Below are 115,343 nucleotides of genomic sequence, written 5' to 3'. Positions count from 1 at the left end.
CCTCTTTCGTGACATCTCCTTGGACGAGTACCGCTTCCCCGCCCGCCTTGATGATCTCTTCTTTGACCTCATTTGGATCCTGTTTGCCACTATAATAGTTGATAACCACTTTTGCCTGCTCCTTGCCGAAGCGAACGGCCATAGCTCTCCCTAGACCTGATGCAGCCCCTGTGATAACGACGACTTTCCCTTTTAAATCTGGATACATATATATTCCTCCTCAATTATTATGAATTCGTTTTGGCGATTCCTAAAAAAACAGCGGCCGCAATAATCAGAGCGATCCCGATACCTATCCCAATGAGCTGTCGCTTGGATTTCTTTTCACGCAGGATGAAAATACCGCCCAGCGTAGAAATAACAATACCCATTTGAGAGAGAGAAAAGCTTGTGGCCACACCGACTTTCGGCTGAGAAATAAACAAAAACATATTACCGCCTGCCCAGATTAAGCCTGGGAGGATATTTCTGATGGCATACTTGTTAAAGGGCTTGTGTTTATAGGTTAAAATAAGCCCTCCGACAACCATGCCGATAGCCTGCGGCAGCAGCGCAGACCAGCCGGATACATCAAACAATCTGGCGACGACTACATAAACCAAATAGCCGAGCGTTGAAACAAGAAGAATCAAAATGCCCTTTTTGAAGTTGCTTGGCTCTCCCTCTTTTTTGTCATTTTTATCTTCTAATGACGCGAGAATGATTCCCACAATGATAAAAATCAAAGCGAGAACGCCAAGTGTAATCGCAATCGGTGTTGACCATTCGCGAAACACGATAACCCCAAAGAGTGAGGTCGACACAAGCTGCAACCCTGTGGAAATCGGCATTGTTTTGGAAACACCCATCAATTCAATGCTTTTCAGCTGGTTGGCTTGTCCAAGAGACCAAAATAATCCGGATACGATGCCGACGATAAAAATACGCATAGACAGAACCGGCTGAACAAAAAAGTAAATCACGATAGACACAATGAGCGCCCCGATCGTCGTACCGAGTGTCTGGCTGTACGGCCCGCCGCCTAATTTCACATTGAAGAGAACAATGCTCCCCCAAAACAAAGCCGGGAGCAGAGCTAGTATTAAATCCATTATTGGGGAACCTACTTTCAAATTGTATTTGCTGTTATTTTGGCTGTAATCACTAGGTTTATTCGCCGGAACAACAAAAAGAGCTGCCGGAAGATTCCGGCAGCTCTTAGGAGCTTGCATTCAATTACAAGCCGATGGACATATATTTTGTTTCAAGGTACGGTTCGATGCCTTCCGAACCGCCTTCACGGCCGATGCCGCTTTCTTTCATTCCGCCGAATGGCGCTTGAACCGCTGACGGTCCGCCGTCATTCCAGCCGATAATGCCATAATCAAGATTTTCGGAAATATAGATGCCGCGGCGATAATTTTCTGTGAAGAAGTAAGCTGCCAAGCCGAATGGTGTATCGTTGGCAAGCTCAATCGCTTCATCAATATCAGAAAATGTGACAATCGGAGCGACCGGGCCAAATGTTTCCTCGTGCATAATCGTCATAGACGTATTAACATCAGCGAGTACTGTCGGGCTGACGAAGTAGCAGCCTTTGTCATCGTTTCGATCATACGTGCCTCCCGCAAGAACCTTCGCGCCCTTTTCAACCGCATCATTGATTTGGCTGACGATTTTTTCAAAGCCGTTTTTGTTGATAATCGGGCCGACATTGACGCCTTCTTCACGTCCGTTTCCGACTTTGAGCTTAGACACTTGCTCACTCAGTTTCGCAGCAAATTCATCTTTGATGGACTCATGAACAATCAAGCGATTGGCACAGACGCACGTTTGGCCGGCATTTCGGTATTTAGATACCATCGCCTGTTCAACGGCAAGATCAATGTCGGCATGTTCATCCACGATGAGCGGTGCATGCCCGCCGAGCTCCATAGAGATATGCTTTACAGTATCCGCACTGTTTTTCATAAGAATTTTTCCTACTGGGGTTGATCCTGTGAACGTGATTTTGCGGATTTTCGAACTGCTTGTAAACACGTTTCCGATTTCTTCTCCGTCGCCGATCACGACTTGAAGAGCATCTTTTGGAATGCCCGCTTCATAAGCGAGACGCGCAAGCTCATAGGCAGACAGCGGTGTGTCCGGTGCCGGCTTGATGATAAACGTACAGCCGGCAGCTAAAGCAGGTGCCGCTTTGCGTGTAATCATCGCATTCGGGAAATTCCACGGTGTGATGGCAGCAACAGGGCCGACTGGCTGGCGTGTCACGACAATTCGTTTACCAGTTGTCGGAGCGGGAACAGTTCTTCCGTACACACGCTTTGCTTCTTCCGCGAACCATTCGATATAACCTGCGCCGTAAAGGACCTCACCGACCGCTTCCTGATACGGTTTTCCGTTTTCCTTTGTAATTAAATCTGCAAGTTCTTCTTTATGTTCAACAATCAGCTCATACCACTTTTTCAAAAGAGACGCTCTTTCGTTCGCTGATGTTTTAGACCACGTTTTAAACGCTTGATGTGAACGTTCAATGGCTTCTTCTACTTCTTTGGCTGTTTGCTGAGGAATCGTTTGAATCTCCTCACCAGTAGCCGGATTGTAGACCGTTAATTGATCTGGCATATTGAACATTCCTTTCTTTTCATGATTACTTAAAATGATAGCAGAGCCAGCCGTTTTCTTTCCAATGATTAGGCTCGGAGACCCGCCTCCAAGATGCTGAGCCCTTCATTCAGAAGGCTGTCTGAGATGACGAGAGGTGTCAGGAAACGAATGATATTTCCATTAATTCCCGCTGTCAGCAAAAGCAGTCCATTTTGATTCGCATACGCCGCGATCGCCGCTGCCTTCACTTTATCAGGCTCACGCGTGTCAGGGTCTTTGACGATTTCGATTGCCGCCATTGCCCCGAGTCTGCGGATGTCACCGATGAAAGGACATTCTTGTTTCCACTCATATGCCTTGTCTTCAATGAGTTTTCCAATTTCTTCAGAGCGCTCATTCAGCCCTTCTTCTTCAATTATATCCAAGACAGCCAAAGCCGCCGCGCACCCGATCGGGCTTCCGGCATACGTGCCGCCCAGCTCTCCGGGCGCTGCGGCATCAAGCATTTCCGCCCTGCCGATCACACCGCTTAATGGAAGGCCTGCCGCTAGTGATTTAGAGACCGTGATCAGATCAGGAACCACATCAAAATGTTCAATTGCAAAATAAGTGCCTGTTCTGGCAAAGCCGGTTTGAATTTCATCAGCGACAAAAACAATGCCATGTTCTTCGCAAAAAGACGCGACGTGCTGCACAAACCGTTTCGACGGGATGATGAAGCCGCCTTCTCCCTGTACAGGCTCCATCACGACACACGCTACCGTTTCCGGCGCGACTGCAGCGATAAAGAAATCATTGAACGCTTGGATCATTATGTCGTCATAGCTTTCATCACTCATGCCGGCCGGTTTCTGATAATAATAAGGGAATGGAGCTTGATAAACCTCTGACGCAAAAGGTCCGAACCCGAATTTATACGGTTTTACCTTACTCGTCATGCTCATCGTCATATTCGTGCGCCCATGAAACCCGCGTGTAAACGAAACGACAGCTTGGCGCTTTGTATATTTTCTGGCGATTTTCACTGCATTTTCAACCGCTTCCGCTCCTGAATTCAGAAAGATCGCTTTTTTCTCATGGCCGCCCGGTGCGATGCCGCACAGTTTTTCCGCTAATTCGATATAAGACGGATACATCATGATATTGAAGCCCGGATGAATCAGCTCCTCCGCCTGCCGCTTCACAGCTTCAACCACCTTCGGATGTGAGTGTCCGACGTTTAACGTTCCGATAGCGCCTGCAAAGTCAATAAATCTCCGCCCATCCAAATCGTACAGCTCAGCCCCTTCTCCTTTTACCGCAAGACTGCGGTTGCCGTTGCTTACACCTTTTGATATGAACCGTTCCCGTTTTTGCTGCCACTGAGCAGTCGTGATGCCAGCTGTTGTTTGACTCATATGAAAGCCCCCCTGTTGTTATTTTCTTATCATTCTGACTTCTTTTTGGTATGATGAAAAGTACCAATTGTAACTTTTGGATGGTATCAGAAGGAGAAGGCATAAATGGACATCACAATCATACTCGACCGCTCAGAACGGGCAGATTATATCTATCAGCAAATTTATCAAAAGCTGAAGAAAGAAATCCTCAACCGGAATCTGCTTCCCCATTCGAAGGTTCCTTCTAAACGGGAGCTGGCTGAGAAGCTGAAGGTCAGCGTAAACTCAGTGAATGCGGCCTATCAGCAGCTCTTGGCCGAGGGATATTTGTATGCCATTGAGCGAAAGGGATTTTTCGTGGAGAAGCTGGATGTGTTTTCTGCAGACGAGCATCCTCCATTCGCATTGCCGGAGGAGCTGAAAGAGGTTCACATCGATCAGAGCGACTGGATTTCGTTTTCCCACATGAGTGCCGATACAGACCATTTTCCGATCAAAAGCTGGTTTCGCTGTGAACAAAAAGCGGCATCCCGTTCCTATCGAACACTCGGCGATATGTCGCATCCTCAAGGGATCTATGAAGTGAGAGCAGCCATTACGAGGCTCATTTCCCTGACACGGGGCGTAAAATGCCGCCCGGAACAAATCATCATCGGAGCAGGCACACAGGTGCTCATGCAGCTATTGGCTGAGCTTTTGCCCCAGAAAGCAGTATATGCGATGGAGGAGCCCGGTTACAGGCGCATGTATCAGCTTTTGAAAAACGCTGGAAAACAGGTGACGACAATCCTGCTGGATGAAAAAGGCATGTCGATTGCGGAAATCAGCAGACAGCAGCCTGATGTACTGGTGACGACCCCATCGCACCAATTTCCGTCCGGCACGATGATGCCTGTATCAAGAAGAATTCAGCTTTTGAACTGGGTAGCCGAGAAGCCGCAGCGCTACATTATTGAAGACGATTATGATAGTGAATTCATATATGATGCAGACAGCATCCCGGCGCTCCAAAGCCTTGACCGTTTTCAAAATGTCATCTATATGGGCACCTTTTCAAAGTCGCTTCTCCCCGGCTTGCGGATCAGCTATATGGTATTGCCGCCTGAGCTATTGCGAACGTACAAACTGCGGGGCTATGATCTGCAAACATGCTCATCGCTTATACAGCTCACTCTGCAAGAATTTATCGAGTCTGGTGATTATCAGAAGCATATAAAAAAAATGAAGCAGCATTATAAAGAAAAGAGGGAGCGTTTGATCGCCGCTTTAGAATCAGCATTTCACGGAAAAATGATCGTAAAGGGGGCAAATGCGGGCCTGCATTTTGTTACCGAATTTGATACACGCCGCACTGAACAAGACATTCTGACACACGCCGCCAGCCAGCAGCTTGAAATTTTCGGCATGAGCCGATTTGATCTGAAGGAAAACAAGCGGCAAACAGGCAGGTCCGCTCTCATTATCGGCTTCGCACGACTGAAGGAAGAAGACATTCACGAGGGTGTCGAGAGACTTTTCCGCGCTGTTTACGGACATAAAAAAATCCCCGATACGGGGGATCGATTCACCAGCGGCTCTGGTCCACATTCAGCACCGCTTTAAGCAGACCCGGAAATGCCTTTTCAAGGTCTTCGGCACGAAGCGAATAATACCGGCGCTTTCCTTCTATGCGAACTTGGGCGATGCCTGATTCTCTCAGCACTTTAAAATGATGCGACAAGGTCGATTTCGCAACCTGTACATCTGCACAAGTGCCGCACGTTTTTTCTTTCGCTTCAGCTAATTGCTTGACGAGCTCTAAACGAAGCGGATCACTCAGTGCGTGAAGAACCTTTGTCAGCTGCAACGTTTCTGTTTCTGGATGGTTTGGAATGTTCATGACACAAATGTATCACACAACAATTCGAATGACAATTTTACTATTTAAGTCTTTTTTCTTTACCTCATTTTAATTAGATGTTACAGTTAGTTCGAATAAATTCGAACAATAAACTTACCATAACAATGGAGGAGATCAACATGATCGTATTACAAGCTTATATGAAAGTAAAACCAGAAAAGCGCGAGGAATTCTTGAGCGAGGTCCAATCTCTTCTTCAACATTCAAGAGCTGAGGAAGGCAACGCGCAGTATGATCTATTTGAAAAAGTAGGCGAAGACAATACATTTGTGATGCTTGAACAATGGAAAGATGAAGCAGCGATGAAATCCCACAATGAAACTGCACACTTCCAAGGGTTTGTCGCAAAAGCAAAAGAAGTGCTGAGCGCTCCTCTTGACGTTGTCCGCACGGAGCTTAGCGAGTAAGGAAAGGATGTCCCATATGAATGAAGTCATCAAATCATTAACAGACCACCGCTCGATTCGCAGTTATACAGATGAGCCTGTGGCTCAGGAGCAATTGGAGCAGATCATTCAAGCTGTGCAATCAGCTCCATCTTCTATCAACGGGCAGCAAGTGACTGTGATTACAGTACAGGATAAAGAGCGCAAAAAGAAAATCTCCGAGCTGGCAGGCGGACAGCCTTGGATTGACCAGGCTCCTGTTTTCTTGCTGTTCTGCGCAGACTTCAACCGGACGAAAATTGCGCTTGAAGATCTGCATGATTTCAAAATGGAAATCACAAATGGCTTAGAGTCGGTTCTTGTCGGCGCAGTAGATGCTGGTATCGCTCTTGGCACTGCAACAGCAGCGGCAGAATCACTCGGGCTTGGAACTGTTCCGATCGGTGCGGTTCGCGGAAACCCTCAAGAGCTGATTGAACTGCTTGAGCTTCCGAAATACGTGTTCCCTGTATCCGGTCTTGTCATCGGCCATCCTGCTGACCGTTCAGCGAAAAAACCTCGCCTTCCGCAGGCAGCAGTCAATCATCAGGAAACATACCTGAACCAAGATGAACTGACTTCTCACATTCAGGCATATGATGAGCAGATGTCTGAATACATGAATAAGCGCACAAACGGAAAAGAAACAAGAAACTGGTCACAGGGCATCGCTTCCTATTATGAGCGCCTGTACTATCCTCATATCCGTGAAATGCTTGAGAAACAAGGATTTAAAGTTGAAAAATAAGCCTCACCCGGCCTGTCGGAATCTCCGGCAGGCTTTTTGATTGTCTGGTGAAAATCCATTGACTTCTATTTCGTTTATTTGGTAAAATTTTTTCATTGTTACTCATTGGTTTTCCGTGAACCAATGAGTTTTCTAATGTTCAAGAAAGAAGGAAGCCCTGAGATGCTTGATAAAAAAACAGATATCTTGTTAGCTGCGCGAACGCTTTTTTCGGAAAAGGATTTTACGTCGGTTTCCATGCAGGCGATCGCAGAAGAATGCAAGATGTCAAAAGCTTCGATATATAAGCTGTTTCAATCTAAGGAAGATCTGCTTTTGGAGCTGCTGTCATTTAACCAGAAGCAAATGGTGGCTACCGCCTCAAAACTTCAGGAAAATACCTCGCTGACACCAGAGGAGCGTTTGATGCAAAAGGTCAAAATGGAGCTGGAAGGCTTCAGGCAGAACCAGCAGTTTTTCAATATGCTGACCTACGGAAACTCCGCGCTGCATAATGACCGGATCAAACAGCATATCCATCAGACCAGATCGACGATTATCTGCTGGCACCGCGATTCGCTGATTCAGGCGTATGGAGAAGCCGTTCTCCCGTTTGTGTGGGATGTAGTGATCATTCTTCACGGCATGATACGTGAGTTTTTAATGCTGATCAAATTAGAGGAACAACCGCTTGAACTTGATCCGATCGCAGAGTTTATCATCAGCACCCTCAATCAGATTGTCAAAAACAAGGAAACCCGGCAGTCTCTTCTTCCGCCTGAAGCCATTGAGCTTTACCTTCATTCAGCATCCTCCTACAAGCCAAAGGATAAATCAGCCCTCTTGTCGGAAAGCCTGAAGGAATTACATAAAGGCATTTCTTCCTTGCCCGCAGCGGACTATGACGTAGATGAACTGACATCCGCAGCTGCCATGCTTGAGGAAGAAGCGAAGAAGGGCGACTCCCGTGCTTTTTTGCTTAAGTCATTGATTGGCTATCTGGAACAAACCGGTGTTTTAGCACAGCCCGTTTCCATGCTAAAAACACTGTTAATCACGTAGAAAAGAAGGGATTTGTATTGGATAAAAGTATGGAACCAAAACCTTTTAACCGTTCTGTCATTGTCGGTATTTTATTAGCCGGGGCGTTTGTCGCGATTTTGAATCAGACGCTGTTAATTACCGCGCTTCCCCATATTATGCGGGATTTTAATGTAGACGCGAATCAAGCGCAATGGCTGACAACTTCATTTATGTTAACAAACGGAATTTTAATTCCGATTACCGCGTTTTTAATTGAGAAATTCACGAGCCGGACGCTGCTCATCACAGCAATGAGCATTTTCACTGCCGGAACAATCGTCGGCGCGTTCGCTCCGAACTTCCCGGTTCTGCTTGCAGCACGTATCATTCAAGCAGCCGGAGCCGGTATTATGCTGCCGCTCATGCAGACCGTATTCCTGACGATCTTTCCAGTTGAAAAGCGGGGCCAGGCTATGGGTATGGTTGGATTGGTCATCTCGTTCGCGCCTGCAATCGGACCGACTCTTTCCGGATGGGCGGTCGAAGCTTTCTCATGGAGATCACTGTTTTATATCATTCTTCCGTTCGCTGTAATCGATTTGATTCTTGCCAGCATCCTGATGAAGAATGTGACAACTTTACGAAAAACACAGATTGATATTTTATCAGTGATCCTTTCAACATTTGGATTCGGCGGCCTTCTGTACGGTTTCTCAAGTGTTGGCTCTTACGGATGGACCAGTTTAACTGTCTTGCTTTCACTGCTGGTGGGTGTCATTTCACTGCTATTGTTTATCACAAGACAAATGAAGCTAGAAAAACCGATGCTGGAATTCCGTGTCTTTACGTTTGGCATATTCAGCTTAACAACACTGCTCGGAACCATTGTCTTTGCATTATTGATCGGTACAGAAACCATTCTGCCGCTTTATACACAAAACGTCAGAGACGTCACAGCTTTTGATACAGGGCTGATGCTTCTTCCGGGAGCTGTTGTCATGGGCTTCATGTCACCGATTATCGGCAGAATCTTTGACCGTGTCGGCGGAAGAGGACTGGCGATTACCGGTTTCTGCATCATCTTCCTGACATCACTGCCGTTTATGCAGCTGACTGAACATACATCGCTGGCTTGGATTGTTGTGTTATATACCGCTCGTCTCTTAGGCACCGCCATGATCATGATGCCAGTGACAACTGCCGGAATCAACGCGCTGCCGCGCCACCTGATTCCGCACGGAACAGCAATGAACAACACCGTTCGCCAAGTCGGCGGCTCAATCGGAACTGCCCTATTGGTATCCGTGATGAGCAACCAGGCAGCACACGCTGGCACTGCAGATGTGAAGCACGCCGCTCTGCACGGCATGAACGCCGCTTTTATCGTAGCGGCCTGCATTGCACTCGTCGGCTTCCTTCTCTCCTTTACATTAAAGAAACCTCAGCGCCCTGCCGAGCAGCAGCCGGCACGCTGATTTCCATCCAAAAAGAGCCCCGCTTTTAAGCGGAGGCTCTTTTTTTGGTTTACTTCTCTAAACCGTCTTTCACTTCTTTAATCATTTGCGTCATCGACTCAAGTCCGCCTCCTGATAAGTACCAAGTAGCAGAATCAAGGTAGACGACATGATTGTTTTTCACTGCGTTTACGTTTTTCACATAATCATTTTCAACGACTTGTTTCGTAGATGATGATTCTCCGATCGCTGTACCGCGGTCAACAACAAACAGATAATCCGGGTTTGTTTTTGAAATATATTCGTAAGAAACGCTTTGTCCATGCGTAGATGCTTTGATGTTTTGGTCAGCCGGTGTCACACCGAATACGTCATGAATCAAGCCATATCTTGATTTAGGGCCAAACGCGCTGATTTTCCCGTCGTTCGCCATGATGACGAGACCGTTTTTGTTAAGCTTTTCAGCGGTTTTCTTTACATCTGCGATTGAGTGATCAATGTTTGCGAGCTCCTCTTTCACTTTGTCTTCTTTATCAAAGATTTTACCGATTGTTTCAGCGTCTGACTTAAATGACTCCATATATTTCGCTGTGTCCACGCCAAGGTAAATCGTCGGCGCGATTTTAGAGAACTCTTTGTATGACTCAGATTGTCTTCCTGAAATAATGATCAGATCAGGGTCTATTTCAGCCACTTTTTCAAAGTCTGGCTCTTTTAAGCTGCCAACATCTGCATATTTATCTTCTTTGAATTTTGACAGATAATTTGGAAGGGCTTTTTTCGGCAGGCCTGCCACTTTATCATCAAGACCGAGTTTATCTAACGTGTCTAAGCTTCCTAAGTCAAATACGACAACCTTTTTAGGGTTCTTTGGCACTTTTGTGCCGTTTTTGTCCAGCTGGTGTTTGACCGTGATTTGTTCTTTCTTAGATTCAGTACCTTTGCTACCAGTGCTTTGGTTTCCGCATGCGGAAATGACAACTGCCGTCACCAAAGCGATGAATAGTAATGCGAACTTTTTCATACTCCTCACCTCTTCTATATATTTAAGAAAAATAAACACCTATCCTTTGATTATCAATCAACTGAATCGGAATGGTCATATCGTAGATGTCCTCAAGCACAGAGGTTTTAATAATCTCCTCAGGCGGCCCCTCTTTTACGATTCGGCCGTTTTTCAAGGCTACGATACAATCGGAGTAAACGGATGCAAAGTTGATATCATGAATAACGATCACGATTGTTTTTCCGAGCTCCTCTACCAGCCGTTTCAGCAGTTTCATAATTTCAACCGAATGTTTCATATCGAGATTGTTCAACGGCTCATCCAGAAAGATATAGTCTGTGTCCTGGGCAATAACCATTGCAATGAACGCCCTTTGACACTGTCCGCCGCTCAGCTGATCAAGGTATTTATCCTGAATGTCTTCCAGCTTCATATAGCCGAGCGCCTGGTTGATATGAACCCAATCTTCCTCTGTCAGCCGGCCTTGTGAATATGGAAATCTGCCGAAGCTGACGAGGTCTTTGATGGTGAGCCTGATATTGATTTGGTTTGCTTGCTTCAAAATGCTCATTTTTTTGGCAAGCTCTTTGCTGTCGCAGGCTCCAATTTCTTGTCCGTCTATGAAAATCTCGCCGGAATCCTTTTTGATCAAGCGGCTCATGATAGACAGCAGCGTACTTTTGCCGGCGCCGTTAGGACCGATAAATGAAGTGATTTTGCCCTTTTGAATAGTGACTGACGTCTCTTCAAGGACCACTTTCCCGCCATATTGTTTGCTTACATTTTTGACCTCTACCATGATTTATTCTCCTTTAACAGCAAGTAGATAAAATAAATCCCGCCGGCAAAATTAATAATGACGCTCAGCGTCGTTGAGAAGGTAAACACTTTCTCAACCACAAACTGCCCTCCAACCAGCGCAATGATGCTGATGAGAACGGAGCCTGCAATTAAGTATGAGTGCTTATATGTTTTCAGAAATTCTCTCGCCAGGTTGACGACAAGAAGGCCTAAGAACATAATCGGCCCGACTAGCGCTGTTGAAACAGAAACAAGGATCGCAACCACGATCAGCATCTGCTTCACCACTTTGTCGTAGTCAATGCCCAAATTGACGGCGTGCTCGCGCCCGAGCGACAGCACGTCGAAAAACTTTGTAAAACGCCAGACATAAGCGCCTGTCAGCAAGAAGATGATGAACGCGAGCCATAACAAATCCGTATTGATGTTGTTAAAGCTGGCAAACATCTTATCCTGCACGACTTGGAACTCATTCGGATCAATCAGCATCTGCATAAAGGAAGACAGGCTGCTGAACAGCGTGCCAAACACGATTCCGATGAGCAGAAGGAAAAAAATATTTCTCCCCTCTCCCTTAAACATGATCTGATACAGAACTAGGGAAAACAATATCATCAGCAGAATAGAGATGATAAAGTTGATGTTTTTATTCATGATGACAATATTCGCAGAACCGAACAAAAAGATAATGCCGGTCTGAATCAGCATGTAGAGAGAATCAAGACCCAAGATGCCGGGCGTCAGGATGCGGTTGTTCGTAATCGTTTGAAAGATCATGGTCGAAAACGCAATCGCTCCCCCCGTCAGCACAATGGCGGCGACCTTTTTGATTCGTCTCGGCAGGGTGTAATCCCAATTGCCTAAATCATAAAACAGAAACAAGCCAACACATACAATGGCTAAACCAACGAGCAACGCTATTTTCACTTGGTTACGCATACGCTTTTCTCCTTAACAGCATAAACAGGAAAATGCCGCTGCCGATGATTCCGACCATCAGGCCAATCGAGATTTCATAAGGGAAGATAATGACTCTGCCCAATATATCGCAAAACAGCACAAAAACCGCTCCCAACAGCGCTGTATGCGGCAGGCTGTTCTTTAGATTGTCTCCTCTGTAAATGGATACAATATTCGGGATGATTAAACCGAGAAACGGCAGCATGCCGACGGTCAATATGACAAGAGACGTGATCAGGGACACGATAATAAGCCCGATGTTCACAACCCGTTTGTACTTCAGGCCGAGATTGACAGAAAAGCTTTCGCCCATACCGGCCAATGTGAATTTATCCGCATATACATAGGCAATGATGACGAGCGGAATACTCAGATAAAGAAGCTCGTATCTTCCTTTCACGACCAAAGAGAAGTCTCCCTGCAGCCATGATGACACATTTTGGATCAAATCATATTTATAGGCGATAAATGTCGCGATTGAACTGACGATATTCCCGAGCATTAAACCGACAAGCGGAATAAAGATGGTGTCATTAAATTTGATTCTTTCAAGAATTTTCATAAACAGAAAATTTCCTGCAAGGGCAAAGATAAAAGCGACAAGCATTTTGATTAGAGGGCTGGCGGATGTGAACAGCATCAAGGAAATTAAAATACCGAGCCGTGCCCAATCCATCGTGCCCGCTGTTGTCGGAGACACGAATTTGTTCCTGCTGATCTGCTGCATAATCAAACCGCAGATGCTCATGCTTAATCCGGCAATGATAATACTGATCAATCGCGGCAAACGGCTTGCGAACAGCGTTGACGCTTCTTGTTTGCTTAAATCGAAGAGATCAAGCGGCGACAGATCTTCCACGCCGATAAATACAGATGTAACTGCTAATACAATAAGTAGAATGAATAAGTAACGTAGCTTCATGCTGCCTCCTTACATCCTTACAGCAAAAAGAACGTATCTCCCACTCCGCAAGGACTAAAACAATCTGGCTATATATATTAATTAATTGATTATCATTATCAATTACATCTTACCATTTTTCTAGTGTTAGTCAATATTCTTTCAGCATATTAAAGTAGTCATATATTCAATTTCACTCATCATTCTAGTCATTTACCATCCCACAATCGTTAGACTGTTTACCATATTTATCTTTAGAATGCTTGTATATAGTCAACATATCTGACGTTATTCCTTCTGTAAAAAACAAATGTTCATCCCGAGGAGAAATTCCCCCTTGATTTACAGGACTGAAAAAGAGATAATAAATACTAAATTTATTTGAAAATTATAAACATTAGGGGATGTAAATATGAAGGTCGTTAAATTCGGAGGCAGCTCACTCGCTTCAGGCGCTCAGCTTGAAAAAGTATTTCACATCGTCACCTCAGACCCGGAACGGAAAGCTGTAGTCGTTTCAGCTCCGGGAAAGCGCCATGCTGGGGATACGAAAGTGACTGATCTCTTAATCGCGTGCGCGGAACAATATTTGGCATCAGGCAGCGCCCCTGAGCTGGCGGAAGCTGTTGTGGAACGGTATGCCCTCATCGCAAATGAGCTTCAGCTTGAGCAAAGCATTATCGACAAAATCCGGGATGATCTGTTTACGCTTTTAGATGGAGATAAAATCAATCCCGAGCAGTATCTTGACGCCGTCAAAGCAAGCGGGGAGGATAACAACGCCAAACTCATCGCCGCCTATTTCCGCCATAAAGGCATCAAAGCGGAATATGTGAACCCAAAGGACGCCGGCCTTTTCGTGACAAATGAACCCGGCAACGCGCAAGTTCTCCCGAAATCATATCAAAACCTTTATCGTCTTCGGGAACGTGATGGTCTTATCATTTTCCCCGGTTTTTTCGGATTCAGCGAGACTGGCGATGTGATCACATTCTCACGGAGCGGCTCTGATATTACCGGCTCGATTCTTGCCAATGGGCTGCAGGCTGACTTGTACGAAAACTTTACAGACGTGGACGCGGTGTACTCTGTCAATCCGTCCTTCGTTGAAAATCCTAAGGAAATTAGCGAGCTGACATACAGAGAGATGCGGGAGCTGTCCTACGCGGGCTTTTCAGTGTTTCATGATGAAGCGCTCATTCCTGCATTCAGAGCGGGGATTCCCGTCCAAATCAAAAATACGAATAATCCGTCAGCACAAGGCACCCGTGTCGTCAGCAAGCGGGATAACACAAACGGGCCTGTCGTCGGCATTGCCAGTGATACCGGATTTTGCAGCATTTATATCAGCAAGTATTTAATGAACAGAGAAATCGGATTTGGACGCAAAGCCCTTCAAATCCTGGAAGAACATAGGTTAACGTATGAGCATGTTCCATCGGGAATTGATGACATGACCATCATCCTGCGGGAGGGCCAAATGGATGCCGCCGCTGAACAGAGTGTGATCAAACAGATCGAAAAGGATCTGCATGCCGATGAAGTCATTGTCGAGCATCACCTCGCATTGATCATGGTTGTCGGAGAAGCGATGCGCCACAATGTCGGCACAACGGCAAGAGCGGCCAAAGCCTTATCAGAGGCGAAGGTGAATATCGAAATGATCAACCAGGGATCTTCTGAGGTAAGCATGATGTTCGGCGTAAAAGAAGCTGAAGCAAAAAAAGCCGTTCAAGCGTTATACAAAGAATTTTTCGCGGGCGTGCTGATCTCTTAACATAAAAAATAGCGGGCGCAAACGCCCGCTATTTTTTATACATTCAGCCCATCATCAATTGTCCATTTTTTCACTTGTCCACTATTGCCTCAAGCACACCGACCGGTTTTGCATACCTTATAGTATCCACTATAGGGAGGTGAAGCCTTATGTCAGGATACACTGGTGGCGGTTACGGCAGCTCTTTCACTTTAATCGTTGTATTGTTTATTCTATTAGTTATCGTAGGAACAGCGTATGTTGGCGGATTCTAAGTTGCTCATCTTCTCTTCGGGACGCCGTAAGACCTTGTCTTACGGCGTTTTTTTTAAAAAAACCCCTTCTCAAATGAGAAGGGGTTGATTCTTACGTCATTCCTCTTTCTGCCACATGAAAATCAATTGCTTCCGTATTAGCGGAAATGCCAGCAGCTGTAAAAATGGCAGCTGTGACCACACAAATAACAAACAACTTAGATTTCAATTTCATGCCAACCCTCACTCCTTTGTATTTGTTTTCTTGCTTCTTCAACTTGTAGAAAATAGGAAGCAGACAATTTAAACCATTGTTGTTCATAGTAATATTTTGCTACTTCTAGGGCTAAATCCTCTATATCAGCGTACATACTTTTATTTTTTAGGTATTGGAAACATTGTTCGATTCCTTCTTCATTAGGCTGATCCTGATATAGGGATTGTAAAAATTCGAATTTTACCGCGTAATCTGCGTCGTCTGTTTCTTTAGCATATTCATAGCCCCGCTTGTGATATTCCGAAGCTTTATCATGTTTTCCTTGTTTATAATAAATCAGGGTGATTAAAAAGTAGGCTTGCGGCAGCGAATTGATGATCATGCTGCTTTCAAACGTGGAGACCGCTTTTTCAAAGTAATCAATAGCACGGTCAAGAAGATCTTGATTGTAATAGCATAAGCCAAGATTGTAATAGGCTCTTCCGACCAACTGGGCTTTTTGTTCTGTTTTGGCCATATCGAGCGCCAATTTGAAATGGCGTGCGGCTTGTTCAAAATTCCTTTCATCCATCAGATTAACCCCGTACACGAAATGGCACTGAATGATTCTCACTTGGTAGGTTTCCTGCTCCACGTAAATTTCATAGGCGTTTTTTATATTGATCAGTGAAAAATACGTTTGCTTCATATAATAGTAGGCTTCCGCCATTTTAAAATAGAACTCCGCCCGTTCAATATGGTCAGCGACAAAGGAAAGCTTTTTCTCCGCCTGTTTATAATAGGTAATGGCAGAAATAAATTCCCGCTTATCAAACTCATACATCCCGCGAAAAAAATTCACATAATAGTCGAGCAGCCCTTTGAGGTTTGCCTGGTTGCTGTCGATATTTCTTGATAATTCGGACAGGCTTGGCTGGTCTTCTATATTTAATTTCTCTAACGGCTCTAGATAATCAAGCATAAGCTGGTGGCGGAATTCCATTAGTGAATAATAAAGGAGCAAGTTGGAATCGTGCTGCATGTGTTTCAGTTCCTGCTGGATTTCAGCTTTTAACACTTCGGCATCCGGCACGCTGAATGTGCGGATATATTTGTACCACTCATTAATTTTTTGACCGACCGCTGAAGAAGGAATTACCCCGCTCTTCATTCCTTCACCCTCTCCCATCAAAAACTGTTCATGTCATATTTTATCATGTTTACAGACCATCCCAACCCGAAAAACACGCAATCTTTATTTCGGATGCACGCAATAACTTAATCGTGTGCAAAAAGGCGGATACATGTAGCTTATGCCGCTGCCCTGTATGTTTTGCCATTAAAGGATGGTGAATGTTGCGCTTTGCCTTTTTCACTTTTGATTTCTGCTTTAGAGATACCATTCAATTTCGATCATCGTCTCTTGATATCCTTTCAATCCTCCAGCTAAATGTGCCGTTTCGTATAAATTGGATATTGTTTTTTCTTTCACAAAGCGAGAAAACAAACGCTAGCTGCTACATTCCATCGCTCTTTTATTGTTTTTTCGCTTCCGTCTCGTTTGACTTCTCTCTTCGCTTCTTTTTCCAAACGGCTATTACAAATAAGAAAAGCGGAAACAAAAGCTGAAAGGGCAAATGAATATACATTGGGACCACTTTCAGGCCTTCGTTCATATGCTCTGAAAAGTTAGTCGCGATCGTTATAGATAGAATTAAGATGCCCAATCCCATTGGATAAGCCAATTGAGAGGGGTTCTTTTCCTTAAAGAGCGTGGACATTCCCACCACGGCTGCATATAAGTAGAGGCTGACCTTAAAAAAGCCGCCGATGATGAGGGCCAGCATAAAAAAGACATCGAGACGATCTAAAAACTCCTCGACCTTAATCGTCTGAATCGTACTTAAAAGCGGAAACTGGGATCTGAGGGTCAAATCAACATCAAGCACACTAATATTAATCGTCACGATAAGCGCCACAATCAATCCGCTGATGGTCATAGCAAGAATCCCCATTTTTTTCACGTTTTTTCGGTCATTAAGAGTCGGGAAAATCATAACAAATAACACAACTTCACCAAATGGAACGTACATCGTCTGCGTGAAAACAGAGTGAATGACAGGATAAATGCCGTCCGCTAAAACCGGTTTTACATTCTGCAGGTCTACGGAGCCTGACACAATAATAAGCACGAGGCCGAGCGCCCCCAGTAAATACATAGCTCCGAAAAGAAGCTCCGCTGAGCGGGCGAGCACCTCAATTCCTTTTCTGACGGCATATACACTCACCACCATTAATAAAGCATTTACAATAATGATAGGTGTATCATGGTAAGCAAACGTCAGCAGCATTTCTCCAAAGTCACGCAGCACCCTGGCGGCAATATAGGAAAAGTACAGGATATACAGAAATGAAAACAGCCAGCTCAGCTTGGTTCCGAGCATATCATCCATATATTCTTTCGGGGAAGACTCCGGATAGCACTGATAAATGCCTTGATACAAGTAGAAAAGAAACAAACCGATCGCACAGCCCAACAGCACTGCTAACCAGGCATCTCTTCCTGCCATCATCCCCGGTGTAATCAACAAGGAGCTGCCCAGCTCAAAAATAATAATCATGACAAACAGCTGCCTGATATTTATTCTGGCTTTTTCCATCTGCCGCTCCCCCTTTCTCGCACCTACTCATTTTTAAGCTGGTGCTGAATCGGATTGTTTCGCAACCCTGTTCGTCTGATATACGTGTCCACTTTTACATCAATGGGCAGTTCCGGTAAATATTCTTCGTCCCATGTGTCCTTCATTTTCTCCCACTGCTTCGGATACTTTCTATATATCTTGTCACCAAAACCGATAAAGTCTATTTTGTTCTTCTTGATCTTTTTCACAACATGGCTGATTTCCTTTTCCAGCTCTTTGCTGAGAGTTTGTTCAATAGCCGCCAGCACCTTTGGATTAGACAATTGGAAAGGGTATCTGACAGCATCTATGATTCCTTCAACATTGACTCTAACATGGATGTACGGACGTCCGTTTCTCATCCCCGGCACCAGCTTTGTGCTTTGATGCGTAACTTGTAAACTGACCGCGTTCTTTGTCTTTCCCCAGTCAGCATTAATAAACGTATGCTGAATCTTATTCATCAGCCAAACTGCCCCTACGCTTTCATGATCTCCAATCCAATACTTTAAATAGCCTGACTTATCAAAAATGGCCAAACCATCTGCCTGAAGAATGGCTTTCGGATCAGTAGCTTGCGTGTTTTCCATACTGATTCCTTTTTTATCATCACCAATCATCATATATCCCGGGATAATCGTTGCTTTTGTACTGTCGCCAAGTGTTTTCAAAGCGTCCTGAATATTGGTTTTGATAACCCGTCCGTATTCCGCCTCCGTAAAGTCGAGTGTTTTATTGACTTTATTTGACGGAATTTTATCAATCGGTGTAAGGATTTTCACGATATTTTCCGCTTTTGTTTTATGGGCGACAACGATTGTTGCCGTTGTCCTGAATTCCGTATCACGGTCAAGGTTATCTAACACAAAATCCAATCCTTCCTCACTCGCCAGCTTCTCACTGATTACGACTAGATTGGTATGGGCAAAATAAAGCCTCCGGGATACCTTTATGGAAGCTTTTCTAAGCGCTTCCGTCATATTGTCGCCTTCAATCGAATAGACAGATACAGGCGGTCTGTCTCCAGCACCGCCTCCCTGAAGCCCGCCGGCCACATTTCCGGGATTGATAATTTGAAGATGCAGCACGTAGTTGCCTTCTTTTGTCCGATCAATGCCAATCGCCGAGATAATCGCAAGATCCGTCAGCTCTCGCTTATCCCAGCAGCCGGGAAGCACAATGACGCTTAAAAGCATGAGAACAGCTAATAGACATTTACGACCCATTCTGATCCCCTTCTTCCAAGTCTTTATTCACCATTCCTTGGGAAGCGGCCGGCTCCGGACGTTGCCCTTGCCCCTGCCGCACTTTATCTTCCTTACTGACTGACTCCGGCCTTTTTTCATCAGCCCACCACGGAACCCTGAACAGCGCGTCCTTTACCCCTTGGGAAGAAAAAGGAGCAAGCGGCGACATGTAGGGAACACCGAAAGAGCGCAGGCTGCATAAGTGCACAAACATGATAATAATTCCTAAAATCAGCCCGTAGAACCCCATAACAGAGGATGCAATGATAAGGATAAACCGAATGAGACGGGCTGAAATCGCCATGGCGAAAGCGGGTGTCGCAAAGCTGGCAATCGCGGTGATCGCAACGATAATGACCATGGCCGGAGAAACGATGCCAGCCTGTACGGCAGCCTGTCCGATAACGAGCGCACCTACGATCGATACCGCCGAACCCACAACGCGCGGCAGTCTGACACCGGCTTCTCTCAGAATCTCAAAAGCAATCTCCATCATAAGTGCTTCGACAACTGCCGGAAACGGCACAATTTCCCGCTGAGCTGCAATCACGACTAACAGCTGTGTGGGGATCATTTCCTGGTGAAACGTCGTGGCTGCCACATAAACAGCAGGCGCGATAAGTGAAATAAAAAAGACCAAAATCCGCAAAATCCGTATGCTCGAGGCAATGTCAAAGCGCGAATAGTAATCTTCAACAGACTGAAAAAATTGTATAAATAAGGCAGGAGCAATAAGAACAAACGGCGTTCCATCCACAATGATCGCGAATCTTCCTTCTAATAGATTCCCTGCTACCACATCAGGACGTTCTGTATGATACATGGTCGGAAACGTCGTAAAGGTTTCATCTTCAATCAGCTGCTCGATATATCCGGATTCTAAAATACTGTCTATATCTATTTTTTTCAGGCGCTGTTTCACTTCCTTCAGCACCTTTTCATCACAAATGCCATGAATGTACATAAGTGCAATATCCGTATTCGTAACAGAGCCGATTTTCATTTTTTCCACCCATACATTCGGGTTCTTTATGTATCGCCGAATCATGGAAATATTCGTTTGCAGAGACTCTGTAAATCCTTGACGCGGGCCGCGGAAGGATACTTGAGTGCTCGGCTCTTCGATGGAGCGCTGTTCTCCCCCTTGTGTGCTGCAAATCAACGCATCGTCATAGCCATCAGCAAAAACGAGCGCATTGCCGAGCATTAATTCAGTAAAAAGCTTTTCCCAATCCTTTTCAGCTTTCACCCCTCCTAGTGGAAGTGTTTTTTCAAGAATCTGCTGGATGGCATGCGAATGTTGGATGGATTGGTCCCCAACCAAAGGATTGATTAAGGATTCATGAATCGTGTTATTATCGACCAGGCCTGCAAGATAGATAATGGCAAGGTGGACACGATCCTGTTCCCCGATTTTGATCTCGCGGATAATGACATCAGAGCTGCATCCGACTTTCTTTTTCGTTTCCGCTAGATTCTTTGCTAAACTTCTGGAAATGTGAACCGGCCTTTTGTTGTCTTGCTGCTGTTCCTGTTTCTTTTCTTCTGATTTTTGTTTCTTTTGCTTAGAAGGCATACACAAAATACCTTTCCTTGTCGTTTTCTCATATTCTTCCTTCCAGCATTGAGATTATGCATACATCTTAGATACGGTATAACTTCCTGAAAAAGATGGACACTAAGATTGGAGGGTGATGAAGCATGAAAATATTAGGCGTGACAGGGTTCATCTTGATTTGTTTATTAGCTATTTCTGTTTTTATGGACATGCTTCAAGGGTTCAGTCTGACAAAAGCTGTTTATAACAATATGTCCAGCTTTAAGATGACAACGTTCGCAGAATGGACTGTCCTTTTATTTTTTGTGGTCGTACTTGGAAGAGAAATATATGTGATCTATAAACCGAAAAAAAAGAACCCCTAGAGCGGGGCCCTTTATCAAACCAATATATTGCCGTCTGCTGTATCGCTGCTATGTTTGTTGATGGTGCCTTTGAAGATGCGATTGCCGATGATTTTGGAATTGGTTGAGGTGTTTGTTTGAATAGCTGTCGCTGTCCTTGCGGAGAGGTTATTGATGGTGTTTCCGGAGATGATAGAGCCTGCGGAACCGCTGACATAAATCACAATTGGATTCCCGGCTGTTCTGTTGACTGAAATGGTGTTATCAAAAATCTCATGCACACCTGCGCTGATATAGATGGTGACCAAAAGCGGAGATCCTTCAATGTGGTTGCTGATAATAGAGGTTTTCGCAGTTGTAGAGCAGTAAATCGGATAGTTTTTAAACTCTTTAAAGATATTGTTTTTAATAATAGCACCAGCATTGTTTGTAACAGTAACAGAATATGATTCCGCGGCTGCTTCAAACGTGTCAGGGTACAGTGTATTTCCTTCTACCACCGCGTTTCCTTGAGCGATCCAAATTCCCCGGCTGTATTTTCTCAACACATTATCCTTAATGATCATATCGCCGCCGGAAATGTTCACACCATCAATGACTTCAATGAGGCAGTTATTCAGAAATACGGTATCATCCGACAGCACTGCGCGAAGACCGGTGCTGCGGCTTGTTTCAGACAATCCGTTTTGAATCTGGTTGCCGTCTACCTTTACGTCGGAAGATTGATAAACCAAGATCCCAGTGTTTTCAAAGTTACTGATTTTGTTGTTTGTGACAAGAACGCTTTTCCCCCTGACATCAATTCCGGTTGAAAACCCGGTAATCAGGTTGCCGGCGATTACCGTATCACTGCTCTCCTTCCCTTGTGACACACCGAGTCCGGTAATCCCGACTCTAGGCGCAGCAGCGGCGTTTTCAGCCCGTCTGAGAATATTCCCCTTGATCATCGTTTGCGTTCCATACCCATAGCTGATCGTATTGTCTGAATCGTTTCCCTCTATTGAAATGCCGTATCCATTAAAATTGGTCACAGAGCTTGAAACGTTTCCAATGAAATGGTTGTTGCGGATGGAAACATTGATCGGTTCCTCATAGTCAACCTCACCTTCGCCATATCCTTCTATGTCAATTCCGAATTTCGGCGCTGTTCCATTCCCTGTTCCGGCATCTTCAATTACACATTCCTCCACCGTGACCGTATCACATCCGGTAATGGAAATGTTATTTCTTCTCGACCGCCGAACCTCACAGCCGCGGATGGTGATATGTTCTGACGTACGATAATCATTCGCTGTCTTTAAACCGCTTGGACTGACAATAATCCCGTCACCGGTAAAATCAGAAATTTTGACATTATCAATGACAACATTCGAGCATCCTTCAATACATATGCCGAAACCCCATTCATGAGTTGACCTTATCCCCGCGGAGACATACGTATGCTCATCGCGTTCACCAATAATTTGTCCCCCGGAAATGGTTATATTCTCTTGCTTGCCTACATAAAATGCGGAATAACCCCACGAGCTGTTCGGGATGATTTTGATGACACACTCAGGGTCCATCATAATCTCAAGGTTGCCGGGAACAATGACCCCCGCGTTTCGAAACTTCTGATTGGGGTCTCCTCCAAGCGTTCCATCTATTAAATAGGTTCCTGTTGGGAACCAGACCATATGATATCCTTTCGAAACAGCCATACCAAAGCACTGATTAATCAACTCTGTATAATCCGTTTGTCCGTCTCCCAAAATACCGAAATCCGCCACATTTAATATAAATTCAGTCAATTGCGGGTCTCCTTCTCCATGATTTGTATCATGATACGTCTAAAAACCCGCTCCGCTTGTACATATCTCTAACATTTTATCAAAAAAGTATAAAGGAAGAAATTTGCAAGAAAATCTTACGGAAAAAGTCCTAGGAACTAGTATACACTCCCTATTTTCCTATGTTTATATTTTTTCTATTCTGGAACTTCTTGAAATGAGTATAAATTATATTGACACAGGTATTATATAAGAATATGATTTTTATAATACACTTTTTTAAGAAAGGGTTTGGCTGACATGGCTTCGATTGATAACGAAAGTATCATTAAAAGCGTCCCGCAAAAAGGGTTCTTTGGTCACCCGCGAGGACTATTTACGCTATTTTTCACCGAATTTTGGGAGCGTTTCTCTTACTATGGAATGAGAGCAATCTTACTTTTCTATTTGTATACAGAAACGGTAAACGGAGGACTCGGCTTTGACAAAGGCACAGCGGTCGCCATCATGTCGATTTACGGCTCTCTCGTATACATGTCCTCTATTATTGGCGGATGGCTTGCTGACCGGGTATTCGGAACTGCAAACACCGTTTTTTACGGCGGCATACTCATTATGTTCGGCCACATTGCACTCGCCTATCCGGGCAGCGCGACAGCATTTTATATCAGCATGGCGCTTATCATTATCGGTACAGGTTTATTAAAACCAAACGTATCAAGCGTAGTTGGGGATCTTTACACAAAAGAAGATGCACGCCGCGACTCAGGTTTTAGCATTTTCTATATGGGGATTAACCTCGGCGGATTACTCGCGCCGTTAATTGTCGGAACACTCGGACAGAAGTACAACTATCATCTCGGCTTCGGAACTGCCGCGGTCGGAATGCTTCTCGGACTTATCGTATTTGCTCTGACAAGAAAGAAAAACCTCGGTCTTGCAGGGACAAATGTGCCAAACCCGCTGTCTAAAAAATCAGCGATTGGGACTGGAATCGGTGTAATTATTGTGGCGATTGCAGTCATGATCTCTGTCCAAACAGGCACGCTGACGATCAATCGTTTCATTAATCTTGTAAGTATTCTCGGTATTTTGATTCCGATTGTTTATTTCATCATCATGTTTACAAGCAAAAAAGCGGACAAAACAGAAAAATCTCGTCTTGTCGCTTATATTCCTTTGTTTATCGCTGCTGTCATGTTCTGGGCTATCCAGGAACAAGGAGCAACCATTCTTGCAGTATACGCTGATGAACGCACTAGGCTTTCATTAGGCGGATTTGAACTTCAATCATCTTGGTTCCAATCGTTAAACCCATTGTTTGTCGTCATTTTCGCGCCAGTTTTCGCATGGCTATGGATGAAGCTTGGCAAACGCCAGCCGTCCACACCAGTTAAATTTTCAATCGGCATTATTCTAGCAGGCTTATCATTTATCATTATGGTATTCCCCGCAATGCAAGGAAAAGAAACACTCGTAAGCCCTCTTTGGCTCGTTCTCAGCTTCCTGCTTGTCGTGCTTGGAGAGCTGTGCTTGTCTCCAGTTGGTTTATCTGTAACAACGAAACTGGCGCCAGCTGCATTCTCTGCACAGACAATGAGTATGTGGTTTCTGACTAACGCAGCAGCCCAAGCGATCAATGCCCAAGTAGCCGGATTGTTTGATAAAATTCCTGAAACAACCTACTTCGGTACCATCGGTATGATTTCAATCCTACTTGGCGTCATTCTCCTTCTTCTCACGCCGATTATCAAACGCGCGATGAAAGGGATCTTATAATAAGAAAACAGCCCGCAGATGTGGATCTGCGGGCTGTTTCTTATTTGTCCGCCACTTGATCAAAGACCGGCGCTTCTTCCAGCATTGACTGATGGCTGCTTTTGATAAATGCTCCTCGCTTTGGGGCGAATCCATAAAATAGGTTAGATTAGCATTCAAAGCGAATTGTTGAAGACGTGTCCCATTTCAAAAATGAAAGCCTGACGCATGGCGTCAGGCTTTCATTTTTATCGCTTCAATTCTTCCAGCGTCTTTTCCCATCTATTCAGCACCTCTTCAGGGCTGTGAAGCTGGATATGGACACCGGAATTCAAATCAGCGTATTTCGCAACGTCCTCCTTCACTGAAACGATGCGGCAGGCAAAACGATCTCTTTCATATTCGGCATCTTTCAAAGTTGGCAAGAGTTCACAATGCAGCTTTACATAATGAGCCGCTCCCTTCCACCATGCCGTAAACTGCGCTTTTCCTGTGCGAAGGATGTTGGCAGCAGTCGTTGTGTTTTTCCATAGGGCGATTCGGATATCCGTGCGGCTCAAAGCAATTATTTCTCCCACACTGATCATCGCGGCATGCGGCCAGCCGTCCTCCGATACCGTTTGCAGAACGAAAGCTTCATGCTGTTTCTCATTCAGGCGATCCCCGTCAAGCAGCTCAAAGAGATGGTCTGATATATCATTCACGCTAGTCAAACCTTTCGTTCCGGCACAGCCGGAACTTCAATCGCTGTTTTCGTTTCCTGCGGATCAATTTTAAACGCCGGATTGTATTTCTCAGGATTAGTAATGCTTTCTGGTTCACAGGATCTCCATGTGAAAAAGCATGTTTGGCACTGATAAACTTCCCATGCGCCTTCTACAGGCGATTTGCTCATGACTTCTCCCTTTTTTGAATCACAGCGAGGACATGTATGCATGTCAATCATCCTTTCCTTATTTATTCATTAAGTCCATTAGTTTTTGTTCCCATTCTTTCGTTGTTAATGGAGAATCAAGCGGCTGTGAATAATGCCCTCTCGTTTCCGGCGCAACTGGCGTAGTGGCGTCAAGAATCATTTTATGAGTGATGCCTGATGGGTTAGATCCCGGATCAAGCGGCAGAACCGATAAGTCGGGAATGATGACCGCATCGTGTTTCGGATGCATTTTGCTCGAAAGCGCCCACATGACTTGTGGCAGGTTGAATGGATCGACATCCTCGTCAACGACAATGACCATTTTGCAGTAGCCGAGTCCATGCGGTGTTGTAAGCGCACGCATACCAACTGCTTTCGCAAATCCGCCATAGCGTGTTTTTGTGGAAACAATCGCGATTAATCCGTGCGTGTACATGGCGTTCACTGCGACAATTTCATTCGGATACGCTTCCTTCAACTGTTGATAAAGCGGCACACACGTATTAATGCCGATCATATAATCACATTCTGTCCAAGGCATGCCTAAGTATAAATGTTCAAAAATCGGATTGTTTCTATGATACACACGTTTAATCTTGATAATTGGCATGCTGCGTCCGCCGGAATAATGGCCTGTAAATTCACCGAACGGGCCTTCATATTCGCGCTCTCCGGCAATGATTTCACCTTCAAGCACAACTTCAGCGCCCCACGGAGCATCAAGATCAGACAGCTTTGATTTCACAATGCGATATGGCTCGCCTTGAATCGCGCCTGCCATTTCGTATTCTGATTGATCATAAAGAAGCGGAGTTGATGCCGCTGTTGTAATGACCGGTTCACAGCCGAGCGCAATGGTGACCGGAAGATTAATGCCGCGTTCTTCGGCTTGGCGCAGATGGATCGCGATATCGTGCTGCGGCACAGGCTGAATGCCGAGACGGTCTTTTCCTTTGACCTGCATTCTGTAAATGCCGACATTTTGTTTGCCGAAGTTGTCGGGGTCCTCAAGATCACGCGAAATGACACACGCTTTGTCTAAATAGTAACCGCCGTCTCCTTGATTAATTCTGAAAAGAGGCAATATATCGAACAAATTGATGTCTTCTTTAACTTCATTTTCATGAAACGGTGCTGTTTCCTCCCGTTTGACCGGCATCGGAAACTGATCATAACGCTTCGCGAATTCAAAAAACTGTTCTTTCACCGGGGTGTCTTTCGGCATGCCGAGCATCATTGCATGATTCGGCCAAGAGCCGATCACATTCATCGCAATTTGCGCGTTGTGATAGCCGTAAATGTTGTTAAATAAGAGCGCGGGGCTTTTATCGCCAAGATTGCTGGCTGCGCGCGCTGCGGCTCCTAAATCCGGTTCCGGCTTTACCTCTTCATTCACTGCCAGCAGCTGTCCTTCTTTTTCAAGGGCAGCGAGAAATTCTCTGAAATCTTGATAAGCCATGATCAAGCTCCTCCTTTTTGTTTTTCAATTCCATTCCAGCGTTTCGCTTCAGGAAGGCGAATGCCGAATTGGTCCAACGTTCTGAATACGATATGATCGACCATTTCCTCTAAGCTGCTCGGCTGATTATAAAAGGCCGGCATCGGAGGAAGAATAATCGCGCCCATTTTCGTAAGCGCTAACATGTTTTCGAGATGAATCTGGTTTAAAGGCGTCTCTCGCGTTAAGAGGACGAGCTTTTTTCTCTCTTTGAGCATGACATCCGCCGCACGTGTCAAAAGATTATCTGCCATTCCAGTGCGGATACTGGCAAGAGATTTCATGCTGCACGGCGCCACAATCATTCCATCGGTATCAAACGATCCGCTTGAAATGGCTGCCGCCTGATCCTTATGCGAGTAAGTGTATGCGGCCAGTTGTTCTACTTCTTGTAAGGTATAGCCTGTTTCATGTTTGATCGTGACGTTCGCCCAAGGAGACACAACAAGATGGGTTTCAATTTCAGCGGCCTTTAGCCATTCCAGCAGCCTGACCCCGAAAATGGCCCCTGTTGCTCCTGTCATTCCGACAACGAGTTTCACTTTGTCCCCTCCTTTGCGCTTGAATTCTGCTTTCGTTTCCATCATACTCCTGATATATCCATATGAAAAATATCTGTTATATCTATATTTCATACCTAAAAGGTATAATGAGGAGGCGCTTTCTTTTGGACATTCGCCAGCTTCGATATTTCATTACCATTGCTCAGGAACAGAAAATTACATCCGCCGCTAAAAAGCTCCATATGGCGCAGCCGCCTTTAAGCAGGCAGCTGAAACAGCTGGAGGATGAGCTGGGCATCATTTTGTTTGACCGGAATAAGAAAAAACAAATGACCCTTACATATGAAGGAACTGTTTTTCTGAAAAGAGCCAAAGAGATTTTACATAGGTTTGAGGATGCCGTCATTGAGGTACAAGAGCTGAAGGAGGAGGTAGCTGGCACGCTGGCCGTAGGTTCAACGATTTATTGCGCCGCTCTGATGCTTGAAAAAGTCACACAGATTAAAGAGAGATATCCGCATCTCACCTTTAACATTTGGGAGAATGAGCCGGCGACATTGTTAGAGCTGCTGGAAAGCCGGCACATCGATGCGGCGGTTACGACGACGCTGATCAAAAGCGACATGGTCCAATTTAAACAGCTTGATGAAATTCCATGTGTGCTTGTACTCTCAAAAGAAGCCGGATATCCGTGCGGGAACACCATCAAAATGGAGGACATCCCTTCCTTTCCGCTGATTCTGCTGCGGCCTGTCAACGGAAAAGGCGTCTATAATCAGGTTATGAATGAATTTCACTGTTTACATCTTGAGCCGCGCATTGTTTGCGAATGCCACGATTCCGCTACTTTGCTCAGCCTTGTCTCATCCGGGTTTGGCGCGTCCATTCTGCCCGTCACGATGATTCCCGTTCATATGAGAAACCACGTACACACCGTTCATATTGAAAACAATCCCTTCATTATGAAGCCGGCTGTCATGTGGAGAACGGACAGTTATCTACCAAAACCTGCACAGCAATTTTTGGATTTATTTTAAAAGATTTCGCCTTATGAAAACCAAATACTTGACTCATACTAAAAAAAAGTTATCCTTTAGATTTGTAAGCTAATTTTTTATTTCAATAAAATCAACCAGAAAAGTGGGGAATAAGATGAAAAAAGCATTATTGGCTTTATTCATGGTCGTAAGCATCGCAGCTCTTGCAGCTTGCGGAGCAGGAAATGACAATCAGTCAAAAGACAGCGCCAAAAACGGCGATCTTTGGGCTTCAATTAAGAAAAAAGGTGTGCTGACAGTCGGTACGGAAGGGACATATGAACCGTTCACTTACCACGACAAGGACACTGACAAGCTGACTGGCTATGATGTGGAAGTCATCACAGAGGTCGCAAAACGACTTGGACTGAAAGCCGATTTTAAAGAAACACAATGGGACAGCATGTTTGCCGGCCTGAATTCCAAACGATTTGACGTCATTGCCAATCAAGTCGGAAAAACAGACCGTGAAGACAAATACGATTTCTCAGATAAATACACAACATCAAGAGCTGTTGTCGTGACGAAAACAGACAATAACGATATTAAGTCTGAAGCAGATGTAAAAGGAAAAACATCAGCTCAATCACTAACAAGCAACTACAACAAATTAGCTAAAAATGCCGATGCGAAAGTAGAAGGCGTTGAAGGCATGGCGCAGGCTCTTCAATTGATCCAGCAAGGCCGTGTCGATATGACTTACAACGATAAGCTTGCCGTGTTGAACTACTTAAAAACATCAGGCAATAAAAACGTGAAAATCGCGTTTGAAACAGGCGATCCGCAATCAACGTATTTCACATTCCGCAAAGGAAGCGGCGAGGTTGTTGATCACGTCAACAAAGCATTAAAAGAGATGAAAGAGGACGGGACTCTTTCTAACATTTCTAAAAAATGGTTCGGCGAAGATGTTTCTAAATAATCTGCCGGCATTGACGCTTGGCACGGCGATCCCGTGGGATCTGGTGCAGCAGTCATTTTGGCCGATACTTTCAGGGGGAATCTACTATACGATTCCCCTTACGATTCTTTCCTTTATATTTGGAATGATCCTAGCGCTGATTACGGCGCTTGCCAGAATGTCGAAAGTGAGACCTTTGAGATGGGTGTTCAGCGTATACGTATCCGCAATACGCGGCACTCCTCTTCTCGTTCAATTGTTCATCATTTTCTATCTGTTTCCGGCCTTTAACATCACATTAGATCCATTTCCAAGCGCCGTGATCGCCTTTTCATTAAATGTCGGCGCCTATGCATCAGAAATCATCCGAGCATCTATTTTATCTGTGCCAAAAGGGCAATGGGAAGCCGGCTACACAATCGGCATGACACATCAGAAAACGCTGTTCCGCGTCATTTTGCCGCAGGCTTTTCGTGTGTCGATCCCGCCATTATCTAATACCTTTATCAGCCTGATCAAAGATACATCTCTCGCGTCTCAGATTTTGGTCGCTGAGCTGTTCAGAAAAGCGCAGGAAATCGGCGCGCTGAATCTTGATCAAATTTTAGTGATCTATATTGAAGCAGCCTTTATTTATTGGATGATCTGCTTCCTGCTTTCACTCGTCCAGCATGTCATCGAACGGCGTCTTGACCGCTACGTGGCCAAATAAGGAGGTTCCGAGTATGCTTACCGTCAAAGGATTAAACAAATCATTCGGTGAAAATGAAATTTTAAAAAAGATAGATATGAAGATTGAAAAAGGGAAAGTCATCGCTATACTTGGGCCTTCAGGTTCAGGGAAAACGACGCTGCTCCGATGCTTGAACGCGCTGGAGATACCGAATCGAGGGGAGCTCGCGTTTGATGATTTCTCCATCGATTTCTCCAAAAAGGTGAAACAGGCGGATATTCTAAAGCTTCGCCGGAAGTCCGGAATGGTGTTTCAAGCGTATCATCTGTTCCCTCACCGCACGGCTCTTGAAAACGTGATGGAGGGCCCTGTTCAGGTGCAAAAACGGAACAAAGAGGAAGTCAGAAAAGAAGCGATTCAGCTTTTTGAAAAAGTCGGATTAAAGGACAAAATGGATCTATATCCATTCCAGCTTTCCGGCGGACAGCAGCAGCGCGTCGGCATTGCCCGCGCACTGGCGATTCAGCCTGGGCTTATGCTGTTTGACGAACCGACCTCAGCGCTTGATCCCGAGCTTGTCGGAGAGGTGCTGAAAGTGATCAAGGATTTAGCCAACGAAGGCTGGACCATGGTCGTCGTAACCCACGAAATCAAATTCGCCCAAGATGTGGCGGATGAGGTTGTCTTCATTGACGGCGGCATAATCGTGGAACAAGGACCGCCGGAGCAAATTTTCTCCTCACCAAAAGAAGAACGGACGCAGCGGTTCTTGAATCGGATTTTGAATCCGTTGTAAAATCCAAAAAAACCCAAAACGGCATTCGTTTTGGGTTTTTTCTTTTATTAGATTAAATCCTGGCTCCTAGAAAAATTTGCGGTTTATGATTTTCATTTTGAAGCAGGACATTGCACCAAAGGGAGGAATTTTTTAAAGAGGACTATAAATGCCAAAACTCAAATACTAAACGTTACGGAGGCGCTATAATGAAAAAACTTATTATCAGCACCGCTTTAATTGGTTTCCTTTTTGCTGGTTTATTAAATGCGGGATCATACGCTAACGAGCCAGATTCATTTCAAATAGCAGAAAAGGCAATCAATATTTAAACCTAAACAGGGCGCCTGCGGCGGCCCTGTTTTTTTGTTGAGCCCCTTCTGCCTATTCCGCCCTTTTGTCAGATGTGCTACAATGACACTCGACTGATTTTTACGAAAGAAGGGACCTCACGTGAAGCAAGAACTTGTTCTGCGCTGGACATTTTATTTTACCGGTTTGATCATTTTGGCTTTTGGTGTATCCCTCACGATAAAAGGAAAAGCACTCGGCATTAGTCCATGGGATGCATTTCATTACAGCCTGTTTCAGCACTTCGGGCTTACCATCGGCCAGTGGTCCATCATTATCGGAGCGCTTATTGTCGGATTCACAGCATTGTTTACAAAGGCTTGGCCAAAAATTGGAGCAATCCTGAACATGGTGCTCATTGGTGTTTTTATAGACTTTTTCAATTTTCTTCTGCCTGCCCCCTCCACCTACACAGGCTCCGTCATCATCTTTTCTCTCGGTGTAGTGCTGATCGGCTATGGCGTCGGTGTTTATGTATCAGCAGGCCTTGGTGCGGGTCCGCGTGATTCACTCATGATGCTGATTACAGAAAAAACCGGCTGGAATATTCAATGGGTTCGAAACGGCATGGAAATCACAATTTTATTGGCAGCATGGGGCATGGGCGGTCCGATCGGTTTAGGTACTATTTTGACCGCCATCCTCACCGGACTCATTCTGCGCTTTTCATTGCCGCAGTCAATCCAGCTGCTGAATTATACGATGGCAAGACGGAGAGCTGCTGTGAAAGCATCTCCGCCTATACATTAAAAAACAAAGCCGAAGCGGCTTTGTTTTTTATTTGCGCCTCTATATGAGTCGAAGTATGATAGGATGGTTTTGACAATCTTTTGCAGACGGAGGATCTAGAATGAAGATTTACGGAATTAATATGGACCGCCCGCTTTCACAAGAAGAGACTGAACGGTTCATGTCTTTCATATCGCCTGAAAAACAGGAGAAATGCCGAAGATTTTATCATAAAGAAGATGCTCACCGCACCCTGTTGGGAGATGTGCTCGTTCGCTCAGTCATCAGCAGGCAGTATCAGCTGGACAAAGCCGATATCAGCTTCAGCGCGCAGAAATACGGAAAGCCCTGCATCCCTGATCTGCCCGACGCCCATTTTAACATTTCTCACTCCGGCCGCTGGGTCGTTTGCGCGTTTGATTCCCAGCCGATCGGCATTGATATTGAAAAAATGAAACCAATCAGCCTTGAGATCGCCAAACGTTTCTTTTCAAAAACAGAGTACACTGACCTTTTAGCAAAAAACAAAGACGAGCAGACAGACTATTTTTATCATTTATGGTCAATGAAAGAAAGTTTTATCAAACAGGAAGGCAAAGGCCTATCGCTTCCGCTTGATTCCTTTTCAGTGCGCTTGCATCGGGACGGACAAGTATCCATTGAGGTTCCGGACAGGCATACACCATGCTATATCAAAACGTATGATGCGGACCCCGGCTACAAAATGGCCGTCTGTGCCGCGCACCCTGATTTTCCCGAAGAAATGACAATGGTCTCGTATGAAGCGCTTTTATAAATGGCTCATCAGCAGCTTGACACCGCGATCAATATCTTCCGTTTTCACATTGGATATATTGATTTTTAATAGATTTTCTTTTTGATAACCTGATAAATAATGACGGTCTATCGCCTCAAGGTGAACACCTTGTTTTTTCAGTCTATGAATCACCCTTGAGGCCGGCAGATCCCGAGGAAGCACCAGGTGGGTATGCATACAGGGTGCCTGGCCGCCCGAAAACGTAAAGCGTCCGCTTCCCAGCTGCCTGTGGGTTTGAATGGCTTGATGAAGCCTCAGTGATCGCTCCTTATAGGAATCTCTGATTTTCTCCTTATGCCTGCCATACATACCGCTTTTCAGATAAATCTCCAATGCCGCTTGAGAAATCATTGAACAGTCGATATCGTTCAACTTTTTGTACGCATGAAACGTATCAGTCAGTGCTTCGGGCAAAACAGCAGCCCCCACGCGAAGGCCGGGGAACATCATTTTTGAGAAGCTTTTTAAATAGATGACATGTGAGGACAGGTCATATGCGTGCAGCGGATCTGCCTTTTTATTTCCCTCCAGATCACCAAGGTAATCATCCTCAACGAGATAGACATCATACGCTTCTGCCAGTCTTACAAGCTCCTGTTTATCACGCTCTGACAAAGAGCAGCCAAGCGGGTTATGGAAGCGGGGCATCGTATAAAAAAATTTAATCGATTCTGTTTGAAAAAGCCGCTCAACCTCGGTTAAATTGAGCCCCTCTTCCGTTCGTTTCACACCGATGGCGGGAATTCCAAGCGTCTCAAGCTGTTCGACCATCAAATGGTAGCCCGGCTGTTCAATGGCGATCTTCTCTTTCCCATTTCGAAACGGCATGGCACAAAGCAGAGATAACGCCTGCTGGACACCTGATGTAATGAAAATATGCCGTTCATCCGCAAATACCTGCTGAGTGGCCAAGAGCTTTCGGAGTACGCGGATGAGTGATGGAAGCCCCTTTGGCGTCCCATAAATAAACAAATCGTTTTTGTATGTATCAATCGCTTTGTTGATACAGTGCTGAAAATCAAGATACGGAAACACATCTGGGTCCGGCGCAGATGTGGCAAAGTCGATGGGGCCAGGCTGCCCGCTTTTTGATTTCCCTGTCTTTTTCACAATATAATAGCCGCTTTTCGGAACAGAATAGATAAGGTGGCGCTTTTCCAGCTCCTGCAGCGCGCGGATCACTGTGCTTTTGCTGACTTGGTAGCGGGCGGACAGCTGACGGATAGATGGAAGCCTGTCTCCTTCTTGATAGGCGGTGCTTTGCATCATCTCCTCTATCCTCGTTACTAGACTCATATATTTCTCCATGCCTTCTCCCCCTGTTTTGTACCGGTACAGTTCATTGTTTTTCTCATTGTACCGTTCTGACCGCGGCCATACAATAAAGGGAGCGACCGGCGCTGCAATTCAGGTAAAGGAGCCCTTCCCATTATGGTTAAACATCAGCAAACCCCCGCTTATATAGCGGCTATTTTATATTCGTTCATTATCGGTTTATCCTTTCTATTCGTAAAAATCGCACTGCAAACAGCAGAGCCGTTTGATATTTTGGCGCATCGGTTCACCATTGCGTTTGCTGCGGCCACTGTACCGATCTTATTCGGCTGGGTAAAACTTTCAATCCGCGTAAAGGACGTCATTGCCATTTTGCCGCTCGCCCTGCTGTATCCCGCGCTATTTTTCAGCTTTCAGGCATTCGGCCTTGTGTACTCGTCCTCCTCTGAAGCGGGAATTATTCAGGCAGCCATTCCGATTTTCACGATGGTGTTTGCCGCTTATGTTTTAAAGGAACGCCCAACGTGGACGCAAAAGGGGTTCACGGTTTTATCCGTTACCGGCGTCATGTTTATTTTTGTGATGAAAGGCGTTGACGTGGAGTCAGCCAGCTTAAAAGGGTCTTTGCTGATTCTATTGTCCGCCTTGTCTTCAGCGATGTACAATACCGCCGCCAGAAAAATGACGCAGCGGTTCAAGCTGACCGAGCTTACCTACATCATGTCTGCCATCGGCTTTGTCGTCTTCAACGCCATTGCCCTTGTGCGTCACGGAGCGGCGGGAACAGTCGGCACTTATTTTCTGCCGTTCCGGGAGCCCGGCTTCGTTCTCGCCATTGTGTATTTGGGCGTGCTGTCTTCACTCGTCACTTCATTCTTGTCTAACTATACGCTGTCACGGATTGAGGCGTTTAAAATGAGTGCTTTTAATCATGTATCTACCATTGTGACAATGATTGCAGGAGTCGTGATTTTAAACGAAAGCCTGGCCTGGTATCATCTTTTTGGGGCCATTTGTATTATTATTGGCGTACTGGGGAGCAATACCAATCTGCAGAAAAAAAGAAAGCGCCCTGGTATGCCTGCAAAAAAATGAGAAATTATGCTAGACTGAAAGGAAAAACATGGTTAGAGGTGTAGGTTTACCGTATGATTCAATATGCTAGTGAAAGTATCAATCTTTCAGGAGAAATCACTTTTAAGGATGTAAGAGAAATCTTTTTTTATCAAATCGGAAAAATGTCATGCTTTTACTTTCTGTTGTTTTGCGCCATATTTGCTGCAGTTAACTTCATTAACGGATGGCCCCGTATCGTTTATGGCAGTGACGCGCTTAACTTGTTTATGAACAGTATTTTGATTATCGTGATGTCCGTTCTGTTTACACTGCTGCTCCTCCTTCTTCTATATGTGAAGTTTTCCAGAGCATACAAGAAGAACGAACGGATTAAATCTAAAAGAACATATAATCTGAATCAAGAAGGAATTCGTATATGTTCTAAAAAATATGACCTCATTTTCAATTGGAATGAAATCACAGCTGTTTTCGAATATAAGAATATCTTCCGCATCAATACATCCAGCAGCCAATATATTGCGATCCCAAAACATTTTTTTCACTCCGAAGAGGAGATGAACAGATTCAAGGGGATTATCCTTAAAAATACCGAAACAAAAAAACTCAAATTTAAAAAGGATCGGCATTGACAGTGCCGGTCCTTTTATATTGATTGATGGGTTTCTTTTGCCTTTTGTTTATCGAAAAACGGCACAAGCTCTATTACAGCCGATACACCCACAAACACGATACACACAGCAACAATCAGTAAATAACCATGAGTACTGTCAAAAAATAAACCGCCCGCATACACGCTGAGAGCTCCGGCAACCTGATGGATAAAGAAATTGATGCCTAACAGCGAGCCGATCAATCCTGTTTGATAGCTTTCAGAAATACACGCCACAGTCAGCGGGATGACGCCTGTATAACTGAGCCCGAATAACAGGATAAAACCGAAGTACCAAAGTTCGCTGTGATGAATTCCAAGGATGGGAATGATCAGAAAAATCAGGCTGATCAGCCGAAGGAAAAATAAGATGGACAGCATCATGCTTCTGCTGCCGAGGAGGTCTGACAGCCATCCCGCCAATAATCCGCCAATGACAATAAACGCCCCGAACGCAGCCATTATTCCGCTGACATGAGAGACATGCCCATCCTTCAGAATTGGCACAAGATGAGCATCAATGATCCCCATCGTAAATCCGCATGTAAACACGCCGAAGTACAGAATATGAATAAGGCGGGACTGCTTTATGACACTCCAAAATCCCCGCCAGTCATATGACTTTTTCACTGATGGCGCTTCCGTATGTGGCGGGTGCTTCATACCAAAGGCAAGGAGCGGCAGCAAAACAGCAGCCATGACGATGCCCAGTATTGTATAGGTGTTTTGCCAGCCGGCATGGTACGGAGCAGCAGCCCAAATAGGTGAGAGCAGCAGCAAACCCGCAGAGTTGGCATTGGTTAAAATCGCGAGCGCCAAACCTTTGTGTGTGTCAAACCAGCGGCTGATGAAATACTGTATCGTCACGCCGACGGCACAGGAATAGCCAATTCCGCCGAGCACTCCGTAAATGGTGGAAAACACATGAACATTCGGTGAATATGGAAGCACCAAAAAGCTGACACTGATACAAACAGCTCCGAGCGCCATCATTTTTCTGACACTGAATCTGTCAATAAAAAACCCGACGAAGAATTGAACGATGCCTGTTGTGATCATAAAAATGCTGACAGAAACTGAGATCAGCGACCTGTCGGCATGAAAGGTATCCGCCATCGGCAGCATAAAAAATTGAAAGGAATTTCTGAATGAGTTCATTCCGATGGCGAAAACAAACGTAAACAGCAATACAAACCATTTCACCTTAGGGGACACGTGCATGTTTCGACCTGCCTTTACTTGAGTATTGCGGCTATTATATCATGTAAAAATTTACATTCAATGCAAAAAAGCGGAACAGCCCAAGCTGTCCGCTTTTGATCACGATTGAATAATCGGATGCTGATTTAATATCGCAAAAATTCGCTCTGCCACTTCTTCCGTATGGGACAGCAGAAACATGTGCCCGCCGTCAAATTCGTGGAAAATGATGTCTTCCGCCCATTTCTTCCAGCCTTCCGCATCCCGAAGGCACTTTTCATCATTATGCCCGTTAAAAACATGCACAGGCGATTGGATCGGGGCTGCATCTTGAAGCTCAAATTGCTCAAGAGCCCGATAATCTGACCTGAAGGAAGGCAGAAAAAAGGACATGACCTCCTTATTTTCCACAAGCTCCGCGGGCATTCCGCCTAATTTGATAAGATGATCGAGGAACTGATCATCAGGCAGATGGGACACTTTCTTCCGTTGAATATGCGGCGGCTGTATGGCTGAAATGATCACCGCCTGCGGAAAGATGCCTTCACGCTCCAGCTTTTGCGCCAGCCTGAAAGTGATCATCCCTCCCATACTGTGTCCAAACAGCACAAACGGCCGATCAGGACGAAGATTCAATTCTTGCTTGTACAAATCAGTCAGCTCTTCTAGATTCTCAACGGCTGATGTTTGTTGATTTGTGCCATGTCCCGGCGGCTCGGCAGCGAGCATCTCACACTCTCCCTGCAAAAAAGCATGGAGAGGGCGAAATGACGCCGAGTATCCGCCAGCAAATGGAAAACAGATAAGCTGTTTTTTTTCCGACGTATCAAATGATTTGAAGAGTTGGCTCATGGCTGTCTCCTCCTTTCACCACTTCAATTAAGAAACCGTTACGGTTTGTGTATTAAGTAATTCGCGCAAAATCCCGGCATTCCTATCTAATATTTCACCCTGCAGCATTTCAGCGTGTGTTCCGAAGCCTCTTTTCACACGGTAAACACCTGTTGTAGCCTCTTCCCACGATGTAAGCCATTCTGGCATATCAAAATCAACATCGGAAGTCAGGAGATCAATATCAGCCTTTACCTGTCCTGTGCTGATCAGATTGACGTAATATGAGTAGAAGGCGTGTGTTTTTTGTTTAAGGCCTTGTTTGACGGCTTCGCTGTTGAGTGCTTCATTATCCCGATTGACATTCATCAGCGCTTCGACATCACTCTCAACCGTTCGTCCATCCAGATCGCTGATACCTTGTTTTTTATAGGAATCCACCATGATGATCCGCTGAACAACGCGCCCTTGTTCTTCAAGTCTTTTAGCAGCTTCAAACGCCAGGCTGCAACCAGCTGAATATCCGAACAATGTCAAAGGCCCTTCCGGCTGAAGTTTATGAATCAAATCTGCATAGCGGTCAAGGCGGTTTTCCTCCTCAATGAAATCAAAGGCGCATAGTTTATATGACGGCAGGCGGCTGGCCAGGTTTTGGTACATGAGGCCATAGCCCAAGACCGGCGGGAATGCGAAAATGGTCTGCTCCTGGTGAGGATTCATGATCGTGACATCTTGCAATCCATCTGAGCCCCCGTTTTTCAAATACGCTGAAATGCCGGCGATTGTCGGCGCTTCAAACAAAACTTTTACCGGAAGATCGATTTCGAGTTCTTTCTTGATGCGGGAAGCAGCGGTCATCGCCTTTAAGGAGTGCCCGCCGAGCGCAAAGAAATCGTCATGAATGCCAACCTGCTGTATGCCGAGGACTTCAGTCCAGATGTGTGCGATCTTTTCTTCTGTCTCGTCTCGCGGGCCAATCCATTCTTCAGCCAGCTGATCCTGATCCGGCTTTGGCAGCAGACGTTTATTGACTTTCCCGTTTGTTGTTAAAGGAAGCTCGTCCAAAAATGTAAACGTCTGCGGCACCATGTAGGCAGGCAGCTGTTTTTTCAGATGCGCCTTTATGTCCTCAGCTGAAAGCTGCGCCCGGTTTACGAGGTAGGCATTGATTGCTGCATCACCAGACTCATGGCGATCTGCTACAACAACCGCATCTTTCACCCCTGGATATTCCTGCAGCTGCTTTTCAATTTCTTCAAGCTCAATCCGGTGTCCGCGTATTTTGACCTGATCGTCAATACGGCCGGCGTATTCTATCGTTCCATCCGGCAGCCAGCGCGCTAAGTCTCCTGTGCGGTAAAGCGTTTCTCCCGGCTTAAACGGGTTCGAGATAAACTTTTGCTTCGTCAGATCAGGACGGTTGATATACCCTTTTGATACGCCCATTCCGCTGATGCACAGTTCACCGACCGCTCCGAACGGCTGAAGCTGATTTTGCTCGTTGAGAATATAAACATTGGCATTGCTGATCGGCTTTCCGATCGGCAATGAGGAGGTGGAATCCGGCAGTTCATGCACGACGTGAGCTGTCGCAAATACCGTTCCCTCAGTCGGCCCATAGCAGTTAATCAGCTTGCCCGGTCCCATGATCCGCAGTGCTTTTCTGACGTGCGGCACAGACGCGCGCTCACCACCGAATAACACGCAACGAAGCCCCTTCAGCCAATCCTCTCCCGCATCGGTGAGAAGATTAAAAAGTGCAGTTGTCGCAAACATGACATTAACCTTCTCTTGCTGAATCAGATTAGTGAGGCGTTCTGTATCAAGCAGTGTATGTTCATCTGCGATAATGAGCCTTGACGCATTCAGTATTGAAGCGTAGAAGTCAAAGGTAAATGCATCAAAGGCATAATTTGAAACGGATAAGAACGTGTCTTTTTCAGAAAACGCCATGTAGTCTACATGCTTGACCAGTCCTTGAATATTGGCATGCGTAGTGATATTGCCCTTCGGCTTTCCGGTTGTGCCGGACGTATACATAATATATGCCGGATTATTAGGATCAATTGCGGTTGCAGGATCGCTTGCCTGTTCCTCAAACCGCGCTTGATCATCGATGAAGAGCGTTGTTCCTGTATATGGAAGCTGAGCCGCTTTTTCTTTCATCTCCTGATGTGTCAGCAGACAGGCTGCCGAGCTGTCAGTCAGCATATACGAGATTCGGTCCTCCGGCAGCTTCGGATCAACCGGCAGATAAGCCGCTCCGGCTTTTAATACGCCGAGAATGCCGATCACCAGTTCAAGCGAGCGCTTCGTGTACAGCGCGACAACGGAGCCTTTGCCCGCACCTTGTTTTTGCAAACGGCGCGCAAGGCGGTTCGCTTCCTCATCCAATTCGCGATAGGAAAGGGTCTGGCCGGAATATGTAAGCGCCGGAGCATCAGGGTGAACATTCACCGCTTCCTTGAACCAATCCGTCAGAGGCCTTGCCTCATGAGTTTGGGCCGGCGGGTTTAAGCCGGTAAGCAGCAGCTCTCTTTCCTTTTCATCAACAAGATTGATCGTGCTGACAGGCTGGTCCGGCTTCTCGATAAGCTGCTGAATCGCTGTGAGCAGCTGAGATTTCAAGCGCAGGATAAACGCCTCATCAAATACATTTTCATTATAGGCAAGCTTAATCAGCATCTCTTCCCCAGGGGAAGCCATCAAATTGAGATCATAATTCGACTTCTCAAAAACATGAACATCTTCCATCTCAAAGCCGTTTTCATTGTTTTCTTTATTTTTTGCATCCTGAAGCGGGTAATTCTCAAAGACAATAACGTGGTCAATCAGCTTCGGCTGATCGGCCTGGCTCTGAATATCATAGAGCGGCACATATTGATGCGGCTCAGACTGAAGCGATTGCTCCTGCAACTGCTTGAGCAAACCATTAAATGTCGTATCTTCAGACAGCTTCACCCGTCTCGGGACGACATTGATAAACAGGCCGACCATCTGTTCAACGCCTTTGATTTCCGCGGGACGCCCGGAAACAACTGTTCCGAAAGTTAAATCTCCAGACTGCTGATAGCGGCTGATCAATACGCTCCAAACTGCCTGCAGTGCCGTACTCAACGTGGTATGCTGCGATTTTGCAAGCTCGGCAAAGGCCGTTGTTTCCGCTTCCGGCAGTGAGAAGAGCAGCTCTTTTGGCTCGTATTCGCCCTCTTGTTTCTTTCTTTGCTCCGCAAATGTCGTCTGTCCTTCAAAACCTTCTAAGTACTCTCGCCAATAACACAGCGATGCTTGTTTATCCTGCTTTTCAAGCCACTTGATGTAATCTTTATACGGCTTGGCAGGCGGCAGGCTGTACGGCTTTTGCTGGCGCAGAGCATTGTATACCTTAAACAGATCCTGCACGACGATACCAAAGCACCAGCCGTCTAAAATCATGTGATGGTAACTCCACACCCATTCAAAGCTGTCGTCAGCTTTTTTGAAAATGGCTGCCCGCATGGGAATATCCCGCGTCAAATCAAAGCCCTTGATCTTATCCTGTTCTTTATATTCATTGATTTTGGCTGTTTGCTCACTGGCCGATACATGTGTCAGGTCGATTTCTTCTATTTGAAACTGCCGTTTTTTCAATACGACTTGTACAGGCCTTTTTACTTTTTCATGAATGAACACGGTACGAAATACATCGTACCGGTCCATGATCACATTCATGCTTTCTTCAAGGCATTTAATATTCAAGCTTCCTTTTACTTTCATCGTGATTTGTTCAAGATAAAAGCTCTGGCCGGGATTCAGGATGGTATGAAACAGCATCCCTTCCTGCATCGGCGATAGGTAATACATATCTTGAACCTGATCCTTGCTAAATTGACTCATATGTTCCGCTCCCGCCTTCTGTAATTCCTTTGCGTTTTACTTTAAATTCTCCTCAAGCATGTCAAAGATATCGCCCATCTCATCCATTCCAAGGTCTTCCGCACTGAAGTCGCTCGGCGTGAATTCCTTGTCTTCTTTTTCCGTGCAATGGCGGATCAGCATCAGGAGATTTTCTTTAAAGCGCTCCATTTGTTGCTCGACTGTAGCTTTTTCAAACTCTTTCTCATTGTAAGAGCAGGAAAGCACAAACCGGCCGTTTCTGATCATGCCGCTGAAGCTTAAAGCGTACAGTGCTTCTGATTCCTCACTTACTTGGCGTCCCATATCGAAAGCGGATGGCTCAAAGAAGTCGGTTTTTACTTCACTGTCGAATTGGCCTAAGTAGTTAAAGCTGATCTCCGGCGTGAAGCGACTTGTTTCCGCTGTTTCTGTGATATAACGGAGAATGCCGTAGCCAACCCCTTTGTTCGGAATGCGGCGCAGGTTTTCTTTAACTGATTTGATTATGGCTGATGTATCTTTTTCAGACATGTCGAGCATGACAGGATATTGCGCCGTAAACCATCCGACTGTTCTGGAAATGTTCACATTCGGGATCACATCCTCCCGTCCGTGCCCCTCCAGGTTAATACCGATTTTGGCATCGTTTGTCCATTCCTTCATCGTCAAACCGAGCGCGCTAAGAAGAATATCGTTGATTTCAGTTCCATATGGCTGATGAACATCTGTTAAGAGATGTTTGGTGTCTTCTTCTGTTAATTCACAAAGAACAGATGATGTATGCTTGACGATCCGCTGCTCTGTTTCATAATCCTTCGGCACAGGAGAAACCTGTTCGGCGTCCATTTTCGACCAGTATTCAGCCTGCTGTAAAAGCTCAGCTGATTGGCTGAATGCCGCCAGTTCATCCGCCCAATCCTTAAAGGAGTTTGTTTTTTGCGGGAAGACAATGTCCTCTTCTTTCTCAGCCTGCATATAGCCTGAAGCAAAGTCTTCAAGCAAAATCCGCCATGATACACCGTCGACCACGAGATGGTGGACAGCTATGAGCAAGTGGTCGCCAGCTTCCGTACGATATTGCTCCGCCTTGAGAAGCGGTCCGTTTTGCAGATCGAGACTGCTTTGCAGCCTATTCGCGAGAATCTTGATCTGGCTTTTCAGCATGTCTTCATCAGACCCGCACACATCAATGATTTCGAAGCTGATCTCGCTTTCGCTGATCGGTTTATAGGCTTGAAGGATCTCTCCGTCTTCCTCACGATATACCATGCGAAGTGCGTCGTGATGCTCGATCAGCGCTTGTAATGTTTTTTCCACTCGTTCAGGGTCAAAGCCCTTCGCGGCGTGAAGCATCACTGATTGGTTCCAGTGGTGCTTGTTCGTGAAGTTCTTTTCAAAGAACCAGCGCTGGATCGGCGTCAGGGTGACTTCGCCTTCCACAGGGCCTTGGTCTGCCTGTTTGCCTTCGGCACGCTCCACATATTGGGTCAGCTCCTCGATCGTCGGGTGCTGGAAGAGGTCTTTCATTTCCAGCTTCCAGCCGTGCTGGTTCAAGCGGCTCGCCATCTGGATTCCTTTAATGGAATCTCCGCCGAGTGAGAAGAAATTGTCGCTGACACCGATTTTTGTTACACCGAGCACGTCCTGCCAAATGCCGGCAAGCAGCTCTTCCATGTCGGTCGTCGGCGCTTTGTATTCTTCGCTTCCCGCTTCGATGTCCGGCTCAGGCAAGGCTTTGCGGTCTACTTTGCCGTTTGCCGTAACCGGAAGCTCATTCAGCGTCACCCAGAACGCCGGGATCATGTAGTCCGGCAAGGTTTCCTTCAATGCCGCTTTCAGCGCTTCAATATCAGCTGATTCCGGTGTGACATACGCCGCGAGCGCTGTATTGCCGCCTATATCTTTGACAGCTGTCACCGCCGCATCCTGCACGTCGGAAAGCTGGGCGAGCTGGACTTCAATTTCTGAGAGCTCGATTCGGTAGCCGCGAACCTTGACCTGCTGGTCGATCCGGCCGATGTATTCGATGCCGCCGTTTGCCCATTTCACCAAATCACCGGTGCGGTACATGCGTTCACCCGGCACAAACGGATCAGCGACAAACCGCTTCGCGGTTTCGTCTTCCCGGTTCAGATAGCCGCGCGCCAGTCCGCGTCCCGCCACACAAAGTTCTCCGGCTACGCCTTCCGGCTGGACTTGATCGCCCGCGCCGAGAATGTACACTCTCGTATTGGCGATCGCCCGTCCGATGGAAAGCGATCCTTCCTCCGGATTGATGTCCGCGCTTGTGGCGACAACTGTATTTTCTGTCGGCCCATAGTTGTTGACGAGCGTGTAAGGCTGTTTCACGGCACGCTTCAGCTTGTCTCCTCCTGTCAAGAGGACACGGAGTGAGGTGTTCTCAAGCTCCATGAACTGTTCCGCCAGCTGCGTCGGCAGGAACGTGATCGTGACGCCGTTCGTTTCGAAATAATCGTTCAGGCGGACGATATCAAGGCGGATCGCTTCATCAATGACGTGAAGCTCGGCGCCGATGGTCCAAGTCGGGAACATCTCCCAAATGGAGGCGTCAAACCCGAAGCCCGCGTACTTCGCACTGCGGTCCTCCGCTGTCATATAGAACGCGTCATGATGCCAGAAGCACAGGTTGACAAGCGCATGGTGTTCAACCATGACCCCCTTCGGCTGTCCGGTCGTTCCAGACGTGTAAATCATGTAGGCGAGATTCTCCGCTTTTGCAGCTGTGAGCGGGTTTTCCTCGTCATTTTCATCAAGCGGCAGGCTTAAAATCGTGCGATCGCCGTCGAGAAGAATAACGTCTCCCGTAAAGCTTTCCGGCACTGAAATGCCTTCCTGCTTCAAGAGAAGCTTCGCGCCGCTGTCTTGTAAAATATAGTCAATCCGCTGATCCGGATAGTCAGGATCAATCGGCACAAACGCCGCGCCAGCCTTTAAGACGCCGAGCACTGCGGCGGACATTTCCAGCGACGGCTTCGTGAGAACGCCGACGCGCTCATCCGCCTGAACGCCGCAGTCAATCAGAATCCGCGCAAGACGATTTGCCTTGGCATTCAGCTCGCCGTATGTCCATGACTGGCCGTTGTATGTGACAGCCGGTCGGTCTTTGTGGCGCTGAGCCGTTTCTTCAAATAGCTGATGAACGGTTTTGTCTGTCGGCACAGGCAGTGTTTTTCCTTTCCATGCCTCAAGAAGCGTTTGTTTTTCTGTTTCAGTAACGAGTGACAGGCTCGAAAGCGGCTGGTTCGGGTTTTTCGCAACAGCCGATAGTAAACGGAGAACGTATTCGCTCCATTTTTCAGCCGTTTCTTTTGAGAACAAATCAGTCGCATATTCGAGATGCAGGCCGATGCCGTTTTCATCAGTAAATCCGCCTAATGTCAGGTCAAACTTGGACGTTCCCTGATGAGATTCGTAAGGTGAAATGCTTAAATTTTGTAATGCAAGCTGCTCTTTATCAGGGTTTTCTGTCGTCACCATCACGTTAAACAATGGATTCCGGCTCATATCCCGAGGAAGATCAAGCTGGTTAACCAAGTCCTCAAATGGATATTCCTGATGCTCCAGCGCTGACAAATTCGTCTGCTTCGCTTGCTCCAGAAGCTCCGTAAATGTTTGCTGCTCTTCCGCATCCATTCGTAAGGCAAGCGTATTGACGAACATTCCCGGCATATTTTGGACGTCTGCATTCGTCCGCCCGGCAGTAACGGAGCCGATAACGATATCCCGCTGGCCGGAAATTTTGCTTAAAAAGACGTGGAATACAGCGTGAAGCACCATGTGCAAGGTCGTTCCGGTTTCTGCGAGCAGGTTTTCTACCGCCTTTGCCGTCTCGCTTCCCGTACGGAAACGGACCGTATCCCCTTTAAAGCTTTGCACAGGCGGACGAGTGTAATCGAGCGGGAGATCAAGCTCTGGCAGCTCCCCTGAAAGAACCGACAGCCAATACGCCTCATGCTTCTTCATCCGCTCCTTTTGCTCTGCTTCATGTTGCCAAACGGCGAAATCTTTATAATGAAGCGCCGGCTCCTGCAGCTGTTCTCCTTTGTAAAGCATGGCTAATTCTTTTACAAAAATGCCTCTTGATACGCCATCTGCGATAATGTGATGCATATCTAAAAGCAGCAAATGTTTTTTCGCTCCTAATCGAAGCAATACAGCACGAATGAGCGGTGCATCGGTTAAGTCGAACGGCCGGATAAATTCCTTGATTTTTAAGTCCGCTTCGTTTTCTTCCGCTTCAAACACGTGAAGATCAATGGCCGCTTCCTCCATAATGCGCTGAACAGGCTCCCCGTCGGCTTCCGTAAAGGATGTTCGCAATGACTCGTGGCGATTCACAAGCTGATTTAGTGCGTCGCGCAAACGCGAAACATCAAGCTCACCTTCCATCAGAAGAACAGACGGCATGTTGTAGCTGATCGTCTGCCGGTCAAGCTGATTCAATACATACATCCGTTTCTGCGCGGATGACAATGGATACGTATCCTGTTTGTCAGCAGGTTTGAGCACATGATAGCCGCCTGAAACTGCCGATGCCTCCATATAAGCCGCCAGCTGGCGAACATTCGGCTGTTCGAACAGCGATTTCAGCGGTACATTTTTCTCCAATTCAGCCTGAATGCTGGCAATGAGCATCATTCCTTTTAATGAATGGCCGCCTAGATCGAAGAAATTGTCATCAATGCCGACCCCATCTATGCCAAGCGTTTTCTGCCAAATGCGGCATAGGCTCTTTTCAAGCGCTGTTTCTGGTACGGCTGAGACCGTGCGTCCGGATTGTGCTGCGTTCGGCTTCGGCAATGCGTTTCTGTCGGTTTTCCCGTTTGCCGTCAGCGGAATGGCGTCTACTTGCACAAAGAAGGCTGGAATCATATGAGTCGGCAGTGTTTGCGAAAGCTGGCTGCGGAGCTCTGCTTTTTCAATCGTTTGATCAGCTGTGTAATATGCGCAAAGCTCTTGAAGTCCGCCCTCGGAAACTGTAAGCACAACTGCTTCATGAATCCCATTTAGGCTGAGCATGACCGTTTCAATTTCTTTCGGCTCAATGCGGTATCCGCGGATTTTCACCTGATCATCAGCCCTGCCGATAAATTCAAGCGTACCGTCAGAAAGTCTCCGCACAACATCCCCGGTTTTATACATAAGGCTGCCCGGTGAATATGGATTTTCAACAAAACGCTCGGCTGTCAGCTGAGGTCTGTTGAGATATCCTCTTGCAAGTCCCTGTCCTGTGACATAAAGCTGGCCGTTCGCTCCTTGAGGCACAAGCTTTAACGACTCATTTAAAACAAGCGCGCCGGCATTTGCAATCGGCCGTCCGATTATCGGGCGTTTCGCGAATGCGTCCGGGTCTGACAAATCAACCCGTCCGGCGATGGCGCCAATGGTTGCTTCAGTCGGACCGTAATGATTGATAAAGCCGGTATGCCCATACACGTTGCGGAAGGCGAGAACATCAGCCGGGATGATTTTTTCTCCTCCCAAAACAATCAAGCGCAGGGATTCAAAGTGCGGCTCTTTTGTAAAGCTGGCCGTGTTCACGATCGTATGGAACAGAGACGGCGTCAGTTTGATATAGGTAATCCCGTGTTCCTTGATATAGCGCCCCATTTCATCCGGCGCCGTATAGGTTTCTTTCGGCACAATGTGGAGCTCGCCTCCTGCCAGAAGCACAGGGAACATGCTCGTATAGCCCAGGTCGAATGCGTAAGACGAAAGCAGTACAGACTTATCACTATCAGTCAGGCCTGCCTCCTCATGAAACCAAGAGACATAGTTTGTCAGATTGCGATGCTCGATCTGCACGCCCTTCGGCTTCCCGGTCGTACCAGACGTATAAATGACGTAAGCCAGATTGCGAGATTCGGAAATTGGTGATGGGCGTTCCTTGCTTTCATTTCTCCATTTACCGTCAGCAAGGTTAACGATTGTCCCTTCATATTGCCCAATCGCCGTCATGTTTCTTTCATTTACAACCGCAATTCCCGCTCCGCTGTCCTCTAATGAATAGCGGATGCGTTCTTCAGGCGAATCAGGATCGATCGGAAGGAACGCCGCCCCTGCTTTCATGACACCAAGAATTGATACCATAACCTCAGCTGACCGATCCATAACAATGGCGACGATGTCTTCTCGTCCTGCCCCTTGTGCACGAAGATAGTGCGCCAGCTGGTTCGCCTGTTCATCCAACTCGCGATAGGTCAGCAGATTTCCGCCATACCTCACCGCAGGAGAATCAGGTGTTTGCTGCGCCTGTTTTTCGAAAAGAGTCGCAAAGGTTGCTTCAGTAATTTGTGTCATATGTCTTTCGTCAAGCAAAGCAGCTGTTTCAGCTGGTGAAAGCAAGTCTACATCAGACAAGCGTACGTTCGGATTGGCTGCGGCTGCTTTTATGATATTGACAAAATGGCTGCTCCAGCGGCGGATCGTCTCGTCCTTAAACAGGGCAGTCGCATAGTCAAAGCTCAGACCGATATCTTCTTCTCGTTCGACCGCTTCCAAAGAAAGATCAAATTTCGCCACATGATGAAGCATGGAATAGGAGGAAATCTGCAAATCTCCTAATCTCAATGAAGGAATCTCCATATTCTGCATATTGAACATCACGCTGAACAGCGGACTTCTGCTTGTATCTCTTGTCAGCGGAAGTTTTTCAATCAGCTCCTCAAGCGGATAGCTCTGATGCTCGAAGGCTTGAAGGCTTGCTGTTTTGACTTCTTCAAGGAATTGCGCAAAGGTTTTATCCTCGGCAGGCGCTGTTCTGAGTGCGACCGTGTTGACAAACATCCCCGGTACACTTTGCAGATCAGGATGTGTTCTTCCCGCAGTCGGCGAGCCGACAATGATATCGTCCTGTGACGCGTACTTAGAAAGAAGCACATTAAATGCCGCCAATAAAAACATGTACATGGTCGTATCCGTTTCTGCCAAGAGTGACTTGACTTGAGCCGTCATCTGTTTATCAAGCCCGAACATCACACGCTCTCCTGCAAAGCTCCGTTCAGCAGGGCGTTCAAAATCCGCCGGAAGATCAAGAATCGGCAGCTCGCCTTTAAAGGTATCGAGCCAGTATGCTTCATCCTTTTGATGATCAGCATGTTCTTTGTGCCAAACAGCGTAATCTTTATAATGAATCTGCGGAAGTCCTGGATCATCACCTTGATACAATTTGGCAAGATCGCCGATCAATATGCCTGTTGAACTGCCGTCAGTAATGATATGGTGCATATCAATGAGCAGCAGGTGGCGTTTTTCGTCAAGCTGGACAAGCTTCGAACGGACGAGCGGTGCGCGGTTTAATTCAAACGGCTGAATGAACGATTTGATCATTTCCTCCGCGTCTTCTTCCCGTCCCTTGGCAGCCTCCAGCTGGAACGATATGTTTTTATGAACGATTTGCACAACTTCTCCGTCGATCATGTCAAACGATGTACGGAGGATCTCGTGCCGGTTGATTAACTGCTGAATTGCGTTTTCAAGCTGGTCTTTATCTACTGCTCCCTCCAGCAAAAGTACAGCGGGGACGTTGTAGCTTGTATTCGTTTGTCCAAGCTGATTGAGAATATACATTCTCCGCTGGGCAGGGGATACAGGATAATGCTGCTGATAAGGTGCTTGCCTGATCGGTTCAAACGACTGCCCCTCCTCGCTTTCATTCTCATCCAAATACAGAGCCAGCTCTTGAATGGTCGGCTTTTCAAAAAGCACTTTAATCGGTACTTCTTTATGAAAATGCTCTTGGATTTTTGCCGTCGTCATCATCGCTTTCAAAGAATGACCGCCGATCATAAAGAAGTTATCAGTAACGCCTGCTTTGACGCCAAGTATTCCTTCCCAAATCTCCGCTAATTTCTTTTCACTCTCTGTCTCTGGTGCTGCATACTCTGATTGCACGGCTTCTGATTCAGGCGCAGGCAGTTCTTTTTTGTTAATTTTTCCATTCGGCGTAAGCGGCAGGCTGTCCATTTGAATCAAATGGGCAGGAACCATATAGTCAGGCAAAGATTGAGACAGTGTTTTTCTCAGCTCGCTCACAGATACTTCACGATCCGCCGTAAAGTACGCGCAAATTTCATTTTCATCTGCTTTGTTTTTGCGGATGATCACAGCAGCCTCTGTCACATGCTCTGCCATATTCAGTTTTGTTTCAATTTCGCCAAGCTCAATACGGAAACCGCGCACCTTCACTTGGTTGTCAATTCTGCCTAAAAATTCGATATTGCCATCCGGCAGCCATCTTGCCAAGTCACCAGTGCGATAAATCCTTTCACCCGGTCTGTACGGGTCTTCAAGAAATTGCTTCTCCGTCAGCTCAGGAAGATTCACATATCCTCTCGCTACCCCGATTCCGCCGACGCACAGCTCTCCGGGTGCGCCAATTGGCTGGAGACGCTGCTGGTCATCCATGATGTAGGCAGTCGAGTTTCCGATAGGTTTTCCGATTGGAATCGAGCCGCTATACTCACGGTCAATGAGAAAACTTGTTGAGAATGTCGTGTTTTCTGTCGGGCCGTATCCGTTCCACAAGGAAAGCGATGATGATGCCTGTTTTACTTTGTTGACAATATGCGGTACAAGCGCATCTCCGCCGATGATTAAATGGCGTAACGTGCCAAACATGCCGGCATCCTTCGTGGCAAGCTGGTTGAATAATGGTGACGTCAGCCACAGTGTCGTGATTCTCTGCTCGCGCAGGAATGCCGCAAATTGTTTCGCATCAAGCAGTGTCTCTTTTCTGACCGGATAAAGTGCTGCGCCATTCAGCAGCGCGCCGAACACCTCAAAAGTGCCCGCATCAAAGCTGACAGCTCCCGTTTGTGCCATGCGATCTTCTTCAGTAACAGAAACGTAGCCCGCATTTTTGACGAGGCGCAAGATGCTTTTATGTTCGATCATGACGCCTTTCGGTTTGCCCGTCGAACCTGATGTGTACATGATGTATGCCAAATCAGACGGGGAGGATGGCAGATTGAGATTGTCAGCTGCTTCGCTCTCTTCAATACCGCTGTCCAGTGCAAGAACCGGCACTTGCAGCTGTTGTGCCTGTTCTGTATATGTCTTTCCGGACAATGCAATCCGAACGGAGCTATCCTTCGCCATGAAACGAAGACGATCCTCGGGAAGCGCCGGATCAAGCGGCACATAGGCGGCTCCTGCTTTTAATACAGCCAGCATGCCGATAACGGTTTCTATTGAGCGGTCGTTCATAATCGCTGCCGTTTCCCCTTTTTGAAGACCTTCTTCGATGAGCTTTCTCGCCAGACGGTTAGCCGCTGTATTCAGTTCACGGTATGTGAGCTCGGCTCCTTCACATACGACGGCAGTGCTTGCCGGCGTGCGTTTCGCTTGCTCTTCAAATACTTGATGAACAGCCATTCCTTCAGGGAGTTCAGCTTTCGTGCTGTTAAACTCCTCGACAATTTGCCGCTGCTCTTCACCTGCCACAAGCCCGTACTCACGGACAAAAGCGGCCGGCTGATCGACAGCTGCTTCCATCATGCGGGTAAGGTGCTCCGCTGCACGTTTAATAAAAGCGGCATCAAAAGCGGCTCCGTTATATTTCATTTTGACAGTCCACGTTTTCCCCGGATACACAATCAGGTTGAAATCGAAGCTCGTTTGCTCGAATGCGCTTTCTACCTTGATGGAAAATCCGAGCCTGTCTTCCATGCTGCCATTTTCAAGCTCTTGATCAAGCGGATAATTTTCAAACGCAACCAGATGGTTTAAAAGATTGCCATCAAGATCTGAGCGTTTTTGAATCTCATAGAGCGGAACGTAATCATAGCGCTCCGCCTCTACTGCATGCTGCTGAACCGCTGAGAAAACATCAGCAAAAGCAGCCTCTCGTTCAACCTTTACCCGCACTGGAATCGTATTGATGAACAGTCCTGCCATCGTTTCAATTCCGTTGATTTCAGACGGCCGGCCTGATACGACCGTGCCGAAAACAACATCATTCGTAAAATTGTATTTGCTGAGAACGATGCCCCAAACGGCCTGAAACAGGTTAGGCCCTGTCACTTGGAAGCGGTTAGCCGTTTGCTGGATGCGGGAAACCAATGTCTCATCCCACGTAAATGAATATTCTTTGTTAACGTATTCGCCTTTTTTTTCAGGCAAGCGGCCCGGGAGCACGCTCGGCTGTTCAAAACCAGCCAAGCGTTCGCTCCAGTAGCTCTCTGCTTCTTCATTGTCCTGTTTTCCAAGCCACTTGATGTAGTCGGAATAAGGCTTGCCCTGCCCATTTGCAGGTGTCTGTCCTGCTCTGAGTGCTTCGTAGTTTTGGAACAGGCTTTTCATGAGGACCCCCATGCTCCAGCCGTCCATCATAATATGGTGATTGCTCCAGACCAGATACAGCTCATCTGTACCCAGACGGAAAACTGCCACTTTGAACAATATGTCTTTTGCCAAATTAAAGCCTTGGCGCTGCACATCTTGTTTATAACGTTCAATGTACTCTTTCTGGCCGTTCGCATCCGTATGACTGATATCCTCATAGTGCACCTTTGTTTTGCGTTCCGCTAACACGACTTGTCGCGGCTTTTGCAGCTGCTGGTGCACAAATACCGTACGGAGAATATCGTATGACCGGATTAATTCATTGACGCTTTTCTCAAAGATTTCAAGATCAAAAGCACCGTGAATCCCAAGTTCTAATTGTGTGAAGTATGAGGAAGAATGCGGATCAAGCATTGCATGATACAGCATTCCCTCCTGCATCGGTGTCAGCGCGTACACCTTTTGAATCGATTTTTTGTTCATATGCCACCTCTATTAAAAAATTTCCATTAATTTATCCAGTTCATCCAGCGTCAAATCGTCGTCACCAAGGTCACTCGGCGTCAGCTCTGTGCCATCTTGAGATAGGCAATGTTCAATGATTCTGAGAAGATGGGCTTTAAAGCTGTCGCTGAATGCCTTTATCGTTTTGTCATGAAATTCAAGAGAATGATAGGCCAGTGACATCGTCAATTGTCCGTTTTCGATATATCCGACAACATCCAGCGCGTTCGGCTTTTCTGTTTCCGGGCTTAACGACTGTCCTGACGGCAGCTCTGATCTCGTGAACAAACCTGCATCCGACATGGCATCAAACTGACCTAAATAGTTAAAGCTGACATTCGGCTGAATTGAGAATGCCACACCTTCTTGATGTTCAGGCGCCGTCAGATAGCGCAGAATGCCATATCCGACTCCCTTATTCGGCACATGTCTAATGTCTTCTTTCATTTTCTTAAGCTGGTAGCCCAGATCATCCGCATGCTTCATATCGAGCACCATCGGATACATGCTCGTAAACCAGCCGACTGTGCGGGAAATGGTCAGGTCTTCTATGATTTCTTCACGTCCATGCCCCTCTAAATGAACACTTACTTGCTCCTGACCTGTCCACTCCTTCATCGCCAAACCGAATGCCGTCAGCAAAATATCATTCATTTCTGTGTGATATGCCTCATGCACCTTTGTGGTGAGCTGTTCTGTCTCTTCAGCAGTCAGTGAGAATTCGAGTGCTATTGTATGTTTCATGCGCTGATCACTTGATTCACGATCTTTCGGCAGCTTTGTCGCGACAACTTGTTCTTCAAGCTGTCTCCAATACTCTTTTTCTTTCAAAAAGGCTTTGGAGTTCGCGAAGTCTTGCAATCTTGCTGCATACTCCGCAAATGAGTGTGTTTTCTGCGGGAGAACCGGGTCATTGCCTTGCTCAAGCTGTGTATAGACCGTGGCGAAATCCTCCAGTAAAATCCGCCATGACACGCCGTCAACCACTAAGTGGTGAATGGCAAGAAGCAAGTGGTCTCCGTCTTCCGCTCGGAACAAACCAGCTTTTAATAAGCCGCCCTGCTGCAAGTCGATGCTACTTTGCAAACGCTCCGCTTCTCTCTCTATGCGCTCGCTATGATCTTTCGCTTCGCCTTCAATCCGGATGATTTCCAATTGAGCTGAAGCGGCTTCAAGTCCTCTGTTGTATTGAATGATATCTTCCTGCTCCTCACGATATACCATGCGAAGTGCGTCATGGTGCTCGATCAGCGCCTGTAATGTTTTTTCCACTCGTTCAGGGTCAAAGCCCTTCGCGGCGTGAAGCATCACTGATTGGTTCCAGTGGTGTTTGTTTGTGAAGTTCTTTTCAAAGAACCAACGCTGGATCGGCGTCAGGGTGACTTCGCCTTCCACAGGGCCTTGGTCTGCCTGTTTGCCTTCGGCACGCTCCACATATTGGGTCAGCTCCTCGATCGTCGGGTGCTGGAAGAGATCTTTCATTTCCAGCTTCCAGCCGTGCTGGTTCAAGCGGCTCGCCATCTGGATTCCTTTAATGGAATCTCCGCCGAGTGAGAAGAAATTGTCGCTGACACCGATTTTTGTTACACCGAGCACGTCCTGCCAAATGCCGGCAAGCAGCTCTTCCATGTCGGTCGTCGGCGCTTTGTATTCTTCACTTCCCGCTTCGATGTCAGGCTCAGGCAAGGCTTTGCGGTCTACTTTGCCGTTTGCCGTAACCGGAAGCTCATTCAGCGTCACCCAGAACGCCGGGATCATGTAGTCCGGCAAGGTTTCCTTCAATGCCGCTTTCAGCGCTTCAATATCAGCAGATTCCGGTGTGACATACGCCGCGAGCGCTGTATTGCCGCCTATATCTTTGACAGCTGTCACCGCCGCATCCTGCACGTCGGAAAGCTGGGCGAGCTGGACTTCAATTTCTGAGAGCTCGATTCGGTAGCCGCGAACCTTGACCTGCTGGTCGATCCGGCCGATGTATTCGATGCCGCCGTTTGCCCATTTCACCAAATCACCGGTGCGGTACATGCGTTCACCCGGCACAAACGGATCAGCGACAAACCGCTTCGCGGTTTCGTCTTCTCGATTCAAATAGCCGCGCGCCAGTCCGCGTCCCGCCACGCAAAGCTCTCCGGCTACGCCTTCCGGCTGCACCTGATTGCCCTCGCCGAGAATGTACACTCTCGTATTGGCAATCGCACGCCCGATGGACAGCGAACCTTCCTCCGGATTGATGTCCGCGCTTGTGGCGACAACTGTATTTTCTGTCGGCCCATAGTTGTTGACGAGCGTGTACGGCTGTTTCACGGCACGCTTCAACTTGTCTCCTCCTGTCAAGAGGACACGGAGTGAGGTGTTCTCAAGCTCCATGAACTGTTCCGCCAGCTGCGTCGGCAGGAAGGTGATCGTGACGCCGTTCATTTCGAAATAATCGTTCAGGCGGACGATATCAAGGCGGATCGCTTCATCAATGACGTGAAGCTCGGCGCCGATGGTCCAAGTCGGGAACATCTCCCAAATGGAGGCGTCAAACCCGAAGCCCGCGTACTTCGCACTGCGGTCCTCCGCTGTCATATGGAACGCGTCATGATGCCAGAAGCACAGATTGACAAGCGCATGGTGCTCAACCATGACCCCCTTCGGCTGTCCGGTCGTTCCAGACGTGTAAATCATGTAGGCGAGGTTCTCCGCTTTTGCAGCTGTGAGCGGGTTTTCCTCGTCATTTTCATCAAGCGGCAGGCTTAAAATCGTACGATCCCCGTCGAGAAGAATAACGTCTCCCATAAAGCTTTCCGGCACTGAAATGCCTTCCTGCTTCAAGAGAAGCTTCGCGCCGCTGTCTTGTAAAATATAGTCAATCCGCTGATCCGGATAGTCAGGATCAATCGGCACAAACGCCGCGCCAGCCTTTAAGACGCCGAGCACCGCGGCGGACATTTCCAGCGACGGCTTCGTGAGAACGCCGACGCGCTCATCCGCCTGAACGCCGCAGTCAATCAGAATCCGCGCAAGACGATTTGCCTTGGCATTCAGCTCGCCGTATGTCCATGACTGGCCGTTGTATGTGACAGCCGGTCGGTCTTTGTGGCGCTGAGCCGTTTCTTCGAATAGCTGATGAACGGTTTTGTCTGTCGGCACAGGCAGTGTTTTTCCTTTCCATGCCTCAAGAAGCGTTTGTTTTTCTGTTTCAGTAACGAGTGACAGGCTCGAAAGCGGCTGGTTCGGGTTTCCGGTTACTGCATCTAGAATTTGCATCCAGTATTGCTTCCAACGTTCGATTGTTTCAGGCTTAAACAGCGCTGTATTGTATTCTAGCACGAACGTCAGCCCTCCGTCCGTTTCGTCAGCCGTCAGTGTGATGTCAAACTTGGCCGTTTTCCGCTCAAACGGATGCGGCTCAAGCTGAATCCCTTTCATCGTTAAATCCTTGATGTTCGCATTTTGCATTGAAAATACGGCATCAAATAACGGATTTCTGCTCGTGTCTCGCTGAACCTGTACGTTCCCGATCAGGTCCTCAAGCGGGTAATCCTGTGTTTCAAAAGCGCTGAGTGCTGTTTCTTTCACTTCGCGAAGATAGTCAGTAAATAACTTTTCACCCTGCGGATACGTGCGCAGCGCCAATGTATTGACGAACATTCCGATCACGCGGCTGACTTCTGCTTGAGACCGTCCAGCTACAGGTGAACCGACAATGATATCGTGCTGTCCGCTCAGTTTGGATAAAAATGCACTGTATGAAGCCAGAAGCACCATGTACAATGTGGAATCCGTTTCTTTTGCAAGCCTGCGCAGTTCATCAGCTTTGCCCGCTTCCAATGTAAAAGCAATGCGGTCACCTTCGAACGTTTGAACCGCAGGCCGGCTATAGTCAGTTGGAAGCGTCAGCACCGGCAGCTCGCCTTCCAGCTCCTTCAGCCAATGCTCCTCTTGTTTCCTGTAAAGCTCAGACTGAATGAACTGCTGCTGCCACACGGCATAATCCTTATATTGAATACGGAGCGGTTCAAGGGTTTCTCCGTCGTACAGCTTCGAAAGCTCCTCAATCAGCACACCGACAGACGTACCGTCAGAAATAATATGATGCATATCGAATAGCAGCACATGCTCAGTGTTTGAATGCTTGATCAGACCCATTCTGAATAGCGGAAGCCGATCGACATGGAAAGGCTTGATAAACTCAGATACAATCCGTTCCGTCTCTTCTTCTGCAGCTTCGAAATAGGCCAGCTCACACTCAGCTTCCTCCCAGATCCGCTGCACCGTTTCTCCATCTTTCATTTCAAAGGTGGTTCTAAAGGCTTCATGTCGCTGCATTAACTGCTGCATGACGCTGTTCAGCCTTTCAACATCAAGTTCACCCGTAAGGCGCAGAACCGCCGGCATGTTATAGCTCGTTTGCGCTCCCTCAAGCTTTTCGAGTACGTACATCCGTTTTTGCGGTGAAGAAACAGGGTACGTATCTTGTTTCTTTGCCGGGCTGATGCTGATGGCTGTCCCTTTTTCAGCAGTGGCAATAACCTGTGCAAAGCCTTCAAGCGTCGGTGACTGGAAGAGATCTTTGAGTGACAGCTCAACACCCAGTTCCTGATGGACCAAGGCAAGCATCTTCATGCCTGCTAATGAATGTCCGCCGATATCAAAGAAATGGTCATAAACGCCGACTTGTTCAGCCTGAAGCACCTGTGCCCAAATGTCTGCGAGTTTTTCTTCGGTTCCATTTCGAGGCGCAACATATGACACACCTCTTGAGACGCTGGCATCAGGAAGCGGGAGCGCTCTCCGGTCGATTTTTCCGTTTCCGGTCAGCGGCAGCTCGTCCATTTGGATAAATACCGCAGGAACCATATAAGCCGGCAGATCCTTCGCCGCATGCTCTCTTAACTCTTGAGATGAAATTTCCCCTTCTCCGACAAAGTACGCGCAGAGCAGCTTGCCTCCCGCTCCTTGATCAACAGCAAGCACGACAGTTTCCTGCACACGGTCATGGGTTTGCAGTTGATGTTCGATTTCTCCAAGCTCGATGCGCTGTCCGCGGATTTTCACCTGATGGTCGATTCTCCCGATGAATTCAATGTCGCCATTCGGCAGCCATCTGGCAAGGTCACCCGTTTTATACATGCGTTCGCCGGACATAAACGGATTCGGAACGAATTTCTCCTCAGTCAGTTCTGGACGGTTGTAATAGCCTTTCACAAGCCCTTCGCCACTGACACAAAGCTCTCCGGCAATCCCTGCAGGCTGCACGTGTCCCGCCTGATCAAGGATATATACCTCTGTATTACTGACCGGTTTTCCAATCGGAACAGACAGTGTGTGCTCCGGCAATTCATCAACCGGATGATATGTCGCGAAAACCGTACTCTCAGACGGCCCGTACATGTGAAGCAGTTTGCCTTTCCCGACCGTTTGCAAAGCTTTTCTGATATGCTCAACCGAAGCCCGCTCCCCGCCAAACATAATCTTGCGCAATGTTGACAAGCACGATGGATTCAAGTCCACAAGCAGATGAAGCAACGCGGTTGTAATCATGAGAATGCTGATGTTTTCCTGCTCAATAACGCGAGACAGGCGCGCCATATCCAATACGGTTTCCTTCGGTATCAGCACAAGCTTGGCACCGTTTAATAAGGAACCGAACATATCAAACATAAACGCGTCAAACACGTAATTGGAAAGTCCGAGAATCGTATCCTGTTCAGTAATACTGAGATAATTCGTTTCCTTCACCGTGCGCAAAATATTGGCATGTGTCACGATATTTCCCTTTGGTGTTCCTGTCGTTCCGGAAGTATACGTCAGGTTGGCCATCGCTCCCGAATCAAGAGGCAGCGCGAGATTTTGGGCATCAGCATGATAGCTTTCTTCCTCATCCGCGAGCACAACGGCACCGTCGAATTCCGCTTTTTCTGCTAAATCCTTTAATGTCTTCTGAGTGAGAAGCACCTTCGCTCCGCTGTCATGGAAGAAATGCCGCATCCGCTGGATCGGGTGCTCCGGATCAATCGGAACATAAGCTGATCCTGCTTTTAACACCGCGAGAATCGACACAATCATGTCCAGGGACCGATCACATAATACAGCCGCTGTTCTGCCTTCGCCTGCGCCAAGAGGAAGAATGCCGCGCGCTAACCGATTGGCCCGTTCATTCAGCTCACGATAAGTAAGTGATTCGCCTTCATATTGAAGCGCAGGATGATCTGGTGTTTTCCCCGCTTGCTCTTCAAACAGCTGAACGATCGTTTTGTCTTTCGGATAAGATGTTCTTTCTGGATTAAACTGTTGAATGTGAGAAGCAGCCTCCTCTTCAGAAAGAAGCGTGTATTCAGCTATTTGTCTTTCAGGCTCAGCCGAAGTATCTTCAAGCAAACGTGCAAAATGGTTGAGCATCCTTTCAGCCGTGCTTTGTTTAAATAGCTTCGTGCTGTAGTCCAATTCAAGCTCAATGCCTTGATCGGTTTCTCTCGCCTGCATCGTCAAATCAAATTTAGCAATCTTGAAGTTGGTCTCATGAACAGATATAGCCAGATCACCGACAGCCGGAATGCCCTCTGTCGCGTTTTGAAGACTGAACATCGTGTCAAACAGCGGATGTCTGCTTACATCACGCGGGATATTCAAATCATCAACAAGCCACTCAAACGGATAATCCTGATGAGAAAAAGCCTCCAGCACGTGCTTGCGTACGCGCGCGATTAAATCGGTAAACGTCTCGTTCTGCTTCACCTCACTGCGGATCGCGAGCGTATTGACAAACATCCCGATAATGCCCTCTGTATCAGAGTGGTTTCTGCCCGCTAACGGCGTCCCGACAATAATGTCATCTTGCCCGGTATACTTTGACAAAAGCGTATAGTAAGCAGACAGCATGACCATATACAGCGTGGCGCCATTTTGTTCAGCCAAACGATTAAGGCGATCCTTCAAATCAGCATCCAGCTTGATTGACACCCGGTCTCCTTCAAAGCTTTGAACAGACGGTCTCGGGTAATCGGACAGAAGCTGAAGCACAGGAAGCTCGCCCGCAAAAGTTTCCTTCCAATACGCCCGGTCATTCTGATACCCTTCAGCGGCCTGACCGCTTTGCCACACGGCGTAATCCTTATACTGAATACGAAGCTCAGAAAGCTGTTCGCCTCTGTATAACTGTGCTAACTCCTCCAAGATAATGCCGATGGACACACCGTCAGAAATCAAATGATGCATATCAAACAGCAGCATATGACGGTTCTCTTCAAGCTCCATCAAGCCGATTCTGAATAGCGGCGCTTTTGCCAAGTCAAATCTTCGGACAAATGAAGTCATAACCGCCTCATCGGAACGGCCGCCTCTTTCAATCAATTCAATATTGAAATCAATGCTGTCATGAATTTTCTGTCTCGGCGTGCTGCCTTCAAGAACAAATGACGTTCTTAAAGACTCGTGGCGAAGGATTAACCCTTGAAATGCGCGCTCCAGCTTGTGAATTTCTAAAGGCCCTTCCAAAATCGCTGCCGCAGGCATGTTGTATCCGACTCTGGTATCGTCGAACTGGCTGACGATATACATTCGCTGCTGGGACAAGGAAAGCGGGTAATGCTCCTGTTTTTCGGCAGGTTCAATCGCCGCAAATGCCCGGCTGTCTCTTTGATCGACTTCCTCTGCAAGTGAAGCAATCGTCGGATGCTCAAACAAATATTGAAGCGGAATCTCAGCACCTGTTTCCTTATGAATCTTTGTTAAAAGCGTCATCGCCTTTAAGGAATGCCCGCCCGTTTCAAAGAAATTGTCAAAGATCCCCGCCTTTTCAACATTCAGCACGTCCTGCCAAATGGCTGCGATTGCTTTTTCCGTCTCATTGCGCGGCGCCGTATAGACCGTTCCGCTGACTGCCTTCACCTCTAGTGCAAACAGCTTGCGTCGGTCTACTTTACCGCTTGGCGTAAGCGGAATTTCTGTGATTTCTGTAAAGTATGCCGGCACCATATAGTCAGGAAGCTTTCTCGCCGCATGCTCCCGCAGACTGACTGGAGCAAATTCGCTGCCAGGCTTCTGCACCACATAGGCGCAAACCTCAAGATTTCCCTGTTCGTCAGGACGAGCCAAAACAACCGCTTTCGCAACATCTGGCGTCTGCTGAATTACGGCTTCAATTTCACCAAGCTCAATCCGATATCCGCGGACTTTGACCTGATCATCTTCTCTTCCTAAATATTCGATTGTTCCATCTGGCAGCCAGCGCACCACATCTCCTGTACGGTACATGCGATCGTCTGGCACGAACGGATCTTGTAAAAACTTCTCATCCGTCAATTCAGGCAAATGCAAATAACCTCGGCCGACACCATCGCCCGCGATGTAAAGCTCGCCCGCCACGCCTTCCGGCTGCAGCCGGCCTTTTTGATCCAAAATATATAAGCGGTTATTTCCCAGCGCTTTCCCGATTGGCACGTACGCTGATTGAACGGTACTCTCTGGATTAACCGGATGAACAGACGCGTCCACACACGTTTCGGTCGGTCCGTACACATTTGTCAAACGCGGCGATGTGCCTGCTTCCTTAAACAGCTTTAGCAGCTTGTCTGCAACAACAGACGAGAGGCCCTCTCCTCCGATCAGCATATGCTCCAGTTTGAGCCCTTCAAAATCTCCCGCTGCGATCAGCATTTGCAGATGGGCCGGTGTTCCGTCCGTCGCTTCAATGCTGTTCCTGCGATAATAGGCAGCAAGCGCAGATCCGTTCGTCACTGTTTTTTTCGGTACGATATAAAGTGTTTGTCCCAAAAGAAGCGACGCGAAGATCTGCTTTACTGACGCATCAAAATGGAACGGCGCAAGCAATGCCATCCGCAATGTCTGGCTGCCGCTTTGGTAAATCGTCCGCTGTAAAGATTCAACCAAATGATGAACCTGGCGATGCTCGATCATTACGCCTTTCGGACGTCCGGTTGTTCCCGATGTGTAAATAATATAAGCAAGGTTTCTCGCGTTCACATCTGCATTCAAGCTTTCACTTGCACCTTCTGCCATTGCCTGATCAAAATCAATCAGCTCAGCATTAGCTGCAGGAGCCGCAACCTTCGATTCAGTCAGGATAAAGTCCGCACCGCAGTCCTCCAGAATATATTGAATGCGCTCTGCCGGAAAAGCGGGATCGATCGGCACATAAGCTCCGCCGGCTTTTAAAATCCCCAAAATAGACGTAATCACCCGTTCTGAGCGTTCAATCAGTACCGCGACAGGACTGTCCGGGCCAATGCCTTTCTTTTTCAGCACATTGGCGATACGTGCAGATTGCTCATGTAACGATTGATAGGTCAATGTTTGATCTTCAAACACAACCGCCGGCTGATCAGCAAGCCGTTCAGCCTGTTCGCGGAACAGTTCTGGAATCGTCATATCCTTACGATAGCTGACAGATTCACCGCCTGCCATCGCAAGCAGCTTCTCTTTCTCCGACTCAGAAACCAGCGTTAATTCATCAATCGCAAAATCTGGATGCACTAACGCGTTTTGCAGCATCGTCATCATGCGTTCACAAACATTTTTGATTTCTTCACGCGAAAATAGATCAGTGCGATAATCAAAATCAATGGTAAGTTTCCCAGTATCCCATCGATCCTTCACATGAATGGAGACATCATTTAATCCGCTGCCGCTGAAAATCGGCTCAGTCAAAAAGGCAAGACTCTCTTCTTTCTGCCACTGCATCACTTGATATTCAAGAGATACCGTAAACAGCTTCGTCAAAGAACTTTTCGATTCACGCAAATCATTGATCAGGAGGTTATAAGGGTACTTTTGGTGACGAAGGGTCTTCATGAGATCCTTCATTCGGTCTTTGACAAAATCTAAAAACGCTTGCCCGCCGTCAATATTTGTTCGAAGCGGAACCGTGGAAACAAACATTCCGAGCATCTGCTTCTCTTTCGCATTCGTCCGGTTGCCCATAAAGGTTCCCGTCACAACATCATTTTGGCCGCTGACTCTGTATAAATAAGCGGCAAGCACCGATTGAAACACAGAAAGCACACTGACCTTGTTCGCCTCACAAAATGATAGAATCTGCTGATGAAGCGCTTCAGGCACATCTTCAGAGAACCTCTCAGCACTTAAACTTCCTCCTGCACCAGTATTCCGTTTCAAGGAAACAAGTTCAGGCACCGATTCAAATTGTTTGTTCCAAAACGTCTTGTCCTTTTCAAACCGCTTTGATTGAGCATAGTCCTGTTCAGATAAAACATGATCGATAAATGAATGCGAGATGCCTTCTTTTGTGTCTGAACCGCTGGCTAATTCTAAATAAATGTGCATAATCGCATTTCCGAGAATATTCATAGAAATTCCATCCGAAATCACGTGATGAACATTTGCATAAAACCACACTTCATTTTCCTTTAACGTAAACAAGGAAAAACGGAACAAATCACAATCGTATAACGGCAAAGGTTTTTTCGTTTCCTCCCGGCTCCATTGTGAAATGGACTCTATCGCATTTGGATCTCTAGTGGTGTCTGTATGTTTTATATCAACAGGCCGATACTCGCTTATATATTGGACTGGCTCCTCATTTTCATCGAGCCGCAAACGAAGGCGCATGGCGTCATTTCTCCGGATAAACTCTTGAATGGCCTTCTCAACAAGCTCCCATTCAATTTTATCAACTGAAACCAGCTTACCAATCCCAGCAAGATTTGAAATACTTGTATGAGGATAAAATTTTTCTGTATACCAAATTCGTTTTTGTGCATCCGTTAAAGGGTAAAAAGTTATTTCCATATTATGATTCCTCCCCTAATCTTTATAAGCCGTGAACATGTGCAACGTATTTTCTTTTTCTTATCTATAAAACCTTTTAATTCTTATGACCCAAAAATCTGAAAAGTCTAAAGAACCACGCAAAAAGCAGTGCAACGAAACAAAAAAAGCAGTTTACCTCTATTAATCGGACTGCCGCCAACCATCATTGTGGGTTTAACAAGCAGATTAAGCCCCGTAGCCCCCTCATTCCATCAGGAAACAGTTCTGGCTATTTATTCATTGTTTTCAATATTTTTTACCTTGTCACCGTTCACTTTAAATGAAAAAAATATTTTTATCACCGAAAATTAGGTTAAAAGTTTCATGCGGTATACCGAAAGATTCCAGTTTATTTACTGGGATATTTTTGCGTCATACCGCAAAAATTTCCACTAAACATTATTTACAGAAAAATAAAAACATTTCAAAAAAACGCTCGACCTATTAACCATAAGCTTTTTAATTCTTTACATAACATCTATTTACAGCGCAAAAACCGAAAAACACACAAAAAAAAGACCTCTTTATGATAAGAGGTCTTACAACGATTCTTTAATGACATTTTTATTGATATCAATCAATTCCATATAGCCTTTCCCCCACTCATACATGGCTTCAAGTATGGGCATCAGGCTTTCTCCTTGCGGGGTTAAGGAATATTCAACTTTCGGCGGGACAACCGGATATACTTCCCTGTGAACAATCATATCCTCCTCAAGCTCTCTCAGCTGATTCACGAGAATCTTCTGCGTAATATCAGGAATCAAAGCTTTCAATTCATTGAATCGTTTTGTGCCTTCTTTTCCTAAATGCCACAAAATGAGCATTTTCCATTTACCACCGATCACCGCAAGCGTTAATTCTTTCTCACAATTAAACCTTTTGTTGTCCATCCGGCTCAAAAGAAATCCCCCCCTCAGTATATTTTTTGTATGTTAAATACGTATCATCACTTACTTACTTTTTTGCAGACACCTTTTTATTATAAACACTCATAAAAATAAGCGAAAGAAATCTGATTGTTTTTCCTAACAGTATCCTCCAAGTAACTAGTTGACTTCAAAGTGCCTACTTCTCAATAAAAGAGGGAACCTATAGAATGAACAATACATTCGCAAAAAGGAGTAGATCAGAAATGGAATTACAACTAGCATTAGACCTCGTAAATATCCCAGAAGCCATCGAGCTCGTCAAAGAAGTGGAACAACACATCGACGTAGTTGAGATCGGAACACCGGTTGTCATTAATGAAGGCCTCAAAGCCGTTAAAGAAATGAAAGAAGCATTTCCGAAATTGAAGGTATTAGCAGACCTGAAAATCATGGATGCCGGCGGATACGAAATCATGAAAGCGTCAGAAGCAGGCGCTGACATCATCACTGTGTTGGGAGCTACAGACGACGCAACGATTAAAGGCGCTGTAGAAGAAGCGAAAAAACAGAACAAGAAAATTTTAGTAGATATGATTAACGTGAAAGATATTGAATCTCGCGCGAAAGAAATTGACGCACTCGGCGTTGATTACATTTGCGTCCACACTGGCTACGATCTTCAAGCAGAGGGCAAAAACTCTTTCGAAGAATTAACGACAATCAAAAATGCCGTAAAAAACGCAAAAACTGCAATTGCGGGCGGAATCAAACTTGATACGCTGCCAGAAGTGATCAAGCAAAAGCCTGATCTTGTCATTGTCGGGGGCGGAATCACAAGTGCAGCCGATAAAGCGGAAACAGCTTCAAAAATGAAACAGCTTATTGCCCAAGGATAACGTGATGAAAACGACTGAATACGTAACGGAAATTCTCAATGAGTTACGCCGTTCAGCGGCATATATTTCTGAGGAAGAAGCTGATCAGCTTGCCGACCGCATTCTCTCATCCAACCAAATTTTCACTGCGGGTGCGGGACGGTCTGGCCTGATGGCAAAATCCTTTGCGATGCGATTGCTGCACATGGGCTTCAACGCACATATTGTCGGTGAGATTCTCACTCCGCCGCTCCACGAAGGAGATCTCGTCATAATCGGCTCAGGGTCAGGCGAGACAAAGAGCCTGATCCATACAGCAGAAAAAGCAAAAAGCTTACACGGAGTTGTGGCCGCTTTAACGATCAATCCGGACTCAAGCATCGGCAAACAAGCGGATCTCATCGTCAAAATGCCTGGTTCTCCTAAAGACCAATCAAACGGAAGCAATAAAACCATACAGCCAATGGGATCATTATTTGAGCAAACTTTGCTGCTGTTCTATGATGCAGTGATTTTAAAACTCATGGAGAAACAAGGACTCGATTCTGAAACCATGTTTACCCATCACGCAAACCTTGAATAGCGTCACACAACCGGCCTGAAGATCAGGCCGGTTTTATTATTTTCTAAAATAAAACTTTAAACCTGAAAATCCGATAAATAATATGATCTGCAAATCATAAAAAGGAGGAAATATAGTGATAAAACAACTAAAGCTTAAACTAGGAACAAAAATTCTATTCCTGGTTTTCGTGATTATTCTTTTGTTTTCAATATCTGTCGGCACTGTGATGCTTAAGGAGATTACAGGCGGCATGAAACAAATGGCGACTGAAAAAGCGAAAGGTGATCTCGCTTTAAGCAGCACATATATTGATGATGTCGTTTCAGGGGACTGGCAGGTAAAGAACAATAAGCTTTATAAAGGCCAAACACAAATTAACGGAAATGAAGATATCGTTGATCTGCTTGGCGAAAAAACAGGCGATACTATAACTATTTTTCTACAGGATACTCGTGTTGCAACCAATGTCATGAAAAACGGCGAAAGAGCTGTCGGCACTCAAGCTTCTTCTGAAGTTACTGACGCTGTTTTAAAGAATGGAAAACAATTCTACGGACAAGCAGACGTGGCGGGTTCTTCTTATCAGACGGCATACATGCCTTTAAAAGATCAAAACGGGAATATTATCGGCATGCTGTATACTGGAGCCAATCAAAACATCTTAGCATCACTGACGCATTCTCTTTTCACTCAATTCTCTATCGTTCTTGTTATTGTCATCATTGTATCAATTATCCTTGTTGTGCTTTTCACCAGAAGAATCAATAAACGGCTGAACACTTTAAAATCCGCCTTTGAAAGTGCCGGAGACGGAGATATGACAATCGAGGTGTCAGACAAATCCGGTGACGAGCTATCAGAACTCAGCGTCTATTACAATAAGATGAGAATGAAATTGAATGATACCATTCAAACCGTACAGCACTCAGCCCTTCAGCTAGCGTCTGCCTCTCAGCAGCTCTCAGCGGGAGCAGAGGAAACAAATCAAGCTTCAGAAAAGATTACAGAAGCTGTACAACAGATAGCAAATGGAGCTCAGCATCAAATCACCCGAATTGAAAACAGCGAAAGCTCATTAAAACAAGCTTCAGCGGACATCCGGCATATTTCTGCAAACACATCCGCTATCGCTGACAAAGGACAGCTGGCACAATCAAAAGCTGACATTGGGCAAAAGGAAATTTCAGATATACAGGCACAAATGGATGCGATTCACGATTCGATCGAGAAAAGCGGAGAAATCATACTCCAGCTGGAGGGCCGCTCTAAGCAAATTGAGGATATTTTGTCTGTTATCACCCAAATTGCCGATCAGACAAACCTGCTTGCGCTGAATGCCGCGATTGAGGCTGCAAGAGCCGGTGAACACGGTAAAGGATTTGCAGTTGTTGCTGATGAAGTACGTAAATTAGCGGAAGAATCTCAACGATCCGCAGGACAGATTTCAAAACTAATCACAGAAATACAAAAAGATATGAACCAATCTGCAAGATCTGTTGAGCATGTGAAAACAGAGGCTGCGGAAGGTGTCACCATGATCCAGCGCACCAGAGATGCCTTTAAGGAAATTACAGCGGCAACAGGAGAAATCAGCGCTGAAATCAGTGACCTCTCAGCATCTGTATCAAACATTTCAGCCAGTACACACGACATAAATGAATCCTTTTCAGCCAATACAGCCGATATTAAAAATTCTACTGAACATACCCGGCAGGCGGCTGCGTTAACAGAAGAGCAATTTGCTGCAATGGAAGAGATTACTGCAGCTTCTGAAACATTATCTCAATTAGCCGAGGAGCTTACTGGTATCATAAGCCAATTTAAAATGATTAATCAACCCGAAAACAGTCAATAAACTACTTTCAATATTGTAAATTGGCAAAGGTATTCTACTGAAAATTAATATTTCAATCTGCTAAAATTACAATTTCAGCAAAAAACTGATCGTAAAACTAAAAATTTCGTCCTTTACACCATATACTTTCTGGATTACCCTTGGAACAGCTTTAAGTTGCTAAAAGCGGGAGGTGAACAGCACGATGAACATCATAAAAACAATACTTCTCGCCATCATCGTCATAGCAGCTGCAGCTGCCGGCCTGATAAAGGGAGACTTTTTCTCAACTGATCAAAAACCATCTCCAACGAAAGAGTATGACAAAACAATCGCTCTCCCTTCTGACCGTTATCCCGAAACGGCCAAACACATTAAGGATGCGATTAATGAAGGACACTCAGATGTGTGCACCATTGACAGAGATGGAGCTGAGGAACGCCGTGAGCAATCATTAAAAGACGTATCGCCAAAAACAGGGTATGACAGGGATGAATGGCCAATGGCTATGTGCAAAGAAGGCGGTGAAGGGGCTTCTGTAGAATATATTTCTCCCGCTGACAACCGCGGTGCAGGCTCTTGGGTTGGTCATCAGCTTACCGATTATCCAGACGGCACAAAAGTTTTATTCACGATTCAATAAATAATAGAGGAGGAACAGCACATTGATCAAGTCATGGAAACCGCAAGAACTGTCGATTTCATATCATCAATTTACTGTATTTCAAAAGGGTTCTGCACCTCCTGTTATGGATTGGACTGACGAAGCGATCGAAAAAGGATTTGCGGCGGCGGACGGAGCGATTTCTTTTGAAGCACAGAGAAATACAAAGGCTTTTATTCTTGTGCGCTTAAACAGTTTAGAAATCGTAAACTCCTGCGAAAAGAAAGTGACTGTTCCTTTTCAGGTCACAGAAAACGGAATTGAAATTGAAAGCATAATGTCTAAAAGGCTGGCCTTTGACCTTCCGAAGGGAGACTATCAATTGACGTGCTGGACTGTGCCTGCTGAAATGTCAGATTTGCACGCAGACACTTATATTATTGATGCTGTTTCTGTGTAATGATAATGTCCCTGAGAGTATGACTCTCTCAGGGACATTTCATAAACTTTCCCCATTCGTCTTCATTACATTCGGATACCTAAAACGTTTTAAATGATTCATCGATATCATTTTTTAAAATTCACATATAAAATTGGCATCATACCCTATAAAAAAGCACCCAATTCCCGTTGGATGCTTACCGTTGATGTGTATGAGGATGGGGCTTTGGTACAAAGCCGTTTTGTTTCATCATGTCAAAGTGTTGGTCCATGTGATCTTTGATGCGTTCTCCTCTTTCTTTTGGCAGGACACCGTATTGAACATACTTTGAAATTACGTTTTTACGCTTTTTTAGTATCTCTGCTTCCAGCTGTTCAATTTCTTTCTTTTGCTGATCTGTCAATGTGACATTTGCGGGAGGCTGCTGCTGTTTGTCAACGGCTTCAGCTGTGCCGGTCAGAGATATGAGTGCCGCGGCAATAAACATTGTGATGATATTGAGTTTTGTTTTCTTCATCCAATTTATTCCTCCAATCGTATTTTTCATAGGGTCTGCTGCCGCGCTTTTTTTATACATACAAAATAAAAAGAGCGAAACCATTATTCGCTCTTTCTAATCTGTTCGTCAGTATAAAGTTCTTCTTCGCCAGGAGACGCGTAAGTGACATACGTTCCCGCGATTAAATCGTGCAGTGTCCGTTTGTCATCTCGAACGCCAATCATAATAAGACTGGCGATCAAGCCGAGTCCAAAGGTTATAGTGTATACCAGACCGGCAACAATAACCCGCAAAAACATTGTTAATAGATTGACCTGTGACCCATCTTTTTTTACGATTCTGATTCCGCAGATTCTTTTTCCGATAAGATAGCCCTGCCAAAATACCGGCAGCACCATAGAGTACAGCAGGACAATCAGACTGATGAACATACTGTCGTTCGGGTCTTTTCCTGTAATCACCCAATAGATCAGCAAAAGAGGCACCGAGACAATAATGTAATCTAGCAATGAAGCTCCCAGTCTAATCCAAAATCCAGCTGGTTTGTAAATATTCATGTGACTCCCCCATTATGGTTTCAATATTGCTTTGATGTTTCCATCTTTTTTCTTATCAAATATATCATATGCTTTAGGGGCGTCTGCAAGACTTAATTTATGCGTAATGATATCTGTTGGATCGATTTCTTGCTTTTTCACCATTTCATACAGCATCGGCATGAGATGGATGACTGGCGCCTGCCCCATTTTAATAGATATATTTCGTGTAAAGAAATCACCGACCGGAAAGCCGTCCGCTTGAGAAATATAGGCCCCTGTCAGCTGAACTGTGCCAAACTTTCTGACGGATTCAGCAGCAGTCAGGATCGGACTGATTGTTCCAAACTGATTTGGCTTTTTAGACATATCTTCTTTAGAAAGCGGCGTTCCGTCCATTCCCACGCAATCAATGACAACGTCTGCTCCGCCATTTGTTTCATTATAAAGAAGCTTCCCGATTTCATCATGCTCTGTAAAATTAAATGTCTCTACCCCGTTTGTCCGTTTTGCGTGTTCAAGCCGATGCGGCACTTGGTCAACGGAGATGACGCGTTTTGCGCCCTTCATCCAAGCGAATTTTTGTGCCATCAATCCAATCGGTCCCGCTCCTAAAATTAAGACGGTATCGCCTTTTTTCACACCGCTGTGCTCCACGCTCCAATACGCGGTCGGCATAACATCGGATAAAAATAATACTTGTTCATCCTCAAGCTCGCTGTCTGCCGGAATTTTAAAAGAAGAAAAGTCAGCGTATGGGACACGAAGGTATTCCGCCTGTCCACCTGGAAAATTGCCGTTAAATTCGGAGAACCCAAATAAGCCGCCTGCATCCGTATGTGGATTAGGGTTTGATTCATCACATTGACTTTCCATCTGATGCTTGCAATAGAAGCATTCACCACAGCCAATGTTAAACGGAATGACGACACGGTCGCCCTTTTTTAACGTTTTGACATCGTTTCCGACTTCTTCTACGATCCCCATTGGTTCATGCCCGATGATATAATCCGGAGCGGCTGGAATGCCGTTTTTATATAGATGAAGATCAGAGCCGCAAATTCCTGTTGCGGTAATACGAATAATGGCGTCCTTCGCATCCTGAATCCCGGGGTCTGCTACGTTCTTCACTTCAACATGCTCTTTTCCTTGATATGTCAGTGCTTTCATGCTTGTACAACTCCTTTTTTATCACTGGTTCCCTTTGCAGCTGCTTTTAAACGTTTCACACGCTTTTTGTATACACAATTCTAACTCTTTGAAAACGCCATCAACATGTTGCAACCCATTATGTTCAATGCTATCTTTTTAGTTGATTAACAGATTGGGGGAAACATAGGTGAAATCATTCAAAGCCGTTATTTTCAGCTTTACAATGGCTTTCTTTCTTATATTGGCAGCCTGTTCTGGGAAAAATGAAGCCGATTCCAAAAATACAGGCTGGGAGCAGATCAAAGAAAAAGGGAAAATTGTTATTGCTACATCAGGCACGCTTTATCCCACGTCTTTTCACGATACCGATTCTGGTTCTGATAAGCTGACAGGCTACGAGGTTGAGGTCGTTCGAGAAGCGGCAAAACGGCTTGGGCTGAAGGTTGAGTTCAAGGAGATGGGTATTGACGGGATGCTGACAGCGGTGAATAGCGGTCAGGTCGATGCAGCCGCAAATGACATCGATGTCACGAAAGACCGCGAGAAGAAGTTCGCGTTCTCTACTCCATATAAATATTCATACGGCACAGCTATCGTCAGAAAAAACGATTTATCTGGGATTAAAACGTTTACGGATTTAAAGGGAAAGAAAGCGGCTGGCGCAGCTACGACAGTCTACATGGATGTCGCAAGAAAATACGGCGCCAAAGAAGTGATTTATGATAATGCGACCAACGAGCAGTATTTAAAAGATGTCGCCAACGGACGCACTGATGTCATTTTGAATGACTATTACCTGCAGACACTTGCGCTCGCAGCGTTCCCGGATCTTAACATTACGATCCATCCTGACATCAAATACATGCCGAACAAACAGGCGCTTGTTATGAAAAAAAGCAATGCGGCACTTCAGAAAAAGATGAACGAAAAGCTGAAAGAGATGAGCAAGGATGGCACTTTGGCTAAGCTGTCGAAGCAATTCTTCAATAAAGCAGATGTATCAAAGAAACTGGATACCGACGTTCAAGACGTTGATTTGTAATCGGACGCCATGATCAATAGCATTCAGTGGGAATATATTTTCAATACAAAGCTAGCCATTGAATCGTTTCCTTATGTCATTAAAGGCATTGGGTACACACTGCTCATCTCTTTTGTAAGCATGTTTGCCGGAATGGTGCTCGGCCTGTTCCTATCACTCGCCAGAATGTCTCAGCTTGCCTTGTTAAGGTGGCCGGCGAAGCTCTATATTTCCTTTATGCGGGGCGTTCCGATTTTGGTGATCTTGTTTATCCTTTATTTCGGATTTCCTTATATCGGCATTGAATTTTCCGCTGTCACAGCAGCTTTGCTTGGCTTTAGCTTTAACAGTGCCGCCTATATTGCGGAAATTAACCGTTCAGCTATTTCATCCGTTGACAAAGGACAATGGGAAGCCGCATCATCTCTCGGCCTTTCCTATTGGCAGACGATGAAGGGCATTATTTTGCCGCAATCAATCCGTATTGCCCTGCCGCCCCTTGCCAATGTATTGCTCGACTTAATCAAAGCGTCCTCTCTCGCTGCGATGATTACAGTGCCGGAATTGCTCCAACACGCAAAAATCATCGGCGGCAGAGAGTTTGATTACATGACCATGTATATTCTGACCGCTCTCATTTATTGGGCCATTTGCTCAGCAGCGGCCGCTATTCAGAATATCCTTGAGAAAAAATACGCTCATTATGTTTAAACAAACGTTTCATTAATAAAAGCCGCTCCGCAGGAGACGGCTTTTTCTATTGATTCAGCTTCACCCCCACAATGCGCTCTAGGCTTGTTCGCAATAGAATATGCCAGACGCACCAGATAATTTTTAGAAGCGAACAGTTTTTTGGTTCACCATTTTAAAACCTAAACATCAGCCGGGCTGCTTTCTGCTCTCAAGCTTTTTTTCCAGTAAAAGCTTGCGGCAAGCACGAGCGCAAACGCCAGCAGCGCGATACAGGCAAACGTGATAAAACCGATTGCATATGTGCCTGTCATCTGTTTTAGCGATCCTAAAATGTTTGGCAGGAAAAAACCTCCAATACCGCCGGCTGCGCCGACGATTCCCGTCACCATGCCGATTTCTTTGCGAAAGCGCTGCGGGACGAGCTGGAATACGGCTCCATTCCCCATTCCGAGTCCCATCATTCCGACAAATAAAAGAACAATGACCATTGAGAGAGATGGCAGGCTGCTGACCCCGGCCATACAGAGGGTCACGATGATAAATAAGACAGAAAGAACTTTCGTGCCGCCCACAAGATCTGAAATCCAGCCCCCGACAGGCCGGAAAAAGCTTCCCGCTGCCACACATAATGTAACGAAATCACCCGCGTGAATTTTTGACAGCTGGTATTGATCGACAAAGAAAATAGATAAAAAGCTTGATAGCCCGACAAACCCGCCGAATGTGACGCTGTACAGCAGGCAGAAAAACCATGTTTCCTTTTGCCTGAACACATGCAGATAGTTTTTAAGCGGCTGCGGCGCCGGCTGTGCAGGAGAATCCTTTGCCATAGATAGAAAAAGAACAAAGACGATCAGTAAAGGAATAAGCGCAAATCCCATGACGATATGCCAGCCGAACTGCTCGGCGAGACGCGGGCCAAACAGGGTTGCAAACAACGTACCGCTGTTTCCCGCACCAGCGATCCCCATCGCCAGCCCTTGCAAATGAGGCGGATACCACCGGCTTGCCATAGGCAGTGCTACAGCAAAGCTTGCCCCCGCCACGCCAAGCAGAATCCCGATGGCATAAAGCTCAGGCAACGAACGGCCGCCAAATGTCCCCCACAGCAGCGGAATCATTGTCACCAGCATTCCGATTACCGCCGTTTTTTTCGGTCCGATTCTGTCTGTTAACACACCTAAAATGATTCGAAATACAGATCCTGATAAAATCGGCACAGCTACGACAAGCCCTTTCTCAAAAGGAGACAGGCCAAAATCCTGAGAAATATAAACACCCAGCGCTCCAAGCATAACCCATATCATAAAACTCACATCAAAGTATAAAAAGGAACAAAACAAAGTGAGTGGATGTCCGCTGGTTTTCAGTTCCGATAGCTTCATAAGATTCCCCTTTCTTGGCTCTCTATTATTTTAAATTTTCTGAATTAAGGATATATGACCATTTTTTTCTAGAAAAGACATGTGTCAGTTTTTATGACACGTTTAATGCGTTAACAATGCATTGTGACATAATTTTTGATAAGAGAACACTTACATGCTGCGTCAAAGGAGGTCTGGTACATGAAGAAGCAAAAATTGGTGTTAGCAGGAAACGGAATGGCCGGTATCCGCTGTATTGAAGACATTTTAAAGCTGAATCGCCACTTGTTCGACATTGTCGTTTTCGGAAGCGAACCGCATCCCAACTATAATCGTATTCTCTTATCCTCAGTGTTGCAGGGTGAGGCGTCACTCGACGATATTACATTGAACAGCAAGGATTGGTACGACAAGCATGGAATTACCCTGTATACAGGTGAAACGGTTGTTCACATTGATACAGATCAGCAGCGGGTCATCACAGATCAGAAACGCACTCTATCTTATGACAAATTAATAGTGGCAACAGGCTCCTCCCCTTATATTCTCCCCGTCCCCGGGGCGGACAAAGAAGGTGTCTTCGGATTTCGAACAATAGAAGACTGCCAAGCATTGATGAGCATGGCCAAACCCAATCGAAAGGCAGCGGTGATCGGAGCCGGGTTATTAGGACTGGAAGCAGCAGTCGGGTTACAGCATCTCGGCATGGAGGTCAGCGTCATCCACCACTCTGCCGGCATCATGCAAAAACAGCTCGATCAAATGGCGTCGCGGCTGCTGCAGTCGGAGCTGGAACGAAAAGGCTTAACCTTTCATTTGGAGAAAAACACCGTATCTATTTCTGGCACCATGCAGGCAGATGGAATTCGTTTTAAAGACGGCTCTTCATTGAAAGCAGACTTGATTGTGATGGCGGCTGGGGTGAGGCCGAATATTGAATTGGCTGTATCATCTGGAATCGCAGTCAACCGCGGGATTGTCGTGAATGACTATATGCAAACGAGCGAACCTAATGTCTACGCCGTCGGTGAATGTGCTGAGCATAGCGGAACAGTATACGGTTTGGCAGCTCCCCTTTATGAACAGGGAAAAGTCCTCGCCAAACATATTTGCGGAGTTCCTTGCGAGGGATATCAAGGCTCGGCGCGATTTGCGGCTTTAAAAATAGCAGGGATTGATGTGTGGTCAGCCGGAAAGGTTCACGAGGATAATCGCACAACGAGCATCAACATTTACGATGAACAAACTGGCATTTATAAAAAAGCACTCTTTGAGGATGACAAACTGGCCGGCATCATTTTATTCGGAGACACACGTGACAAGCAAAAATTTCTCGACGGCCTGCTCACACAACGAGACATCTCGATCGTAAAAAAACAGCTGCTTGAACCAGATAACTCGGATACATCTTTTGAATCCATGCCATCAAGTGAAACGATTTGCCAATGCAACTCCGTAACGAAAGGCGCGATTGAGGAGGCGGTGAACGTAAATGCCCTAACAACCGTCGAAGAAGTCAAACACTGCACCAAAGCATCCGGCTCCTGCGGTGGATGCAAGCCGCTCGTTGAAGACCTTTTGAGATACATGACCAGCGGCCAGTATACAGAACCCGCCGGCACACCTTCGTTTTGCGGCTGCACTGATTTTACGGAAGACGATATCATTGCCGAGCTTCAGCGCAGGCCATTCAGTAATCCGGCAGAAGCGATGAGCCAGTTTGGCTGGAAAACGAAAAACGGATGCAGCACTTGTGTTCCTGCGATTCAATACTACCTGGAAATGCTGTACCCCGGTTTCATCCAGCCTAATCCAGCCGCTGAAGACACTTGCATCCTGGTTCCGCAAATGTACGGCGGACGCACAAACGCGGAGCAGTTAAGAAACATCGCCAACATCATCGAGGCATACAGCATCCCTGACGTATCCATCACTCACAGCCAAAGACTGAAGCTTTCGGGGATCAACTCCGCGGATCTCCCGCATATCAAAAAGGCTTTGAAAATGCCCGCTTTTTTAAATGAACGCCGGCGCGCGCTGCAAAGTGTCAAAGCTTGTACATGCGCCCAAAACCGGCCGATTCAGCAGCTGGCAGCTCAAATCGAAAGGCAGCTTGAGAGCCTTTCCATGCCGGCTTCTATTTCTATCAGCTTATCGTGTGAAACAGACTGCAGTGATGCCGCTATACAAGATGTTGGTGCGGTTCGAACGCTGGCTGGCTGGGATATCTACATCGGCGGTGTCCGAGGAATTCATGCACATTCCGGCACTCTGTTTTGCGTAACTGACAATGAAGACAGCACCGCCGCTATGATCAAAGGACTGATCCAATATTATCGTGAAACAGCTCATTACTTAGAAGCCGTTCATCAGTGGATGGACCGGCTCGGGATCGTTCGTATCAGAGAAGAGCTATTTGAAGAGTACCTTAGGGATCAGCTGCTGGAAAGCCTTCAATCAGAGCTGTTACTAATTCAAAACGCTGGCGCACATCAGAAAGGATGAGACATTTTGACTGAACCGTTGCTTAGATATTTCCGCGAGAAACAGCAAGACATCCAATCAGAAAAAACGTATGACACCCAATGCCCGTTTTGCAGCATGCAGTGCAAAATGCAGCTCGTGGAACAAACCATCGGCACACGGAAAAAGTTCACAGCGATCGGGATTAATAATCCTACGACACAGGGCCGGCTATGCATGAAAGGCATGAACGCCCACCAGCATGCCCTGAACGCCTCCCGCGTCACCCGGCCGCTGCTCAAGAAAAACGGCGAATTTATGCCTGTTTCCTGGGAAGAAGCACTGCACCATATCAAAGACCAAGTAACGATGATACAGCACGAACACGAACATGACGCCATGGCTGTATACGGAAGCGCCTCAATTACGAATGAGGAGGCGTATTTGCTAGGGAAATTCGCACGGGTTGGCTTACAGACAAAATACATCGACTACAATGGAAGACTTTGCATGTCCGCCGCTGCAACCGCGGCCAACCAAACATTCGGGGCAGACAGAGGCTTGACGAATCCCTTATCAGACATCCCCCACACCCGTGTGATTATTTTAGCCGGCACCAATATTGCGGAATGCCAGCCAACGATGATGCCGTATTTTGAAAAAGCGAGAGAAAACGGAGCCTATATCATCGCCATTGATCCGCGTGAAACAGCCACCACCAACATCGCCGACCTTCATTTGAAAATCAAACCAGGCACAGACGCCGCCCTTGCCAACGGTCTCGTCAAAATCATCATTGACGAACAGCTTGCGGACGAAGATTTCATTCAATCACGAACAAATGGATACGAAGAGCTGAAGCAGCATACGGACACGCTGAGCCTGGAGGATATCGCTGAACAGACGGATATTCCGCTGGCACATATGCGTAAGGCCGCTGTGAAGTTCGCCATGGAAACATCAGGCCTGCTGTTCACAGCCCGCGGGATTGAGCAGCAAACCGATGGAACAGCGGCTGTGAAGGGTTTCTTAAACATGGTGCTGATCACAGGAAAAATCGGCAAATCGTACTCGGGCTATGGAGCGATCACCGGACAAGGAAACGGGCAAGGCGCCAGAGAGCATGGGCAAAAAGCTGATCAGCTTCCGGGCTATCGATCTATTGAAAACGAACAACACCGGGCGCATATTGCGAAAGTGTGGGGAATCCACCAGGATGATCTGCCGCGAAAAGGCATCTCAGCCTATGAAATGATGGAAAAAATCAATGACGGCGATATCAAAGGACTGTTCCTCATGTGCTCCAACCCTGCTGTCTCCAGCCCAAATGCGAACCTCGTCAAAAAAGCTTTGAGAAAACTGAGATTTTTCGTCGCGATCGATTTGTTTATTTCTGAGACTGCGACATACGCAGATGTGATTTTGCCCGCCTCCTCTTACTTAGAAGATGAGGGCACGATGACAAATGTCGAAGGCCTCGTGACATTAAGAGAAGCAAGCAGACCGTGCCCCGATGAAGCAAAGCATGATTGGCAGATCATTTGTGAAATCGCAGCTGCTCTTGGAAAAGAACGCTATTTTTCCTACTCATCAGCAGAGGATATTTTTAATGAATTAAGAGCAGCGAGCCGCGGCGGGATTGCTGATTATTCAGGCATCATATATGACAGGCTCAGGCGTGAAGGCGGTATTCATTGGCCATGTCCGGAATCGGATCATCCCGGAACAGGGCGTTTGTTTGCGGACTCATTTGCACATCCGGATCAAAAAGCGGCACTCAGTGTGATTCCGAACGAATCGACTGTTCCAAAAGAGAAACCCACAGCCGACTATCCGCTTTATTTAACGACCGGACGTGTCATGTCTCATTACTTAACAGGTGTCCAAACGAGAAAAAGCGCCGCCCTTGCCGCGAGACATTTTGAATCGTTTATGGAAATTCATCCGCAAACAGCGGGAGCCTACCATATTGAAGACCGTGTCCTCGTAAAAATTGAATCCCCGCGGGGAAGTATCACCGTCCGCAGCAAATTTTCAGAACAAATCAGAAAAGACACCGTTTTTGTTCCCATCCACTGGACAGAGGCTCAAAATGTGAATGATTTAATCGGCGAAGCCTTAGACCCAGCCTGTAAAATGCCCGGTTTTAAGGTGTGCGCCGTCCGAATCAGACCTATTTAAATTATTCATAAAATTTTTAGAACTTTTCGTATATTTTGTTACATTTTATAACATGCATCTTAAATATTTCTTTTCGCTATGCTACGCTGGAAAAAACATTGATAAGGAGCGGATCATCTGATGGGGAAAAAACAGCTAGTTCTTGTTGGAAATGGAATGGCCGGAGTAAGGGCCGTTGAAGAGATACTGAATGTGGCAAAAGACGAGTTTGAAATCACAATTTTCGGTGCCGAACCGCATCCCAACTACAACCGAATCCTTTTGTCAAAAGTGCTTCAAGGCGATACCGACCTCAAAGATATTACGTTAAATGATTGGGATTGGTACGAAGAAAACAATATTCAATTGTTTACAAATGAAACAGTCATCAAAGTGGATACAGAAAACAAAACGGTGATTACAGACGCAGACAGAATCCAGCCATACGATGAATTGATTCTGGCGACAGGCTCTGTCCCTTTTATCCTTCCGATTCCGGGCGCAGACAAACAAGGTGTCACAGCTTTCAGGGACATAAAAGATACAGACACGATGCTCGCCGCGTCAAAACAATATAAGAAAGCAGCCGTCATCGGCGGAGGCCTGCTTGGTTTGGAAGCCGCTCGCGGACTGCTGAATCTCGGCATGGAGGTATCTGTCATCCACCTCGCTCCATACTTAATGGAACGACAGCTTGACCCAACGGCGGGACGTCTGCTGCAAAACGAATTAGAAAAACAAGGAATGACCTTTTTACTTGAAAAGCAAACCGAAGAAATTGTCGGTGATAACCGTGTCGAAGGCCTCCGCTTCAAAGACGGCACAAGCATTGAAGCGGATTTAGTCGTCATGGCTGTCGGCATCCGCCCAAATACACAGCTTGGCACAAAAAGCGGCATTCCGGTCAACCGCGGAATCATTGTCAACGACTATATGCAAACTGAAATTCCGCACATTTATGCGGTCGGCGAATGCGCTGAGCATCGGGGAATCGCATACGGGCTCGTGGCTCCGCTCTATGAACAGGCAAAAGTGCTGGCGAAGCATCTGTGCGGCATTGAAACCAAACCGTATGAAGGCTCCGTCCTCTCTACTCAGTTAAAGGTATCAGGCGTTGAAGTCTTCTCTGCCGGTGACTTTAATGAATCAGAGGACAAAAAAGCCCTCAAGGTCTTCGATGAGCAGGACGGCATCTATAAAAAAATCGTCTTGAGAGGCAATCAAATTGTCGGTGCTGTTTTATTCGGCGACAGCAGCGAAGGCAATCGCCTGTTTTCTATGATTCAAAAAGAAGCCGATATCACTGACACCTCAAAAATATCAGTCTTACAGCCGCTCAACCAAGAAGCAGGCACAAGCATGACCGCTGCAATGAGCGACGATGAAATCATCTGCGGCTGTAATGGTGTCTCAAAAGGCGACATCATTACAGCCATACAGGAAAAAGGATGCTCGTCAACAGACGAGATCAAAGCATGCACCGGTGCATCCCGCTCATGCGGAGGCTGTAAGCCGCTCGTAGAAGAAATCCTCCAGCATACGCTCGGATCAGACTTTGACGCGACAGCGCAAAAAGAAGCAATTTGCGGCTGCACCACATTGTCGAGAGATGAACTCGTAGAAGAAATCAAAGCCAAAGGGCTGTCGCATACAAGAGAAATCATGAACGTGCTCGGCTGGAAAACGCCAGAAGGCTGTTCCAAATGCCGACCGGCTCTGAACTACTACCTAGGCATGATCAATCCAACCAAATACGAGGATGAACGGACATCCCGCTTTGTGAATGAACGAATGCACGCCAATATTCAAAAAGACGGCACATACTCAGTCGTTCCCCGGATGTATGGCGGTGTGACCAACTCCACAGATTTACGCAAAATCGCAGATGTCGTCGACAAATATGAAATTCCGCTGGTCAAAATGACCGGCGGCCAGCGGATTGATCTCATCGGCGTGAAAAAAGAAGACCTTCCGAAAGTATGGAAAGACCTTGATATGCCATCAGGCTATGCGTACGGAAAGACACTGCGGACAGTAAAAACATGTGTAGGCGAGCAATTCTGCCGCTTCGGCACGCAGGACTCCATGGCGCTTGGCATTGAGCTTGAGAAAAAATTCGAAGGGCTTAACACACCGCACAAAGTCAAAATGGCCGTATCTGCCTGCCCGCGGAACTGTGCCGAATCCGGTATTAAAGACCTTGGCGTTGTCGGCATTGACGGAGGCTGGGAGCTTTATGTCGGCGGAAACGGCGGAACACATTTACGCGCCGGCGATTTGCTGATGAAGGTAAAAACAAATGAGGAAGTCTTAGAGTACGCAGGCGCTTACCTGCAGTATTACCGAGAAACCGCAAAGTATCTGGAGCGTACATCCGCATGGCTTGAGCGCGTCGGTTTATCCCATGTCCAATCTGTATTAAACGATCCTGAAAAACGGCAGGAACTCAACGACAGAATGAACGAAACACTTTCTGTCCATAAAGATCCATGGAAGAACTTCCTGGAAAACAAACAAACCTCTAAAGACTTATTTGAAAATGTCGTGACCACATCATAATGACAAAAACAAACATTAAGGAGGAACGGATATGGTAAACAAAGACGCAACAAAAGTATGGATCGGAAAAATTGAAGAATTGCCTGAACAATTGGGAAAAACAGTGTATATTGAAGATAAGGAACTTGCGGTCTTCAAGCTTTCAAACGGAAGTATCCGCGCCATCGAAAACCGCTGTCCGCACAAGGGCGGCGTCCTCGCAGAAGGCATCGTCAGCGGGGAATATGTTTTCTGTCCGATGCATGACTGGAAAATTTCTTTAGAAGATGGAAAAGTCCAGGAACCTGATCACGGATGTGTCAAAACATACGAAACGCTGATCGAAGGAGAACATGTTTATCTCATATATTAAACAAAAGACCGGATCACTTTTTTAAGTGACACTCAGATTGTTGGCAAAATCCTAAAACGGGTTATGGTTTTAGGATTTCAACATCTTGCGTGATTGAAAACCTTTGAAGTCTAGGAAGGCAGAACTTGAAGCAGACTTGCACAGAATGTGATGGCGGCGTTTTAGCGATTAGCCGCCATTCCTTTCCAAACCGCAGGCTTGACACAGAATGCGGGGGTTTGTCGATACGCTGTGGATCACTTTTCAAGTGATCCTTCATTTTTTACAGTGACGGAAGGATGACATGATCATGAAGAATGGAATCGTTTATTTCGTGGGAGCCGGTCCCGGCGACCCAGGGCTGCTCACCATCAAAGGAAAACAGGCGCTGGAGGAAGCAGACGTGATTTTATATGACCGGCTCGCAAACCCGAAGCTGCTCGAATACGCATCATCGCACTGCCAGTTTATTTATTGCGGAAAACTGCCAGACCGCCATTTTATGAAGCAAAGAGAAATCAACGCCCTGCTGGTTGAAAAAGCCTTAAAGGGTTTAACCGTCGTCCGTTTAAAAGGCGGAGACCCGAGTGTGTTCGGCAGAGTCGGTGAAGAAGCGGCTGCCCTTCATGAGCAAGGCATCCGCTATGAAATGGTTCCTGGCATCACATCTGGCATTGCAGCGCCTCTCTATGCGGGCATCCCCGTCACACATCGGGATTTCGCTTCGTCTTTCGCCATGATTACAGCGCATGATCAATCATTAAAAGGCACGCCGAATCTTGACTGGGAGGGGCTTGCCCGAAGCGTTCAAACACTTGTCTTCTACATGGGCGTCAAGAATTTGCCTTATATTTGCCAGCAGCTTATCGCACACGGTAAATCTTCTTCTGTTCCTGTCATTGTGGTCCAATGGGGAACGTGGGGCCGTCAGCGGAGTGTGAAAGGATCGCTTGAGAATATTCAGCAAAAGGTTCAGGAGCACCAGATCACAAACCCTGCGATTATCGTCATCGGAGATATCGTTAACTTCCAAACACACAGCTGGTTTGAAAGCAAACCGCTCATCGGCCGTCACATGATGGTTGTTACTCATGGCGATGATGAAGATCCGCTCGCAGACAAGCTGCGCGCTTCTGGCGCCGATGTCATCGAATGGCCGAAATGGCGGACGGAGAGCATGCCTGTCAATGAAAAGATTCTTCGAAAGGTCGGCACCTTTGAAGAGATGGTTTTCACATCGCGCCGTGCAGTTTGTGAATTTTTTCAAGCGCTCACTTCCAAGAAAATCGACATCCGCCAACTGACAGCCCGATTGAGCGCGGCATCTGAACATGCAGAGACAGAGCTTAAAAACCGGGGGTTTCTCGTCTCCCCTATGCAGCCTGATTCAGGAAAACGCCTTGTTGTCGGAAGCCGCCATTCAGTGGAAAACATGCAGATGCATGAGTCCTCCTCGTTTTATATCACCCATGAACATGTCATAGATGACCGGTTCACCCATATGATTCAGCGAACCATCAGTGAATCTCCGCTGCACATGGTCATTTGCCCAAACAAGCCGGCCGTTCAGCAATTGATCAGCGCCGGCGAACAAATCGGCATTTCACCGGAACCGTCAGCAAGCCGGCCTCCTATCTTCTGCAAAGATGATGACAAAGCTGCCAGCGCCTATGGATTCACAGCGGTCCAAAAGCAGGATGAATTATTTGCTTTCATTCAGAAACAACAAACAGAAAAAAAGCTTATTCACAGCTGATGGTAAACAGCCCTTTTATCTAGGGCTGTTTTATTTATGAGCCAATTTTTTGTGATGGGTAGAATACATCGCCATATTCTCGGCCTTAGGGTTCAGATAAGCCTTTGCACTGTTGACCGCTGTCGGGCCTTCTGTAAAGCCGCCGGCAATCAATCTCAGCTTGCTTTCATAAGAAGCTGCGTCACCCGCCACAAACACACCCGGAAGATTCGTCCGCATATGCCTGTCAGCTTTTACCCTGCCTTCTTCAATCTCAAGCCCCCACTCCTTCATTGGCCCGAGATCAATCTTGAAGCCATGATTAACGATCAGCTCATCAATCTCTATGTCTTCACTTTGACCAGATTCAGTATGGCAAATTGTCACGCTTTGGATGCGCTCCTCTTCCCCGTTAAGCTGTTCCAGCCGATAAGGAGTAAGCACTCGCACCGATGATTGCTTCATTTTCGTCACACTGCTTTCCATTCCGCCGAATTCCTCACGCCGGTGAATGACAGTCACAGACGCCGCAATCGGTTCCAGCTCATTTGCCCAATCGACCGCAGTATCACCGCCGCCTGATATCACCACCCGCTTCCCTTTAAACGCATCAAGCTTTTCCACTCCATAATGAAGGTTTTTGCCCGCATACCGGGCGGCATCTTCACTGTCAAATTCCTTGACTTCAAGCGTTCCCATACCGCAAGCCAAAATCACAGTTCGTGTATAATGCTTTTCACCTTCAGAACCTGTCAGCAAAATGGTGCCGTCCTCCAAACGATCAAACCCGGTCACGCGCTGATTCAGTATAATGTCAGGCTCAAACGTCGCCGCCTGCTCCTTCAGCTGCTCAATCAGCTGCTTTCCCGCGATTCCCGGTATCCCGCCGATATCACGAATGATTTTCTCTGGAAAGAACAAAGACACCTTCCCACCGACCCGCGGCAAAAATTCGATTACTTTCGTTTTCAGCTCCCGCATCCCGCAGTAAAAAGCCGTAAACAGCCCGATCGGCCCCCCGCCTATAATCGTAACATCATATACCTCTTGATTCTCAGCCATCCATCTTGCCTCCCGTTCTCATCTATATCAACACTGTTTTAATTGAGAATGAATATCAATAAAAAGTATATCATATTTCTCGTACCATTGTTTATTCATTTCTTCTCCTTGTGATAAAGGATTGAAAACCCTATAATAGGCAAAAAACAAATCGGAGGAACAGATGAAAAGACGAGTCGAAATGATCACTTTCGAAGGGTATACACTAGAATATTCTGTTACTGGCGAGGGAGCCCCCATTCTTGTCATGCATGGCGGGCATTCAAATTGTTACGAGGAATTCGGGTACACGGCGCTGGTTGAACAAGGGTATTGTATCATCACGCCATCAAGGCCCGGCTATGGCCAAACGTCAACAGAGATTGGGAAAAGCCTTGCCGACGCCTGCCGTTTCTATGTAAAACTATTAGATCACTTACAAATCGACAGCGTCCATGTAATTGCCATCTCCGCAGGAGGGCCGAGCGGCATATGTTTTGCCTCCCATTATCCTGAAAGGGTCAACACTTTAATCCTGCAATCCGCTATCACAAAAGAATGGCTCACCTCAAAAGACATTAAATATCAAATAGGGAGAATGCTCTTTCGCCCGCCGATGGAAAAGTGGGTATGGAAGCTGATTTCTTCTTTGAACAACACCTTCCCCCGGTTGATATTTCAAGTCATGAGTCCGCAATTCAGCACACTTGCGTTTCAGCGAATCAAGTCTCTGATGGATGAAAAAGACACAGAAGCATTTCGGAAAATGAACAGCCGGCAGCGCTCAGGTGAAGGATTTCTGCTTGATCTATCACAAACCGCCGCTACCTCTTCAACAGAGCTGCAGGCCATCTCATGCCCCGTACTGGTCATGCATAGTGTTTATGATGGACTAGTCGACAAGTCACATGCACATTATGCAAAAAGACACATCCCTGACGCTACTCTCTGTTTGCTTCACTCATGGGGGCACCTGATTTGGCTCGGGAAAGACGCTGCAGAAACAGATAGAATCATATTCGAATTTTTAGAATCCTAAACAAAGTGAAACAATTTTTCCTCCTCCCCCGTCAAACAAGCAATGCCTTTTTTCTGGTATGATAAGAGGCAGCTTAATATGAGCGGAGGTTTTATTGTGACAGCACAATCATCTTTTCTTCAGCTGAATTCTATTTTTATTAGCATTTTAATAGAAGCCATTCCGTTTATTCTGATCGGCGTCATCCTTTCGGGAATCATTCAAATGTTTGTTTCTGAAGAAATGATTGCAAGAATCATGCCAAAGAACCGCTTTCTTGCCGTTTTATTCGGGGCGCTAGCCGGCGTATTATTTCCCGCCTGCGAGTGCGGCATTATCCCGATTACGAGGCGGCTTCTGTTAAAGGGGGTTCCACTACATGCGGGCGTTGCTTTCATGCTGACCGCGCCGATCATCAATCCTATCGTCTTATTTTCTACCTTTATTGCGTTCGGGAATAGATGGAGCGTGGTCTTTTATCGGGGCGGACTGGCGCTATCCATTTCGGTGATCATTGGGATCATCTTATCCTATCAATTTAAGGATAACCAGCTTTTAAAGCTTCAGGAACCCGGGCATCACCATCATCATCAACACACCCTGCTACAAAAACTGGGTGGGACCTTGCGTCATGCCATTGATGAATTTTTCTCAGTCGGGAAATATTTAATTATCGGCGCCTTTATCGCAGCCGCTATGCAGACGTATGTCAAAACATCCACTCTGCTTGCGATCGGACAGAATGATATATCCTCTTCCCTTGTGATGATGGGGCTGGCGTTTGTCTTGTCGCTTTGTTCAGAAGTTGATGCGTTCATCGCGTCTTCCTTCAGCAGCACATTTTCATTAGGATCGTTAATCGCCTTTCTTGTGTTTGGTGCGATGGTGGATATTAAGAATCTATTGATGATGCTTGCGGCCTTCAAAAAACGATTTGTTTTCCTGCTGATTACGTACATTGTCGTGCTCGTCTTAGCGGGATCACTACTGGTAAAGGGATGATTCAATGTTTCGACTATTTGTGCTGATGGGATTTACGTTTTTCTTTTATCATCTCCATGCCTCAGGAAACCTTACAAAGTATATTAATATGAAATATTCCTATCTTTCTTTTATTGCGATCTTCCTGCTGGCCATTCTGACAGCCGTTCAAGCCTATGTATTTATCAAGTCGCCTGAAAAAGGCCGGCATCACGATGATCGTGATTGCGGATGCGGCCATGATCACGAACATGACCATGAACAAAACAAGCCATTTTATCAGCGTTATTTGATTTATATTGTTTTTCTTTTTCCTTTGGTGTCGGGAATCTTCTTCCCGATTGCGACGCTTGACTCATCTATAGTCAAAACAAAAGGGTTCTCGTTTAAGGCGATGGAAAGCGGAGACCATTACTCCCAGACACAGTATTTGCGGCCTGATGCGAGCCTTTATTACGCGCAAGACAGCTATGACAAACAGATGAAACAGCTGTTTAATAAGTATTCCAGCAAGAAAGAGATTTCTCTGACCGATGATGATTTCCTAAAAGGAATGGAAACCATCTATAACTATCCAGGTGAATTTCTAGGCCGGACGATTGAGTTTCATGGATTTGCGTACAAAGGAAACGCGATTAACAAAAATCAGCTCTTCGTGTTGAGGTTTGGCATCATTCACTGTATCGCTGATTCCGGCGTATACGGGATGCTTGTGGAGTTTCCGAAAGACATGAACATCAAGGACGATGAGTGGGTTCAGATTAAGGGCACTCTCGCCTCAGAATATTACCAGCCTTTCAAGTCAACGCTCCCTGTCGTGAAAGTGACTGACTGGAAAACCATTAAAAAGCCAGATGACCCGTACGTTTACAGGGGATTTTAAATGAAGGCGAAACCAGTACAAATACTGGTTTCTTTTTTATTTCTTTTTCATCAGCATCAAATCAAGATAGAGCTGACATCGCGTTCTGAAATCACTTAAATTGATCGATGTCATTTCAGTAATCTGTTTAATGCGGTAATTTAGTGTGTTTTGGTGAATAAACAGCTGTTCTGCTGCTGGTTTTGTTTTGCAGTTGTTGAGGAGATAGATTTCCAGAGTTTTAAGCAGCTCGGTGCTGCTTTCTTGGTCCTTCGCTTTTAATAAAGATAAATCCTTATTTTCGTATTCCAAAAATTCGTTTTTCTGCTCAATGCTTTCTAAATAGCGGTAAATGCCGAGTTTGGCATATTCATATGGAATGTTTTCCTGATTTCCGGTGATTTCTGCGGCTTTGATGACTTCAAGTGCTTCTATGTAGCTCTTTCCAAGTTTCAAAAGATGATCATATTCGTTTCCGATACCGATATATATAGGGGTAGGAATTTTTTGAAAGTGAAAATGTGTTAACAGCTTGTTAATAAATTCAGAAGCTGCCGAGGAGACGGAGCTTTTTTGGGAAAAACTCGCTACGACGATGACAATATTTGATTCGATCGTTAAGACATGACTGACTTTATCTCGTAAATTCAAGTACGACCTGATATTTTCCTTTAAATCCTCTACCGCTTCCCCATCCCCGTTCGCGGCATGCAGGATGACAACCGAAAACATGGAAGGCAGCACGGTGTTGATCCTTTCGGCTTCCCGCCTGAGTTCCTTCTCAGTGGTAAATTGCTGATAGATCGCCCGTTTGATGAGATCTTCAGCTTTTTCTTCTTTTTCCTGTTTCAGCTTATTCGTTTTATAAATGATTTTCCCGACATGGAAAGAAGTCTCATACAAAAAATCAAGTTCTTCTTCCGTCAGATTTTGGTCCAGCTCCTGAACCCAGATATAGCCCATGACTTCCCCTTTATGCTTCGCACTCACGACGACCCTCTGATTTAGGCCGATGCTTTCCATTTTATTGACGCGAAAAGGCTCAGGTTCTGTTTTCAGTTTTTCAACGATGCCGTCCTTCAGAAACCTCTCAAAAATCTGAACCGGACATTTTTTCGAAAAAATAGTCTGCTGGTTGGCAGAATCAAAATGATTAATATAGTAAGAATTATAAGCTAACAAAAAGAAATCCACACTTTCCAGTATGACTGGTTTTTGCAATTCATAACTAATAAAATCAATCAGCTTATCAACATCTGAAAATGAAAAAACTCTCTCTAAAAGCTCTTCCATACTTTTTTCTCCTATACTTTTTTTACTTTAATCATATCCATACAGAGGCTTTTTGTATAGAAAAAAATGCGCTTGTTTCCAAAAAGAAAAAGTGGCCGTTTAAAAGGAGAAAAGAGGAAAAAGGGACAGCCCCTTCCTCCTCCTTTTGACCCTTATTGCGACATTGTATCTTGGTATTCTTTAAACTGGTCTGCGACAGCTTGTGACGGAGCCTGCGTCAATACACTGACGATAAAGACAGATAATAGACTCGCAGCAAAACCAGGTATCATTTCATACAGAAAGTCCGAAAGACCGGCATTCGCCCAAATGATTACAGTTGCTGCTCCCACAATCATGCCGGCGAGTGCCCCCCATTTGGTCATTCGTTTCCAAAACAGACTGAGCAGTACAACCGGTCCAAATGACGCACCGAAGCCCGCCCACGCGTAGCTTACCAATCCAAGGATCGTATTGTTTTTCTCCCAAGCAAGACATAATGCGATGACAGAAACCACAAGCACAGCCAAACGGCCTAAAAACACCAGCTCTTTATCAGATGCTGATCGTCTGAACATCGACTTATACAAATCTTCTACCAGAGAGCTTGATGTCACAAGCAGTTGGGAAGAAATTGTACTCATAATTGCGGCCAAAATAGCTGAAATCAAAAAACCTGTGATAATCGGATGGAACAAAATGTTCCCTAATTGAATAAAAATCGTCTCAGGGTCCTTCAGTGTCATGCCATTTTGGTGGTAATAAGCGATTCCGCCTAAACCCGTCAGCACAGCGCCGATGGCCGACAAAATCATCCAGCCCATTCCGATTCTTCGCGCTCTTTTGACCTCTTTGACAGACGTGATCGCCATAAAACGCACAATGATATGCGGCTGGCCAAAGTACCCCAATCCCCAGGCAAACAAAGAAATAATGCCAAGAATGCTTGTTCCTTTGAACATATTAAACATATCTGGATCAACAGAGCGGATTTCTGCAACTGTATCACTTGCCCCGCCCGTGTGGAAAAATGTAACGATCGGAACAAGGATGAGTGCGGCAAACATAATAATCCCCTGAACAAAATCTGTCCAGCTGACAGCCAAAAAGCCGCCAAACAAGGTATATACCACAACAACCCCCGTCACAACCCACAATCCGGTGTGGTAATCCATCCCCAAAATACTGTTGAATAAAACGCCGCCGGATACCATTCCGGACGATACATAAAATGTGAAAAAGACTAATATCACAATTCCTGAAAACAGTCTGAGAAGCTTTGTTTGATCTCCGAAGCGATTTTCAAGGAATCCGGGAATTGTAATGGAATTCCCCGCCTGTTCAGTGTAGGTTCGCAGCCGCGGCGCAACGTAAAGCCAGTTCGCCCATGCGCCAAGACAGAGTCCGAACACAATCCAAATACCGCTCAACCCTGTTGAAAACATGGCGCCCGGGAGCCCCATTAACAGCCAGCCGCTCATATCGGCAGCACCGGCACTGAGAGCAGTTACCGCCGGACCTAAGGAGCGTCCTCCAAGCATGTAATCCGTCAGATTGGATGTGCGCTTGTAAGCAAAGTAGCCGATCAGCAGCATTCCCGCCATATAAATACAAATCGAAATAATCAGCTGTGTGTTTTCTATGGCACTTCCTCCTCTTTTTTATAGGTTATGGATGAAATGGACATCCCCGCAGGGAGGATGTCCATTTAGTCCCGTTTTAGAACATTTCACTGATTGTTTTAGCCTGCATGTGGAGTGCCAAGTAATCCGGCCCGCCCGCTTTTGAATCCGTTCCGGACATTTTGAAGCCGCCAAACGGATGGTACCCGACGATAGCACCTGTACAGTTGCGGTTGAAGTACAGGTTTCCGACATGGAATTCCTGTTTCGCACGCTCGATGTACTTGCGGTTGTTTGTGATAACCGCACCTGTCAAACCATATTCAGTATTGTTCGCCACTTCTAAAGCTTCATCAAAGTCTGACACTTTAGAAAATGCGATGACAGGTCCAAAAATTTCTTCCTGCATGAGTCTTGCTTTCGGATCAAGGTCAGCAAAGATCGTCGGTTTGATGAAGTATCCTTTCGAATCATCTCCAGTGCCGCCGCTTACTAAGCGTCCTTCCTGTTTTCCGATCTCAATATAGCTCATGATTTTGTCATAAGAACCTTGGTCAATGACAGGTCCCATATAAACATCCGCACTGTCAGGTTTTGCGGTAACTTTTGATTCCGTAATTTCGATGACACGCTTCAATACTTGATCATACACGTTTTCATGGACAACTGCACGTGAACCTGCAGAACATTTTTGTCCCGCAAAGCCGAACGCGGATTGGAAGATGGATTGTGCAGCTAGGTCAACATCGGCATCTTCACAAACAACAACTGTATCTTTTCCGCCCATTTCTGCAATCACACGCTTTAAGTGCTGCTGGCCCGGCTGAACTTTCGACGCACGTTCGAAGATTCTCGTCCCCACTTCTCTTGATCCCGTAAATGTAATCAGGCTTGTTTTCGGATGATCAACAAGGTAGTCGCCGACTTCCGCTCCGCTGCCTGGAACAAAGTTGACTACGCCTTTTGGCAATCCGGATTCTTCAAGCACCTCAACAAATTTTGCAGCAATGACAGGCGTAGCGCTCGCAGGTTTCAGAACGACTGTGTTTCCGGTAACGATCGGCGCCACTGTTGTTCCCGCCATGATCGCAAACAAGAAGTTCCAAGGCGGAATAACAACTGTTACGCCAGTCGGCGTGTACACATATTGGTTTTTCTCACCTTCACGGCTGTTGACCGGCTTGCCTTTTGCCAGTTCGATCATTTGACGCGCATAATACTCCATGAAGTCAATCGCTTCAGCTGTATCAGCATCCGCTTCGTTCCAAGGCTTCCCTGCTTCTTTTACAAGCAAAGCGGAGAATTCATGTTTTCTTCTGCGTACTTTTGCAGCAGCACGGAACAGGACAGCCGCTCTTTCTTCCGGAGACGTGTATCTCCACTCTTCAAACGCTGTCGCCGCCGCTTCAATCGCTTGCTCAGCATGCTTTTGAGAAGCTTTTGACACTCTGCCGACGACCTCTTCTTTATCAGCCGGATTGATCGAAACGATTTTCGCTTCTGTTTCTACTTTCTCTCCGTTAATAACTAACGGATAGTCTTTTCCTAAATATTCGCTTACTGTCGCAAGCGCTTCTTTAAACGCTTCCACGTTGTTTTGATCCTGGAAATTTGTGAATGGCTCGTGTTTGTAAGGTGTTGTCATGATAATCTCTCCTTTTTTACTTCTTTGTCATTCCTTTGAAAGCAAATGCAATATTTGACGGACGTTCTGCAAGGCGTCTCATAAAGTAGCCGTACCAATCTTCGCCGTATGGCAGGTAGACTCTCATGTTATAACCTTCTTTTACGAGGTTGAGCTGGGTTTGCGACCGCATGCCGTACAGCATCTGAAATTCAAACTTGTCATTGGCAATGCCATTTTCCTTGGCAAGCTGCTTTGTAAAGCCGATCATTTTATCGTCATGTGTGGCAATCGCTGTATAGTGACCGTTTAAGAGCTGCTTTCGGATCATTTTTTTATAATTTTCATCGACATCACTTTTCTCCGGATAAGCTACTTTTTCTGATTCTTTATAAGCTCCTTTTACAAGCCGAAGGAACGGGTTTAAAGAATTCAAATCATCAATGTCACTTTCCGTCCGGTACAGATAGGCTTGCAGCACTGTGCTCACGTACTCGTATTTCTTTTTGAAATCTTTGAAAACATCAAGTGTTTTCTGGCATCTGACCTCATCTTCCATGTCAATGGTAACCATGATTTTATGCTGATCAGCCGTCTGGAGGATTTTCGTCATGTTTTCATATACTAGATCCAAATCAATATCCAGACCTAAAGACGTCATCTTTAGAGAAACGTGTGAATTCAACTGCTGATCAGCTATGGTAGCAATGGTTTGGATGCACTCTTCCGTACGCTCCCGTGCGACCTCGGCGCTGTTTACAAACTCGCCTAAATGATCGACAGTAACTGACAAGCCTTGGCTGTTAAGCTGTCGAATGGTCGGGATTGAACTGGTAAAGTCATTCCCGCCGATAATTTTACCCGCTGCCACCCGGCTTCCCCAGTTCTTTGCCATTTTATTGAGAAAGCCGCTTTTGGATAAAAATAAGAAAAAGTCTCTTGTGATCACTTCCAACCTCTACACCCCGCAATCTAAGAAGTATTTGTATGAGTTTATTGTAAATGGACAAAACCGATGTTCACAATATTCTCAAAATACAAAGATTCTGATAATTTTTGTGAGTTTACCACAATCAGTTAGTTAGAAAGTCGGGGGATATTCTGTCGAATAAAGGAGAAAAGGAAGCGACAAAAAACATCAGCTTCCTCCATCCTTCCATACTTCTTCAACCGTATCCAAAAGCAAACGATTCAATTCAGGTGTCATATCCTTTTGTTCGGCTTTCAGCGTTTTTGCTACTTCCATGATTCTTTCGATTTCTGTTTCTATGAATTCATGAATGACATAAATTTTCGCTTCAAGGTCAAGCTCATCGCCTCTTCTTTTCCGTTCAAGCAAGGTTTCCATTTCTGCCTTCAGCTCAAGATCAGAAACAAGTTCATTCAGCAAAACGGTAAAATCCATTGGCGGAATGGTTCCATACTTTTCAATCCATTTGCAAGCCAAGATTGGCCGAAGCACATAGAAATATTTTTTGATTTTGACCTCTTGTCCTTGAAGGTAATCCTTGACGTTCCTTCTCGCCATATTGATATAGTGATACACGCTTGCTTCAGGCTTAAATGCCTCCATCCGCAGTTTTCTTAACTTCTCCGCAGTTGTAAATGCTTCGTAATACACAATGTCTGATGACAGCCATTCAAGAAGCGGCGGGTTTGATTTTTTGAAGAGGCGCAGCGTCTTTCTCAGCTCCCAGCCGCTGATATCCAGCAAATCGTGAATCGGTTCTTCTATCACATTGCGCTCCTGCTCAATTGAAAAATACCACTCCTTCTTCGGCACATAAATAAAGCGGACATCATAATCACTGTCCTGCGACGGGAATCCCCAGGCGCGGCTTCCTGACTCAACGGCATATACAATTTTGACTCCGTATGACCGCTCGATTCGCTTTAATTCATCAATGATCCTTTGTTTCATATCTATTCGTCTCCAGTCTATTATCATTCCTGTAGTTTTCAAAAAAACCCGCCTGTTGATGTGCGGCGGGTTTTCACGTTCATCTGCCTTTAAGGTGCTGCTTAAAGAAAGCAAGCTTTTCCGTTTGAAAAGCAGGGATATACTCATGCCCAAAGTAACGGTAGACTTTCAATTCTTTCTCTGTCTCCAAATGGTTGTATGCGGCAAATACGGTAGACGGCGGTGTGACCTTGTCAATCAGGCCGATCGACATCAGCACAGGCACCTTAACTCGGTCAGCGAGATTCATAATATCGAAATATGAAAGTGTCTTCATTGCCTGTTCTTCCGTTTCCGGACTGCCATTTCTTCTGAAGAAGGAATTGATTTCAAGGTACGGCTCCTCAAGCGCCACATCAATGGCCCGCTCAAAGTTGCTTAAATAAGGATAATCGGCAGCCGCTGCTTTCGGAATGTCTGACAGAGCCGCTGCGGCAATCGTTAAGCCGCCTCCCTGGCTTCCGCCTGTCACACCGATTCTTGTTTCGTCGACTTCGTCAAAGCTGCTGATCACTTCAAGCGCGCGTACGGCGTCCATATAAACGCCCCGGTAATAGTATGTATTTTTATCGAGAATGCCTTTCGTCATCCATCCTAAAGCGTGACCGTGCGGAGAAATACTTGTATCCTCGCTGCTCTGCTGGCCGCGGACAAGCATGCCGAATGCGGCGTAGCCGTGGAGCGCCCAGTTCACCATTTCATGGATCTCACCATCATAGCTTGCGTTGTAGCCGTGGTATTTGACGATCGCCGGATGCGGACCTTCCTTATCAGGCACCGCGTACCATCCGGCAATGCGGGCGTCTCCGAAGCTTTTATATGTAAGTCGGTACACCTTGACTCCATCAGCGGGATAATCAACAGGCTGTAAATCGGGTGCTGCTTGGACTTTCGCAAGTTCGTCCAAAGACGATTTCCAAAACTCAGAAAAATCCTGCGGAGCTGTTTTTTCAGGCTTATACGTTTGCAATTGGTCGAGCGGCAGATCGAATAGTTGCATTTCCGATTATTCCCCTTTGTTTTATAAGATTTAATTTGTATTCATATATTACCACGTTCCGAACTCATTTTCTAAATATTTTCACTTTTGTTTTTTCGAACAGCCTTCATCAAACGTTTGTTTAAGACTATCCGAATTAACTGAATAAAAAACTAAGTTGCGCCCAAAAACAGCTTCATCAAGGGCCTGTGACAAGCAGAGAAAAGCTCGTGACCAAGCTCCAGCATCTCTCAAGTCAGGCTATGGGGCTTTAACAGAGCCGCGAAACTGCGGAAAAGGGACAACCAATCCGTGCGCGCACCGCACGGATTTTTACATCGGCTGATAAAGATCCCAGCCGATTTTTAATGTTTCTACAATGTAATCGGCGACCTCTTCCGGGGAAAGATTGTCTGTTGCGACTTTCGAATTGTGTTTGTCGTAAATGACTTTTCTTTCGTTAAACAGCTGTTCCATTTCATCCATTGAACGGTTATGCAGCACAGGGCGGCTTTCGATCAATAGATCCGCACGCTGCTTCCAGTTCTCCCAAGACAGATCCAAATGCAGCACAAGACAGTTTTCCAGACAGCACGTTCTAATTTCCTCTTGTTTAAAAGAACCGCCGCCGAGAGATACGATCTTGAATCGTTTGTTCTGGCAGATATCTAAGATATATTCCTTCTCGGTTTTCCGGAAAAAGTCTTCTCCTTTTTCCTCAAAGATCTCCGGAATTGTCATCTTGAAATCCTTCTCGATCTCTTGGTCAATATCAATAAAATCTCTATATAATTTTTTAGCGACCAATTGGCCGATTGTCGTTTTTCCTACACCCATGAATCCGATCAGGACGATATTTCTTTCTCTTACTGGGATGGCTCGTTTAGCGTTCATCTTCGGCGAAATCCTCCTAAGGAATGAAATTTTATATTCATTATATGCTTCTTTAGCGAATATTTATATAGATACCGGCTTGCCCGTCCATTTCCGTTCAAACGTTTTTATCTGAATGACATTCATTTTACAACATATCCGCAGCCATTTTAATACTTCGACGCAAAAAAGCATTAAAACAATTTACACAGCGCTTCATCATACCATCCCGCACATAACAAAAGCCCGCTCCGAGAGCGGGCTTTCTTCATTTTATTTCCACCAGTCATCAAACATGGACGCCGGAACCTGACGTTTATGCTCAGTGATGCTATAGCGTTTTTCCAGCGCTTCTGACACTTTCGCTGATACTTCTTTTCCTTCTAGATAATCGTCAATTTCATCATAGGAAATGCCAAGCTCGGTTTCATCCGACTGCTGCGGTTTTTCATCGAGAAGATCGGCCGTTGGCTCTTTCAAGTATAAGCGTTCAGGTGCACCCAGCTCTTTCAGCAGGCTTCTTCCCTGACGCTTCGTCAAACCGGTCAGCGGAAGAAGGTCCGTTCCGCCGTCACCGTACTTCGTAAAGAACCCAGTGACAGCCTCAGCTGCGTGGTCAGTGCCCAGAACAAGAAGACCTTCCTGGCCTCCAATCGCGTATTGCGCGATCATTCTTGCTCTCGCTTTTACGTTTCCTCTATTAAAGTCAGTCAGCTGATCGCCTGTATCCTGCTGATATTGATCAGAAAACGCACTGACTGTCGACTTAATGTCAAACTTCCATGATTTGTCCGGTTTAATGAACTTCAATGCAAGCTGGGCATCGTCTTCATCATGCTGTGTGCCATGCGGAAGGCGTACCGCGATAAATTGAGCGTCTCCGCCCTCCTCGCGAATGCTCTCCACCGCAAGCTGAGCCAGTCTTCCCGCAAGTGTTGAATCCTGTCCGCCGCTGATTCCCAATACAAATCCTTTAGCACCGGTTTTCTTTACATATTGTTTTAAAAAATTGACTCGTTCCTCAATTTCTTTCTTTGGATCAATTGAGGGCTTCACATGTAATTCACGCATAATCTTTTCCTGCATGCTCATCCCAATCATTCCTCCTGTACGATTCACTGTTTCTTATTTGATCATTTCCCTAAATTGATGAAAATGAATCATGACAATCATGTATCTCCTTATAAATATAGCACAGGTTTTCATTTACAGTGAACAAGAGAGATCAGCTGACTTCCACCCGTATAGATGTGATACTATCGCCATTGCACTTCCCTTTTTCAATCGGACAGGAAGAAAACGCAACGATCAAATCCATTTCCGCTCGCAGCCTTACATAATCCCCGGCATTTGAGAGCGGCGTTTCCACAGATAAATTCCCTTTCTCATCAAGGACTGTATTCATGAAAATCGCAAACGGATAATGCATGTGAGGCTTTGGAACGCCAAACTGCTCAAGCGCACGGTTCATATTGTCATAGCACGTATCCTGGAATTCATCTTTTTGCTTGCCGTATAACAGCCTGTTCATATCCGGACGGCAGGCGGGAAGCAGCAAATCATGTTTGCCGACCGTATCCTCGATCAGTGTCAGCATCGGTTTATAGAGATTTGAGTAAATATGGTCATTCACCTTTACGTTTATGGAATGATTGGCATCAATTGTCGCTCCCTGATCAAGATGCTCATAAAAATCCTTGGCATGGTACGCGACAAAATCAGCAACCTGCTGCCCTTCTACATCAACCACCTTTACAATCTGCCCCTTTTTCAGTTCCAGCCCAAGCCCTTTTTTCGGCTCTATGATATATTGCTGTGTCATCTGCTCGCTCCTTTTTTCAATAGTATGAACGTTCTCCGCTTTCCCCATGTAAAAAGAGGTAAAAATCTGATGTATATAAGCCTCGGGCGGGTTGCACTCTAACCGTAGATAAAAGGGGTTGAAATATTATGAGCCAAACAAAAAAAGACCCGCAAAAAGGGAATTTAGCCTGGTGGCAGCTGTCATTAATCGGTATAGGATGCACAATCGGAACAGGTTTTTTTCTCGGGTCCAGTATCGCAATAGTAAAAAGCGGTTTTTCCGTTCTGCTTTCATTTCTGATTGCGGGAATCGGCACGTATTTTGTCTTTGAACAGCTTGCCAAGCTGTCAGCAAAACAGCCTGAAAAAGGCTCATTTTGTGCGTATGCGCGAAAAGCGTTTGGCAAATGGGCCGGCTTCAGCAACGGCTGGGTGTACTGGTCATCAGAAATGCTGATCACAGGAAGCCAGCTGACAGCCATTTCACTTTTTACAAAGCATTGGTTTCCTCAAGTGCCGCTATGGGTGTTTGCTTCCATCTATGCAGTTCTTGGGCTTCTCATTATTTTCACCGGTCTGTCTGTATTTGAGAAGACTGAAAACGTGCTGGCAGTCATCAAAACAGCTGCTATTTTTATGTTTATTGTCATTGCTGTCCTCGCATTATGCGGCATCCTGTCCGGCGGAAGGCCTGATGTGCAAATTCCAAATAAGTCGAGTGAGTTTTTTCCATTCGGGGCCATGGGGCTGTGGACAGGCTTAATTTATGCGTTTTACGCCTTTGGCGGAATTGAAGTGATGGGGCTGATGGCGGTTCACTTAAAAAAACCAGAGGAAGCGTCAAAATCAGGAAAGCTGATGCTGGCGACGCTGGCGGTTATTTATATCATTTCAATCGGACTAGCCTTGCTGCTGGTTCCATTAGACACGTTTACAGAGCAGGACAGCCCGTTCATCACATCATTAAAAGGATATCACCTTAAAATCATTCTCGATATTTTTAACGGGATTTTCATCATCGCGGGGTTCTCAACTCTTGTCGCTTCACTGTTTGCAGTGACGACATTGCTTTGCACAATGGCTGATGACGGCGACGCGCCAAAATGCTTCACATTAAAGGAAGGCAAAAAAATCTGCTGGCCGGCACTGGGGCTGACGTTTGCAGGGCTTATCCTATCCATCATCCTGTCATTAGTGCTGCCGAAAAACATTTATGAACATATGACGACAGCGGCGGGACTTATGCTTTTATACACTTGGCTGTTTATCCTGTTCTCCAGCAAAAAACTGACTCAGCCCGAGGGCATGGGAAAAACGCAAATATATGCAGCTGTGATTTTGATCGCTGCGGCTGTGTCCGGCACACTGTTCGAGAAATCGAGCCGGCCTGGTTTTTTTGTGAGCATCGGTTTTCTTGTCATTATCGCCATTGTTACCATGATCTATCAAAAAAAGCAGGGCCGTAAAGACCACCCTGCCTGCCCATGATTTATTTCATTTTATTAAACATGTTTTTCAAATAAGAAAACGGGCACTTCGATACCTGTTGTTCATCATCACGGAGGAAATACTGTTTCCATTCACGGTTATCCTTTCCTCCGTACCAGCCTAATTGCGAGTGAATAGGCGCTTGATCGTAAGCCTTTAAACGAGATCTGATGAGCCTGCTCATGTTGCGGCCAAAAGCGGTTGATCCATTTAACTCTTCAAACACCCATCTTGGCTGAAATGTGATCATAAAATAGGGAAAGCTCCGGCTTCTTCTTGCCTCGTGCCCCGGTGTGGCGCAGAGAATAAAGTACGGCTCGCCATCAAAGCAAAACTCCCATTTATAATGCTCGGGATCGGCCGGAATGTCTGCCGGCCATTCTTTTTCGTCTTGATGACTCAGTCTATTTAAAAACCGCCAAAACAGCTCTTCATACGCTTCCACTGAATAATGCTCAGCCAAATCTTCCGGGGTTTCAAACAATACAACGAGGGATGCGTATTTTCCAGTATCCCGCGATATCCTGCCATACTCCGCAAGCAACGGAGCCAGTTCCTCCGCTGTATGATTTTCCCGCGGGTCTCCGGCAAAAGCGATGCGAAGCTGATCAGTCAGAAACGCCTGTCGTCCGGGAATGCATGGAAACGTATTCGCATCGTCCGCCACTGTTTCGGCCAAAAGCTCAAAAGCGATTTTTTGCCATTCGGGAAGATCATCTTGATTACGTTCCAGAAAACTTTTGGTGTAAATCCCATTCACCATTGATCCACCTCCAGTATCATCTGAATACTATATGAAAACCTGGAGCGGCAGGTGCCTATCCGCCATCAATCAGCCCAATAGCTGTTTGATGCCCTGATAGCCGAAGTAACAGCCAAATAGAAGGAGGGATACGCCGGCGATTCCAGTCAATCCTCTCAATAGCTTTTCATGAAGCAGATTTCTGAACATGCTTGCTGTGATAGCCATGCAAAAATCCCAAATTAAAATGCCCATCATGATGCCTGAGCTATAGATCAGAATCTGACTCATATTGTAGGTTTCTGCTGTTTTCGCAAGGATGCTCCCGTAAATCCCCAGCCAAAACAGGATGCTCAAGGGATTTGACAGTGAAATGAGAAAACCTGAAGCGAACGTTTTTCTATATGATGCTTTGCCTCGTGAGCTTCGCACATTCATCGGTTCTCTGACATTTTTCAGCGTTTCAACTCCAGTATAAGCCAAAACAAAAAAGCCGAAGAGCCACAAAAATGTTTTCACAAACGGAGCCGTTAAAAATTGCGACAACCCGAAATAGATAAAAAGCATGTACAGTCCGTCCGCTGTCATAGCGCCTAAACCAAAAATCCACGCATGCCAAAAACCGTTTTTAATTCCTTTGTCTATTTGCGCCGCGTTCACTGGTCCCACAGGCGCTGACAAGGACAGTCCCAGCACAATATAGCTCAAAAAAATGTTCACCGGCCCGTACTCCCTTCTCTTATGTAACTTGTACAATTTATTCGGGAACGGGCCAAGCTATGCACAATTTCACTTACTGTTTCAGACGTTCAAGCTCTTTTTCCATGATATCAGCCGCTTTGCCTACGAAACTGAAAATGAGTTCCAGTTCTTCTTCTGTATACTCGCGGCACAAATCCATCGTTGACTCTGACAGAGAGCGGAATAAATCCTTTACATGCTTCTTGGAAGCGGTCAAAGGAACGATCATGACTTTTCGGCGGTCGTTTGGGTCCTTTTCACGAGCCACATACCCCGCTTTTTCCAGCCGGTCAACAAGCGCTGTGACTGAACCCGTGCTAAGACCCGTCTTTTCCCCCAGCTCTCCGGCCGTCATTGGTCCCGTTTCATTTAAGATATCAGCTGATTTCAAATCGGTAGGGAACAGACCAAGAGCTTGAGCAGCCGCCTGGTGAAACAGAACCGTTCTGGTGCCCAATTTTCGGAAAAGCTGAACGGAAGTCTTTTCCAACTCACTTCTGGAATTCCTTGTTGACAACTGGCAGTCCTCCCTATAGAATCAATTTTATCTTGATAATCGAGATATTCAACGATTAAACTATTATCATGATATCAAAACTTACATAGAAAAGTAAGAGGAGGTAGAACAAATGGACACAGCATCAGCAAAACAGGCTTCCACTAAATTTGTGGTCCTCGGCCTCCTGCTGGGCATTTTGATGTCTGCAATGGACAATACGATTGTAGCCACCGCGATGGGAAACATCGTAGCAGATCTTGGAAGCTTCGATAAATTTGCTTGGGTGACGGCATCCTATATGGTCGCTGTCATGGCTGGAATGCCGATTTACGGCAAACTCTCCGATATGTACGGCCGAAAACGCTTTTTCCTATTTGGACTTATTTTTTTCTTAATCGGATCGGCTTTATGCGGGATTGCTCAGACGATGAATCAGCTGATCATCTACCGGGCCATTCAAGGAATCGGGGGCGGCGCGCTCCTGCCGATTGCCTTTACGATAATCTTTGATTTGTTTCCGCCGGAAAAACGCGGAAAAATGTCCGGCATGTTCGGTGCTGTATTTGGATTATCCAGTGTTCTCGGGCCGCTATTAGGCGCGATCATCACAGATTCAATCAACTGGCACTGGGTGTTTTATATCAACGTGCCGATCGGCGCATTGTCATTGTTTTTCATTATTCGCTATTACAAAGAAACTTTGGAGCACAGAAAGCAAAAAATTGACTGGGGCGGCGCAATTACCTTGGTCGTATCCATTGTATGCCTGATGTTCGCCCTTGAGCTTGGCGGCAAAACATACGATTGGAATTCCATTCAGATCATCGGTCTGTTTGTTGTATTCGCCGTTTTCTTCATTGCCTTTTTTATTGTGGAGAGAAAAGCGGAAGAGCCGATTATTTCGTTCTGGATGTTTAAAAACAAGTTATTCGCCACAGCACAGATTCTCGCCTTCTTGTATGGCGGAACATTCATTATTTTAGCGGTGTTTATTCCTATTTTCGTTCAGGCGGTATACGGCAGCTCAGCGACAAGCGCAGGCTTCATTTTAACGCCAATGATGATTGGCTCAGTTATCGGGAGCATGATCGGCGGGATCTTCCAAACGAAGGCAAGCTTCCGCAATTTGATGCTGATATCTGTTACGGCCTTCTTTATCGGCATGTTGCTTTTATCCAATATGACGCCCGAGACGGCACGAGTATGGCTGACAGTCTTTATGATGATTTCAGGCTTTGGTGTAGGCTTTAACTTCTCCCTGCTGCCGGCGGCATCGATGAATGATCTTGAACCTCGCTTCCGAGGAACAGCCAACTCTACAAATTCATTTTTGCGGTCATTCGGCATGACTCTCGGCGTTACCATTTTCGGAACGGTGCAAACAAACGTATTCACAAACAAGCTGAGCGACGCCTTTAGCGGTATGAAAGGCTCAGCGGGATCAGGCGCGGCGCAACATATCGGCGATCCGCAGGAGATTTTCCAAGCGGGAACGCGCTCCCACATTCCTGAGGCGATCTTGAATCGCATCATTGACGCGATGTCATCAAGTATCACGTATGTCTTTTTGCTCGCTTTGATCCCTATTGTCCTCGCGGCGATTACCATTTTGTTTATGGGAAAAGCAAGAGTGAAAACAACAGCCGAAATGGCGAAGAAAGCAAATTAACACAAAAAAGCAGTACATGCCAGCATGTACTGCTTTTTCTATTACAATCCTAATTTCGCAAGAATAAACGTCCATATACAAATGATCAATAACAGAATCAAGCTATAGGCCACTGTCCATTTAAACAGTTTAGACTCTTTGCCTGTCTGGCCGACGGCCGCAGCAGCGATGGCAATAGACTGAGGAGAAACGAGTTTCGCCATCACCCCGCCTGCTGTATTTGCAGCTAACAGCAAATCAGAACCCGTACCGATCTGCGCTCCGGTAACAACCTGCAAATGCCCGAATAACGCGTTATTGCTGACAACTGAACCGGTAATAAATACGCCGATCCAGCCAAGAACTGGACTGACAAACGGGAACAAATCTCCTGTTTTCGCCAATGCTAATCCAATTGAAGAGCTGAGCCCTGCGAAGTTGGCCAGATTAGCAAACCCCATCACAAAGCAGATTGTCATAATCGGCACCCACAGCTCTTTGCCTGTCTCCTTCAAGGAAGCAAAAGCATCACGAGAGGAGAAATTTTTACTGAACAGCCCTGTCACGATCACCGCCGCTAAAATAGCTGTACCAGTCGCTGACAGCAAATCGATTTTAAAGACCGCATCTAATGGCATGGCAGATGGCGCAATCGGCGGCATTTTCATAATTTGCTCATGCAGAAAAGGCATTTTCAAAAGTAGTGTTGTCTGATATAACAGTCCGCCTTCTTGAAAAAGCGCTTTGAAGGCAGGAAGGCTCCAAATTGTGATTGCCGCAGTTAAAATGTAAAAAGGAGACCACGCTTTCGCAATGTCAGCGGCACTGTATACCTTTTTCTCACCAGTCTCGCCCGCTCCTTCCTCACGGTAAATCTCTTTCGGCTGCCATTTGCGGAGGAAGAGCGCAAGTCCGCCCATGCTGAACAAAGCAGCCAGAATATTTGCTAATTCCGGCCCAAGTACCGCCATTGTCAGCGTCTGAACCGCTGTATACAAACCGCTCACAACCAACAGGGCAGGCCATGTCTGCTTGATTCCTTTCATCCGATCTAATAGGAATACAAGCAGAAACGGAATCAAAAATGAGATCATCGGCAGTGTCCACATCAATGTACGTGACAGTTCAAGTGCTGATAAATCACCGATCTGCGCTCCTGTAATTACAGGAATACCAATCGCTCCAAAGGCTCCAGAGGCCGCGTTCGCAATCAAACAGAGCGCCGCCGCTTTTAACGGCTTAAAACCAAGCTCGACCAGCAGTGCCGCACTTATCGCAATCGGAACACCAAAACCGGCCGCACCTTCCAAAAATGCGTTAAAACAAAAACCAATTAATAATAGCTGTAATCGTTGGTCAGGCGAAATGCCGGCAATGCTTGAACGAATAATGGTAAACTTCCCGGTTTTCACTGCGATTTTATACAGCCACACCGCCATCAAAACGATGTAGCCAATCGGCCACAGCCCGCTCCCGATTCCTAACAGAACAGAAGAAATCGCTTTTTCAACCGGCATTTGAAATGCCAAAACGGAGACGAAGAAACTGACGGCTAGCGTAAGAAATGCTGCAAGAATGCCTTTCATTTTTAAAACAGTTAAAGCCAAGAGAAAAAAAAGAATTGGAGTGAGCGCCACAAGTGCGCTCACATATTCATTTCCAAACGGATTATACAACTGCTCCCACATTGACAATCAGCCCTTTGCTCTATAGTTGCGATTAGTTAACCTGAAGTTCTGCAAAATGAGGTTTTAAAATGTTTTTAAGGACGTCTGCGCTGTGAAGGAACTGTTCTTTTTCTTTCTCATTTAAGTTCAGCTCAGCAATGCCTGCAATACCTCCGCGGTTCACGACAGCCGGAACGCCGATGTACACGTCTTCTGCGCCGTATTGTCCTTCTAAATATGTGCTGACTGTTAAAATGCTGCTCTCATCATGGAGAATGGCTTTTGTAATACGGGCAAGGCTCATCGCAACACCGTAATAAGTCGCGCCTTTTTTCTCAATGATATGGTAAGCTGCATTTTTTACGTCATCTACGATCTGGTCAAGTTCCTCTTGTTTGTACGCTTCGTTTTTCTCAACGAGTTCACTGACCGGCACACCGCCGACATTCGCGTGGCTCCAGACAGGAAGTTCTGTGTCGCCGTGCTCTCCGATAATATGAGCGTGCACATTTTGAGGCGCTACGCCAAAATATTCGCTCAGCATGTAACGGAATCTCGCAGAATCTAATGTTGTGCCGCTTCCGATGACCCGCTCTTTTGGCAGGCCGCTGAATTCCCATGTCGCGTAAGTCAGAATATCAACCGGATTTGTCGCAACTAAGAAAATACCGTCAAACCCGCTCGCCATGACTTCACCGACGATGCCTTTGAAAATCTTTAAGTTCTTTTCTACTAATTCAAGACGTGTCTCACCAGGTTTTTGGTTTGCTCCGGCACAGATGCAGACAATGTCAGCGTCCTTGCAGTCTTCATATGTTCCGTAAGATGTTTTGACCGGCTGCGGCGCAAACGCCTTTCCGTGGTTTAAATCCATCACATCGCCTATTGCTTTTTCTTTATTTAAATCAATGACCACAAGTTCATCTGTGATCGCTTGGTTAATTAACGCAAATGCATAACTGCTTCCAACAAAACCTGCTCCGATTAAAGCTACTTTATTTACATGTTTGTTCATCACTAATCATCCTTCCAAAGTTGTTCTTCTTTGATGCGTTTAGATTGTGAAGTATTTCACATTTATATTGTGCAATACTTCACAAACTTTTGCAAGTGAAAAGTTTTGTCCAATTTATGAACAAAAAAGAAACCACCCTCTATGATGGTTTCTATGGGATGTTTCCTCTGATGGCTTGCTCTCAATGAGGAAGAGAACCAGTTAGACCAGAATCGTTATATAAACCACTTTGCACATAATCAAACCCAGGCTGGTTTAGGCCGGGCACTTGGACGCTGCCATTGTTAAAAATCACTTTGGCATTGTCAGTATCCGTATCCGCAGGCAATGCCAGCTTGTAAACGCCGTCTGTATTTTTAGTCATTGCCTTGCCCGGCCAAGATCCGGTCAATTCTATTGTCCGGCCTCCATCCTGTTTATAGATATAAGCATTGACATGGCTCCAATGATTTGGATTTTGATAACCAATGGCTTGGTCTGCAGACGGGTCTCTTTTGGCAAAGCTGTATTTTTGGGTCTTCGTTACACCCTCACTGTTCGTTCCTTTTAACGTGATAGTGTAAGTTTTGCCAAATGGATCTCCTTCTCCGATCGTTAATTGGTCTCCATCCTTAAATGCAGTCTCTTTCCCATTATTCATTTGATAAACGGCTTTTGTTGTATTCGCATTTGCACGCAGGGTAATCGTAAGCTGATCATTGAAAACATGTGTCACCCCTGTTTTGTGATTCTCAAGAGAGACGTGGGGCGCACTTTCAATATCGTCAGGATATAAAACAGCCACAGACCTTTCATTCATCGTGCCTGTCAGTTTACCGTCCGTTACCTGAAATGAACCGTTCCCAGCTTTATTAGCATACTTGCCGTCAGGTAATTTCGTTGAGGTATTGATGCTGACAGAAGATGAACCTGCATTGGCCAATACAACACCTTGTGAGCCGCGCTGATTCATAAAGATTTGAGTGTTTCCATTCGGATTTGAGAGCTCTTCAGGCTGTCCGGCCATCACGTTGTGAAATATATTGACCGCAGTAATAGCCTGATCTTCAAATAAAGCACTGCCGCGATCGCCTATTTGAGTTTTCCCCGGGAATCTCACGCCATTTCCGCCGCCCTCAGGCCTGGAAAAGAAAAGAGGCGTACTGCCTGAGCGGGAAGCAATCACTGCCCAGCCTAAGCGAATATCATCATCACTCATCCATGTAGACTCTTCTTCATCGTTGGCATACGTATCATGTGATTCCACCCATGTCACTAACTTGTCCGCAGCCACGTCAGATGCATAAGGGGAAATATTCGATACGCTCAGATTACGATTCTTTAAAGCAGACCTTATGGAATGTCCGTAGTTAGATGCTGTCACATGCATATATTTCGCATATGCTTTATCTCTGGAGGCACTATCTTGCAGGATTTCTCCATATTGAAACTTGGCAGATGTATTTATGATATTCGGCCAAAATTGGCTGCCGTAATCACCATCATCCGGAAGCTCAATATGCTTTGCGGCATCATAGCGAAATCCATCTGCTCCGTCATTTAATGCCCTTTCTAAGAAACGTTTCAGATAGGTTTGCACCTCTTTATTCTGAGTATTCCAATCATACAGCCCAAGCAGTGAATTCTGTGTAACATCCCATCGGTCAGACCAATTTTTAATTTGTGTGTTACCATGAGTCCAGTTTGGAATACTCTTAATCTCATTGGAAATCGCGGCATGGTCACTGGTGGTATGATTGATGACTGCGTCAACAATGACCTTTACGCCATATTTTTCAGCAGCGGCACACATGTCTTTAAATTCTTGTTCAGTGCCTAAGTATCGGTTGCCAATTTGATATGATGTCGGCTGATACAGCCAGTACCAGTTCGACATGCTTTTCTTTCCTTGGTTCCCTTCCTTTACTTGGTTAATCGGAGACGTCTGTATAGCTGTATATCCCGCATCATGAATATCCTGCATATTTTGTTTTAACGTATTGAACGACCAATTCCAAGCATGAAGAATGGTACCGCTTTCAACAGACGGCGCTGTCAGCTCATTTGATGTGTTCTGTGTTTCAGCCTTTGCCGCCGCTGGTTCTCCCAGAACAAAATGAAACAGCAATAAAAATCCAGCGAATAACGGAAGTAAAGAGGTTTTAAATCGTTTTGGAGACATTCTTATCACTCCTTATTTATTTTTTGAAAACTGACTGCGGAGTCAAAAGTCCATCTTATAAATCCTTCTCCTTCCTCCTTTCCACCTGATGTGAAGACTAGATATATTTGTTAACGCTTACATTTTAAGCTATCACAATCACTCTAGCAAAACAACTTGATAGAGTGAATACAAATCAAAGTTCCTATAGAAAAAGCTGTCCGGAATTGTGAACATTTTCCTCGTAAAAAAAGAAACCATCCATCAAGATGATTTCTTTTTCCTGTCTTCTTTTACCGCCCTGCTGTAAACCAGCTTCACCACCACATACCGAAGCAGAAACAGGACGCCGGCGCAGACGATAAAAAGAAGAATCATTTTCATCCAAGCGAAGAATGTATGGGGAATCCCCCTGTCGTACATCGTAAGCACCACTACCGCAAAAGCAACCGCAAGTGAATCTACGCGCTGCTGCTTTACTCGTTTTTGCAGTTCTTCTTTGGTGTCTATTCTTGGCATGAGCGTTCCCGATGCTCCTGCCCTGATGCAGTAATATAAGATAATGAAGAACAAAAACACAAGGCTTGCAACCCATTCTTTAAACGGAAATTCAAACATAATACCGCGGATGATCACATCAAGTAACGCAAACGCTCCTGCTATCATCCCAATCTCCGCCCAGAATTTTCGCTCTTTTTCTTTTACTCTCTTACTTTTCCCATTCACGCCTGAAAGTCTATTATGCAGATTCTTCATGACCTTCCTCCCGCATTTTTATGAATGGCTTATGGCTAACATGTTACAATAACAGCCGGCGCTTCTGCAATGAATAACTCAAAAGCCCGCCGTACAAGCCGGCGGGCAGCAATCGTTAAAACGGCCCCCAATTGATCATGACGCCGATCACAATAAAGACAAGCCCAATCAGAAACCAAAGCAGAGCAAGCGGCACCATAAACCGAAGCCACTTGATATATGGAATGCCGCTGGCAGCAAGCACCGCCATGAGAACGCCAGAGGTTGGGTTCACACAGTTGACGACTCCTTCACCAAGCATAACAGCTTCTACCGCAACCTGTCTTGTCATTCCCATCAAATCAGCAAGCGGAGCCAGAATAGGAATAAATACAACGGCTTCTCCAGACCCTGAAGAGATGAGAAAATGAAGCAGCGCACTGGCGATATACATGCCGATCGCGCCGGCAATCGGGCTGAAACCATCCAAAAGCGAAGCCAAAGCATTGACGACTGTATCGAGAAGCTTGCCGTCTTCAAGAATGACGGAAATGCTTCGTGCCATCCCGACAATCAATGCCCCATACACAAGGCTTTGGCAGCCCGTAATAAACGTTTTGGCAATATCATTCGCCGCAAGTCCGCCTATTAAACCGGCAAGGACAGAAATAAAAATAAACGTCGCAGCCATTTGGGAATCAGACCAGCCCAGCTTCAAAGCGCCGTATAAAAATCCGAGGAGCGACAGTCCCGTCACAGCTAAAATCAGCTTATGGCGAACGGTAAACGCCACTGACTGATCTTCTTTACCGGCTTTGCCCATACCTGCCGCCGGGAACCAATTTGTTCCTAACACACTGGCATCCTTTGATTTTTTTAATTTTCTTGTGTACAGATAGATATAAAGAATAGAAGACAGCAAGAAGCATATGTATATCGCAACACGCAGGCCGATTCCTGAAAAAAGAGGCAATTCCGCGATTGATTGCGATAAGCCGAGCGGAGACGGCGATAAGATGGTGGAGTTAAAGCCAGCGTAGCAGCCAATGTAAATAACAGCGGCCCCCGCAACTGCGTCCCATTTTAAGGATCGTGCGACAATAAGGCCGATGGGGATAAACCCGATAACTGAATTCACGACAATTCCGGTTGTTCCGAGAATGGAGAACAATGCGCTGACAATACAAATAAATAACAATTGCTTCGTGCGGAATTTGCTGATGACATTGTAGATCAGGCCGTTGATGGCACCCGTTTTTTCCAAAATGGCAATGGTGCCGCCTGTGAATAAAATCAGAAAGATAATCGGTGCTGATCCAACCATTCCATCCTGAAGAGAAGTAAAAAAGCTGAACAGACTGATCGGTGACTGATCAATTGAATGGTAGCTTCCCGGAACAGCAGTCGTGACATCCCCCTTTGACACGCGGTCAAATTCACCCGCCGGTATAATATACGAGGCAATGGCACAAATGAAAGCAATGATAAATAAGAGGACATAGGCGTCAGGCATTTTGAATGTCGTTCTTTTTTTCTTAGGCTGTGTTTCGGCTGCTGGTACGCTCATATTTTGATCCATCCCCTCTGTTTGAAAATATTAATTATTCTGAAAAATATAAATATGTGCTATATTATATACAGTCTATATGCCTGTTTCAATAGAAAAAAAGGAAAGAAGGTAAAATTCATTCTGGATAAAAGGAGGCACTTCTTACCATGCAAAAGCTTTCAGAAAACATGAAACAAACCGTTATGGACGTCTTCGAGCATCTGCATGCAAACCCTGAAGTCAGCTGGAAGGAATATGAGACAACTGCATTTCTCAAACAAAAGCTTGATGATTTAGGATGCCGGACACGCACGTTTTCAGATTGTACCGGAGTTATCGGTGAAATCGGGTCAGGCACGCCGGTTGTAGCCGTTCGCTCTGACATTGATGCGCTATGGCAGGAGGTTAACGGCACATTCCGCGCCAATCATTCCTGCGGCCACGATTCACATATGACAATGGCATTGGGCACGTTAATGCTGCTGAAAGAACAGCCCAAGCTTCCAAAAGGGACAATCCGTTTTATTTTTCAGCCGGCAGAAGAAAAGGGCGGCGGCGCCTTAAAAATGATAGAAGAAGGCGTGCTCGATGATGTCGACTATTTGTACGGTGTTCACGTCCGCCCGATTCAGGAAACGCAGAACGGACGCTGCGCTCCAGCTATTCTGCACGGGTCAAGCCAGCATATTGAGGGGACAATTATCGGAGAAGAGGCCCATGGCGCCCGGCCGCATCTCGGGAAAAACAGCATTGAAATTGCGGCATTTCTCGTACATAAGCTCGGACTTATTCATATTGACCCGCAAATCCCGCATTCCGTCAAAATGACCAAACTCCAAGCCGGCGGTGAAAGCTCTAACATCATTCCGGGAAAAGCATCATTCAGCCTTGATTTGCGAGCGCAGACCAATGAAGCCATGGAAACGTTAATCGCCGAAACAGAAAGAGCCTGCGAAGCGGCCGCAGCCGCATTCGGCGCAAAGATCGCACTGAAAAAGGAACACAGCCTTCCTGCGGCAACACTAAACAAAGAAGCTGAAGCGATCATGGCAGAAGCCATTACAGATATCATCGGGGCTGAGCGGCTCGATAAACCGCTTGTCACAACCGGCGGCGAGGATTTCCATTTTTACGCCGTAAAAGTGCCGAACCTCAAAACAACCATGCTCGGTCTCGGCTGCGGGCTCCAGCCGGGTCTCCACCATCCACACATGACCTTTGACCGAAACGCGATATTTACCGGCATTCACATTTTGGCTAACGCCGTGATCAAAACCTTTCAGAAAGCGGAAACATCCGCTGCCGTTAACGCTTCTTAACGAAAAAAAGCAGCCTGGCTACAGGCTGCTTTCTTCATTACTTCTTCAAATCTTCAATTGAGTTGACGTTTTTCATATATTGCGGAACAACAAGGCCCATTTTCACGCCAGTCATACTGGTGCCAATATCATCATATTTGCCTTTATATTTGGCGGCGTATGCTTTATGGGTATTCGGCAGCCATGCGGAAAGGGATGCATCCGCGCTCCCCGTCGCAATTGCGGTCCACATTGGCCCGGCTTCTACCTGAGTAAGTGTCACGTCATACCCTAAGTCTTCTAAGACTTTACCCATCACGTTTGTACTTGCAATCTCACTGTCCCACGCTACATAGGCAAGATTGATTTTGTCACCCTTTACCTTTTGAACACCTTTTGTCCACTCCGCAATCTGATCTTTATGCTTTTTCACATAATCAGCAGCGACTTTGGCGGGTTTCTCGCCTTCTTCCACTCTGATCATCACTTCTCCCATCTCGTCTTGCGTCCATTTAAACTGACTGAGAAGCTTTGCAGCATTAGGCTGTTCTTTGCTGAAGCCCTTGCGTGTGACCGTATGGATTTCCTCTGCGCTTCCGTAGGATTGCTTCGGATCATCGAGATATTTCAGCTTATATCTGGAAAACATCCAGTGCGGTGTCCATCCTGTAATAATAATCGGTTTCTCACGGTCGTATGACTTTTTAAGCGTTGCGGTCATCGCGGCGCTTGAAGCCGTAATCACTGTCCAGTCATCCAGGCTATAATCTTTCATCGCTTGGTCGGTCAGGGCCATAATCCCTGAACCGGGGTCAATCCCGATGATAGTCTTATTCACCTGTTCAGCCGCGGTTGCATTTTCATCGCTTTCTGAACCGCAGGCCGCAAGTGAGAGCGCAAGCATGGCGGTAACGCCGATACCGATGATTTTTTTAAGCATCAGGCATTCCCCCTGCTTTTCTTCTTCACTTTAATGTTTTGCGTAATACGGTCGAGTGTAATTGCAACGATAACGATGGCGATACCAGCCTCTACACCGACCCCTGTTTTCAGCTGTGTAACAGCGCTGTATACTTCAGAACCAAGTCCAGGCGCACCGACCATTGCGGCGATAACAACCATTGATAACGCAAGCATGATGCTTTGGTTGATTCCGGCCAAAATGGTTTTTGTCGCAAGCGGAAGCTGAACTTTAAACAAACGCTGAGCTGTCGTAGAACCGAACGCCTCAGTCGCTTCAATCAGATCCGCCGGAACTTGTTTAATACCGAGAACAGTCATACGGATTGTCGGCGGCATTGCAAAGATAACAGATGCAACAACCCCCGGTACAACACCGATGTTGAAGAAGAAAATTGCCGGCAGTAGATATACGAAAGCAGGCATTGTTTGCATTAAATCAAGAATAGGCGTTACAATACGGCGAACCGTTTCTTTTTGGGACGCCCAAATTCCGATCGGAACCCCGACCACAATCGAAATAATCACAGATGTCAAAACAAGCGCCAATGTTTGAAGCATTGGATCCCAATATCCTAAATAATCAATCAGAAGGAATCCAATTAATGTAAATAACGCAATTCCTCTCGTACTGAACCACCACGCGAGTGCGGCGAAAATAATCGTTAACAAAATAGATGGGATAAATCCAAGCCCGCTGACAATTCCATTTACAAAAGCGGCCAAACCGTTTGCGATTCCGTCGAAGAATCCGCCAAACGTTATCGTAATCCAGTCAACAAAACGGTCAATGATATCTGCTAAAGGTATTCTAGGCAGTCTATCCATCTTACTTCACCTCCTGTGCAGAAGGATCTTGTGTTTGTTCATCAGTACCTTCAGCATTGATATACTCGTTATTGCCGGCAAGCGCGCCAATCAGTGCGCCTTTTACGACAATCCCTTTCATTCTTTGCTTCTCATCTACAACCGCAATTGGAATATTCGCGTCAGAAACGGCGTCAAAAATCTCTGTAAGATACGTATTCTCTGGTACAGTCGTAAATTCTGTATTCAAAATGTCTTGAAGCGGCAATTCAGACTCAGCCGCTTTTTTCGCATCAGACGCATAGATTACACCTAACAATTTCTTTTGTTTATCCACTGCGTAAATTGAAGAAATTCCAAGGTTTTTCATTAGTGTCAATGCTACGCGAGGCCCTTTATCAATCCGCACAGTTTCAGCGCGTTTCATAATGTGGCCTGCTGTAAGAACTTTAGATAAATCAACATCCTCGACGAATTTCTCAACATATTCGTTAGATGGATTCATCAGGATTTCTTCAGGCGTGCCGATTTGAACGATGTTACCGTCCTTCATTAGAACAATTCTGTCACCGATCCGCAATGCCTCGTCCAAGTCATGCGTAATAAAGATAATTGTTTTTCCGACATTATCGTGAAGATCAAGAAGTTCATCCTGCATATCTTTACGAATCAATGGATCGAGCGCACTGAACGCTTCATCCATCAGGAGAATGTCCGGATCATTTGTCAACGCGCGGGCAAGGCCGACACGCTGCTGCATCCCGCCTGAAAGCTGGTCAGGATATTGGTGTTCAAATCCTTCAAGTCCGACAAGCTTTAAAGACTCAAGCGCTTTTTGCTCACGCTCTTGTTTGTCTACACCTTGAAGCTCCAGTCCGTATTCTGTGTTTTCAAGAATCGTTCTGTGCGGGAACAGAGCGAACTTTTGGAAGACCATGCTGATTTTTTTCCGGCGGACTTCCCGGAGCTGGTCTTTAGACATATTTGTTATCATGTCACCATCAATGTAAATATTGCCGGCAGTCGGTTCAATAAGCCGGTTTAATAGCCGTACTAACGTTGATTTACCGCTCCCTGATAGACCCATGATGACAAATATCTCACCATCATATACATCAAAATCTGCCTGATTAACCCCAACGGTTGCTCCAGTCGCTTTCAAGATCTCTTTTTTTGTCTTTCCGTTGGCAAGCATTTGAACTGCTTTTTTTGTGTGTTTTCCAAAAATCTTAGATACTTTCTCAACTTTTATCTTAATTTTCTCATCTACACTCATATTTTCCCTCCATATTAAACACTCCATCTTACCGTAACATTTATGTAACATTCTTCACAAACAGCATATTCTCTTTTATTCTACACCATTTCTTTATAAACATCCATGTAACAACATGACCTTATTTATGCTTCTAAATGCTCTGTAATCCTCCTTTATGATTGTATTTTACAGAAGGTTTTTAATATCTCCGTGTATAAAAACGCTTTAAATGGGATTGGATCCCTTCTTTCTCCTAATACTTCCGCTTGACTAATGGGAAAAGATGTTTCCCGGCACCTATTATGTTATGACTATGAAACAATCAGATGATCAAATCAGATTCCGTATGTTTAAAGCATGGTTAGATGAATCGAGGCTTGTTATTATTCGTACGCTTTATTACAGCGGAAAAGAACTTAGCTGCGGTGTGACAGGTGAAAAGTGCAATATTGTCAAATCACAGCATCAAATCATTTAAACACTGCGTGAAGCGGAGTTGACGGCAACGCGGAGAGATTCGCGGACAAAATATATCAGTCCGCGTGAAGACATAAGTCAAAGAGATTTGCCATTGGAATAAGGTACCCTTTTGCTTGCTTCTCTTCCCCCTCTTTTTACAGGATCAGCTTCATTCTCTGTAATTTGGTTATGCGATCAGGCTGTCAAGAATAGCTCGACAGCCTGAGCATCTCATTCAAGCTCAGTTTGTTTCGTTTCTTTCCCCATAATCAAAATACAAGCAACCGCGAGTAAGATAGCAATACAAAAGATTGAAAAGATGATCGAAAATGAGATATGACGGGCTGCCAGCGTCCCGACGAGAAGCGGCCCGAAAATGCCTCCGATTCTTCCAAACGCCGCTGTCGTTCCTGAACCTGTCGCGCGAATCGCTGTCGGATATTGTTCTGGTGTATAGGCATACAGCACGCCCCACGCACCAAGATTGAAAAATGATAACAGCATTCCGGCTGCAAGCAGAAGGCCTAAGGAATCTGCCGTTCCGAAGAAATAGGCGCTTCCTGCTGTACCAATCAAGTAAATGACAAGTATCCATTTCCGGCCCGCTTTTTCGATCAGCCAAGCGGCAGAAAAATAGCCTGGAAGCTGAGCAAGCGTCATCAGCAGGACGTATTCAAAGCTTTGAATCATGCTGAATCCCTTTAAAAGCATGACACTCGGCAGCCATAGGAACATGCCGTAATACGAAAACACCACACAGAACCAAACGATCGACAGCATCACAGTCGGCCGTCTATACTGTCTGGCCCAGACGCTTTTTACATTCTCCCACACCGATTTCTTTTTGGCGGAAAGCGACTCATATTTTGGCGAATCAGGCAGCCCCGTCCGCAAGTACAGCGCATAAAAAGCAGTCAGTGCGGTTAACAGCAGGGCGCCCTGCCAGCCGAAGCTTGGGATCACAAAGTAAGAAATCAGCGCCGCCGCCAGCCAGCCCACTGCCCAAAAGCTTTCCAAAAGAACAATCATTCTGCCCCGCTTTTCAGGCACAACTGCTTCGGACACGAGGGTTGAAGCGACTGGAAGCTCACCGCCAAGCCCCATTCCGATCACGAAACGCAAGATGAGGAATGCTGATAAACTCGTCACAAAAGCGGAAATGCCGCTTCCGATTGAAAA

Annotated in this window: 87 protein-coding genes and 2 pseudogenes (2 of these 89 cut by a window edge); 37 read left to right on the top strand and 52 right to left on the bottom strand. The window is 46.0% G+C overall.

Annotation, left to right across the window (positions count from 1 at the left end; translation table 11 throughout):
• The 4 genes from gdh to gabT form a co-directional block, all read right to left on the bottom strand.
• A protein-coding gene (gene gdh, locus AAGG74_RS20375; protein WP_162104035.1) for a glucose 1-dehydrogenase crosses the window boundary here: on the bottom strand, positions 1-208 show its 5' end (the start). Its footprint begins 578 nt before the window's first position; 208 of the gene's 786 nt are visible here — the first part of the coding sequence; the start codon lies at positions 206-208; its stop codon lies beyond the left edge, outside the window.
• Between the two features lie 19 nt (positions 209-227).
• Positions 228-1,091, bottom strand: coding sequence for a glucose uptake protein GlcU (glcU, locus tag AAGG74_RS20370; protein WP_162104034.1), 864 nt, complete (start codon positions 1,089-1,091; stop codon positions 228-230).
• A gap of 124 nt (positions 1,092-1,215) precedes the next feature.
• Positions 1,216-2,604, bottom strand: a complete 1,389-nt coding sequence (gene gabD / locus AAGG74_RS20365; protein ID WP_429676994.1) for a succinate-semialdehyde dehydrogenase — start codon at positions 2,602-2,604, stop codon at positions 1,216-1,218.
• 68 nt (positions 2,605-2,672) lie between these two features.
• A complete protein-coding gene (gabT, locus tag AAGG74_RS20360; RefSeq protein ID WP_429676993.1) occupies positions 2,673-3,983 on the bottom strand; it encodes a 4-aminobutyrate--2-oxoglutarate transaminase in 1,311 nt (436 codons plus the stop codon).
• Between the two features lie 105 nt (positions 3,984-4,088).
• Between gabT and gabR the strand changes: the two genes are divergently transcribed.
• The gene (gene gabR / locus AAGG74_RS20355; RefSeq protein ID WP_429676991.1) at positions 4,089-5,567 is read left to right on the top strand and encodes a MocR-like transcriptional regulator GabR; all 1,479 of its coding nucleotides are present in this window, start codon (positions 4,089-4,091) and stop codon (positions 5,565-5,567) included.
• Here the strand turns inward: gabR and AAGG74_RS20350 are convergent.
• A complete protein-coding gene (locus AAGG74_RS20350) occupies positions 5,530-5,844 on the bottom strand; it encodes an ArsR/SmtB family transcription factor (RefSeq protein ID WP_162104030.1) in 315 nt (104 codons plus the stop codon). The two genes, gabR and AAGG74_RS20350, sit on opposite strands and share 38 nt — an antisense overlap.
• Before the next feature lie 140 nt (positions 5,845-5,984).
• On the opposite strand from AAGG74_RS20350, the gene AAGG74_RS20345 reads away from it, so the two are divergent.
• The 4 genes from AAGG74_RS20345 to AAGG74_RS20330 all read left to right on the top strand — a co-directional run bounded on the left by AAGG74_RS20345 (position 5,985) and on the right by AAGG74_RS20330 (position 9,515).
• Positions 5,985-6,272, top strand: a complete 288-nt coding sequence (locus AAGG74_RS20345) for a putative quinol monooxygenase (RefSeq protein WP_162104029.1) — start codon at positions 5,985-5,987, stop codon at positions 6,270-6,272.
• Between the two features lie 16 nt (positions 6,273-6,288).
• On the top strand, positions 6,289-7,038 hold the full coding sequence (locus AAGG74_RS20340; RefSeq protein ID WP_429676990.1) for an NADPH-dependent oxidoreductase: 750 nt from the start codon (positions 6,289-6,291) through the stop codon (positions 7,036-7,038).
• A 162-nt stretch (positions 7,039-7,200) separates the two neighbouring features.
• The gene (locus AAGG74_RS20335) at positions 7,201-8,079 is read left to right on the top strand and encodes a TetR/AcrR family transcriptional regulator (RefSeq protein WP_429676989.1); all 879 of its coding nucleotides are present in this window, start codon (positions 7,201-7,203) and stop codon (positions 8,077-8,079) included.
• A gap of 29 nt (positions 8,080-8,108) precedes the next feature.
• Positions 8,109-9,515, top strand: coding sequence for an MDR family MFS transporter (locus AAGG74_RS20330; RefSeq protein ID WP_429677142.1), 1,407 nt, complete (start codon positions 8,109-8,111; stop codon positions 9,513-9,515).
• Positions 9,516-9,564: 49 nt separating this feature from the next.
• On the opposite strand, the gene yclQ is transcribed toward AAGG74_RS20330, so the two are convergent.
• Genes yclQ through yclN form a run of 4 tightly spaced genes read right to left on the bottom strand, consistent with a single transcriptional unit; the run spans position 9,565 to position 13,183 of the window.
• Positions 9,565-10,518: a petrobactin ABC transporter substrate-binding protein YclQ gene (gene yclQ / locus AAGG74_RS20325; RefSeq protein WP_429676987.1), complete on the bottom strand. Its 954-nt coding sequence runs from the start codon at positions 10,516-10,518 to the stop codon at positions 9,565-9,567.
• A 22-nt stretch (positions 10,519-10,540) separates the two neighbouring features.
• Entirely contained in the window at positions 10,541-11,299 is a 759-nt protein-coding gene (gene yclP / locus AAGG74_RS20320) for a petrobactin ABC transporter ATP-binding protein YclP (protein ID WP_162104024.1), read from the bottom strand.
• The gene (gene yclO / locus AAGG74_RS20315; protein WP_429676985.1) at positions 11,293-12,240 is read right to left on the bottom strand and encodes a petrobactin ABC transporter permease YclO; all 948 of its coding nucleotides are present in this window, start codon (positions 12,238-12,240) and stop codon (positions 11,293-11,295) included. The genes yclP and yclO overlap by 7 nt, the downstream gene beginning before the upstream one ends.
• A complete protein-coding gene (gene yclN, locus AAGG74_RS20310; protein ID WP_162104022.1) occupies positions 12,233-13,183 on the bottom strand; it encodes a petrobactin ABC transporter permease YclN in 951 nt (316 codons plus the stop codon). Before yclN ends, yclO begins: the two co-directional genes overlap by 8 nt.
• Positions 13,184-13,574: 391 nt before the next feature.
• On the opposite strand from yclN, the gene AAGG74_RS20305 reads away from it, so the two are divergent.
• Complete coding sequence (locus AAGG74_RS20305) at positions 13,575-14,939, top strand: aspartate kinase (protein ID WP_429676983.1); 1,365 nt, start codon at positions 13,575-13,577, stop codon at positions 14,937-14,939.
• A gap of 149 nt (positions 14,940-15,088) precedes the next feature.
• Positions 15,089-15,193 (top strand): YjcZ family sporulation protein, encoded by a 105-nt coding sequence (locus AAGG74_RS20300; RefSeq protein ID WP_162104020.1) that lies wholly within the window; start codon positions 15,089-15,091, stop codon positions 15,191-15,193.
• 91 nt (positions 15,194-15,284) lie between these two features.
• Here the strand turns inward: AAGG74_RS20300 and phrC are convergent, their stop codons facing one another.
• The 5 genes from phrC to gerKA form a co-directional block, all read right to left on the bottom strand.
• On the bottom strand, positions 15,285-15,407 hold the full coding sequence (gene phrC, locus AAGG74_RS20295; RefSeq protein ID WP_162104019.1) for a phosphatase RapC inhibitor PhrC: 123 nt from the start codon (positions 15,405-15,407) through the stop codon (positions 15,285-15,287).
• Positions 15,391-16,539: a response regulator aspartate phosphatase RapC gene (gene rapC / locus AAGG74_RS20290; protein ID WP_162104018.1), complete on the bottom strand. Its 1,149-nt coding sequence runs from the start codon at positions 16,537-16,539 to the stop codon at positions 15,391-15,393. Before rapC ends, phrC begins: the two co-directional genes overlap by 17 nt.
• Positions 16,540-16,903: 364 nt before the next feature.
• Positions 16,904-18,028, bottom strand: coding sequence for an endospore germination permease GerKB (gene gerKB / locus AAGG74_RS20285; protein WP_429676981.1), 1,125 nt, complete (start codon positions 18,026-18,028; stop codon positions 16,904-16,906).
• A gap of 23 nt (positions 18,029-18,051) precedes the next feature.
• Positions 18,052-19,275, bottom strand: a complete 1,224-nt coding sequence (locus AAGG74_RS20280; protein WP_429676980.1) for a Ger(x)C family spore germination protein — start codon at positions 19,273-19,275, stop codon at positions 18,052-18,054.
• Positions 19,265-20,872 carry a spore germination protein GerKA gene (gene gerKA / locus AAGG74_RS20275; protein WP_429676979.1) on the bottom strand — a complete coding sequence of 536 codons (1,608 nt, stop codon included), beginning with the start codon at positions 20,870-20,872 and terminating at the stop codon, positions 19,265-19,267. The genes AAGG74_RS20280 and gerKA overlap by 11 nt, the downstream gene beginning before the upstream one ends.
• Positions 20,873-20,997: 125 nt before the next feature.
• Between gerKA and AAGG74_RS20270 the strand changes: the two genes are divergently transcribed.
• Positions 20,998-21,219 carry a YczF family membrane protein gene (locus tag AAGG74_RS20270; RefSeq protein ID WP_162104014.1) on the top strand — a complete coding sequence of 74 codons (222 nt, stop codon included), beginning with the start codon at positions 20,998-21,000 and terminating at the stop codon, positions 21,217-21,219.
• Positions 21,220-21,233: 14 nt separating this feature from the next.
• On the opposite strand, the gene AAGG74_RS20265 is transcribed toward AAGG74_RS20270, so the two are convergent.
• Positions 21,234-22,988 carry a right-handed parallel beta-helix repeat-containing protein gene (locus tag AAGG74_RS20265; protein ID WP_429676978.1) on the bottom strand — a complete coding sequence of 585 codons (1,755 nt, stop codon included), beginning with the start codon at positions 22,986-22,988 and terminating at the stop codon, positions 21,234-21,236.
• A 279-nt stretch (positions 22,989-23,267) separates the two neighbouring features.
• Here AAGG74_RS20265 and AAGG74_RS20260 point away from each other — a divergent pair, with 279 nt between their 5' ends.
• Complete coding sequence (locus tag AAGG74_RS20260; RefSeq protein WP_429676977.1) at positions 23,268-24,746, top strand: peptide MFS transporter; 1,479 nt, start codon at positions 23,268-23,270, stop codon at positions 24,744-24,746.
• 227 nt (positions 24,747-24,973) lie between these two features.
• Here the strand turns inward: AAGG74_RS20260 and AAGG74_RS20255 are convergent, their stop codons facing one another.
• Genes AAGG74_RS20255 through AAGG74_RS20240 form a run of 4 tightly spaced genes read right to left on the bottom strand, consistent with a single transcriptional unit; the run spans position 24,974 to position 27,723 of the window.
• A complete protein-coding gene (locus tag AAGG74_RS20255) occupies positions 24,974-25,438 on the bottom strand; it encodes a pyridoxamine 5'-phosphate oxidase family protein (protein WP_429676976.1) in 465 nt (154 codons plus the stop codon).
• On the bottom strand, positions 25,435-25,662 hold the full coding sequence (gene bsdD / locus AAGG74_RS20250; RefSeq protein ID WP_162104010.1) for a phenolic acid decarboxylase subunit BsdD: 228 nt from the start codon (positions 25,660-25,662) through the stop codon (positions 25,435-25,437). Before bsdD ends, AAGG74_RS20255 begins: the two co-directional genes overlap by 4 nt.
• A gap of 16 nt (positions 25,663-25,678) precedes the next feature.
• Positions 25,679-27,100 carry a phenolic acid decarboxylase BsdC gene (gene bsdC / locus AAGG74_RS20245; RefSeq protein ID WP_429676975.1) on the bottom strand — a complete coding sequence of 474 codons (1,422 nt, stop codon included), beginning with the start codon at positions 27,098-27,100 and terminating at the stop codon, positions 25,679-25,681.
• Positions 27,101-27,102: 2 nt separating this feature from the next.
• Entirely contained in the window at positions 27,103-27,723 is a 621-nt protein-coding gene (locus AAGG74_RS20240; RefSeq protein WP_162104167.1) for a non-oxidative hydroxyarylic acid decarboxylases subunit B, read from the bottom strand.
• A gap of 83 nt (positions 27,724-27,806) precedes the next feature.
• Here AAGG74_RS20240 and bsdA point away from each other — a divergent pair, with 83 nt between their 5' ends.
• From bsdA to AAGG74_RS20205, 7 genes are all read left to right on the top strand, one after another.
• Positions 27,807-28,679: a transcriptional regulator BsdA gene (gene bsdA, locus AAGG74_RS20235; RefSeq protein ID WP_429676974.1), complete on the top strand. Its 873-nt coding sequence runs from the start codon at positions 27,807-27,809 to the stop codon at positions 28,677-28,679.
• 115 nt (positions 28,680-28,794) lie between these two features.
• Positions 28,795-29,601 carry a cystine ABC transporter substrate-binding lipoprotein TcyA gene (tcyA, locus tag AAGG74_RS20230; protein WP_162104007.1) on the top strand — a complete coding sequence of 269 codons (807 nt, stop codon included), beginning with the start codon at positions 28,795-28,797 and terminating at the stop codon, positions 29,599-29,601.
• Positions 29,588-30,292, top strand: coding sequence for a cystine ABC transporter permease TcyB (gene tcyB, locus AAGG74_RS20225; RefSeq protein ID WP_162104006.1), 705 nt, complete (start codon positions 29,588-29,590; stop codon positions 30,290-30,292). The genes tcyA and tcyB overlap by 14 nt, the downstream gene beginning before the upstream one ends.
• A gap of 13 nt (positions 30,293-30,305) precedes the next feature.
• Positions 30,306-31,049 carry a cystine ABC transporter ATP-binding protein TcyC gene (tcyC, locus tag AAGG74_RS20220; RefSeq protein WP_429676973.1) on the top strand — a complete coding sequence of 248 codons (744 nt, stop codon included), beginning with the start codon at positions 30,306-30,308 and terminating at the stop codon, positions 31,047-31,049.
• A gap of 188 nt (positions 31,050-31,237) precedes the next feature.
• The gene (locus AAGG74_RS20215) at positions 31,238-31,360 is read left to right on the top strand and encodes a hypothetical protein (RefSeq protein WP_277348588.1); all 123 of its coding nucleotides are present in this window, start codon (positions 31,238-31,240) and stop codon (positions 31,358-31,360) included.
• A gap of 121 nt (positions 31,361-31,481) precedes the next feature.
• Positions 31,482-32,129: a YczE/YyaS/YitT family protein gene (locus tag AAGG74_RS20210; RefSeq protein ID WP_429676972.1), complete on the top strand. Its 648-nt coding sequence runs from the start codon at positions 31,482-31,484 to the stop codon at positions 32,127-32,129.
• Positions 32,130-32,229: 100 nt separating this feature from the next.
• Positions 32,230-32,904, top strand: coding sequence for a 4'-phosphopantetheinyl transferase family protein (locus AAGG74_RS20205; RefSeq protein ID WP_429676970.1), 675 nt, complete (start codon positions 32,230-32,232; stop codon positions 32,902-32,904).
• Here AAGG74_RS20205 and AAGG74_RS20200 read toward each other — a convergent pair.
• On the bottom strand, positions 32,899-34,233 hold the full coding sequence (locus AAGG74_RS20200; RefSeq protein ID WP_429676969.1) for an aminotransferase-like domain-containing protein: 1,335 nt from the start codon (positions 34,231-34,233) through the stop codon (positions 32,899-32,901). The genes AAGG74_RS20205 and AAGG74_RS20200 overlap by 6 nt on opposite strands.
• Positions 34,234-34,356: 123 nt before the next feature.
• Here AAGG74_RS20200 and AAGG74_RS20195 point away from each other — a divergent pair, with 123 nt between their 5' ends.
• Positions 34,357-35,295, top strand: a complete 939-nt coding sequence (locus AAGG74_RS20195) for a DMT family transporter (protein WP_162104001.1) — start codon at positions 34,357-34,359, stop codon at positions 35,293-35,295.
• 53 nt (positions 35,296-35,348) lie between these two features.
• Positions 35,349-35,906, top strand: coding sequence for a YcxB family protein (locus AAGG74_RS20190; RefSeq protein ID WP_162104000.1), 558 nt, complete (start codon positions 35,349-35,351; stop codon positions 35,904-35,906).
• Positions 35,907-35,920: 14 nt separating this feature from the next.
• Here the strand turns inward: AAGG74_RS20190 and AAGG74_RS20185 are convergent, their stop codons facing one another.
• The 6 genes from AAGG74_RS20185 to hxlR form a co-directional block, all read right to left on the bottom strand.
• Positions 35,921-37,147 (bottom strand): MFS transporter, encoded by a 1,227-nt coding sequence (locus AAGG74_RS20185; protein ID WP_429676968.1) that lies wholly within the window; start codon positions 37,145-37,147, stop codon positions 35,921-35,923.
• A 99-nt stretch (positions 37,148-37,246) separates the two neighbouring features.
• Complete coding sequence (gene srfAD, locus AAGG74_RS20180; RefSeq protein WP_429676967.1) at positions 37,247-37,978, bottom strand: surfactin biosynthesis thioesterase SrfAD; 732 nt, start codon at positions 37,976-37,978, stop codon at positions 37,247-37,249.
• Positions 37,979-38,005: 27 nt separating this feature from the next.
• Positions 38,006-41,833 (bottom strand): surfactin non-ribosomal peptide synthetase SrfAC, encoded by a 3,828-nt coding sequence (srfAC, locus tag AAGG74_RS20175; protein WP_429676966.1) that lies wholly within the window; start codon positions 41,831-41,833, stop codon positions 38,006-38,008.
• Positions 41,834-41,869: 36 nt separating this feature from the next.
• A complete protein-coding gene (srfAB, locus tag AAGG74_RS20170) occupies positions 41,870-52,621 on the bottom strand; it encodes a surfactin non-ribosomal peptide synthetase SrfAB (protein WP_429676964.1) in 10,752 nt (3,583 codons plus the stop codon).
• Between the two features lie 12 nt (positions 52,622-52,633).
• Entirely contained in the window at positions 52,634-63,397 is a 10,764-nt protein-coding gene (gene srfAA, locus AAGG74_RS20165; protein ID WP_429676962.1) for a surfactin non-ribosomal peptide synthetase SrfAA, read from the bottom strand.
• 560 nt (positions 63,398-63,957) lie between these two features.
• Positions 63,958-64,320 carry a transcriptional activator HxlR gene (gene hxlR, locus AAGG74_RS20160; RefSeq protein ID WP_162103019.1) on the bottom strand — a complete coding sequence of 121 codons (363 nt, stop codon included), beginning with the start codon at positions 64,318-64,320 and terminating at the stop codon, positions 63,958-63,960.
• Positions 64,321-64,553: 233 nt separating this feature from the next.
• Here hxlR and hxlA point away from each other — a divergent pair, with 233 nt between their 5' ends.
• From hxlA to AAGG74_RS20135, 5 genes are all read left to right on the top strand, one after another.
• Positions 64,554-65,186, top strand: a complete 633-nt coding sequence (gene hxlA / locus AAGG74_RS20155) for a 3-hexulose-6-phosphate synthase (RefSeq protein WP_225493900.1) — start codon at positions 64,554-64,556, stop codon at positions 65,184-65,186.
• Between the two features lie 4 nt (positions 65,187-65,190).
• Positions 65,191-65,748, top strand: coding sequence for a 6-phospho-3-hexuloisomerase (gene hxlB, locus AAGG74_RS20150; RefSeq protein ID WP_429676960.1), 558 nt, complete (start codon positions 65,191-65,193; stop codon positions 65,746-65,748).
• 112 nt (positions 65,749-65,860) lie between these two features.
• Complete coding sequence (gene tlpC, locus AAGG74_RS20145) at positions 65,861-67,585, top strand: methyl-accepting chemotaxis protein TlpC (protein ID WP_429677141.1); 1,725 nt, start codon at positions 65,861-65,863, stop codon at positions 67,583-67,585.
• Between the two features lie 172 nt (positions 67,586-67,757).
• Positions 67,758-68,207 carry a DNA-entry nuclease gene (gene nucA / locus AAGG74_RS20140; RefSeq protein WP_429676958.1) on the top strand — a complete coding sequence of 150 codons (450 nt, stop codon included), beginning with the start codon at positions 67,758-67,760 and terminating at the stop codon, positions 68,205-68,207.
• Positions 68,208-68,229: 22 nt separating this feature from the next.
• Positions 68,230-68,628: a competence protein ComJ gene (locus AAGG74_RS20135; RefSeq protein WP_429676956.1), complete on the top strand. Its 399-nt coding sequence runs from the start codon at positions 68,230-68,232 to the stop codon at positions 68,626-68,628.
• 178 nt (positions 68,629-68,806) lie between these two features.
• On the opposite strand, the gene AAGG74_RS20130 is transcribed toward AAGG74_RS20135, so the two are convergent.
• From AAGG74_RS20130 to AAGG74_RS20120, 3 genes are all read right to left on the bottom strand, one after another.
• Positions 68,807-69,127: a YckD family protein gene (locus AAGG74_RS20130; RefSeq protein WP_429676954.1), complete on the bottom strand. Its 321-nt coding sequence runs from the start codon at positions 69,125-69,127 to the stop codon at positions 68,807-68,809.
• Between the two features lie 83 nt (positions 69,128-69,210).
• The gene (locus AAGG74_RS20125; protein ID WP_429676952.1) at positions 69,211-69,666 is read right to left on the bottom strand and encodes an RDD family protein; all 456 of its coding nucleotides are present in this window, start codon (positions 69,664-69,666) and stop codon (positions 69,211-69,213) included.
• A 12-nt stretch (positions 69,667-69,678) separates the two neighbouring features.
• Entirely contained in the window at positions 69,679-70,815 is a 1,137-nt protein-coding gene (locus AAGG74_RS20120) for a zinc-dependent alcohol dehydrogenase (RefSeq protein ID WP_429676950.1), read from the bottom strand.
• 169 nt (positions 70,816-70,984) lie between these two features.
• Here AAGG74_RS20120 and AAGG74_RS20115 point away from each other — a divergent pair, with 169 nt between their 5' ends.
• Entirely contained in the window at positions 70,985-71,839 is an 855-nt protein-coding gene (locus AAGG74_RS20115; protein ID WP_429676949.1) for a transporter substrate-binding domain-containing protein, read from the top strand.
• A gap of 9 nt (positions 71,840-71,848) precedes the next feature.
• Entirely contained in the window at positions 71,849-72,529 is a 681-nt protein-coding gene (locus tag AAGG74_RS20110) for an amino acid ABC transporter permease (RefSeq protein WP_162103028.1), read from the top strand.
• Positions 72,530-72,690: 161 nt separating this feature from the next.
• Here the strand turns inward: AAGG74_RS20110 and AAGG74_RS20105 are convergent, their stop codons facing one another.
• Positions 72,691-73,896, bottom strand: a complete 1,206-nt coding sequence (locus AAGG74_RS20105) for an MFS transporter (RefSeq protein WP_429676947.1) — start codon at positions 73,894-73,896, stop codon at positions 72,691-72,693.
• 180 nt (positions 73,897-74,076) lie between these two features.
• Here AAGG74_RS20105 and nirB point away from each other — a divergent pair, with 180 nt between their 5' ends.
• From nirB to cobA, 5 genes are all read left to right on the top strand, one after another.
• Complete coding sequence (gene nirB / locus AAGG74_RS20100) at positions 74,077-76,380, top strand: nitrite reductase large subunit NirB (protein ID WP_429676945.1); 2,304 nt, start codon at positions 74,077-74,079, stop codon at positions 76,378-76,380.
• A gap of 6 nt (positions 76,381-76,386) precedes the next feature.
• Positions 76,387-78,519 carry an assimilatory nitrate reductase catalytic subunit NasC gene (nasC, locus tag AAGG74_RS20095; RefSeq protein WP_429676944.1) on the top strand — a complete coding sequence of 711 codons (2,133 nt, stop codon included), beginning with the start codon at positions 76,387-76,389 and terminating at the stop codon, positions 78,517-78,519.
• Between the two features lie 120 nt (positions 78,520-78,639).
• Positions 78,640-81,057 (top strand): NADPH-nitrite reductase, encoded by a 2,418-nt coding sequence (gene nasD, locus AAGG74_RS20090; RefSeq protein ID WP_429676943.1) that lies wholly within the window; start codon positions 78,640-78,642, stop codon positions 81,055-81,057.
• 31 nt (positions 81,058-81,088) lie between these two features.
• Positions 81,089-81,409 carry a nitrite reductase small subunit NirD gene (gene nirD, locus AAGG74_RS20085; RefSeq protein WP_162103033.1) on the top strand — a complete coding sequence of 107 codons (321 nt, stop codon included), beginning with the start codon at positions 81,089-81,091 and terminating at the stop codon, positions 81,407-81,409.
• Between the two features lie 283 nt (positions 81,410-81,692).
• A complete protein-coding gene (cobA, locus tag AAGG74_RS20080; RefSeq protein ID WP_429676942.1) occupies positions 81,693-83,144 on the top strand; it encodes a uroporphyrinogen-III C-methyltransferase in 1,452 nt (483 codons plus the stop codon).
• A gap of 30 nt (positions 83,145-83,174) precedes the next feature.
• On the opposite strand, the gene AAGG74_RS20075 is transcribed toward cobA, so the two are convergent.
• Positions 83,175-84,185, bottom strand: coding sequence for an NAD(P)/FAD-dependent oxidoreductase (locus AAGG74_RS20075; protein ID WP_429676941.1), 1,011 nt, complete (start codon positions 84,183-84,185; stop codon positions 83,175-83,177).
• A gap of 163 nt (positions 84,186-84,348) precedes the next feature.
• Here AAGG74_RS20075 and AAGG74_RS20070 point away from each other — a divergent pair, with 163 nt between their 5' ends.
• From AAGG74_RS20070 to AAGG74_RS20060, 3 genes are all read left to right on the top strand, one after another.
• A complete protein-coding gene (locus tag AAGG74_RS20070; RefSeq protein WP_429676940.1) occupies positions 84,349-85,203 on the top strand; it encodes an alpha/beta fold hydrolase in 855 nt (284 codons plus the stop codon).
• A 96-nt stretch (positions 85,204-85,299) separates the two neighbouring features.
• The gene (locus AAGG74_RS20065) at positions 85,300-86,184 is read left to right on the top strand and encodes a permease (protein WP_429677140.1); all 885 of its coding nucleotides are present in this window, start codon (positions 85,300-85,302) and stop codon (positions 86,182-86,184) included.
• Positions 86,185-86,188: 4 nt separating this feature from the next.
• On the top strand, positions 86,189-87,046 hold the full coding sequence (locus tag AAGG74_RS20060) for a TIGR03943 family putative permease subunit (protein WP_429676939.1): 858 nt from the start codon (positions 86,189-86,191) through the stop codon (positions 87,044-87,046).
• Positions 87,047-87,082: 36 nt separating this feature from the next.
• Here AAGG74_RS20060 and putR read toward each other — a convergent pair whose 3' ends face one another.
• The 9 genes from putR to AAGG74_RS20015 form a co-directional block, all read right to left on the bottom strand.
• Entirely contained in the window at positions 87,083-88,318 is a 1,236-nt protein-coding gene (gene putR / locus AAGG74_RS20055; RefSeq protein WP_429676938.1) for a proline utilization transcriptional regulator PutR, read from the bottom strand.
• 152 nt (positions 88,319-88,470) lie between these two features.
• Positions 88,471-89,925 (bottom strand): sodium/proline symporter PutP, encoded by a 1,455-nt coding sequence (gene putP, locus AAGG74_RS20050; RefSeq protein WP_429677139.1) that lies wholly within the window; start codon positions 89,923-89,925, stop codon positions 88,471-88,473.
• 91 nt (positions 89,926-90,016) lie between these two features.
• The gene (pruA, locus tag AAGG74_RS20045) at positions 90,017-91,564 is read right to left on the bottom strand and encodes an L-glutamate gamma-semialdehyde dehydrogenase (protein ID WP_429676937.1); all 1,548 of its coding nucleotides are present in this window, start codon (positions 91,562-91,564) and stop codon (positions 90,017-90,019) included.
• Between the two features lie 16 nt (positions 91,565-91,580).
• Complete coding sequence (gene putB / locus AAGG74_RS20040) at positions 91,581-92,492, bottom strand: proline dehydrogenase PutB (RefSeq protein WP_429677138.1); 912 nt, start codon at positions 92,490-92,492, stop codon at positions 91,581-91,583.
• Between the two features lie 189 nt (positions 92,493-92,681).
• Entirely contained in the window at positions 92,682-93,464 is a 783-nt protein-coding gene (locus AAGG74_RS20035) for a nucleotidyltransferase domain-containing protein (protein ID WP_429676936.1), read from the bottom strand.
• Between the two features lie 79 nt (positions 93,465-93,543).
• Complete coding sequence (cah, locus tag AAGG74_RS20030; RefSeq protein ID WP_225493912.1) at positions 93,544-94,503, bottom strand: cephalosporin C deacetylase; 960 nt, start codon at positions 94,501-94,503, stop codon at positions 93,544-93,546.
• 312 nt (positions 94,504-94,815) lie between these two features.
• On the bottom strand, positions 94,816-95,376 hold the full coding sequence (locus AAGG74_RS20025) for a shikimate kinase (RefSeq protein ID WP_429676935.1): 561 nt from the start codon (positions 95,374-95,376) through the stop codon (positions 94,816-94,818).
• A gap of 252 nt (positions 95,377-95,628) precedes the next feature.
• Positions 95,629-96,447, bottom strand: coding sequence for an NAD(+) synthase (gene nadE / locus AAGG74_RS20020; RefSeq protein WP_162103046.1), 819 nt, complete (start codon positions 96,445-96,447; stop codon positions 95,629-95,631).
• A 133-nt stretch (positions 96,448-96,580) separates the two neighbouring features.
• Positions 96,581-97,177, bottom strand: coding sequence for a DUF1989 domain-containing protein (locus AAGG74_RS20015; protein WP_162103047.1), 597 nt, complete (start codon positions 97,175-97,177; stop codon positions 96,581-96,583).
• Between the two features lie 128 nt (positions 97,178-97,305).
• Here AAGG74_RS20015 and AAGG74_RS20010 point away from each other — a divergent pair, with 128 nt between their 5' ends.
• Positions 97,306-98,646, top strand: coding sequence for an amino acid permease (locus tag AAGG74_RS20010; protein ID WP_162103048.1), 1,341 nt, complete (start codon positions 97,306-97,308; stop codon positions 98,644-98,646).
• A 1-nt stretch (position 98,647) separates the two neighbouring features.
• On the opposite strand, the gene AAGG74_RS20005 is transcribed toward AAGG74_RS20010, so the two are convergent.
• The 3 genes from AAGG74_RS20005 to AAGG74_RS19995 all read right to left on the bottom strand — a co-directional run bounded on the left by AAGG74_RS20005 (position 98,648) and on the right by AAGG74_RS19995 (position 100,646).
• The gene (locus tag AAGG74_RS20005) at positions 98,648-99,409 is read right to left on the bottom strand and encodes a YqcI/YcgG family protein (protein WP_225493913.1); all 762 of its coding nucleotides are present in this window, start codon (positions 99,407-99,409) and stop codon (positions 98,648-98,650) included.
• 69 nt (positions 99,410-99,478) lie between these two features.
• The gene (locus AAGG74_RS20000) at positions 99,479-100,108 is read right to left on the bottom strand and encodes a LysE family translocator (protein WP_429676934.1); all 630 of its coding nucleotides are present in this window, start codon (positions 100,106-100,108) and stop codon (positions 99,479-99,481) included.
• Positions 100,109-100,181: 73 nt separating this feature from the next.
• Complete coding sequence (locus AAGG74_RS19995; protein ID WP_162103051.1) at positions 100,182-100,646, bottom strand: MarR family transcriptional regulator; 465 nt, start codon at positions 100,644-100,646, stop codon at positions 100,182-100,184.
• 112 nt (positions 100,647-100,758) lie between these two features.
• Between AAGG74_RS19995 and bmr3 the strand changes: the two genes are divergently transcribed.
• The gene (gene bmr3, locus AAGG74_RS19990) at positions 100,759-102,297 is read left to right on the top strand and encodes a multidrug efflux MFS transporter Bmr3 (protein ID WP_162103052.1); all 1,539 of its coding nucleotides are present in this window, start codon (positions 100,759-100,761) and stop codon (positions 102,295-102,297) included.
• A 41-nt stretch (positions 102,298-102,338) separates the two neighbouring features.
• Here the strand turns inward: bmr3 and AAGG74_RS19985 are convergent, their stop codons facing one another.
• The 5 genes and pseudogenes from AAGG74_RS19985 to AAGG74_RS19965 form a co-directional block, all read right to left on the bottom strand.
• Complete coding sequence (locus tag AAGG74_RS19985) at positions 102,339-103,964, bottom strand: L-lactate permease (RefSeq protein WP_429676933.1); 1,626 nt, start codon at positions 103,962-103,964, stop codon at positions 102,339-102,341.
• Between the two features lie 31 nt (positions 103,965-103,995).
• A complete protein-coding gene (locus AAGG74_RS19980; RefSeq protein WP_429676932.1) occupies positions 103,996-104,961 on the bottom strand; it encodes an L-lactate dehydrogenase in 966 nt (321 codons plus the stop codon).
• Positions 104,962-105,139: 178 nt separating this feature from the next.
• Positions 105,140-107,119: an alpha-amylase gene (gene amyE / locus AAGG74_RS19975; RefSeq protein WP_429676931.1), complete on the bottom strand. Its 1,980-nt coding sequence runs from the start codon at positions 107,117-107,119 to the stop codon at positions 105,140-105,142.
• A 143-nt stretch (positions 107,120-107,262) separates the two neighbouring features.
• Positions 107,263-107,854 (bottom strand): annotated as a pseudogene (locus AAGG74_RS19970) (DUF6773 family protein).
• A 115-nt stretch (positions 107,855-107,969) separates the two neighbouring features.
• Positions 107,970-109,400: a YfcC family protein gene (locus AAGG74_RS19965; protein ID WP_429676930.1), complete on the bottom strand. Its 1,431-nt coding sequence runs from the start codon at positions 109,398-109,400 to the stop codon at positions 107,970-107,972.
• Between the two features lie 149 nt (positions 109,401-109,549).
• On the opposite strand from AAGG74_RS19965, the gene AAGG74_RS19960 reads away from it, so the two are divergent.
• Positions 109,550-110,701: a M20 peptidase aminoacylase family protein gene (locus AAGG74_RS19960; RefSeq protein ID WP_429676929.1), complete on the top strand. Its 1,152-nt coding sequence runs from the start codon at positions 109,550-109,552 to the stop codon at positions 110,699-110,701.
• Positions 110,702-110,738: 37 nt separating this feature from the next.
• Here the strand turns inward: AAGG74_RS19960 and opuAC are convergent, their stop codons facing one another.
• Genes opuAC through opuAA form a run of 3 tightly spaced genes read right to left on the bottom strand, consistent with a single transcriptional unit; the run spans position 110,739 to position 113,723 of the window.
• Positions 110,739-111,620: a glycine/proline betaine ABC transporter substrate-binding protein OpuAC gene (gene opuAC, locus AAGG74_RS19955; RefSeq protein ID WP_429676928.1), complete on the bottom strand. Its 882-nt coding sequence runs from the start codon at positions 111,618-111,620 to the stop codon at positions 110,739-110,741.
• On the bottom strand, positions 111,620-112,468 hold the full coding sequence (opuAB, locus tag AAGG74_RS19950) for a glycine/proline betaine ABC transporter permease subunit OpuAB (RefSeq protein WP_162103060.1): 849 nt from the start codon (positions 112,466-112,468) through the stop codon (positions 111,620-111,622). The genes opuAC and opuAB overlap by 1 nt, the downstream gene beginning before the upstream one ends.
• A gap of 1 nt (position 112,469) precedes the next feature.
• Complete coding sequence (opuAA, locus tag AAGG74_RS19945) at positions 112,470-113,723, bottom strand: glycine/proline betaine ABC transporter ATP-binding protein OpuAA (RefSeq protein WP_429676927.1); 1,254 nt, start codon at positions 113,721-113,723, stop codon at positions 112,470-112,472.
• A 265-nt stretch (positions 113,724-113,988) separates the two neighbouring features.
• Between opuAA and AAGG74_RS19940 the strand changes: the two are divergent.
• Positions 113,989-114,285: pseudogene (locus tag AAGG74_RS19940) on the top strand (ArsR/SmtB family transcription factor).
• A gap of 110 nt (positions 114,286-114,395) precedes the next feature.
• On the opposite strand, the gene niaP reads toward AAGG74_RS19940, so the two are convergent.
• A protein-coding gene (gene niaP / locus AAGG74_RS19935) for a niacin permease NiaP (RefSeq protein WP_429676926.1) crosses the window boundary here: on the bottom strand, positions 114,396-115,343 show its 3' portion. 255 nt of this gene lie beyond the right edge of the window; the window shows 948 of its 1,203 coding nt (coding positions 256-1,203); its start codon lies beyond the right edge, outside the window; the stop codon is at positions 114,396-114,398.

This window comes from Bacillus mexicanus (genome assembly GCF_050445615.1).
GTDB lineage: Bacteria > Bacillota > Bacilli > Bacillales > Bacillaceae > Bacillus > Bacillus mexicanus.
Note: the sequence above shows the minus strand (reverse complement) of the source record. Positions and strands in the feature narration are given on the sequence as shown.

What these genes read in the sequence shown, in the direction of transcription:
- glcU (WP_162104034.1), bottom strand. Translation starts at nt 1,091, where the DNA reads ATGGATTTAATACTAGCTCTGCTCCCGGCTTTGTTTTGGGGGAGCATT.
- gabD (WP_429676994.1), bottom strand. Translation starts at nt 2,604, where the DNA reads ATGCCAGATCAATTAACGGTCTACAATCCGGCTACTGGTGAGGAGATT.
- gabT (WP_429676993.1), bottom strand. Translation starts at nt 3,983, where the DNA reads ATGAGTCAAACAACAGCTGGCATCACGACTGCTCAGTGGCAGCAAAAA.
- gabR (WP_429676991.1), top strand. Translation starts at nt 4,089, where the DNA reads ATGGACATCACAATCATACTCGACCGCTCAGAACGGGCAGATTATATC.
- AAGG74_RS20350 (WP_162104030.1), bottom strand. Translation starts at nt 5,844, where the DNA reads ATGAACATTCCAAACCATCCAGAAACAGAAACGTTGCAGCTGACAAAG.
- AAGG74_RS20345 (WP_162104029.1), top strand. Translation starts at nt 5,985, where the DNA reads ATGATCGTATTACAAGCTTATATGAAAGTAAAACCAGAAAAGCGCGAG.
- AAGG74_RS20340 (WP_429676990.1), top strand. Translation starts at nt 6,289, where the DNA reads ATGAATGAAGTCATCAAATCATTAACAGACCACCGCTCGATTCGCAGT.
- AAGG74_RS20335 (WP_429676989.1), top strand. Translation starts at nt 7,201, where the DNA reads ATGCTTGATAAAAAAACAGATATCTTGTTAGCTGCGCGAACGCTTTTT.
- AAGG74_RS20330 (WP_429677142.1), top strand. Translation starts at nt 8,109, where the DNA reads ATGGAACCAAAACCTTTTAACCGTTCTGTCATTGTCGGTATTTTATTA.
- yclQ (WP_429676987.1), bottom strand. Translation starts at nt 10,518, where the DNA reads ATGAAAAAGTTCGCATTACTATTCATCGCTTTGGTGACGGCAGTTGTC.
- yclP (WP_162104024.1), bottom strand. Translation starts at nt 11,299, where the DNA reads ATGGTAGAGGTCAAAAATGTAAGCAAACAATATGGCGGGAAAGTGGTC.
- yclO (WP_429676985.1), bottom strand. Translation starts at nt 12,240, where the DNA reads ATGCGTAACCAAGTGAAAATAGCGTTGCTCGTTGGTTTAGCCATTGTA.
- yclN (WP_162104022.1), bottom strand. Translation starts at nt 13,183, where the DNA reads ATGAAGCTACGTTACTTATTCATTCTACTTATTGTATTAGCAGTTACA.
- AAGG74_RS20305 (WP_429676983.1), top strand. Translation starts at nt 13,575, where the DNA reads ATGAAGGTCGTTAAATTCGGAGGCAGCTCACTCGCTTCAGGCGCTCAG.
- AAGG74_RS20300 (WP_162104020.1), top strand. Translation starts at nt 15,089, where the DNA reads ATGTCAGGATACACTGGTGGCGGTTACGGCAGCTCTTTCACTTTAATC.
- phrC (WP_162104019.1), bottom strand. Translation starts at nt 15,407, where the DNA reads ATGAAATTGAAATCTAAGTTGTTTGTTATTTGTGTGGTCACAGCTGCC.
- rapC (WP_162104018.1), bottom strand. Translation starts at nt 16,539, where the DNA reads ATGAAGAGCGGGGTAATTCCTTCTTCAGCGGTCGGTCAAAAAATTAAT.
- gerKB (WP_429676981.1), bottom strand. Translation starts at nt 18,028, where the DNA reads ATGGAAAAAGCCAGAATAAATATCAGGCAGCTGTTTGTCATGATTATT.
- AAGG74_RS20280 (WP_429676980.1), bottom strand. Translation starts at nt 19,275, where the DNA reads ATGGGTCGTAAATGTCTATTAGCTGTTCTCATGCTTTTAAGCGTCATT.
- gerKA (WP_429676979.1), bottom strand. Translation starts at nt 20,872, where the DNA reads ATGCCTTCTAAGCAAAAGAAACAAAAATCAGAAGAAAAGAAACAGGAA.
- AAGG74_RS20270 (WP_162104014.1), top strand. Translation starts at nt 20,998, where the DNA reads ATGAAAATATTAGGCGTGACAGGGTTCATCTTGATTTGTTTATTAGCT.
- AAGG74_RS20260 (WP_429676977.1), top strand. Translation starts at nt 23,268, where the DNA reads ATGGCTTCGATTGATAACGAAAGTATCATTAAAAGCGTCCCGCAAAAA.
- bsdD (WP_162104010.1), bottom strand. Translation starts at nt 25,662, where the DNA reads ATGCATACATGTCCTCGCTGTGATTCAAAAAAGGGAGAAGTCATGAGC.
- bsdC (WP_429676975.1), bottom strand. Translation starts at nt 27,100, where the DNA reads ATGGCTTATCAAGATTTCAGAGAATTTCTCGCTGCCCTTGAAAAAGAA.
- AAGG74_RS20240 (WP_162104167.1), bottom strand. Translation starts at nt 27,723, where the DNA reads ATGGAAACGAAAGCAGAATTCAAGCGCAAAGGAGGGGACAAAGTGAAA.
- tcyA (WP_162104007.1), top strand. Translation starts at nt 28,795, where the DNA reads ATGAAAAAAGCATTATTGGCTTTATTCATGGTCGTAAGCATCGCAGCT.
- tcyB (WP_162104006.1), top strand. Translation starts at nt 29,588, where the DNA reads ATGTTTCTAAATAATCTGCCGGCATTGACGCTTGGCACGGCGATCCCG.
- tcyC (WP_429676973.1), top strand. Translation starts at nt 30,306, where the DNA reads ATGCTTACCGTCAAAGGATTAAACAAATCATTCGGTGAAAATGAAATT.
- AAGG74_RS20215 (WP_277348588.1), top strand. Translation starts at nt 31,238, where the DNA reads ATGAAAAAACTTATTATCAGCACCGCTTTAATTGGTTTCCTTTTTGCT.
- AAGG74_RS20205 (WP_429676970.1), top strand. Translation starts at nt 32,230, where the DNA reads ATGAAGATTTACGGAATTAATATGGACCGCCCGCTTTCACAAGAAGAG.
- AAGG74_RS20200 (WP_429676969.1), bottom strand. Translation starts at nt 34,233, where the DNA reads ATGGAGAAATATATGAGTCTAGTAACGAGGATAGAGGAGATGATGCAA.
- AAGG74_RS20195 (WP_162104001.1), top strand. Translation starts at nt 34,357, where the DNA reads ATGGTTAAACATCAGCAAACCCCCGCTTATATAGCGGCTATTTTATAT.
- AAGG74_RS20190 (WP_162104000.1), top strand. Translation starts at nt 35,349, where the DNA reads ATGATTCAATATGCTAGTGAAAGTATCAATCTTTCAGGAGAAATCACT.
- AAGG74_RS20185 (WP_429676968.1), bottom strand. Translation starts at nt 37,147, where the DNA reads ATGCACGTGTCCCCTAAGGTGAAATGGTTTGTATTGCTGTTTACGTTT.
- srfAD (WP_429676967.1), bottom strand. Translation starts at nt 37,978, where the DNA reads ATGAGCCAACTCTTCAAATCATTTGATACGTCGGAAAAAAAACAGCTT.
- srfAC (WP_429676966.1), bottom strand. Translation starts at nt 41,833, where the DNA reads ATGAGTCAATTTAGCAAGGATCAGGTTCAAGATATGTATTACCTATCG.
- srfAB (WP_429676964.1), bottom strand. Translation starts at nt 52,621, where the DNA reads ATGAACAAAAAATCGATTCAAAAGGTGTACGCGCTGACACCGATGCAG.
- srfAA (WP_429676962.1), bottom strand. Translation starts at nt 63,397, where the DNA reads ATGGAAATAACTTTTTACCCTTTAACGGATGCACAAAAACGAATTTGG.
- hxlA (WP_225493900.1), top strand. Translation starts at nt 64,554, where the DNA reads ATGGAATTACAACTAGCATTAGACCTCGTAAATATCCCAGAAGCCATC.
- hxlB (WP_429676960.1), top strand. Translation starts at nt 65,191, where the DNA reads ATGAAAACGACTGAATACGTAACGGAAATTCTCAATGAGTTACGCCGT.
- AAGG74_RS20130 (WP_429676954.1), bottom strand. Translation starts at nt 69,127, where the DNA reads ATGAAGAAAACAAAACTCAATATCATCACAATGTTTATTGCCGCGGCA.
- AAGG74_RS20125 (WP_429676952.1), bottom strand. Translation starts at nt 69,666, where the DNA reads ATGAATATTTACAAACCAGCTGGATTTTGGATTAGACTGGGAGCTTCA.
- AAGG74_RS20120 (WP_429676950.1), bottom strand. Translation starts at nt 70,815, where the DNA reads ATGAAAGCACTGACATATCAAGGAAAAGAGCATGTTGAAGTGAAGAAC.
- AAGG74_RS20110 (WP_162103028.1), top strand. Translation starts at nt 71,849, where the DNA reads ATGATCAATAGCATTCAGTGGGAATATATTTTCAATACAAAGCTAGCC.
- AAGG74_RS20105 (WP_429676947.1), bottom strand. Translation starts at nt 73,896, where the DNA reads ATGAAGCTATCGGAACTGAAAACCAGCGGACATCCACTCACTTTGTTT.
- nirB (WP_429676945.1), top strand. Translation starts at nt 74,077, where the DNA reads ATGAAGAAGCAAAAATTGGTGTTAGCAGGAAACGGAATGGCCGGTATC.
- nasD (WP_429676943.1), top strand. Translation starts at nt 78,640, where the DNA reads ATGGGGAAAAAACAGCTAGTTCTTGTTGGAAATGGAATGGCCGGAGTA.
- nirD (WP_162103033.1), top strand. Translation starts at nt 81,089, where the DNA reads ATGGTAAACAAAGACGCAACAAAAGTATGGATCGGAAAAATTGAAGAA.
- cobA (WP_429676942.1), top strand. Translation starts at nt 81,693, where the DNA reads ATGATCATGAAGAATGGAATCGTTTATTTCGTGGGAGCCGGTCCCGGC.
- AAGG74_RS20075 (WP_429676941.1), bottom strand. Translation starts at nt 84,185, where the DNA reads ATGGCTGAGAATCAAGAGGTATATGATGTTACGATTATAGGCGGGGGG.
- AAGG74_RS20070 (WP_429676940.1), top strand. Translation starts at nt 84,349, where the DNA reads ATGAAAAGACGAGTCGAAATGATCACTTTCGAAGGGTATACACTAGAA.
- AAGG74_RS20060 (WP_429676939.1), top strand. Translation starts at nt 86,189, where the DNA reads ATGTTTCGACTATTTGTGCTGATGGGATTTACGTTTTTCTTTTATCAT.
- putR (WP_429676938.1), bottom strand. Translation starts at nt 88,318, where the DNA reads ATGGAAGAGCTTTTAGAGAGAGTTTTTTCATTTTCAGATGTTGATAAG.
- pruA (WP_429676937.1), bottom strand. Translation starts at nt 91,564, where the DNA reads ATGACAACACCTTACAAACACGAGCCATTCACAAATTTCCAGGATCAA.
- AAGG74_RS20035 (WP_429676936.1), bottom strand. Translation starts at nt 93,464, where the DNA reads ATGAAACAAAGGATCATTGATGAATTAAAGCGAATCGAGCGGTCATAC.
- cah (WP_225493912.1), bottom strand. Translation starts at nt 94,503, where the DNA reads ATGCAACTATTCGATCTGCCGCTCGACCAATTGCAAACGTATAAGCCT.
- AAGG74_RS20025 (WP_429676935.1), bottom strand. Translation starts at nt 95,376, where the DNA reads ATGAACGCTAAACGAGCCATCCCAGTAAGAGAAAGAAATATCGTCCTG.
- nadE (WP_162103046.1), bottom strand. Translation starts at nt 96,447, where the DNA reads ATGAGCATGCAGGAAAAGATTATGCGTGAATTACATGTGAAGCCCTCA.
- AAGG74_RS20015 (WP_162103047.1), bottom strand. Translation starts at nt 97,177, where the DNA reads ATGACACAGCAATATATCATAGAGCCGAAAAAAGGGCTTGGGCTGGAA.
- AAGG74_RS20010 (WP_162103048.1), top strand. Translation starts at nt 97,306, where the DNA reads ATGAGCCAAACAAAAAAAGACCCGCAAAAAGGGAATTTAGCCTGGTGG.
- AAGG74_RS20005 (WP_225493913.1), bottom strand. Translation starts at nt 99,409, where the DNA reads ATGGTGAATGGGATTTACACCAAAAGTTTTCTGGAACGTAATCAAGAT.
- bmr3 (WP_162103052.1), top strand. Translation starts at nt 100,759, where the DNA reads ATGGACACAGCATCAGCAAAACAGGCTTCCACTAAATTTGTGGTCCTC.
- AAGG74_RS19985 (WP_429676933.1), bottom strand. Translation starts at nt 103,964, where the DNA reads ATGTGGGAGCAGTTGTATAATCCGTTTGGAAATGAATATGTGAGCGCA.
- amyE (WP_429676931.1), bottom strand. Translation starts at nt 107,119, where the DNA reads ATGTCTCCAAAACGATTTAAAACCTCTTTACTTCCGTTATTCGCTGGA.
- AAGG74_RS19965 (WP_429676930.1), bottom strand. Translation starts at nt 109,400, where the DNA reads ATGAGCGTACCAGCAGCCGAAACACAGCCTAAGAAAAAAAGAACGACA.
- AAGG74_RS19960 (WP_429676929.1), top strand. Translation starts at nt 109,550, where the DNA reads ATGCAAAAGCTTTCAGAAAACATGAAACAAACCGTTATGGACGTCTTC.
- opuAC (WP_429676928.1), bottom strand. Translation starts at nt 111,620, where the DNA reads ATGCTTAAAAAAATCATCGGTATCGGCGTTACCGCCATGCTTGCGCTC.
- opuAB (WP_162103060.1), bottom strand. Translation starts at nt 112,468, where the DNA reads ATGGATAGACTGCCTAGAATACCTTTAGCAGATATCATTGACCGTTTT.
- opuAA (WP_429676927.1), bottom strand. Translation starts at nt 113,723, where the DNA reads ATGAGTGTAGATGAGAAAATTAAGATAAAAGTTGAGAAAGTATCTAAG.